Source organism: Rhodanobacter spathiphylli B39 (assembly GCF_000264295.1).
In the GTDB taxonomy this organism is placed as follows: Bacteria; Pseudomonadota; Gammaproteobacteria; order Xanthomonadales; family Rhodanobacteraceae; genus Rhodanobacter; species Rhodanobacter spathiphylli.
The window spans coordinates 1-114,972 of sequence record NZ_AJXT01000048.1; the positions used below are offsets into that span (position 1 = coordinate 1).

General features: G+C 67.1%; 99 protein-coding genes (1 of these 99 only partly in view). 43 read left to right on the forward strand and 56 right to left on the reverse strand.

What is annotated here, in order from left to right; translation table 11 throughout:
- Positions 1–80: 80 nt before the first annotated feature.
- The 7 genes from UU7_RS14790 to UU7_RS14820 all read right to left on the reverse strand — a co-directional run bounded on the left by UU7_RS14790 (position 81) and on the right by UU7_RS14820 (position 12,400).
- On the reverse strand, positions 81–1,697 hold the full coding sequence (locus UU7_RS14790) for a hypothetical protein (RefSeq protein WP_007809671.1): 1,617 nt from the start codon (positions 1,695–1,697) through the stop codon (positions 81–83).
- 223 nt (positions 1,698–1,920) lie between these two features.
- Positions 1,921–2,766 (reverse strand): sulfotransferase family protein, encoded by an 846-nt coding sequence (locus UU7_RS14795; RefSeq protein WP_007809672.1) that lies wholly within the window; start codon positions 2,764–2,766, stop codon positions 1,921–1,923.
- A gap of 82 nt (positions 2,767–2,848) precedes the next feature.
- Positions 2,849–3,856, reverse strand: a complete 1,008-nt coding sequence (locus UU7_RS14800) for a LacI family DNA-binding transcriptional regulator (RefSeq protein WP_007809674.1) — start codon at positions 3,854–3,856, stop codon at positions 2,849–2,851.
- A 16-nt stretch (positions 3,857–3,872) separates the two neighbouring features.
- Entirely contained in the window at positions 3,873–6,593 is a 2,721-nt protein-coding gene (locus UU7_RS14805; RefSeq protein ID WP_007809676.1) for a glycoside hydrolase family 2 protein, read from the reverse strand.
- 4 nt (positions 6,594–6,597) lie between these two features.
- The gene (locus UU7_RS14810; RefSeq protein ID WP_007809678.1) at positions 6,598–7,983 is read right to left on the reverse strand and encodes an APC family permease; all 1,386 of its coding nucleotides are present in this window, start codon (positions 7,981–7,983) and stop codon (positions 6,598–6,600) included.
- 161 nt (positions 7,984–8,144) lie between these two features.
- A complete protein-coding gene (locus UU7_RS14815) occupies positions 8,145–11,345 on the reverse strand; it encodes a TonB-dependent receptor (protein WP_040673541.1) in 3,201 nt (1,066 codons plus the stop codon).
- Between the two features lie 5 nt (positions 11,346–11,350).
- The gene (locus UU7_RS14820; RefSeq protein WP_007809682.1) at positions 11,351–12,400 is read right to left on the reverse strand and encodes a glucokinase; all 1,050 of its coding nucleotides are present in this window, start codon (positions 12,398–12,400) and stop codon (positions 11,351–11,353) included.
- 452 nt (positions 12,401–12,852) lie between these two features.
- Between UU7_RS14820 and UU7_RS14825 the strand changes: the two genes are divergently transcribed.
- The gene (locus tag UU7_RS14825) at positions 12,853–13,818 is read left to right on the forward strand and encodes an NAD-dependent epimerase/dehydratase family protein (protein WP_007809684.1); all 966 of its coding nucleotides are present in this window, start codon (positions 12,853–12,855) and stop codon (positions 13,816–13,818) included.
- Positions 13,819–13,928: 110 nt separating this feature from the next.
- Here the strand turns inward: UU7_RS14825 and glnA are convergent, their stop codons facing one another.
- From glnA to UU7_RS14845, 4 genes are all read right to left on the reverse strand, one after another.
- A complete protein-coding gene (gene glnA / locus UU7_RS14830; protein WP_007809686.1) occupies positions 13,929–15,338 on the reverse strand; it encodes a type I glutamate--ammonia ligase in 1,410 nt (469 codons plus the stop codon).
- 185 nt (positions 15,339–15,523) lie between these two features.
- A complete protein-coding gene (locus UU7_RS14835) occupies positions 15,524–16,852 on the reverse strand; it encodes an ammonium transporter (RefSeq protein ID WP_007809688.1) in 1,329 nt (442 codons plus the stop codon).
- A 20-nt stretch (positions 16,853–16,872) separates the two neighbouring features.
- Positions 16,873–17,211, reverse strand: a complete 339-nt coding sequence (locus UU7_RS14840) for a P-II family nitrogen regulator (RefSeq protein WP_007809690.1) — start codon at positions 17,209–17,211, stop codon at positions 16,873–16,875.
- A gap of 23 nt (positions 17,212–17,234) precedes the next feature.
- The gene (locus tag UU7_RS14845) at positions 17,235–17,996 is read right to left on the reverse strand and encodes a TorF family putative porin (RefSeq protein WP_040673542.1); all 762 of its coding nucleotides are present in this window, start codon (positions 17,994–17,996) and stop codon (positions 17,235–17,237) included.
- Between the two features lie 337 nt (positions 17,997–18,333).
- On the opposite strand from UU7_RS14845, the gene UU7_RS14850 reads away from it, so the two are divergent.
- Both UU7_RS14850 and UU7_RS14855 read left to right on the forward strand, forming a co-directional pair.
- On the forward strand, positions 18,334–19,131 hold the full coding sequence (locus UU7_RS14850; RefSeq protein WP_007809696.1) for an undecaprenyl-diphosphate phosphatase: 798 nt from the start codon (positions 18,334–18,336) through the stop codon (positions 19,129–19,131).
- A 7-nt stretch (positions 19,132–19,138) separates the two neighbouring features.
- Positions 19,139–20,683 carry a tetratricopeptide repeat protein gene (locus UU7_RS14855; RefSeq protein ID WP_040673543.1) on the forward strand — a complete coding sequence of 515 codons (1,545 nt, stop codon included), beginning with the start codon at positions 19,139–19,141 and terminating at the stop codon, positions 20,681–20,683.
- On the opposite strand, the gene UU7_RS14860 is transcribed toward UU7_RS14855, so the two are convergent.
- Complete coding sequence (locus UU7_RS14860; RefSeq protein ID WP_007809699.1) at positions 20,680–21,714, reverse strand: serine hydrolase domain-containing protein; 1,035 nt, start codon at positions 21,712–21,714, stop codon at positions 20,680–20,682. The two genes, UU7_RS14855 and UU7_RS14860, sit on opposite strands and share 4 nt — an antisense overlap.
- 199 nt (positions 21,715–21,913) lie before the next feature.
- Positions 21,914–22,873: a LysR family transcriptional regulator gene (locus UU7_RS14865; RefSeq protein ID WP_007809700.1), complete on the reverse strand. Its 960-nt coding sequence runs from the start codon at positions 22,871–22,873 to the stop codon at positions 21,914–21,916.
- Positions 22,874–23,015: 142 nt separating this feature from the next.
- Here UU7_RS14865 and UU7_RS14870 point away from each other — a divergent pair, with 142 nt between their 5' ends.
- From UU7_RS14870 to UU7_RS14885, 4 genes are all read left to right on the forward strand, one after another.
- Positions 23,016–24,263, forward strand: a complete 1,248-nt coding sequence (locus tag UU7_RS14870) for an efflux RND transporter periplasmic adaptor subunit (RefSeq protein ID WP_157582333.1) — start codon at positions 23,016–23,018, stop codon at positions 24,261–24,263.
- Positions 24,264–24,466: 203 nt separating this feature from the next.
- Positions 24,467–27,658, forward strand: coding sequence for an efflux RND transporter permease subunit (locus UU7_RS14875; RefSeq protein ID WP_007809703.1), 3,192 nt, complete (start codon positions 24,467–24,469; stop codon positions 27,656–27,658).
- 119 nt (positions 27,659–27,777) lie between these two features.
- Positions 27,778–29,220 (forward strand): efflux transporter outer membrane subunit, encoded by a 1,443-nt coding sequence (locus UU7_RS14880; RefSeq protein WP_007809705.1) that lies wholly within the window; start codon positions 27,778–27,780, stop codon positions 29,218–29,220.
- A complete protein-coding gene (locus UU7_RS14885; RefSeq protein WP_007809707.1) occupies positions 29,217–29,957 on the forward strand; it encodes an SDR family oxidoreductase in 741 nt (246 codons plus the stop codon). Before UU7_RS14880 ends, UU7_RS14885 begins: the two co-directional genes overlap by 4 nt.
- Positions 29,958–30,168: 211 nt before the next feature.
- On the opposite strand, the gene UU7_RS14890 is transcribed toward UU7_RS14885, so the two are convergent.
- Positions 30,169–30,642: a nuclear transport factor 2 family protein gene (locus tag UU7_RS14890; protein ID WP_007809709.1), complete on the reverse strand. Its 474-nt coding sequence runs from the start codon at positions 30,640–30,642 to the stop codon at positions 30,169–30,171.
- Between the two features lie 306 nt (positions 30,643–30,948).
- Between UU7_RS14890 and UU7_RS14895 the strand changes: the two genes are divergently transcribed.
- The 5 genes from UU7_RS14895 (at position 30,949) to UU7_RS14915 (ending at position 35,787) form a co-directional block, all read left to right on the forward strand.
- Positions 30,949–32,148 (forward strand): M23 family metallopeptidase, encoded by a 1,200-nt coding sequence (locus tag UU7_RS14895; RefSeq protein ID WP_007809711.1) that lies wholly within the window; start codon positions 30,949–30,951, stop codon positions 32,146–32,148.
- Positions 32,149–32,620: 472 nt separating this feature from the next.
- Complete coding sequence (locus UU7_RS14900) at positions 32,621–33,706, forward strand: sensor histidine kinase (protein ID WP_007809713.1); 1,086 nt, start codon at positions 32,621–32,623, stop codon at positions 33,704–33,706.
- The gene (locus UU7_RS14905) at positions 33,703–34,458 is read left to right on the forward strand and encodes a LytR/AlgR family response regulator transcription factor (RefSeq protein ID WP_007809715.1); all 756 of its coding nucleotides are present in this window, start codon (positions 33,703–33,705) and stop codon (positions 34,456–34,458) included. The genes UU7_RS14900 and UU7_RS14905 overlap by 4 nt, the downstream gene beginning before the upstream one ends.
- A 152-nt stretch (positions 34,459–34,610) precedes the next feature.
- The gene (locus UU7_RS14910; RefSeq protein WP_007809717.1) at positions 34,611–35,204 is read left to right on the forward strand and encodes an AHH domain-containing protein; all 594 of its coding nucleotides are present in this window, start codon (positions 34,611–34,613) and stop codon (positions 35,202–35,204) included.
- Between the two features lie 4 nt (positions 35,205–35,208).
- Positions 35,209–35,787, forward strand: coding sequence for a hypothetical protein (locus tag UU7_RS14915; protein ID WP_007809719.1), 579 nt, complete (start codon positions 35,209–35,211; stop codon positions 35,785–35,787).
- 89 nt (positions 35,788–35,876) lie between these two features.
- Here UU7_RS14915 and hsdR read toward each other — a convergent pair whose 3' ends face one another.
- Positions 35,877–38,192 (reverse strand): EcoAI/FtnUII family type I restriction enzme subunit R, encoded by a 2,316-nt coding sequence (gene hsdR / locus UU7_RS14920; RefSeq protein WP_007809720.1) that lies wholly within the window; start codon positions 38,190–38,192, stop codon positions 35,877–35,879.
- A gap of 447 nt (positions 38,193–38,639) precedes the next feature.
- On the opposite strand from hsdR, the gene UU7_RS14925 reads away from it, so the two are divergent.
- Together UU7_RS14925 and UU7_RS14930 are read left to right on the forward strand one after the other, a co-directional pair.
- On the forward strand, positions 38,640–39,410 hold the full coding sequence (locus tag UU7_RS14925; RefSeq protein WP_007809722.1) for a hypothetical protein: 771 nt from the start codon (positions 38,640–38,642) through the stop codon (positions 39,408–39,410).
- Positions 39,407–39,916, forward strand: a complete 510-nt coding sequence (locus UU7_RS14930) for a type II toxin-antitoxin system VapC family toxin (protein WP_007809723.1) — start codon at positions 39,407–39,409, stop codon at positions 39,914–39,916. The genes UU7_RS14925 and UU7_RS14930 overlap by 4 nt, the downstream gene beginning before the upstream one ends.
- Before the next feature lie 100 nt (positions 39,917–40,016).
- Here UU7_RS14930 and UU7_RS14935 read toward each other — a convergent pair whose 3' ends face one another.
- Genes UU7_RS14935 through UU7_RS14945 form a run of 3 tightly spaced genes read right to left on the reverse strand, consistent with a single transcriptional unit; the run spans position 40,017 to position 43,005 of the window.
- On the reverse strand, positions 40,017–40,442 hold the full coding sequence (locus UU7_RS14935) for a UPF0158 family protein (protein WP_007809724.1): 426 nt from the start codon (positions 40,440–40,442) through the stop codon (positions 40,017–40,019).
- The gene (locus UU7_RS17770; RefSeq protein ID WP_162098653.1) at positions 40,439–41,530 is read right to left on the reverse strand and encodes a restriction endonuclease subunit S; all 1,092 of its coding nucleotides are present in this window, start codon (positions 41,528–41,530) and stop codon (positions 40,439–40,441) included. The genes UU7_RS14935 and UU7_RS17770 overlap by 4 nt, the downstream gene beginning before the upstream one ends.
- Positions 41,531–41,553: 23 nt before the next feature.
- Positions 41,554–43,005 (reverse strand): class I SAM-dependent DNA methyltransferase, encoded by a 1,452-nt coding sequence (locus UU7_RS14945; protein WP_007809726.1) that lies wholly within the window; start codon positions 43,003–43,005, stop codon positions 41,554–41,556.
- A 375-nt stretch (positions 43,006–43,380) separates the two neighbouring features.
- On the opposite strand from UU7_RS14945, the gene UU7_RS14950 reads away from it, so the two are divergent.
- Both UU7_RS14950 and UU7_RS14955 read left to right on the forward strand, forming a co-directional pair.
- Entirely contained in the window at positions 43,381–44,391 is a 1,011-nt protein-coding gene (locus UU7_RS14950; RefSeq protein ID WP_007809727.1) for a TolB family protein, read from the forward strand.
- A complete protein-coding gene (locus UU7_RS14955; RefSeq protein WP_007809728.1) occupies positions 44,378–45,388 on the forward strand; it encodes a TolB-like translocation protein in 1,011 nt (336 codons plus the stop codon). The genes UU7_RS14950 and UU7_RS14955 overlap by 14 nt, the downstream gene beginning before the upstream one ends.
- Here the strand turns inward: UU7_RS14955 and UU7_RS14960 are convergent.
- The 7 genes from UU7_RS14960 to UU7_RS14990 form a co-directional block, all read right to left on the reverse strand.
- Positions 45,385–46,566 (reverse strand): AI-2E family transporter, encoded by a 1,182-nt coding sequence (locus UU7_RS14960; RefSeq protein WP_007809730.1) that lies wholly within the window; start codon positions 46,564–46,566, stop codon positions 45,385–45,387. The two genes, UU7_RS14955 and UU7_RS14960, sit on opposite strands and share 4 nt — an antisense overlap.
- Before the next feature lie 10 nt (positions 46,567–46,576).
- Positions 46,577–46,903, reverse strand: a complete 327-nt coding sequence (locus UU7_RS14965) for a glycine zipper domain-containing protein (protein WP_007809731.1) — start codon at positions 46,901–46,903, stop codon at positions 46,577–46,579.
- Positions 46,900–47,400, reverse strand: coding sequence for a hypothetical protein (locus tag UU7_RS14970; protein WP_007809733.1), 501 nt, complete (start codon positions 47,398–47,400; stop codon positions 46,900–46,902). Before UU7_RS14970 ends, UU7_RS14965 begins: the two co-directional genes overlap by 4 nt.
- Entirely contained in the window at positions 47,397–47,759 is a 363-nt protein-coding gene (locus UU7_RS14975) for an ElaB/YgaM/YqjD family protein (RefSeq protein WP_007809735.1), read from the reverse strand. The genes UU7_RS14970 and UU7_RS14975 overlap by 4 nt, the downstream gene beginning before the upstream one ends.
- A gap of 54 nt (positions 47,760–47,813) precedes the next feature.
- A complete protein-coding gene (locus tag UU7_RS17775) occupies positions 47,814–47,969 on the reverse strand; it encodes a DUF1328 domain-containing protein (RefSeq protein ID WP_007809737.1) in 156 nt (51 codons plus the stop codon).
- A 137-nt stretch (positions 47,970–48,106) separates the two neighbouring features.
- Entirely contained in the window at positions 48,107–48,730 is a 624-nt protein-coding gene (locus tag UU7_RS14985; protein WP_007809739.1) for a YbhB/YbcL family Raf kinase inhibitor-like protein, read from the reverse strand.
- A 72-nt stretch (positions 48,731–48,802) separates the two neighbouring features.
- Positions 48,803–49,891 (reverse strand): PQQ-dependent sugar dehydrogenase, encoded by a 1,089-nt coding sequence (locus UU7_RS14990; RefSeq protein WP_007809741.1) that lies wholly within the window; start codon positions 49,889–49,891, stop codon positions 48,803–48,805.
- Between the two features lie 99 nt (positions 49,892–49,990).
- Here UU7_RS14990 and UU7_RS14995 point away from each other — a divergent pair, with 99 nt between their 5' ends.
- Positions 49,991–51,466: an AAA family ATPase gene (locus tag UU7_RS14995; protein WP_007809743.1), complete on the forward strand. Its 1,476-nt coding sequence runs from the start codon at positions 49,991–49,993 to the stop codon at positions 51,464–51,466.
- Between the two features lie 9 nt (positions 51,467–51,475).
- Here the strand turns inward: UU7_RS14995 and UU7_RS18680 are convergent, their stop codons facing one another.
- Positions 51,476–51,832: a response regulator gene (locus UU7_RS18680; RefSeq protein ID WP_040673549.1), complete on the reverse strand. Its 357-nt coding sequence runs from the start codon at positions 51,830–51,832 to the stop codon at positions 51,476–51,478.
- 165 nt (positions 51,833–51,997) lie between these two features.
- Between UU7_RS18680 and UU7_RS15005 the strand changes: the two genes are divergently transcribed.
- Together UU7_RS15005 and UU7_RS15010 are read left to right on the forward strand one after the other, a co-directional pair.
- Positions 51,998–52,210 carry a DUF3820 family protein gene (locus UU7_RS15005; RefSeq protein ID WP_007809746.1) on the forward strand — a complete coding sequence of 71 codons (213 nt, stop codon included), beginning with the start codon at positions 51,998–52,000 and terminating at the stop codon, positions 52,208–52,210.
- Between the two features lie 111 nt (positions 52,211–52,321).
- Positions 52,322–52,933 carry a 2OG-Fe(II) oxygenase gene (locus UU7_RS15010; RefSeq protein ID WP_007809748.1) on the forward strand — a complete coding sequence of 204 codons (612 nt, stop codon included), beginning with the start codon at positions 52,322–52,324 and terminating at the stop codon, positions 52,931–52,933.
- Here the strand turns inward: UU7_RS15010 and UU7_RS15015 are convergent.
- From UU7_RS15015 to UU7_RS15025, 3 genes are read right to left on the reverse strand one after another with little or no spacing between them, the layout of a single operon-like run.
- The gene (locus UU7_RS15015; RefSeq protein WP_007809750.1) at positions 52,906–53,961 is read right to left on the reverse strand and encodes a YheT family hydrolase; all 1,056 of its coding nucleotides are present in this window, start codon (positions 53,959–53,961) and stop codon (positions 52,906–52,908) included. The genes UU7_RS15010 and UU7_RS15015 overlap by 28 nt on opposite strands.
- Entirely contained in the window at positions 53,958–54,758 is an 801-nt protein-coding gene (locus tag UU7_RS15020) for a lysophospholipid acyltransferase family protein (RefSeq protein WP_007809751.1), read from the reverse strand. Before UU7_RS15020 ends, UU7_RS15015 begins: the two co-directional genes overlap by 4 nt.
- 18 nt (positions 54,759–54,776) lie before the next feature.
- Entirely contained in the window at positions 54,777–55,277 is a 501-nt protein-coding gene (locus UU7_RS15025) for an Lrp/AsnC family transcriptional regulator (protein WP_007809753.1), read from the reverse strand.
- Between the two features lie 134 nt (positions 55,278–55,411).
- On the opposite strand from UU7_RS15025, the gene phhA reads away from it, so the two are divergent.
- Complete coding sequence (gene phhA / locus UU7_RS15030; protein WP_007809755.1) at positions 55,412–56,299, forward strand: phenylalanine 4-monooxygenase; 888 nt, start codon at positions 55,412–55,414, stop codon at positions 56,297–56,299.
- A 9-nt stretch (positions 56,300–56,308) separates the two neighbouring features.
- Here phhA and UU7_RS15035 read toward each other — a convergent pair whose 3' ends face one another.
- From UU7_RS15035 to UU7_RS15075, 10 genes are all read right to left on the reverse strand, one after another.
- Positions 56,309–56,980, reverse strand: coding sequence for an SGNH/GDSL hydrolase family protein (locus UU7_RS15035; protein ID WP_007809757.1), 672 nt, complete (start codon positions 56,978–56,980; stop codon positions 56,309–56,311).
- A 125-nt stretch (positions 56,981–57,105) separates the two neighbouring features.
- On the reverse strand, positions 57,106–57,321 hold the full coding sequence (locus UU7_RS17780) for a helix-turn-helix domain-containing protein (RefSeq protein ID WP_007809758.1): 216 nt from the start codon (positions 57,319–57,321) through the stop codon (positions 57,106–57,108).
- 68 nt (positions 57,322–57,389) lie between these two features.
- The gene (locus UU7_RS15040; RefSeq protein WP_007809760.1) at positions 57,390–58,100 is read right to left on the reverse strand and encodes an RES family NAD+ phosphorylase; all 711 of its coding nucleotides are present in this window, start codon (positions 58,098–58,100) and stop codon (positions 57,390–57,392) included.
- Between the two features lie 90 nt (positions 58,101–58,190).
- Positions 58,191–58,583: an MbcA/ParS/Xre antitoxin family protein gene (locus UU7_RS15045; protein ID WP_007809763.1), complete on the reverse strand. Its 393-nt coding sequence runs from the start codon at positions 58,581–58,583 to the stop codon at positions 58,191–58,193.
- Positions 58,584–58,659: 76 nt separating this feature from the next.
- Positions 58,660–60,459, reverse strand: a complete 1,800-nt coding sequence (locus UU7_RS15050; RefSeq protein WP_040673574.1) for a DUF885 domain-containing protein — start codon at positions 60,457–60,459, stop codon at positions 58,660–58,662.
- A gap of 161 nt (positions 60,460–60,620) precedes the next feature.
- Positions 60,621–61,325, reverse strand: coding sequence for a helix-turn-helix transcriptional regulator (locus tag UU7_RS15055; RefSeq protein ID WP_007809767.1), 705 nt, complete (start codon positions 61,323–61,325; stop codon positions 60,621–60,623).
- Between the two features lie 60 nt (positions 61,326–61,385).
- Entirely contained in the window at positions 61,386–62,015 is a 630-nt protein-coding gene (locus UU7_RS15060) for a glutathione S-transferase family protein (RefSeq protein WP_007809769.1), read from the reverse strand.
- Between the two features lie 30 nt (positions 62,016–62,045).
- Positions 62,046–62,450, reverse strand: coding sequence for a GFA family protein (locus UU7_RS15065; RefSeq protein WP_007809771.1), 405 nt, complete (start codon positions 62,448–62,450; stop codon positions 62,046–62,048).
- The gene (locus tag UU7_RS15070; RefSeq protein ID WP_007809773.1) at positions 62,450–62,635 is read right to left on the reverse strand and encodes a hypothetical protein; all 186 of its coding nucleotides are present in this window, start codon (positions 62,633–62,635) and stop codon (positions 62,450–62,452) included. Before UU7_RS15070 ends, UU7_RS15065 begins: the two co-directional genes overlap by 1 nt.
- A gap of 10 nt (positions 62,636–62,645) precedes the next feature.
- Positions 62,646–63,254, reverse strand: coding sequence for a DJ-1/PfpI family protein (locus UU7_RS15075; RefSeq protein WP_007809775.1), 609 nt, complete (start codon positions 63,252–63,254; stop codon positions 62,646–62,648).
- Positions 63,255–63,439: 185 nt separating this feature from the next.
- Here UU7_RS15075 and UU7_RS15080 point away from each other — a divergent pair, with 185 nt between their 5' ends.
- The 3 genes from UU7_RS15080 to UU7_RS15090 all read left to right on the forward strand — a co-directional run bounded on the left by UU7_RS15080 (position 63,440) and on the right by UU7_RS15090 (position 67,577).
- Positions 63,440–64,456: a class 1 fructose-bisphosphatase gene (locus tag UU7_RS15080; protein ID WP_007809777.1), complete on the forward strand. Its 1,017-nt coding sequence runs from the start codon at positions 63,440–63,442 to the stop codon at positions 64,454–64,456.
- Positions 64,457–64,529: 73 nt separating this feature from the next.
- On the forward strand, positions 64,530–65,438 hold the full coding sequence (locus UU7_RS15085) for a patatin-like phospholipase family protein (RefSeq protein ID WP_007809779.1): 909 nt from the start codon (positions 64,530–64,532) through the stop codon (positions 65,436–65,438).
- Positions 65,439–65,519: 81 nt separating this feature from the next.
- Complete coding sequence (locus UU7_RS15090) at positions 65,520–67,577, forward strand: S9 family peptidase (RefSeq protein ID WP_007809782.1); 2,058 nt, start codon at positions 65,520–65,522, stop codon at positions 67,575–67,577.
- A 73-nt stretch (positions 67,578–67,650) separates the two neighbouring features.
- Here UU7_RS15090 and UU7_RS15095 read toward each other — a convergent pair whose 3' ends face one another.
- On the reverse strand, positions 67,651–67,830 hold the full coding sequence (locus UU7_RS15095) for a hypothetical protein (protein WP_007809783.1): 180 nt from the start codon (positions 67,828–67,830) through the stop codon (positions 67,651–67,653).
- A gap of 211 nt (positions 67,831–68,041) precedes the next feature.
- On the opposite strand from UU7_RS15095, the gene UU7_RS15100 reads away from it, so the two are divergent.
- From UU7_RS15100 to UU7_RS15110, 3 genes are read left to right on the forward strand one after another with little or no spacing between them, the layout of a single operon-like run.
- The gene (locus UU7_RS15100) at positions 68,042–68,425 is read left to right on the forward strand and encodes a GntR family transcriptional regulator (protein ID WP_007809784.1); all 384 of its coding nucleotides are present in this window, start codon (positions 68,042–68,044) and stop codon (positions 68,423–68,425) included.
- A 1-nt stretch (position 68,426) separates the two neighbouring features.
- Positions 68,427–69,320 carry an ABC transporter ATP-binding protein gene (locus UU7_RS15105; RefSeq protein ID WP_007809785.1) on the forward strand — a complete coding sequence of 298 codons (894 nt, stop codon included), beginning with the start codon at positions 68,427–68,429 and terminating at the stop codon, positions 69,318–69,320.
- A complete protein-coding gene (locus UU7_RS15110; RefSeq protein ID WP_007809786.1) occupies positions 69,317–70,789 on the forward strand; it encodes a hypothetical protein in 1,473 nt (490 codons plus the stop codon). Before UU7_RS15105 ends, UU7_RS15110 begins: the two co-directional genes overlap by 4 nt.
- Before the next feature lie 9 nt (positions 70,790–70,798).
- Here UU7_RS15110 and UU7_RS15115 read toward each other — a convergent pair whose 3' ends face one another.
- Positions 70,799–71,905 (reverse strand): PA0069 family radical SAM protein, encoded by a 1,107-nt coding sequence (locus UU7_RS15115; protein WP_007809787.1) that lies wholly within the window; start codon positions 71,903–71,905, stop codon positions 70,799–70,801.
- Between the two features lie 148 nt (positions 71,906–72,053).
- On the opposite strand from UU7_RS15115, the gene UU7_RS15120 reads away from it, so the two are divergent.
- Positions 72,054–72,287, forward strand: a complete 234-nt coding sequence (locus UU7_RS15120) for a hypothetical protein (RefSeq protein WP_007809788.1) — start codon at positions 72,054–72,056, stop codon at positions 72,285–72,287.
- A gap of 6 nt (positions 72,288–72,293) precedes the next feature.
- Here UU7_RS15120 and UU7_RS15125 read toward each other — a convergent pair whose 3' ends face one another.
- A complete protein-coding gene (locus UU7_RS15125) occupies positions 72,294–73,970 on the reverse strand; it encodes an AMP-binding protein (protein ID WP_007809789.1) in 1,677 nt (558 codons plus the stop codon).
- 156 nt (positions 73,971–74,126) lie between these two features.
- Here UU7_RS15125 and UU7_RS15130 point away from each other — a divergent pair, with 156 nt between their 5' ends.
- Entirely contained in the window at positions 74,127–74,387 is a 261-nt protein-coding gene (locus tag UU7_RS15130) for a GlsB/YeaQ/YmgE family stress response membrane protein (protein WP_007809790.1), read from the forward strand.
- A 65-nt stretch (positions 74,388–74,452) separates the two neighbouring features.
- Here UU7_RS15130 and UU7_RS15135 read toward each other — a convergent pair whose 3' ends face one another.
- Both UU7_RS15135 and UU7_RS15140 read right to left on the reverse strand, forming a co-directional pair.
- Positions 74,453–76,108 (reverse strand): MFS transporter, encoded by a 1,656-nt coding sequence (locus UU7_RS15135; RefSeq protein WP_007809791.1) that lies wholly within the window; start codon positions 76,106–76,108, stop codon positions 74,453–74,455.
- Between the two features lie 154 nt (positions 76,109–76,262).
- Positions 76,263–77,636: a porin family protein gene (locus UU7_RS15140; RefSeq protein ID WP_007809793.1), complete on the reverse strand. Its 1,374-nt coding sequence runs from the start codon at positions 77,634–77,636 to the stop codon at positions 76,263–76,265.
- 216 nt (positions 77,637–77,852) lie between these two features.
- On the opposite strand from UU7_RS15140, the gene acs reads away from it, so the two are divergent.
- The 4 genes from acs (at position 77,853) to UU7_RS15160 (ending at position 86,900) form a co-directional block, all read left to right on the forward strand.
- On the forward strand, positions 77,853–79,793 hold the full coding sequence (gene acs / locus UU7_RS15145; protein ID WP_007809795.1) for an acetate--CoA ligase: 1,941 nt from the start codon (positions 77,853–77,855) through the stop codon (positions 79,791–79,793).
- 121 nt (positions 79,794–79,914) lie between these two features.
- Complete coding sequence (locus UU7_RS15150; protein WP_007809796.1) at positions 79,915–80,586, forward strand: response regulator transcription factor; 672 nt, start codon at positions 79,915–79,917, stop codon at positions 80,584–80,586.
- A 138-nt stretch (positions 80,587–80,724) separates the two neighbouring features.
- Positions 80,725–85,428: a glutamate synthase-related protein gene (locus tag UU7_RS15155; RefSeq protein WP_007809798.1), complete on the forward strand. Its 4,704-nt coding sequence runs from the start codon at positions 80,725–80,727 to the stop codon at positions 85,426–85,428.
- Positions 85,429–85,445: 17 nt separating this feature from the next.
- A complete protein-coding gene (locus UU7_RS15160) occupies positions 85,446–86,900 on the forward strand; it encodes a glutamate synthase subunit beta (RefSeq protein ID WP_007809802.1) in 1,455 nt (484 codons plus the stop codon).
- A gap of 16 nt (positions 86,901–86,916) precedes the next feature.
- Here the strand turns inward: UU7_RS15160 and UU7_RS15165 are convergent, their stop codons facing one another.
- Positions 86,917–90,381, reverse strand: coding sequence for a hybrid sensor histidine kinase/response regulator (locus UU7_RS15165; RefSeq protein ID WP_007809804.1), 3,465 nt, complete (start codon positions 90,379–90,381; stop codon positions 86,917–86,919).
- Between the two features lie 79 nt (positions 90,382–90,460).
- Between UU7_RS15165 and UU7_RS15170 the strand changes: the two genes are divergently transcribed.
- On the forward strand, positions 90,461–91,105 hold the full coding sequence (locus UU7_RS15170; RefSeq protein ID WP_007809806.1) for a 4'-phosphopantetheinyl transferase family protein: 645 nt from the start codon (positions 90,461–90,463) through the stop codon (positions 91,103–91,105).
- Positions 91,106–91,211: 106 nt separating this feature from the next.
- The gene (locus tag UU7_RS15175) at positions 91,212–91,955 is read left to right on the forward strand and encodes a pyridoxine 5'-phosphate synthase (RefSeq protein ID WP_007809808.1); all 744 of its coding nucleotides are present in this window, start codon (positions 91,212–91,214) and stop codon (positions 91,953–91,955) included.
- Positions 91,956–92,040: 85 nt separating this feature from the next.
- On the opposite strand, the gene UU7_RS15180 is transcribed toward UU7_RS15175, so the two are convergent.
- The 9 genes from UU7_RS15180 to dnaA all read right to left on the reverse strand — a co-directional run bounded on the left by UU7_RS15180 (position 92,041) and on the right by dnaA (position 102,412).
- Positions 92,041–92,445 (reverse strand): ExbD/TolR family protein, encoded by a 405-nt coding sequence (locus UU7_RS15180; protein WP_040673554.1) that lies wholly within the window; start codon positions 92,443–92,445, stop codon positions 92,041–92,043.
- Between the two features lie 6 nt (positions 92,446–92,451).
- A complete protein-coding gene (locus tag UU7_RS15185) occupies positions 92,452–92,874 on the reverse strand; it encodes an ExbD/TolR family protein (protein WP_007809813.1) in 423 nt (140 codons plus the stop codon).
- An 11-nt stretch (positions 92,875–92,885) separates the two neighbouring features.
- On the reverse strand, positions 92,886–93,617 hold the full coding sequence (locus tag UU7_RS15190) for a MotA/TolQ/ExbB proton channel family protein (protein WP_007809815.1): 732 nt from the start codon (positions 93,615–93,617) through the stop codon (positions 92,886–92,888).
- A 98-nt stretch (positions 93,618–93,715) separates the two neighbouring features.
- Positions 93,716–94,261: an energy transducer TonB gene (locus UU7_RS15195; protein WP_007809817.1), complete on the reverse strand. Its 546-nt coding sequence runs from the start codon at positions 94,259–94,261 to the stop codon at positions 93,716–93,718.
- A 327-nt stretch (positions 94,262–94,588) separates the two neighbouring features.
- Positions 94,589–95,875: a tetratricopeptide repeat protein gene (locus UU7_RS15200; protein ID WP_238530965.1), complete on the reverse strand. Its 1,287-nt coding sequence runs from the start codon at positions 95,873–95,875 to the stop codon at positions 94,589–94,591.
- A gap of 156 nt (positions 95,876–96,031) precedes the next feature.
- Positions 96,032–98,464, reverse strand: coding sequence for a DNA topoisomerase (ATP-hydrolyzing) subunit B (gene gyrB / locus UU7_RS15205; protein ID WP_007809821.1), 2,433 nt, complete (start codon positions 98,462–98,464; stop codon positions 96,032–96,034).
- Positions 98,465–98,557: 93 nt separating this feature from the next.
- Entirely contained in the window at positions 98,558–99,637 is a 1,080-nt protein-coding gene (recF, locus tag UU7_RS15210; protein ID WP_007809823.1) for a DNA replication/repair protein RecF, read from the reverse strand.
- A 95-nt stretch (positions 99,638–99,732) separates the two neighbouring features.
- A complete protein-coding gene (gene dnaN / locus UU7_RS15215; protein ID WP_007809824.1) occupies positions 99,733–100,833 on the reverse strand; it encodes a DNA polymerase III subunit beta in 1,101 nt (366 codons plus the stop codon).
- Between the two features lie 244 nt (positions 100,834–101,077).
- Positions 101,078–102,412 (reverse strand): chromosomal replication initiator protein DnaA, encoded by a 1,335-nt coding sequence (gene dnaA / locus UU7_RS15220; RefSeq protein ID WP_007809826.1) that lies wholly within the window; start codon positions 102,410–102,412, stop codon positions 101,078–101,080.
- Between the two features lie 193 nt (positions 102,413–102,605).
- On the opposite strand from dnaA, the gene rpmH reads away from it, so the two are divergent.
- The 9 genes from rpmH (at position 102,606) to UU7_RS15265 (ending at position 113,892) form a co-directional block, all read left to right on the forward strand.
- On the forward strand, positions 102,606–102,740 hold the full coding sequence (gene rpmH, locus UU7_RS15225; RefSeq protein WP_007809828.1) for a 50S ribosomal protein L34: 135 nt from the start codon (positions 102,606–102,608) through the stop codon (positions 102,738–102,740).
- A 14-nt stretch (positions 102,741–102,754) separates the two neighbouring features.
- Entirely contained in the window at positions 102,755–103,159 is a 405-nt protein-coding gene (gene rnpA / locus UU7_RS15230; protein ID WP_083846010.1) for a ribonuclease P protein component, read from the forward strand.
- A 63-nt stretch (positions 103,160–103,222) separates the two neighbouring features.
- Positions 103,223–104,950 (forward strand): membrane protein insertase YidC, encoded by a 1,728-nt coding sequence (gene yidC / locus UU7_RS15235; protein ID WP_007809832.1) that lies wholly within the window; start codon positions 103,223–103,225, stop codon positions 104,948–104,950.
- 94 nt (positions 104,951–105,044) lie between these two features.
- Positions 105,045–106,391, forward strand: a complete 1,347-nt coding sequence (mnmE, locus tag UU7_RS15240; RefSeq protein ID WP_007809834.1) for a tRNA uridine-5-carboxymethylaminomethyl(34) synthesis GTPase MnmE — start codon at positions 105,045–105,047, stop codon at positions 106,389–106,391.
- Between the two features lie 85 nt (positions 106,392–106,476).
- Positions 106,477–107,808: an SWIM zinc finger family protein gene (locus UU7_RS15245; RefSeq protein ID WP_007809837.1), complete on the forward strand. Its 1,332-nt coding sequence runs from the start codon at positions 106,477–106,479 to the stop codon at positions 107,806–107,808.
- Positions 107,805–109,346, forward strand: a complete 1,542-nt coding sequence (locus tag UU7_RS17475) for a DUF5691 domain-containing protein (RefSeq protein ID WP_007809839.1) — start codon at positions 107,805–107,807, stop codon at positions 109,344–109,346. Before UU7_RS15245 ends, UU7_RS17475 begins: the two co-directional genes overlap by 4 nt.
- On the forward strand, positions 109,343–110,425 hold the full coding sequence (locus UU7_RS15255) for an ATP-binding protein (protein ID WP_007809840.1): 1,083 nt from the start codon (positions 109,343–109,345) through the stop codon (positions 110,423–110,425). The genes UU7_RS17475 and UU7_RS15255 overlap by 4 nt, the downstream gene beginning before the upstream one ends.
- Positions 110,426–110,432: 7 nt before the next feature.
- Positions 110,433–112,712, forward strand: coding sequence for a DUF5682 family protein (locus UU7_RS15260; RefSeq protein WP_007809841.1), 2,280 nt, complete (start codon positions 110,433–110,435; stop codon positions 112,710–112,712).
- Positions 112,705–113,892 carry a VWA domain-containing protein gene (locus UU7_RS15265; RefSeq protein WP_007809842.1) on the forward strand — a complete coding sequence of 396 codons (1,188 nt, stop codon included), beginning with the start codon at positions 112,705–112,707 and terminating at the stop codon, positions 113,890–113,892. Before UU7_RS15260 ends, UU7_RS15265 begins: the two co-directional genes overlap by 8 nt.
- A gap of 15 nt (positions 113,893–113,907) precedes the next feature.
- Here UU7_RS15265 and UU7_RS15270 read toward each other — a convergent pair whose 3' ends face one another.
- Entirely contained in the window at positions 113,908–114,966 is a 1,059-nt protein-coding gene (locus tag UU7_RS15270; protein WP_040673577.1) for an AAA family ATPase, read from the reverse strand.
- Positions 114,963–114,972, reverse strand: partial view of a nicotinamide riboside transporter PnuC gene (gene pnuC / locus UU7_RS15275; RefSeq protein WP_007809844.1) — the 3' portion only. The gene runs 563 nt beyond the window's last position; only the last 10 of its 573 coding nucleotides appear in the window; the start codon falls outside the window, past its right edge; it ends in the stop codon at positions 114,963–114,965. The genes UU7_RS15270 and pnuC overlap by 4 nt, the downstream gene beginning before the upstream one ends.

The window sequence follows — 114,972 nt, forward strand, 5'->3', positions numbered from 1 at the left end:
CTCAGCCTCCGTCCCCTTTGATCTGATCGGTGATCGGCGTCATAGCCGTCGTTGCGTAGTCTATTGCGCACAAAGGTTCTTCAATGGCTGATGATGGGCAAGTGACCCCCACAATGGCCGATGACTACCTTTTTTTCGTTGGATAACCACTCGAAGTACACGCGGATGGATTTTCGCTCGTCGTCGGCTTTTCCCACCTTCAAGTGGCGGTACATCTCAAGCTGGTTGCCGTCGTGCTTGAAAGTCCGCTTCCGCCGCATGTCCGTATTGGCTTGAGTGCTCTCGGACTCGGTGGCCGCATATTCGTCGACTGTAAAGCACTTTCGCGCGGCGTTGTCGCCGCCTGCTTCGATCTGCTCGATGTAGTCTGTGCAGAGCGTCTTCAACAAGCGAAGCAGGCGGCGCCCGGCGTCGAAGCGCGCGTGTTCATCCGCGCTGTCGTACGCAGAATCAAGCACTGTCACCCGCTTTGGGTACGCTTGCTGAATCGCTTGGAGGCATTCTTTCGGGGATGGTTGATCTGCACGGCTCGCCAGGTCGAGGAACAACGAATAGTCACCGGATGGCGCCGTTCCTTCTGATGATCGGTACATGAGCTGACGGTTCTTGTATCGCTCTTCGCGCAGTTCCTGATCCAGCCGATCCTTGTCTTCCTGTAGCTGCCTACTTGTAAGCTCCTTGTCGTCGCATTCGCTGCGGAGCTGTTGATTTTGTTCGGTCATTTCCTCCAGCTCATCTTTGTACAGTTCCAGCATGCCCTGATCCGAGCCCGTTCGACCAAGTAGTTCCTTCCGCTGCTGCGCCATGCGTCGAACAATCGCCAATCTTGCGACCCCATCGGGGCGAATGCGTTTCCGCAATCTAGGCACGTTCGTCGTATGGGTTACGCGGGCAAGAACCGCGGCAACTCTCTCGCCCTGCGTTGCACCCCATTCCTCGACTTCGTGCGACACAAAGAAAGTGGAACGCACAAATCCATCCCGGCCGGGCGTCCGAATCAGGTTCACCGCCCCACCCCAAGCCGAGAGCTGACGTCCGAGCACTTCTTCCATATCCCAACTATTGAAGCGGGCATCCACCTGGACCACCTGCGCAAGCCCCAACAGCGCCTCCTGAAGGTGCGATGGACCAATCAGATACATGCCGTCTCTATCCGGGCTGACTAGAACGATCGGATAGTCGCGTTCCGGCCTCTCGATGTCGCCCAGCAATCCACGATAGCTGTCAGGGCTGTCGCCAACGGACTTAAGCACGACGCCCGGGGTGCCAATAGCAAACTTCGCATCGGTGGAACGTTCAAGGTTGTCCAGCAGATAACGAATCAGCCTTGGCCGAGTGGCTAACACTGGCTGCGTGATCAATACGCTCATCTCTTCGGTCTGGACCGTACACGAGAAGTCGACGACATCACGCTCCTGCTTCACTCCGATTTCCACCAACCACTGGCGTCCACTCACGCCATCGTCGACGTGCCTCAAGCGCCACGCGTACATTTCAGGGTCTTCACCCGTTGCGGCATAGACCTGCAGCCACGCTGACTTTCGCCCTGCTTCACTCTTCCACTGCCCCGATCGTAGGATCTCCGCGAGTGGATACCTCTGCCCAAGCTGGTCGTTCAACCAACCGTGGATTGCACGAGCGGTTGCGTTGAACGCCTCGCGCCCGACAAGTTGCAGTGCATTGGCATAGACAAGCATGTTTAGTCCCCCTTGAAGAATTCCCCGGTGAGATCCGAGTCACCGGTCAGACCTTACTAGGCCGGCTAAGCCACCCGGTAGCGGCCGGTCGCAATGGTCCGAAATGGGTCGAAATCGGCCTTCCAACCTCGCCGAGATCCGATGAGCGCCCACCGGCGATAGCCGACCATCACTGTCCGTGTTGGTTCGTTTCACTCTCGGGTCCGATATCCAAACGCGGTGCCTACACAATCGGCACCTGACTCACATTGTTCTTCGGATCCATCCAGAACGACTCATTGACGAAGCGCGCGAAGATCTCGCGGGGCAGGATCGAGCTGCGTTCGATCGGTTCCACCTTCGGGCGCACGCTGTGCAGGCCGGGCATGCCGACGCGGGCGTCGAACTCGTCGGCGCTGAAGGCGATGTTTTCGAAGTCGTGCTCGAACCACGGTTCGCCGATGAACTGGTAGACCGCGCGCATCGCCGCCAACGGGTTGCGGACCAGGCTCTCGTAGGTCAGCAGCAGCAGGTGGCCCGGGGCATATTGGCCGTAGAACGCGTCCTTGGTCGCCTGGAAGGCGAAGCCCACCATGCCGCGCGGATCGGTCAGCGCCTCGACGCGCGAGTACACCGTGGTGTTGGTGTCGAAGCGGAACACCTTGCTGACGCCGACCGGTTGCCGGCGCACCAGCCGTTCCATGCTGTCCAGCACCCAGGACAACTGGCGCACGCAGGCGATGACCTTCGCCTGCGGGAACAGCGTGCCGAGCAAGGGCATGCGGCTGCACCACAGCCGGCTGGTGTCGAACACCACTCCGGCGTCCGCCTGCTCGGCGTAGAAGTTCTCGACCAGGCCGCGCAGCATGGCGACGCGCTGCTCGTCGGAGACGTCGAACGAGAAATCGTTCTTGCTGCTGGCTTCGGCGATCACCATGCCCATGATGTCGGCCAGCGGGCTGGTCATGCCGGCACGGAAGCGCGGGTTCTGGTTGAGGATGGCGGCCAGCAGCGTGCTGCCCGAGCGGGGCAGCCCGGAAATGAAGTGGAATTTCCGGGCCGGCGTGGCGGCGTCGTGGGCGGCGGGCATGCAGGCACTCTCCTGTGGATCGATGACGGGTACGGCAGCAGCATACCCGGGCGGAACCGGCACGGATGCCAGCGCGGCGGGGCTATGCGGTGGGCGCCGTCGAGGCGCGAAGGCGCATCTGGTAATCGACCTCGACCATCGTGGCCTCGCCCTTGTTCAGCACGCGCCGCAGCAGTTCCTCGGTGGCGCGACGACCCATCTCGCGCACGGGTTGATGGACGGTGGTGAGCGGTGGCCACACCTGGGTCGCGATGGTGGTGTCGTCGAAGCCGCATATGGAGATGTCGCGCGGGATCGATACCCCCGCTTCCGCCGCTGCCCAGATCGCGCCGACGGCCATGTCGTCGTCGGCGGCGAAGACGGCGGTCGGCCGCCGCGGCAAGGCCAGCAGCTGGCGCATGGCCGCCACGCCGGACTCGAAGGAGAACCGGCCCTGCACCATGTAGGCGGGGTCTTCCTGCAGCCCGGCGCGCGCCAGGCCGTCGCGGTAGCCGGCCAGGCGCCAGATGCCGGCGCCGTGTTCGGGATCGCCGAGAATGTGCGCGATGCGTCGGTGGCCCAGCGCCACCAGGTGGTCCACCATCGCCGCGGCGGCTTCGCGCTCGCGCAGCATCACGCCGATGCAGCCTTCGGGGTGGCGCGGCGCGATCGAGGCGAACGGCACGCCGTTGCGCTGCAGGCAATCGAGCAACTGAGGGTGATCGGTGAGCGGCGGGGTCAGGATCAGCCCGTCGGGCCGTTGCCGCGACAGGATGTCCTCGACGCGCTCGACGAAGTCCGCCGCGGTGGACACCAGCGGCTGCACCATCATGCTGTAGTGCTGCGCCTCGCATGCCTCCAGCACGCCGGCCTGCACTTCCATGATGTAGCTGGGCGAACGGTTGTCGTACAGCAGGCCGATCATGAAGGAGCGGTTGGTGGCCAGGCTGCGCGCCGAGGTGAGCGGCCGGTAGTTGAGCTGCGCGATCGCGGCAAGCACGCTCTGGCGCATGGACTGGCTGACGTTCGGGTCGTTGTTGAGCACCCGCGAGATGGTCTTCTTCGAGGTGCCGACGGCGCGGGCGACGTCGGTGATGGTCACGCGCGTCATGACGGTCTGGTCTTGTTCAAGGGCTCTGTTCCGGCGAAGCATGCTGGAGGACCACCGGAACGCTGCGGGCGGGCGCGTTCCATCCGCTCATTTCGATGACTGGCGTCGCCGTGCCCAGCCTCGCGTAGCGCGCGGTCAGGGTAATCGATTCGCCGGGCCACAGCGTCACGTCGTTGTCGCTCCACAGGATCGGCAGCACGGGTTCGCCGTCGGCAGACCGCTTGATCGACACGTGCTGGAACAGCGCCATCGCTTTCGACGACGGCGGCACCGTCAGCGTCACGCTGACCGCGTCTTGCGTGCCCTCGTGCTGCAGGGTGGCCCGCACTTCGGCGGTCGCGGTCGGCAGGGACTGCAGCGCGGTCAGGTCCGCGTAGTGCGTCACCGGCGTGAGATACCAGTTCGAATGCACCCAGTCGAGCGTGTCCGCCTGGGTGGAAAGCCAGTACACGTTGCGGCTGATCGGGCGGGCATCGGCGGAGGCCAGTTCAAGCTCGACGAAGTACGTCGGCGACAGCCCGGCCAGCGCCGGCAGCGTCGCCACCTGGCGCGTGCCGTTGCCGGCCAGGTCGAGGTCCTGCACGCGCTGCTCGTAACGCACGCTGCCGTCCAGGTTGCGCACGCGGATGCGCGCCTGCAGGCCGTGCTCGGCGGTCAGCGTCTGGTTGACCAGCACCACCGCGCGGGTGTCGTACGAGTACTGGATGTGCACCGGTTCGTTGGCCTTCTTGGCGCCGAAGTAGGCGCCGGCCGGATTCATGTAGTAGTCGTACAGGTGCCAGTGCAGCGACGGCCAGGCGTTGTTGAGCATCCAGTAGATCACCCCGGTCGAGGGGTTGGCCGCGTCGCGGTGCGCGTTGAATGCCTCGAACTGGGCGCGGACGTTGTCGTAGTTCTCCAGTTGCGCCTTGGCCACGTAGTCGGCGAGGCTCTTCGGTGCGCCGTAGCGCCTGGCCAGCGCGGTGGCGAACGGCGCGATGCTGGCGAAGGTCGACCAGTCCGCGGCGGCGTGGAACTGGCGCAGCTCGGGGTGCTTCCACAGGGCTTCCTGTTCCTGCGGCGACAGCATGCGGGCGAGGTCCTCCAGCCGCGGGATGTCGGCGCCCGCGCTGGTTTCGGAGTTGAAGCCGAACGCGCCGCCGAGCTGGTCGGCATACCAGTAGGAAGGCGGCACCCAGGCGTAGGGCCCGGTCATCTTCATGCCGGAGAGCCCCGTTTCGGCGGTGCCCTTGTCGGTGGCCACCGCGATGATCGGCCGCGCCCAGTCTTCGGCACGCAAGGTGTCGACGTACATCTTCGCGATGGGCGGTGGCGGCGGGTTGTCGCTGCCGATCAGGAAGCCGATCACCGACGGATGGTTGCGCAGCAGGCGCGCTTCGCTGGCCATCGAGGCTTGCGCCACCTTCAGATCGGCCGCGTCCCATGGCGCGCCGCCGGTCTTTGCGGCGGACTCCCATTTGTCGCAGCACTCCCAGCCAGCCAGGATCATGATGCCGTCGCGGTCGGCCAACTCGTAGAAGCGCGCGTTTTCCAGCTTGCCTTCGCTGCGGATGGTGTTGAGCCCGAGGTTGCGGACGTAGCTGAACTCGGCCTCCATCCGGGCGGGATCGTCACGCAGGAACATGTCCGGCGCCCAGCCCGCGCCGCGGATCAGGATCGGCATGCCGTTGACGAGGAACTGGCGATAGCCCTGCTTCGTCAGCCTGGAGCTGACGCTGCGGATGCCGAACGTGGCGCCGGCCTGGTCGGACATGGTGCCGCCGACGCTGGCGGCCAGCTGCAACGCGTACAGCGGCTGCGCACCCATGCCGGCAGGCCACCAGACCTTCGGATGATCGAGGTCGAGCGCGGGATCGGTTTTCGGGGTGAACGCGACGGTCTGCGTTTCGCCGGCGGCGAGATGCACAGTCCGATGCAGCGAAACGCCGGCCACCACGCCGCTGATCGTCGCCTCGTGCGCCACCGCGTCGAGGTTGCGCGCCTCCACCTTCACGGTCAGCGCGGCGTGGGCGAGATCGGGCAGCGACAGCGTCGGCGTCACGTGGGCAAAGCGCAGCTGCACCGGCCCGCTCTGCACGATGTCCACGCCGCGCCACGGGCCCATGTTGTTGTCCGGCGGGGTCGGGTTCCAGTCGACCCAGCCGATCGACAGGCTCCTGCGCGGATCGGCCGGATGCACCTGCAAGGCGACCACATTGGTGCCCGCATGCACCCAGCGCGTCACGTCGAACTCGTGCACGGGGTAGGCGCCGGCGACCGCGGCATGGTCGGCGACCAGATGCCCGTTCACCCACACGTCGGCGCTGGCGATGATGCCGTTGCTGCGCAGCAGGGTGTGCCGCCCATGCGTCGCCGCGGGCAGGGTGAACTCGCTGCGATACCACCAGGGGTTCACGAACACGGTGCCGCTGGCATCGGGCGCCTGCACCGCGCGCAGGTTGTCGCTGTAGAACACGTCCTTGTAGGTGTGGTTTTCCAGCAGCCCCGCCATCACCGTGGCGCGGCCGCTGACCGGGTACCAGCCCTGGGCGGAGAAGGCGGCGCTGGAAATCTCGGCGCCGCTTTCCTGCGCCTTGTCGCTGGCCTGGATCTGCCAACCGGCCACGGCGATGGTGGAACCGGCGCCACCCTCGGCCCGCGTGGGCGCGGCGGCGGTGCCGGCGCGAGCCGAAGGGGCAACCGCCGATGCGGCCAGGGCCAACATGATCATCAACACGGAAGTGGCCAGGATGCGCATGGCGTCAGTCCTTCTCCAGATAGGCTTCACGGATTTCCACGGGGGCGAACGGCCAGGAGTGATTCACCCTGGCCCAGATCGCGAACACCACCAGGCCGGCCACGATCCAGATGCCGGACAGGATCAGCGACAGGGTGGACGCCGACGCGTAGACGTAGACCCAGCCCGCCAGCGCGATCACGCACGGCACCGGATACAGCCATTGCCGGTACGGCCGGTGCAGCGTCGGCTGGCGCTTGCGCAGCACCACCAGCGCGGCGATCTGCGCGATGAACTGCACGATGATGGTCGCGGCCAGCAGCATGTTGATCACTTCGGCCAGGTCGAAGAAGGTGCCGATGGCGGTGATCACGCCCATGGTGAGCAGGGCCACGTGCGGAAACCCGTGCCTGGCGTGCAGCTTGCCGAACACCGACAGGAACACCTTTTCGTGTGCCGCCTGGAACGGCACGCGCGAGCCGCCGAGCAGGCCGGCGAACACCGAGGCGAACGCGGTCACGATGATGAGGATGGTCATCACCGCCGCCGCGCCGTGGCCCCAGCTGTGCTCCACCACCAGCGACGCGATCGATTTGGACTGCGCGATCTCCTGCCACGGCGCCACGCCGAGCACGCTGATGTTGAGGATGAGGTAGACGAACATCATCGCGATCACCGAGATGATGATCGAGCCGGGCATGGTGCGGCCCGGGTTGCGCAGCTCGTCGCCCATGTAGGCGGTGGTGAAGTAGCCGAGGTAGTCGTAGATGCCGATGATCAGCCCCGCGCCCAGGCCCACGAAGAACTTTCCGCCGAACATCCCTTGCGGGTAGGTGAAGGCGTAGGCCGGGTGAAAATCCGAGAAGCCCGCCGCCGACACGCCGACGACCGAGAGCAGCATGATCACCCACAGCGCGATGGTGATCACGCGGATCGATTCGATCCGCCGGTACAGCAGCAGGGTGACCAGCGCGGTCGCCGCCAGGCTGACCAGGTGCACCGGCCACCAGCCCAGGTGCGGGAAGAAGAACCCGAGGTACTCGACCATGCCGATGATGCCGGTGGACATCAGCAAGGGGATCGTCAGCAGCACCGTCCAGATGAACAGGAACGGCATCAGCTTGCCGGTGCGGTACTGGAACGCTTCGCGCAGATAGACGTAGGTGCCGCCGGAGCCGGGCATGGCGGCGCCCAGTTCCGCCCAGACCATGCCGTCGGCGATCGCCAGGATGGCGCCGACGATCCAGCCGATCACCGCCTGCGGCCCGCCCATGGTGGCGACCATGATCGGGATGGTGATGAACGGCCCGATGCCGCACATCTGGGTCATGTTGATCGCGGTGCCGGTGAACAGGCCGATCGAGCGATGGAAGCTGCTGCCGCGGGTGGATCGGGTGCTGTTGGCCTGCATGTCAACCCTGGCGTCGTCGGACGCGGCTCGCTGGTGGGAGGAATGGTATCTGCGTGGCGCCGGCTTGCTGGTGCAGCCAGCACCCTCGGCGGGATGGCCTCAATCGTGCCGCCTCCGCGCCCGTGCCGCGGCGGGCACGCACGCGGAGGCCCCTGCTGCGATCACCACTGGCCGCGGATGCCGACCATGAACATGCGTTCGGAGAAGTTCGAATGCGCCGGCTGGTCGGGCCACACCAGGTAGTAGCGCTGGTACTCGTTGGTGAGGTTGGTGCCGTCCACGAACAGCTCGGCCGACTTGGCGATCTTGTACGAGACCGAGGCGTCCAGATATTTCTGCGGCGCCTCGTACATCTCCATGCCGCTGATGCCGCCGACATCCTCCGACACGGCGCGCCGCGAACGGTAGTTGTAGGCGAGGCGGGCCTGGAAGCGGTCGTCCTGGTACCACAGGATGAAGTTGCCGGACTTGGTCGAATTGTCCTGGAACGGGATCTTGTGCCCGGCCAGGTCGGTGGCTCCGGAGTTGCTCGGCGCGTAGGTCGCGTTGATCTCCATGCCGGTCCGGGACAGGATGCCGGGCAGGAAGGTGAAGCCCTGGCGGTAGTCGAACTCCAGGCCGTGGATGCTGTTGCCGGTGCCCTGGATCGGTTCGCTGATCGTGACGCAATGATTGCGCACGACGCCGTCCTCGTCGGGCAGGGTGCAGTCGATGACGCTGCCGCTCTTGATGAAGCTCTGCACGTTGATGCGGAACAGCGCCAGGCTGAGCATGCTGGTGGGGTTGATGTAGTACTCGAGCGAGGCGTTGTAGTTCTTGGAGCGCCACGGGTCGAGGTTGGGGTTGCCACTGGAGCTGCCGGCCGCCACGCGGAACAGCGGGCCCTGCGGGGTTTCCACCAGCGAGTAGTTCAGCTGCAGTCCGCCGCCCCAGGTGCTGAGGTCGAGCGGCATCATGTTCTTGGAGAAGCCCAGGCGAAACTTCAGGCTGTCGGTGAGATCCAGCCCGAAGTTGGCCGCCGGCAGGTAGTCCTTGTAGCTGCGTTGCGTGAGCTGGCCGCCGATGTCGGCGGGTTCCGTGCCGTAGGCGCCCGGGTCGCCGCTGAGCCGCTGGGTGACGCCAAGGTTGGTGCGGATCACGCGCAGGCCGACGTTCGCGCTGTACGGCATGCTGCCCAGGCTGCCGTCGAAGTTGGCCTGCAGGTAGGCCGAGGTTTCCTTGATGCCCACCGCCCAGGTGCTGCCCGGCTCGCCCTGCCGCTGGGTCTGCGGATAAAGCGACTTCCAGTAGGCCTCGGGGTTGTCCATGGCATGCGGATCGATCGCCCAGAAGGTGATCCCCGAGCCGAGCAGGTTGCTGTACTTCTTCCAGTTGTCGGCCAGCGGTCCGGGCGTGTTCGGAATCTGCAAGGCCGAGATCGGGCCGGCACGGAAATAGCCCTGGTCGTTGCCGGCGGTGCACGCGCCGCTGTTCAACACCACGTCGGCGCCGACGTAACGCACCAGGCAGCCGTTCGGGTCGCTGGCGCCCATGCCGGCGTACACCGGCGTGACCAGCGTGTAGCCGATGTTGTCGGCATGCCGGATGCTGTTGCGCACGCCGAAATCCAGCTTGATGCCATTGTCGAAGTCGTAGTGCCCGTCGAGGCGAAGCACGTTGAGGGCGACCTTGCGGTCGTAGTCGCCGGAGGACTCCAGCGTCTTCATCGTCCAGCCGTTGGGATCGGCGAACTGGCTGGCCAGCGACGCGGGCAGGCCGACGGTCAGGTAGCGGCCACGCAGGTCGGCGGTGACCGGAACCGTATTCTGCGGCATGCCGTTGGCGTTGAAGACGCGGTTGCCGCCCAGCTGGTCGGGAAAGATGTAGGTACCCGGCGGCACGGCGTCATCGGGCACGCCATCCATCAGCACGTTGGACCACAGGCCGCCATCGGAGTTGGAGATGTTGATGTCGGTCTCCACGTTCGACTGGCGCGCGGTGTCGTGGATGCCGCGCAGGCTTGCCGTAAAGGGGCCGCCGTCGTCGAAATCCAGCTGCATGTTGAAGTTTTTCGCGGTGGAGTCCTTGCGGATGATCTGCGAGAACGATTCCACGTCGCCCGGCCACTTTTGGTAGACCTGGGTGGTGTACAGGTGGGTGCCGTCCCAGCCCGGCTCGGGGGTGCCGTAGGAACCGGCCACCGGACTGCCGGTGTCGCGCGACTGCAGCGGCACGTAGGTCGCACCCTGCCAGTTGGTGGAGTTGATCTGGATGCCGACGTTGCGGTCGAACTGCTTCTGTTGTGCGTAGAAGTAGTCGCTGGTGAAGGTGAATCCGCCGCCCAGATCCATCTGGAACGAGGCGCTGCCCGACTTGCGCTTGCGCTGGGTGGTGATGTCGTACAGGCCGATGTTCTGGCTGCCCATGAACACGCCGTTGGATCTACCGTCGCCGTTGACGTCGACGCTGCCGTCGGGGTTCTGCACGATCTGCGAGGGTATCGGCGCGCCGTTCCAGGGGGTCAGGAAGCCGTTGTAGCCGCCCGCACTGGCCGCGTTTTCACCGTTCAGGACCACGCCGTACTGGTCCAGCCCTTCGTTCGAATTGGATCGCGTGGTGTCGGAATAGTCGGCGGAAACCAGCAGGCCCCAGCGACCATCGGCGTTGTACGAAATGAGGCCGTTGGCTTCCGGCCCCCACTTGCTGCTGCTGCGCCCGCGCTCGCCGTTGGCGGAGTAACTGTAGGTGAAGCCGCTGGGCAGGTCCCACGGGCGATAGGTATGCAGGTCGAGCGCGCCGCTGATGCCGCCATCAGTGGTGCTGGCGGTGGGCGACTTGATCACGTCCACGCCATGGAACAGCGTGGCCGGCAGCATGGTGAAGTCGGGCTGTTGCGAGTCGATCTGGTCCGCCGTGATGAACGCCTCCCCGTTCAGCATGGTGCCCACCTCGGGCAGGCCGCGCACGTCCACCGTGGTGCCCACGCCGGCGTCGCGGTTGATCTGCACGCCGGTGACGCGTTGCAAGGCATCGGTGATCGTCACGTCGGGCAACTGGCCGATGCTTTCGGCGGTGATGCTGTCCTGGATGCTGGGCGCCTGGCGCTTCAGTTCGATCGCGCGCATCTGCGAGGCGCGCACGCCGACGACGTTGACGGTAGACAGCGCGACTGCATTCTTCGCGTCCTTGTCTGCCGCGGCGCCCTTCTTGCCGGGCTCGGCCTTGCCCGCATCGCGCGAGGGCGTTGCCGACGCGTCCTGCGGCGCGGCGGCGTCCACCGGCGCACCCGTGCGCGGTGATGCCGCTGCCGACGTCGCCACCGCCGCCAGCAGGGACATCGATACGGCCAGTGACAAGGGGTGTCTGCGATGTAGGGTGGACATGAGCCTTACCTCTTGGTTGATGCCTGTCGTACCGCACCGGGCACGCCACGCCTGAGATACCACTGGGCCGCCCCGAGCACGCCGTGGCGCCCGTGTTCCGTGACCCATACCGGAACCTGTGAAAGGAATGCGCGCACGCTGCGCCCGTGCAGGAACCGCTCTTCGAAGGCGCTGTGCTCGAGCAACGTGAACATGGAATGCAGGAAGCCACCGGCCAGGTACACGCCACCGGTGGCCATGAACGTCATCGCGAGGCTTCCGGCGAAACTTCCGAGCGACGCGCAAAAGACCTGCACGGCTTCCACGGCCTGCGCATCACTGCATGCCGCGGCCGCAGCGGTGACTTCCCCGGGTGTGGCGAGCGCCGGCGTTTCCCCGCGCAAGGCGCACAAGGCCGCATACGTGGCCAGCAGGCCGGGGCCCGACACGAGGCGCTCATACGCCACGTAGCCGCCGTGCGGCGCCAGCAAGGCCAGCACCTCGCGTTCACGGATCGAACCGGGTGCGAAATCCATCTGGCCGGCTTCGGTCGCCAGCACGTGGCCGCCTGCCGAAGCGGGCAAGCGCACCGCCGCGCCCAGGCCGGTTCCCGGCCCGATCACCAGCACCGGGCCATCGCTCGGGACCGTCGGTCCGCACAGGCGTCGGGAGCCACCGGTCGGGCCGTTGCCGAGCGCATGCCCCAGGGCCTCGAAGTCATTGAGGACGGCAACGTCGTCCAGCGCCAGCGCCTGGCGCAGCTGCGCCAGATGGATCGGCCAGGGCGAGTTGTCGTTCAGCACCTCGTCGTCCCTTACGTGGCCGGCGCAGGCGAGTACGCAGTGCCGCACGCCGGCTCCCGCGTCGCTGTCCACGAATGATTGCAACAGCTCTGTCAGCCCGGCGAAGTCCGCGCAGGCGAGCTTGCGATAGGCCAGCACCTCAGGCTCGCGCCCCTCGCCACGGGGCACCTGCATCAGCGCGACGCGGGCAAACGTCCCGCCCACGTCGGCCGCCAGAAATGGCATCGCCGGGACGCGCGCGGATAGCTCGGAATGATTGATCGCCAGGTCCACTGTGCCTCCCCGCACCGGAACGGCATCAGATTGGGATTCATTGTCACCGGTGTCAACTTGCACGACAGCACGCCGGTCCGCCAGGGAATATGACGAACAATCAACTGATTGGTATAGCTTTTTGTCTTTGGTACGAGCCGGTATCCGGGTCGACGTGGTTGCGGCGCAGCATTTCACGCCCCGGAGCGCTTGAACCGCGCAAGCCGAGGTCACGCCGGCCGCGTCCCGCGTGCGGTGCCGGCCGCCGATGCGACTGGGGGTCGGCGCCCGCGGCGGGTGCGGGGACCGCGCTTCCGATGACCGCTGACGAGCCATCGTCGCCTCGCCGGCGCCCACCCGGACCAGCGAAGCAGCCCGCGATTGCGCGATGATCCAGCGGGCGCAGGCGGCCGCTGGCCGATCGGGGCGGCTCACCGTGATGGCGCGACTCTGCCTGGCTGACTGGAGAGCCCATGTCCCGAATCATCGTCATCGGAGGAAGCGGCCACATCGGCGCCTATCTGATCCCCGCGCTGGTGGAACAAGGACACGATGTGGTCAACGTCAGCCGCGGCCAATCCGGCAAGTACCGCCCGCACGCGGCCTGGCAATCGGTGGAACAGGTCACGCTCGACCGCACGGCCGAGGAGCGTTCGGGAACGTTCGCATCACGCATGGCCGGGTTGCGCCCGGACATCGTCGTCGACCTGATTTCGTTCGACCTGCCCGGCACGCAGAGCCTGGTGCATGCGCTGCGCGGGAAGGTCGAGCACTTCCTGCATTGCGGCACCATCTGGGTGTACGGCCACCAGCCGGCCATCCCGGTGGATGAAGGCGAACCCGTGAATCCGTTCGGCGAATACGGGATCAACAAGGCGGCCATCGAGACGTGGCTGCTGCATGAGTCCCGCCGCACCGGCTTCCCGGCCACGGTGTTTCGACCGGGCCACATCGTGGGGCCGGGCTGGGCACCGATTGGCCCCTGCGGCAACCTCGACGTCGAGGTGTTCTCGCGGATGGCGCGCGGCGAGGAGATCTCGCTGCCGAACTGCGGCCTGGAAACGCTCCACCACGTCCACGCGGACGACATCGCGCAATTTGTCATGCGGGCCATCGCCAACAGGCCGGCCTCCGTGGGCGAGACGTTCAACGTCGTCGCGGAGAAAGCGCTGAACCTGCGTGGCTACGCCGAGGCCATGTTCCGCTGGTTCGGCGTGGAGCCGAGGATCCGGTTCCAGCCTTTCGACGAATGGAAGGCCGGGCAGACCCGCGAGCAGGCGGAGCAGGCCTGGGAACACATCGCGCGAAGCCCGTGCATGTCGATGGAGAAGGCGCGCCGTCGGCTCGGTTACCAGCCACGCTACACCAGCCTGGCCGCCATCCAGGAGGCCGTCGCGGCCCTGATTGCCGCCGGCGCTGTCCAAGCCGGACCGCGCTGACGCGCGCCGGACACGAGCCCGACCGGGCCGTTGCAGAACGCCCGGGGGCGGTCGCGGAAATGACAACGGGCGCCCTGGCGCCCGTTGTCTTCACCGCATCGCCGACTCGCTCAGAGCGAGTAGTACATCTGGAATTCCAGCGGGTGGGTGCTGGCGCGGTACTTGGTGACTTCCTTCATCTTCACCTCGATGTAGGCGTCGATGAAGTCATCGGTGAACACGCCGCCGGCCTTCAGGAAGTCGCGGTCCTTGTCCAGCGCTTCCAGCGCGGCGTCCAGGCTGGAGCAGACCTGCGGGATGTTCTTCTCCTCTTCCGGCGGCAGGTCGTACAGGTCCTTGTCGGCCGGCGCGCCCGGGTCGATCTTGTTGATGATGCCGTCGAGGCCGGCCATCATCAGCGCGGTGAACACCAGGTAGCCGGAGTTCATCGGGTCGGGGAAGCGCACCTCGATGCGGCGGCCCTTGGGGCTGGCCACGTACGGGATGCGGCAGCTCGCCGAGCGGTTGCGCGCCGAGTACGCCAGCATCACCGGCGCCTCGAAACCCGGCACCAGGCGCTTGTAGCTGTTGGTGGTGGAGTTGGCGAACGCGTTGATCGCGCGGGCGTGCTTGAAGATGCCGCCGATGTACCACAGCGCGGTCTGCGACAGGCCGCCATACAGGTCGCCGGCGAACAGGTTCTCGCCGTTCTTGGCCAGCGACTGGTGCACGTGCATGCCGCTGCCGTTGTCGCCGACCAGCGGCTTGGGCATGAAGGTGACGGTCTTGCCGTTCTGGTGCGCCACGTTCTTGATGACGTACTTCATCGTCATCAGCTCGTCGGCCTTCTTCACCAGCGTGTTGAACTTCACGCCGATCTCGCACTGGCCCGCGTTGGCCACTTCGTGGTGATGCACTTCGACGGTCTGGCCCAGCGACTCCAGCACCTTGCACATGTCCGCGCGCAGGTCGCCCAGCGAGTCGACCGGGCTGACCGGGAAGTAGCCGCCCTTCACGCCCGGGCGGTGGCCGGTGTTGCTGCCGTCGTACTTGTAGCGCGACGACCAAGCCGCCTCTTCCGAGCCGATCTCGTAGAACACGCGGCCCGGGTCGTTCTGCCAGCGCACCGAGTCGAAGATGAAGAACTCGGGCTCGGGGCCGAAGAACGCGGTGTCGGCGATGCCGGTGGATTTCAGGAACGCCTCGCCGCGCTTGGCGATCGAGCGCGGGTCGCGGCCGTAGGCCTGCATCGTGCTGGGCTCCAGCACGTCGCAGTGCAGGATCAGCTGCACGTGCGCGCTGAACGGGTCGAGGTGGGCGGTGTCCGGGTCGGGCAGCAGGATCATGTCCGACTCGTTGATGCCCTTCCAGCCGGTGATCGAGGAACCGTCGAACATCTTGCCGTCCTCGAACGTTGACTCGTCGATCGCGTGGGCCGGGAAGGTGACGTGGTGGTGCACGCCGAGCATGTCGGCGAAACGGAAGTCGACGAACTCGACCTCGTGTTCCTGGATCAGGTCGAGCACTTTGTTGGCGGACATGGAGCAACCTCGGCGATGGATGATGGACGGAGTTGAGCAAGCCCCGTGCCAATGGCCGGAATCCTCGCGGGACAAGGCCTGGCGGGCTTTCCTGGGGTTCCGGGCGTAGCCGGATGCGGCATATTGGTGCAACAGCCATGGGCCGTTGCACCAATACTGACACTCATCCGGGCCGACCGGCCAGTTCAGACATCGTAGGCGCTTTCGCCATGGGTGGTGATGTCCAGCCCCTCACGCTCGGCATCGCCGGAGACGCGCAGGCCGAACACGGCCTTGACCGCGAACCAGGCCAGTACCGAGACCAGCCCGCTCCACGCCAAGGTGATGCCCACGCCCAGCGCCTGCACGCCGAGCTGGTGGGCGATCGAAAAACCCGCCGCGCCGGTGCCGCCCAGCGCCGGTGCGGTGAACACGCCGGTCAGCAGTGCGCCCACGATGCCGCCGATGCCGTGCACGCCGAACACGTCCAGCGCATCGTCCGCCCGCAACAGGCGCTTCAGGCCGGTGACGCCCCACACGCAGCAGACGCTGGCCAGCGCCCCGATCACGATCGCGCCCATCGGGCCCACCGTGCCGCAGGCCGGCGTGATGCCGACCAGCCCGGCCACCGCACCGGAGGCGCCACCGACCATCGACGCGTGGCCGCGCAGGATCGCCTCCACCGCCAGCCACGCCAGCACCGCCGCCGCCGCGGCCAGCAGGGTATTGATGAAAGCCAGTGCCGCGCCCGCGTTCGACTCCAGGTTGGAGCCGGCGTTGAAGCCGAACCAGCCCACCCACAGCAGCGCCGCGCCGATCATGGTGAAGCTCACGTTGTGCGGCTTCATCGGCTCGCGGCCGAAACCCAGCCGCGGGCCGACCAGCCAGGCACCGACCAGACCGGCCACGCCCGCGTTGATGTGCACCACCGTGCCGCCGGCAAAATCCAGCGCGCCCTTCGCAAACAGATAGCCGTCCGGCCCGTACCAGACCATGTGCGCGATCGGCAGGTAGGCGAAGGTGAACCAGAGCGCCGCGAACAGCAGCACCGCGCGGAAGCGCATGCGCTCGGCGAACGAACCCACGATCAGCGCACCGGTGATGCCGGCGAAGGTGGCCTGGAATGCCACGAACACGTATTCCGGCAACGCCACGCCCGCGCTGAAGGTGGCGGCCAGCGTGTCCTTCGTGACGCCGTGCAGGAACAGCTTGTCGAAGTTGCCGATCAGCGCGCCGCCGCCGCTGAACGCGAGGCTGTAGCCGTAGGCCACCCACAGCAGCAGCAGCAGCGAGAACACCGTCATCACCTGCATCAGCACCGACAGCACGTTCTTCGAACGCACCAGGCCACCGTAGAACAGCGCCAGCCCCGGCACCGTCATCAGCAACACCAGCAAGGTGGAGGTGAGCATCCACGCCACATCGCCCTTGTCGACCACCGGCGCGGCGGTCTCGGCGTGCAGCAGCGGCGCGAACATGCACAACAGCAGGGGCAGGCCCGCGCGGATGAAGCGGAACAGCTTGAATTCTTTCATGGCAACCTCGCGTGGATGGTTCACAGGGCGTCGGCGTCGAGTTCGCCGGTGCGGATGCGGATCACCTGATCCACGCCGGTGATGAAGACCTTGCCGTCGCCGACATTGCCGGTACGTGCGGCTTGCTGGACCTCGTCCAGCACCGCGTCGAGCAGCTCGTCGGGAACCACCACCTCGACCTTGAGCTTGGGCAGGAAGTCGACGACGTACTCGGCGCCGCGATACAACTCGGTGTGACCCTTCTGGCGGCCGAAGCCGCGAACCTCGGTCACCGTGATGCCCGAGACGCCGACGCGCGCAAGCGCATCGCGAACCTCGTCGAGCTTGTACGGGCGGATGATGCTGGTGATCATTTTCATGGGCGGCTCCGCGGGAAATGGAATCAGAACGACCTGGCCAGGCTCAGCAGCGCCGTGGCGCGGCCCAGGTAGCGGCCTTGCGCATTGGTGTAGACGGAACGGCGCGCATTGCTGTCGTAGTAGCCCAGCGCCACGGACCAGGTGCTGCCGAAGTTGCGGGTCACGCCGAGCTTCCAGTCGCTGTACGAGGCGCCGGGCACGTTCTCCACGCGCTGGTGGCCGGCATGCGCGTTGAGCTGCCAGCCCGGTGCGAGGGGCTGGTTCCACGACAGGTCCAGATAGCCGCTGTGCTCGCTGTCGGCATAGCCGAACAGGTTGGTGAGGGCGTACGAGTACTTCAGTGACAGGCTTTTCCAGCCGAGCGCGGCGTAGAGCTCGCTGGTGTTCGGCAGGGTGAAGCCTGCCGGGTAGCTGCCCGGGTACTGGTAGCGATACGCGCCGAGGTCGACGCTCCAGTCACCACCGAGGCTGCCGCGCCAGCCGCCGTAGAAATCCAGCTCCACGCTGCTGGAAACCGGCGCGGCCGTGGTCGAGCCATCGGACAGCCAGCTCACATTGCTGCCCCAGCCGCCGACATACCAGCCGCCGGCATGATCGAACTCCGCCCCGGCCTGCATGGCGGGCTTGCGGTTGCTCTGCGACAGCCCGCGAAACAGGTAGTCGCTGACCACGCCGGCATTGCCGACCCACTGGCTGGCCGGCGCCTCGCCGGCCACTGCCGGCGTCATCGCCGATGCCATGCAGGACGCAGCGAAGAACCGCACTGCCAATCCGTATCGCGTCATGAATTCATCCCCCTGCGTTCGGAGCTTGCGGCAGATGGACGTCCAGACGTCCGTCCATCTTCGTCGGTTCACGCTTTGCATGACCCTCAAGCCGCTTCAGCAAGCCGCGTGCCAGCGGGCGCAGGCCTTGCTGCAGCCCGATCCCGGCTGCAGCCGGGCCTCCGCCATGGGGCATCCGCACCAGTCGCACGCGCGGAGCGGGGGGCTTTGCACCGTTCCAGTGCGCTGCGCGTTCGATGCCGACGCCGCCTGGCCGCGCGCCACCGTGGGGGCAAAACCCGTAAGCTATGGCGCCTGCTGCCGGCCGGCACCCTCCATCCACGCAACGGACTTACCCGTGATCGATCTGCTCCACGTCATCCTGCTCGGCATCATCGAAGGCATCACCGAATTCCTGCCGATTTCCTCGACCGGCCACCTGCTGATCGCGGAAAAGTTCGGGCTGGGCGCCCGCTCGGACCTGTTCAACATCGGCATCCAGGCCGGCGCGATCCTGGCGGTGACGCTGATCTACTGGAAGCGCATCTGGCAGCTGCTGACGCAATGGCGCGACCCGCTGAACCGCGACTACCTGCTGAAGCTGGCCGTCGCCTTCGCGATCACCGCCGTGCTCGGCTTCATCGCGGTCAAGCTGGGTTTCAAGCTGCCGGAGAAGGTGACCCCGATCGCGTGGGCGCTGGTGATCGGCGGCCTGTGGATGATCGCCGCCGAGCGGCTGGCCGCGCGCCAGCCCGAGCGCAGCGAGGTGACCTGGCGCGTGGCGATCCTGGTCGGCATCGCGCAGATGATCGCCGGCATCTTCCCCGGCACCTCGCGTTCGGCGGCGACGATCTTCGCGGCGATGCTGTTCGGCACCAGCAACCGCGCCGCGGCTACCGAGTTCGCCTTCCTGGTCGGCATTCCCACCATGTACGCGGCCACCGGCTACGAACTGCTGAAGGTGGTCAGGGACGGCCGCGCGGTGCACGAGGACTGGACCGCCCTGCTGGTCGGCTTCGCGGTCTCGGCGGTCGTCGCGTTCATCGCGGTGAAGTGGCTGCTCGGCTACATCCGCACGCACACCTTCACCCCGTTCGCGATCTACCGGATCGCGTTTGGCGTCGCGCTGTTGCTGTTCATCCCGGCGGGAACCTGAGCCCCACATGACCCGGATGCGCCTGCTCGACCTGATCGTCGACACGGCCAGTCAACGGGTCACCCGCGACGGCGTGGCGCTGAACGTTGCCGGCCTCAATTTCCGCCTGCTGGCCTGTCTGCTTGCCAGCGGTGACGCGGTGGTCGACATCGACACCCTGATGGCCGAGGTCTGGGCGCCCGCCGTGGTCAACGAAGAGACCGTAACGCAACGCGTGAAGCTGCTGCGGCAAGCGCTTGGCGACGACAGCCGGCAACCGCGCTACATCCGCTCGGTGCGCGGGAAGGGATATCAACTGTGCCGTGCGCCGGAACCTGCCGAGCCGGGCCGGAAGCCGTCCCGGCCCTGGCTTGCCGCCGGCTCAGCGCTCATTCTCGTGCTTGCCGGTGCGGGCTTCTGGCTGGCCTCGTCGCGCTCGGCGGCGCCTGACCCGGTCAGCCCGCTGGTGCGCCGCGCCGCCTACTATGCCGTCATCGGTCAGCCCGAGAATAACGAGCGCGCGTTATCGCTGTACCAGCAGGCCTTGCAGGCCAATCCCGATGACACCCGGGCCATGCTCGGCCTCAGTCGTGCATCCAGTGCGCGGGCATGCCTGTTCAATGGCGGCCGTGCCGACATCGCCCAGGGCGAGGCGATGGCGCGGCGCGTGCTGGCGCGCGATCCGCGCAACGCCGCCGCATGGGCCGCGCTGGGTTACGCGCAGGACTGCGCCGGCCGCATCGACGACGCGATCGCCGGCTATGACCGCGCCATCGCGCTTGATCCCGCGGACAACGCCACCCGCGCGTCGGTGGCCTATCTTTACCAGGAGAAAGGCCGACTGGCCGACGCCTTGCGCCTGAACCTGCAGGTGCCGGCCGAAGCACCGCGGGTACGTTTTCGCGACACGCAAGTGGCGCGCGAGCTCGAGCTGCTCGGCTTCACCGCTGCCGCGGACGCGCGCTTCGCGAAGATCTTCCAGCTGGACCCGGACAACGTCTTCAACAATATCGCCTGGCCAAGGTCGTTGTACACGCAGGGACGCCATGGCGATGCGCGCGTGGCGCTGGCCACTGCGTTGTCGCGGCACACGCCGCACCCGGACCTGCTGGTGTTGCAGGGAGAACTGGCGCTGCAAGGCGGCGATCGTGCCGGCGCCGTGGCCGCATTCCGGAAGGCGGTTGCACTTCGTCCAGAGGCGACCTTGCCGCAGACCTTGCTGGCGCTGTATGGGGAACCCCGCGTGGCGAATGCCCGGATCGATCAGCGCATCGCCGAACTGACCTCCGAGCTGCGGCAAGGCCAGCCATGGCCAGGCAGCATGCTGGAAATTGCGATCCTCGAACTGGCCCACGGCAACCGGAACGGCGCTGTGGCGGCGATAGCCCGCGCCATCGATGCGGGCTATCGGGACCGCGCCTATCTGCAGGTGTCGCCGCTGTTCGCGGCGCTGGCGGGCGACCCCGATTTCGCCCGCCAGCTGGCTCGCATCAACGACGACGTCACCCGGCAGCGGCAGCAGGTGCTGGCCGCCGACTGGAAGCCCGCCGGCCTGCCGCCAGCCACGCCCTAGGGTGTGGTTGCGCCGAGGATGTAGCGGCTGATGATCTCGCGCGACTGCGGATGGGCGTAGCGCTGGTTGTAGGCCGTGCTGGTGACCACCGCCACCAGGTGACGTTCGGGCACCAGCAACACATAGTTGCCGCCGTTGCCGGACATCGACCACGCCGCGACGTCCTTGCCGTCGACCGTGAAGTGGAAGTGCCACCACAGGTAGCCGTATTCCGCGTCCTCGCGCGGCTGCGCATGCGGGGTCGTCATCGCCTTGATGTAGTTGGCCGAAATCACCTGCCTGCCGTTCCAGCGGCCATCATCGAGCACCAGCTGGCCGATCTTCGCCAGATCGCGGGTGCGGTAGCGCGTGCCGCCACCGCCCATGCCGATGCCTTCCGGCGACGTGTTCCACTTCACCGCGGTGATCCCAAGCGGCTGTTCCAGCACCTGCGCCGCGAACCGGGCGAGCGGCTGCCCGGCAGCGCGCTCCACCGCGGCGCCGGCCACGAAGGCGCCCGCGGTGCAGTAGGAAAACGAACGCCCGAACGGGCTGTCCGCCGGCTTGTCCATCCACGGCGCGAAGCCCTTCACCGGCAGCGCCAGGGCGAAGTCCAGCCAGCGCTCGCTGACGTACATGCGCTCTTCGTTGCCGCTGGAAAATTCATTCTCGTCGTTGCACTCCCACAGCGAGCTCATCGTCAGCAGGTCTTCGAGCGTGGTTTTGGCCAGCCGCGGGTCCGCCGGCTTGTGGCCGGGGAAGAAGTCGTAGACCGGCGCGTCCACCCCACTGATCAGATGGCGATCGATCGCGGCGCCGACCAGCAGGGCGGTGATGCTCTTGCTGGCCGAGCGCACGTCGTTGAGGGTGTCGGCCGTGCTGCCGTTGAAATAGTGTTCGTAGACGGTCTTGCCGTCCTGGACCACCATGATGCTGGTGATGTCCTTGTAGGTCTTGTCGGCGATCTTCGCCTCGACCGAGCTCAATCGGGCAAGGTCGGTGGCGTGGACGGTGGTGGTGGCGAGCAGCAATGTGGCAAGCAGATGTTTCATGGGAATTCCTGGCAATGCGGTCGATCGGCCGCTGGCGCATGAGGCCAGAGCGGCGGATGAAATGCCGGAAACGCACCTGAAGAATTATGAAGTTGCCGCTCAAGCCGGCAGCGAGGGCTTGCTGCCGCTCACTCGCCGGTCGCGATCCGGCGCACGGCCGAGCAGTGTGGCCCTGCCCGTGCCGGCGCCAGCGTGACGGTCAGGCGACGGCGGCCAGGGGCTTCTCGCGCACGGGCCTGGGCACGCCAGGCGTGGCGATCGTGCACTGGTTGGTGCGGTCGAACAGCTCACGCACCCACTCGATGAAGGCCTGCACCCGGGCGGACAGGTGCTTCTTCTGCGGATAGACGATCCACACCGGCTTGCCGGTGGAGGTGGTGTCGGTCATCACCAGTTCGAGCATGCCCTTGTCCAGCAGGCAGGCCGCCATCATCCGCGGCATCTGGGTGATGCCCATGCCGGCCGCCACCGCCTGCAGCACCGATTCGCCGTCGTTGATCAGCATGTGCGCGTCGATGTCCACGCTCATCTGGCCGCCCGGCGTGTCGAACTGCCACTGCCGCGGGCGGCCGTTCGGGTAGACGTAGTTGATGCAGCGGTGGTCCTTCAGGTCCTCGATGCTGCGCGGCGCGCCGTGTTTGCGCAGATACTCGGGCGAGGCGCAGACGACATTGCTGAGGTAGCCGATCTTGCGCGCGATCAGGCTGGAATCCTCCAGCTCGCCGACGCGAATCGCGCAATCCAGGCCTTCGCCGTTGAGGTCCGAGGGCGAGTCGCTCATCGACAACTCCAGCCGGATGTCCGGGTAGCGCTGCTCGAACTCGGTCAGCCGCGGGATCACCGCGGCGCGACCCACCGACAGCGAGATGCCCACGCGCAACTTGCCGGCCGGCTTGCTGTTGGCGAAGTTCAGCGCCTCGGTGGCCTCGGCCAGGTCGGCGAGGATCTCCTTGCAACGTGCATGGAACGACGCCCCGTCGTCGGTCAGACGCAGGGACCGGGTGGAGCGGAACAGCAGCCGGGCGCCAAGCTGGGTTTCCAGCCGGGAAACCGCCCTACTGACGCCGGAAGGGGTCATGCCCAGCTGGCTGGCGGCGGCGGCGAAACTCTTGGCCTCGACCACGCGGACGAAGGTCGAAATGGCGGAAAAGTCTTCCATTGCTTCAATTCCTCGTCGATTCGTGACTGTGGCGCACGAGTGTAATGCGCAAGAACCGGGTTTTCTATACCGACAAGTACACCTATTCTCTCGACCCTCGCCGGGAACCCCTGCCCGGCCACCAAGGTTCTGGGAGCGCAAGATGAAAAAACAATGGATGCTGGTCCCGCTGATCGCCGTCACCGTGCTGGGCAGCTGGGTGCTGCTGCACGGCACCGACAGCCAGGCGCAAACCCCCGCCGGCGGTCCGCTGCCCGAAGTCACCGTGGCCCAGGCGCTGACCCGCAAGGTCAGTGACAGCGCCGACTTCACCGGCCGGCTGGAAGCAGTCAACACGGTGCAGGTGCAGCCGCGGGTCGGCGGCTTCGTCGAGTCGGTGCACTTCCAGGAAGGTGCACCGGTGCACAAGGGCGACGTGCTGTTCCAGCTCGACGCCCGCCCGTACCAGGCCGAGGTTGACCGGCTGGTCGCCAACCAGGCACAGGCGAAGGCCGAACTGAACCTGGCCGAGACCAACCAGCGCCGCGCTGAAATGCTGCTGGCCCAGCACGCGATCGCGAAGCAGGAAGCCGATCGTCAGGACACCACCGCACAAAGCGCACGGGCCCAGCTCGGTGCGGCCACCGCCGCGCTGGCCGCGGCACGGCTGAACCTGGACTTCACCCGGGTGCGTTCGCCGATCGACGGCCGCGTCAGCAACGCCCGCGTCACCCCCGGCAACCTGGTCACCAGCAGCGACGTGCTGACCAGCGTGGTCTCGGTGAACCCGGTCTATGTCTACTTCGACGTCGACGAGCAGACCTGGCTCAAGCTCGACCATCTGCGCGCCAGCGCGAAGCAGGCCGGCCACAACGCACGGATCGAGGCGGCGATGGGCCTGGCCGACGAATCGGGCTACCCACATGAAGGCCGCCTGGACTTCGTCGACAACCAGTTGCACACCGGCTCCGGCACGATGCGCCTGCGCGCGGTGTTCGACAACGCCGACGGCCTGTACACGCCCGGCCTGTACGCCCGCGTGCAGCTGCAGAGCGGCCAGGTGAAATCGCGCGTGCTGGTGGATGACCGCGCGATCGGCACCGACCTTGGCAACCAGTTCGTCTACGTGGTCGACAAGGAGCACAAGGTGCAATACCGCAAGGTCGACACCGGCGCGCTGTTCCATGGGCTGCGGGTGATCGAAAGCGGCGTGCACTCCAGCGATCTGGTGGTGGTCAACGGCCTGCAGCGCGTGCGCCCGGGCGCCCTGGTCAATCCGCAGAAGGTGGCGATGAGCTACCGGCTCCAGGCGGCGGACAAGGCGCTGGTCGAGCGCGGCGACACGCCGGATAGCGATTCGCGCACGGCGCAGACCAATACGGCCGCACCGCAAAGCCGACCGCAAGGTTGAACACGCGCTCCCTCCCCCTGCGACCAAAGGAAGTCCCCTTGCGGGACGTGCAGCAGGGGAGGGCTGGGGAGGGGTGAAGCCCCGCCAGCGAAGTGCGAAACCAAGAGCAAGAGCGTTACCCCCTCCCCACCTCCCCCTGCTGCGCAGGGGGAGGAGCAAAAGAAGACCGAAGCCGCGAAACGGCTTCGTCGAGGACTCTTTGCATGAAAAACATCGCCCAATTCTTCGTCGACCGGCCGATCATGGCCGCCGTGCTGTCGTTGCTGTTCGTGATCACCGGCTCCATCGCGGTGTTCCAGCTGCCGATCAGCGAGTACCCCGAAGTGGTGCCGCCCACGGTGGTGGTGCGTGCCGCCTATCCCGGCGCCAACCCCAAGGTGATCGCCGAAACCGTCGCCACGCCGCTGGAGGAACAGATCAACGGCGTGGAAGGCATGCTGTACACCTCCTCGCAGGCGACCAGTGACGGCGCGCTCACCCTGACCGTGACGTTCGCGCTGGGCACCGACCTCAACACTGCCCAGGTCGACGTGCAGAACCGCGTGGCGCAGGCGCTGCCGAAACTGCCCGAGGAAGTGCAGCGACTCGGCGTGACCACGCAGAAGAGTTCGCCCGACCTCACCATGGTGGTGCACCTCACCTCGCCCGACCAGCGCTACGACATGCTGTACCTGTCGAACTACGCGCGCCTGCACGTGAAGGACGTGCTGGGCCGCCTGAACGGCGTCGGCGACGTGCAGATCTTCGGTGCCGGCGAATACTCGATGCGCGTGTGGCTGGACCCGCAGAAGCTGGCGCAGCGCTCGCTCACCACCGCTGACGTGATCAACGCGATCCGCGAGCAGAACGTGCAGGTCGCCGCCGGTGCGCTGAACGCGCCGCCCGGTCCGTCCAACTCCGCGTTCCAGCTCAACATCAACACGCGCGGCCGGCTGGTCAGCGAGGATGACTTCCGCAACATCATCGTGCGCACCGACACGAACGGTGGCGTGACCCATCTGGGCGACGTGGCGAAGATCGACCTGGGCTCGAACAACTACGCGCTGCGCAGCCTGCTCGACAACAAGCCGGCGGTGGCGCTGCCGATCTTCGCGCGGCCGGGTTCCAACGCGATCCAGATCTCCGACGAAGTGCGCACCACCATGGCGCAGCTGAAGAAGGAGTTCCCGCAGGGCGTCGACTATTCCATCGTGTACGACCCCACGGTCTTCGTGCGCGGCTCGATCGAGGCGGTGGCGCACACGCTGCTGGAAGCGATCCTGCTGGTGGTGCTGGTGGTGATCCTGTTCCTGCAGACCTGGCGCGCCTCGATCATCCCGCTGGTGGCGGTGCCGGTATCGCTGATCGGCACGTTCGCGGTGATGTACCTGGCCGGCTTCTCGCTCAACGCGCTGAGTCTGTTCGGCCTGGTGCTGGCGATCGGCATCGTGGTCGATGACGCGATCGTGGTGGTGGAGAACGTCGAGCGGCATATCGAACTGGGCGAAACGCCGCGCAACGCGACGCGCAAGGCGATGCACGAGGTCACCGGCCCGATCGTGGCCACCGCCCTGGTGCTATGCGCGGTGTTCATCCCGACCGCCTTCGTCAGCGGCCTCACCGGCCAGTTCTATCGCCAGTTCGCGCTGACCATCGCGATCTCCACGGTGATCTCCGCGTTCAACTCGCTGACCCTGAGCCCGGCGCTGGCCGCCGTGCTGCTGAAGGGCCACGACGCGCCGAAGGATCGCCTCACCCGCGGCATCGATCGCGCCTTCGGCTGGCTGTTCCGTCCGTTCAACCGCGTCTTCCATCGCGGTTCGGAGCGCTACGTGGGGGGCGTCAAGCGCATCGTCGGCAAGGGCAAATTGGCGCTGGTGGTGTACGCCGGGCTGATCGCGCTGACCTGGTTCGGCTTCTCGCACGTGCCGACCGGCTTCGTGCCGGGCCAGGACAAGCAGTACCTGGTGGCGTTTGCGCAGCTGCCCGACGCGGCTTCGCTCGACCGCTCCGAGGACGTGATCCAGCGCATGGGCGAGATCGCCCTGAAACAGCCGGGCGTGGAGCACGCGGTGTCCTTCCCCGGCCTGTCGATCAACGGTTTCACCAACTCGACCAACTCCGGCATCGTCTTCGTCACGCTGAAGCCGTTCGAGGAACGCCGCGACGCTTCGCTGTCGGCCGGTGCGATCGCCGGCGCGCTGAACCAGAAGTTCGCCGCGATCCAGGACGCCTACATCGCGGTGTTCCCGCCGCCGCCGGTGATGGGCCTGGGCACGATCGGCGGTTTCCGCCTGCAGATCGAGGATCGCAGCGACCGCGGCTTCGACGAGCTGTACAAGCAGACCCAGAACCTGATCGCCGCCAGCCGCAAGGACCCGGCACTGGCCGGCCTGTTCTCCAGCTTCCAGGTCAGCGTGCCCCAGGTGGACGCCGACGTGAACCGCGAGAAGGCCAAGGCCGAAGGCGTGAACCTGGGCGACGTGTACCAGACCATGCAGGCCTACATGGGCTCGCTCTACGTCAACGACTTCAACCGCTTCGGCCGCACCTACCAGGTCAATGTGTCGGCCGACCCCGCGTTCCGCCACACGCCGCAGGACATCCTGCAGCTGAAGACGCGCAACGCGCAGGGCCAGATGGTGCCGCTGGGTTCGTTCGTCACCGTGCAGCAGGGTGCCGGCCCGGATCGCGTGCAGCATTACAACGGCTACGCCACCGCCGAGATCAACGGCGGGCCCGCGCCGGGCTACAGCTCCGGCCAGGCGCAGGCGGCCATCGAGAAACTGGCCAAGGACAACCTGCCCAACGGCTTCAGCTTCGAGTGGACCGAGCTGACCTACCAGCAGATCCTGGCCGGCAACACCGCGATCCTGGTGTTCCCGTTGTGCGTGCTGCTGGTGTTCCTGGTGCTGTCCTCGCTGTACGAGAGCTGGTCGCTGCCGCTGGCGGTGATCCTGATCGTGCCGATGGTGCTGCTGTCCGCGATCGCCGGCGTGTGGCTCAGCGGCGGCGACAACAACATCTTCACCCAGATCGGATTGATCGTACTGGTCGGACTGGCGTGCAAGAACGCGATCCTGATCGTGGAGTTCGCCCGCGAACGCCAGCATGAAGGCATGAGCCGCCACGAGGCGGTGCTGGAAGCGGCCAAGCTGCGGTTGCGCCCGATCCTGATGACCTCGTTCGCCTTCATCATGGGCGTGGTGCCGCTAGTCACCTCGCACGGCGCCGGTGCCGAGATGCGTCACGCGATGGGCGTGGCGGTGTTCGCCGGCATGCTCGGCGTGACCATCTTCGGGCTGATCTACACGCCGCTGTTCTACGTCCTGATTCGCGCCCTGGTCGAGCGTCGCGAGGCACGCGCGGCCGAACGCGCCGCCGCGCATGCGCTGCCGGCGCTGGAGAACCACTGATGAAAACCTTCACGACAGACACCCGTAGGGCGGGCATTGCCCGCCACAACGCCACGGCCGGCTCCAACACCATGGCGGGCAGTGCCCGCCCTACGCCCCGACGCGCGGTTTTCGCCGGGATGAAGGTCGCGATTCGCGCCACGGTGCTGGCAAGCGCGCTTGCGCTGGCCGGCTGCATCACCGTCGGCCCGGATTACCACGCCACGAAACCCGCCACGCCGCAATTGCAGGGACTGGAAGCGGCACAGGAAAGCAACGCGCAGTTCCAGGCCACGTGGTGGAAGCAGTTCAACGATCCGACGCTGGATGCCCTGATCCAGCGAGCCGCGGCGAACAACCTCGACCTGCGCATCGCGGTGGCGCGGTTGCATGAGTCGCGCGCACTGCTCAGCGGCGCCAAGTCCGACCGGTTGCCGACCATCGATACCAGCGTGAACTACACCCGCAGCCGCGGGCAGCAGCCGGGCTTCAGCGACCAGCGCAGCACCACGACGACCTACCAGGCCGGCTTCGACGCCTCGTGGGAGCTGGACCTGTTCGGCGGCGTGCGCCGCTCGGTGGAAGCGGCTGGCGCCGATCTCGGCGCCAGCGAGGCCGCGTTGCGCGATGCCCAGGTCAGCCTGCTGGCCGAGGTCGCACGCAATTATTTCGAACTGCGCGGCAGCCAGCTGCGGCTGGACATCGCCCGCCGCGACATCGACAACCAGCGCCAGACCGTGCACCTCACCGAAGTGCGCCAGCAGGTCGGCACCGGCGCGGAACAGGACGTGGCCAGCGCCAAGGCCAGACTCAGCGCGGTGCAGGCGCAACTGCCGCTGCTGCAGACCCAGGCCAGCGCCAGCGAATACCGCCTCGCCGTGCTGCTGGGCGAGCGCCCGGGCGAGCTGGACATCGACGTGTCGCCGAAGAGCTTCACCCCGATCGCCACCAGCTTGCCGATCGGTGACGCCGGCGACGTGTTGGCGCGCCGTCCGGACGTCCAGATGGCCGAACGCGAATATGCCGCCGCCACCGCGCGGATCGGCGTGGCCAAGGCGGATTTCTTCCCGCATATTTCGCTGGGCGGCTTCCTCGGCTTCCTGTCCGGGCGCAGCAACGACTTCGGCAGCCCGTCGACACGGGCGTGGTCGCTGGCGCCCAGCATCAGCTGGTCCGGCCTCAACGTGCAGCGCGTGCGAGCGAACCTGCACGCCAGCGAGGCACGCGCCGATGCGGCGCAGGCGAACTACCAGCGCAGCGTGCTGGAGGCGATCGAGGACATCGACAACGCGGTCACCGGCTTCAACCAGCAGCGCATCCGCGTCGACCACCTGATCGAGCAGGCCACGCAGAGCAAGCGCGCCGCCGACCTGGCCCGCGTGCGCTACCAGGAAGGCGCCACCGGCTTCCTCGAACTGCTCGACGCCGAGCGCACCGAGCTCGCCGCCGAGGACGATCTGGCCCAGGCCGAGGCGGCGATCAACACCCGCGCCGTGGCCTTGTACAAGTCGCTGGGCGGCGGCTGGCAGGCCTGCGGCGACGAGCAGTGCAACGCCGTGGCCAAGGGCGACGCGGCCCCATGAGCCGGCCCGCCCGACGCGTCCCGACGGCGCCCGCGACCACGCCGGTCTACCGCGTGGCGCTGGTCAGCGGCGCCAATCGCGGCCTGGGTTTCGAGGTCGCGCGCCAGCTCAGCGAGCGCGGCATGACCGTGCTGCTGGGCGCGCGCGATCTCGACAAGGGCCTGCATGCGGCGCGCAAGCTGGCCGGCGCAGCCGGCGAGGTGGTCGCGGTGCAGCTCGACGTCACCCAGCAGGATCAGATCGACACGCTGGCGCGCTGGATCGAGATCACCTATGGCCGGCTCGACGTGCTGGTCAACAACGCTGGTGCCCACTATGACCCCGCGGTGCGCCCGGCCACCGCCGACATTGCCGCGGCGCGCGACGCGATGGACATCCATCTGTTCGGCAGCTGGCGGCTGTCCAGCGCGATGCTGCCGCTGATGCGCCGGCACGGTTACGGCCGCATCGTCAACGTCTCCAGCGGCTGCGGCGCCAGCACCACCGACAGCGCCAACTGCCCGGCCTATCGCGTCTCCAAGTCGGCGCTGAATGCGTACACGCGGGTGCTGGCGAACGAACTCGACGGCAGCGGCATCCAGGTCAACGCGGTCTGTCCCGGCTGGGTCGCCACCGACATGGGCGGCCCCGGCGGACGCGCCGTCGCCGACGGTGCAGCCGGTATCGTCTGGGCCGCCTGCCTGCCCGCGCCACTCACCGGCGGCTTCTATCGCGACCGCCAGCGCATCGCCTGGTAAGGCCGCGCACGTCGACTTGCCTGCTCCTGCTTCCGCGTGGGCTTGCTTGCGCGAACGGAGCAAACCCGAGGTTCGGTGCCTGTCCCGCCGTTCACCCGGAACGCAGGTGCGCAGCACCGAAGTCGAACGGCATCGACCCTCCACGCTCGATGGAACGGCGACGCATGCCAGCGGTGAGCAGTTTCCATCTTCGGCGGGCAGACTCCCCGCGCTAACCGGCACCAGCCGCGCTGTGCTGGGAATACAGTGCGTGCCAGCGCCCGTCCGCGTAGACGAAGACGTCGGACGAACGCACACCGCTGGCCGCGCCCTGCTTCGGGTCGTGGAAGGTGAGGATCGCGGTGTCGCCGTGGATCACCACGTCCTGGCCCGACGGGTGCGTCTTCAGCCACGCCTCGACCTTGCGCCGCTCCTCGTCGTTGCCGCGGTTCTTCGCGGCGTGCGCCATGATCGCGGCTTTTGAGTGCACCGAGCCGTCGGCGCCGACCGAGCGGTACTCGGGCAGCAGCAGGTCGTCGAGCCAGGCGGTGTCGCCACCGAGTTCGGCTTCCAGCCAGTGCTGGTCGACCGCGATCACCGCTGCCCTCGAATGTTCTGCCTCATCGCTGCCTGTCGCGGTGGCGACGGTCGCCGCGATGGTCCAGTTCACGGCCAGCACCAGCACGGCGATACACGCCACGGCCACGGAAAACCTGCGTTGTCTATGCATTGCTGCGACCCTCGTTGCGCGGACGACATGCCGCCAGGCCAATGTGTGGCGCGTGCGCGTCTGCCGCATCGTCGCGGTGACGAAGGCGCGCCATGCGGTGACAGGCGGATGAAACGGGGCACCCGGCGGTCATGGCATTGCACGGAACGCCGCCCGTACCGCCGCCGTACCGCTTGTCATCGCCAAGGCGCCGGTCGTCACGGTATCGGCGACAACGGCATCGGCCACTGTCACCCTGCACGACTCCCGCGGCGGCGTCACGACCAGGAACCGAGCGTAGCCATGCAACCTTCCCTTGCGACAAAGGCCTGGCTGGCCCTGGTGCTGGTCGCGGCCTGCGCCGTCGCCTCCCGCGCACACGGCGCCCCGGGTGGCGATGGGCTGGACCTGACGATTCCGCTACCGCCCACACCGGTGCGCGTGGAAGGTCATGGGCAGCTCGACTATGAGGTGTTGCTGGCCAATCGCTCCGACAAGCGCATCACGCTCGAGGAATTTGTCGTGCGCGACGGCCGCGACGGGCGGCTCATCGCGAAACTGTCGGGCAAGATGCTGGATCAGCACATCGCTCGCTTCGGCGCGGTGCCAGCGCCCTCGTCGGATACGGAATCTTCGCTGCCAGGCGCGGGAACAGTGATCGAGCCCGGCCAGCAGGTGGTGCTGTTCATCGATGTTTCCCTGCCGGGCCACCCCGGCATCGATACCCTCCGCCACCGCGTGAGCTATCGCGTTGCCGGCGCAAACGGCACATCTCGGGCCAGCGGCGCCCCACTGGCATTGCCGCGGACCAGACCATCGCTGCTGGCGCCACCGCTGCGCGGCGGGCCGTGGGCCGCGATCCATGACGCGGACTGGCCGCGCGGCCATCGGCGAGTGTTCTACCGCCTCGACGGCCACGCCCGCCTGCCCGGCCGCTTCGCCATCGACTGGGTGAAGCTGGACGAACACGGCCGTTTCGCCACCAGCGACGCCGACCTGGCGCAGGCATGGTACGGCCACGGCGCCGACGTGCTGGCGGTGGCGGATGCGCGCGTGGCGGCGGTGCGAGACGGCATGGACGAACCGACCCGCATCTCGCAGCGCACTCATCCCGTCCCCGCGGACGATGCGGGCAACTACGTGGCCCTGCAGCTTGCCGACGGCCGCTACGCGTTCTACGAGCACCTGCGCAAGAGCAGCATCCGCGTCGCGGTGGGCGAGCGCGTGCGCACGGGCCAGGTCATCGCAGCGCTGGGCTTCTCCGGCGAATCGACCGGTCCGCACCTGCACTTTCACGTCGCCGACGCGAGCTCTCCGCTCGGCGGCGAAGGCCTGCCGTTCGAAATCCGCAGGTTCGAACGGCTGGGCCGCTACGACGACATCGCCCGACTGGGCAAGCCGTGGCGGCCCGCCGACAGCGACATCGTCCGGCACCACGAATGGCCCGGCAGCAACACGGTGGTGAGGTTCGCCGATGATCCAGCGCCTGACGGCAGGCCGTGAATCCCGCCGACCGCCCGCCGGCGCGAACACGCCGTTCGTCAACGCGCCGGGGCCGGCTGTCACCGCAACGGCAACGCCCGATGCGGCGCGATGCCCGCCTCGGCGGCATCTGCTGCCGGGGTGAAGGCATGAAACGACGATCCGCGCGTTGCTCCTCGATCCTTGCGCCGGCCCTGGCGGCGGCGACGACGATGCCTGCGTCCGCCGCGGCGAAGTCCGATACATCGGCCGCGGCCGGGTCGTGGCGACGGCAGCATCCACTTCATGCGCGCGAGTCCCGCCGATGGCCGCTTCCGGCTCGGCGTGAGCCACCACGAACACGGTCGCTGTCAGCGCACTGGCGCGAGGCACCGGGCGTCCGGAGTTCGACCCTGCGGAACCGCCCTGCCGTCCAGCACTGTTTCCTCCGGCGCCACGGCGGCACACTGCCGTCCTGGCGCGTCACCCATCGACCGGCGCGCGGGAGCATCGCGTGACCGGGCACGACACTACCCATTGGAAGAAACACGCGCTGGCGTTCGCCTTCTGGACCGGGCTGGCGCTGTCCTATGCGCTGAGCGGCGGGCTGTCCTCGATCAGCGAGGGCTATCCGCCAAGCTGGCTGCGCGCGCTCAGCTGGAACCTTGCCAACTCCTGGTTGTGGATGGCGCTGGTGCCGCTGGTCGCCTGGCTGGGGCGGCAGACCGCCACGCACGGCTGGCGCCGCTTCCTCGCCGTGCAGGTGCCGGCCAGCCTGGGCGTGGCGCTGCTGCAACTGCTCGCCCATCTGGTGCTGTTCTGGAACCTGAGCGGCCCGGGACGGATGGAGGTGCACACGCTGGGCGCGTACATCCGCATGGAGTTCGCCTACAGTTTCCACTTGGCCGTGCTCACCTACTGGGTGATCCTGGTGGTGTTGCGCGGGATGGAATCGCGCCGCCACCTGCGCGACGAGCGGCTGCGCCGCACGCAGCTGGAGACGCAACTGGCGCAGGCGCAACTGCAGGCGCTGCGCATGCAATTGCAGCCGCACTTCCTGTTCAACACGCTCAACGCGATCTCCGCGCTGGCGCTGGCCGACCCGCTGCAGGCACGGCTGATGATCGCGCGGCTCAGCGACTTCCTGCGGCTCACCCTGGAGGAACGCCACGCGCCGCAGGTGCCGCTGTCGCGCGAGCTGGAATTCCTCGCCTGCTACCTCGGCATCCAGCAGGTGCGCTTCCAGGACCGGCTCAGCACCGAGCTCGACGTGGACGACGACACGCTGGCCGCGGCCGTGCCGAACCTGATCCTGCAACCGCTGGTGGAAAACGCGTTGCGCCACGGCCTGCAGGACAAGCCCGGTGCCGGCGTCCTGCGCATTTCCACGCGCCGCGACGGCGACCAGCTGGAACTGCGCGTCGACGACGACGGCCTCGGCCTGCCGCCGGCCGGTACGCTGGAAGGCATCGGCCTGGGCAATACGCGCTCGCGCCTGCAAATGTTGTTCGGTGACGCGGCGCAGCTTGAACTCCGTGCCATCCCCGGCGGCGGCACCCGCGCCGAAGTGCGCCTGCCCTATACCGAGCACGCCGCATGAGCACACCGCGCCTGCGTACCGTGCTGATCGACGACGAAGTGTTGGCCCGCCTCGCCCTGCGCCAGGCGCTGGCCAGCCACGACGAAGTGGACATCGTCGGCGAATGCGGCAACGCCGCCGAGGCCATGCAGGCCGTGCGCGTGCTGCGCCCGGACCTGCTGTTCCTCGACATCCAGATGCCCGGCATGGACGGTTTCGAACTGCTCGACGAACTGGCTCCCGACCGCCTGCCGCTGGTGGTCTTCGCCACCGCCTTCGCCGAACACGCGCTGCGCGCATTCGACGCGATGGCGCTCGATTACGTGCTCAAGCCGATCGAGCAAACCCGCTTCGACCAGGCGATGGCCCGCGTCAACCAGCACTGGCAAGGCCTGCACGCCACCGCCGGCCCGGCCATCGAAAGCGCGCCCGCCGAAGGCTACGCCCAACGCCTCAGCGTGCGCCACGGCGAACACATTCGCGTGCTCGCCGTCGACGACATCGACTGGATTCGCGCCGACGGCAACTACCTGCACATCCACGTCGGCCCCGTCCGCTACCTGCACCGCGACACCTTGCGCCACGTGCTGGCGCAACTCGACCCCGCGCAGTTCCTGCGCATCCACCGCGGCACCCTGGTCAACCTGGCGCGGGTTCGCGAGGTGCATCCGCTGTTCAAGGGCGGGGCGGAGGTGGTGTTGCATGACGGGACGCGGCTGGATCTCAGTCGGCGGTTTCGGGCGGGGGCAAGGGCGGTGCTGGGGTTGCGCTGACGTTGCGCGCTGGGCCTGACTAACCGCGTTACATCATCGGCCGGTTGATCGTTGTCACCGATGGGCACTACGCACTAATCTTGATGCAGGTTGGTGCGCTTGTTCCGACGAAGCGTCCTGGCTTATTGGCTGATGCATACAGGAAGAAGAACATGGGCAAAGGAAGTCCGAACCTCATCGTGCCGCCGACCGATACGACAGAAGACATTCTCAACCTGACGGTCGAAGCCAACTTTATCGTCCCTACGGACGCGCACTCCAATGCGTACGAGCTCAGGAACGAGCTTCTTCTGCAGCGACGTCTGGCCCGAGTGCGCTACGAAAACGGCGTGACCTTGCCGGCGAAGGCGAAGAAGCTCCGTGCCGACGCGAACCGCAAGGTGAGGCATTCGCGAACACTCGCTCGCAACATCTCGAAGGCTACCGGCAGCACCAAGCATGCCGAAGCCGACGCGCATCACATCGTGGCCGCAGCCGACAAACGCGCGAGCCGTTCGCGGACACTGCTGTTTCGTTGGAGTATTGGCATCAACGATGCGGACAACGGCGTCTATCTTCCGAAGAAATGGTCGTCCGTAGTTCCAGGTCTCGATGCGGCGACAGCACATGAAGTCATTCACACGACGGCCTACCACCTCGCAGTGACCTCGCGGCTGATCCTCGCGAAGCCTTCGAACCAGGCAAACGGCCGGAAGGCTCTGCAAGACATCCGGTACGACATCCTCAATGATGAATTCGACTACTGAGGTGATGGAAGTGAAGGTATGGGAACTCAAAAGTGGCTCCGTCAATGACTTCGCTCCGTTGGTCTTTGCCAGCGACAAGGACGTCGAGTCGGGCATGTTCGACGCCACTGGCGCCAACCTCTCCTGGTCAAGCAAGCCCAAGGTCGAAGTGTTCGTGGAACCTGGAAAGAAGAAACCCAGGCCGCTGGCGGACGTCAGTGCGCTGACGCCTGGTGCCTTGGTCATGAATGACAAGTCGAAGACGGCGCTCGAGCCCTTCCTGTCACGTTTCGGGCAGTTCCTGGAGATGGACTGCGCGGGTGAATCGCGCTGGTTCTACAACGTGACGAATCTCATCCCATGCATCGACGAGGCTCGCTCGACCAAGCGTCCGAGCGGCTCGATCGTGAAAGAAGCATTCATTGAGGAACGGGTGCCAGTCGACGCGGCCGTGTTCAAGGACCCGCTGACCGCCGCCGCGGTGCTCTATGTCAACGAAGCGGGCAAGGCTGCTCTGGAAACCATCATTGCCGATGCCGCCATCGTGGGCATGGCCTTTACCGAACCCGGTCCACCGCCGAAAAAGCCCCGCCCGCGTTACTGAGCCAACCTCAAGGGCCAGAGTGAACTTTCTCTGCGAACATGTGATTCGACCTGCTTCCGCCTACTCCATGGTTCGGCGTACCGCTGCAACTACTGGTAGAGATGCGCCTGGATCGCGATGAACGCCTCGCGTATTGCGGGCACCGGGCCGAGCAGGCGCTTGGCATCGTTGGTGCCACCGTAGCGGATGCGCAGGAAGTCGGCGATTTTCCTTGATGCCAGCTCGTCCACGCCGTGTTTCTCGTAGGCCTCCAGCACGTAGTCGAGGAAGCCGCGCATCTCTCGCTGGTAGCCATCCAGTCCCGTCGCGCGCGCACTACCGGCGCGTTCGTGGCGCGACAACGGCGCCAGCGTGAAGCGGACATAGGCCAGCACGTCAAAGATGTCGCTGTTGGGGGCGTCGATCAGGCGCCGCATGTCGTCCAGACGATCAGCATCGTAGCCGAGATCCTTCAACCGCTGCTGGAAGGCTTCGCGCCGATCAGGGTCGCTCCATACCGCACGCAAATCTTCTTCCGAGGCAACCAGATTGTTGAGGTCGCCAAACAGCTGCTGCATGAATTCCTGCGCGGTGATCTGCCGGCCCTCGTGCCAATACGTGGTGGCGGCGAGGTAGCGGATCGAGCGCTCCTTGCCATCGGCCAGCTTCACCACGACCTTCGCCACGGGCTCCGGGGGGTTCTCGACGCCACCGGTGCGCGGCGGCAGGTCATCCGGTTTCGTCGGCGTTTTCGGTTCGCGCGGCTCATCCGGCGGCAACGGCTCGCCATCCCACTCGGGGTCTTCGAACTTCTCGTAGCCCTTCACGAAATCGTAGATGGTGAAGAAGTCCTTGCCGTCGAAGGTGCGCGTGCCGCGGCCGATGATCTGCTTGAACTCGATCATCGACTTGATCGGGCGCAGCAGCACGATGTTGCGCACATTGCGCGCATCGACGCCGGTGGAGAGTTTCTTCGACGTGGTGAGGATCGTCGGCAGCGTCTTCTCGTTGTCCTGGAACTCGCGCAGATGCTGCTCGCCAAGCTTGCCGTCGTCGGCGGTCACCCGCTCGCAGTAATGCGGGTCGGGGTTGTCCTTGATCTGGTTGATGGCATTGCGCACGCGCGCGGCGTGGTCCTGCGTGGCACAGAACACCAGGGTCTTCTGGCGCTGGTCGATCTGGTCCATGAATTCGTGCACGCGGCTTTCCTCGCGCGCATCGATGATGATCTTCGTGTTGAAGTCGGCCTCGGTGTATTCCTTGTCCGGGTCGATCTCGCCGCCGATCACCTCGTCCTCGTCGGAGTACGTGTAGCTGTCCAGCGTGCTGGCCATCTGGCGCACCTTGAACGGGGTGAGGAAGCCGTCGCCGATGCCTTCCTTGAGCGCGTAGGTGTACACCGGGTCGCCGAAATAACGGTAGGTGTCCACGTTCGCGTCGCGCTTGGGCGTGGCGGTCATGCCCAGCTGCACGGCGGGCGCAAAGTATTCGAGGATGCCGCGCCAGCTGCTTTCGTCGCGGGCACCGCCGCGATGGCATTCGTCGATGACGATGAAGTCGAAGAAGTCCGGCGGATAGCCTTCGAAGGTGAACTGCGGTTCGCCGTCCTGGTCCGTACCGGTCATGAAGGTCTGGAAGATGGTGAAGAACACGCTGGCATTCTTCGGAATCCGGCCCTGCTTGCGGATTTCGTCCGGGCTGATGCGGCACAGCGCGTCGGGCGCAAACGCGCTGAACGCGTTGTAGGCCTGGTCAGCCAGGATGTTGCGGTCGGCCAGGAACAGGATGCGCGGACGGCGCACCGGATCACGGCTCAGGTTCCAGCTGGACTCGAACAGCTTCCACGCGATCTGGAACGCAATGGAGGTCTTGCCGGTACCGGTCGCCAGGGTCAACAGGATGCGCTGCTCGCCCTTGGCGATCGCCTCCAGCACCGCGGTGATCGCGTTGTGCTGGTAATAGCGCGGCTGCCATTTGCCGCCGCCGGTCTCGAACGGCACTGCACCGAAACGGTCGCGCCAGTCGTTGCCCTCGGGGAAGCAGCGCGCCCACAGCTCCTGCGGCGAGGGAAACGGCAAGGCGATATCGCCTTCCGTGCCGGTGATCATGTCGATGGCATACCAGCCGATGCCATTGCTGGCGTAGGCAAAGCGCGCCTGCAGCCGCGTGGCGTAGTCCTTAGCCTGGCCCACACCCACCGTGTGGCCAAGGCCGGCGCGCTTGGCCTCGATCACCGCCAGCTTGCGGTCGCGGTAGCTCAGCACGTAATCGGCCGACAGCGGATTGGCGCGCCCGCCACCGCCGGTGATGCGGCCGGGGCAGATCAGCTCGCGATGCACGCGCGATCCCTCGACCACGCCCCAGCCGGCCTCGCGCAGCACCGGATCGATGCGGTTGGCGCGGGTATCGGCTTCGGTTTCGTTCATGCCTGTCAATGTTGCCCCTGATGTCCGGATGGTGGCCGGAAGCCACGTTCGGTGCAACGTTCCGCGATGGCCGGACGCTTGCGCGCCCGGCCCCTGCTAAGCAAACTTGCCCGCAAGTGGGTTGGGAGATCCCGGCCGGCGTCAGGGCTTCGGTGCGTTCACCGGGGCCTTTCGCTTTTCTGGCGGGGCGAATCCTGACCCCTTCCAATGCCAGTGCGCCTGCCGCCGTGCCCATGTATTGAAGTTGCACCCAACATGCCCCCTCCTCTTGGTTCCTCGGAACTTACGCGGGGGTTCTTATTGCCGGTCCTTCAGCCGCCCTCACCCTCGCCAGCCACCGGGCGCGCTCACGCCACCGACGGACCGTCGCTCTTGTGATAGCGGATGACGCAACGCTCAGGTAGGCGACTACCCCAATCGGCACCGCCAAACACTACAATCAAGCGCATGCAACCGGCCAACACCCTTCGCTTCGCGTTGAACGACCGCATCGAGGATGCCGAGGTCGGGCCTGCGCACGTCCCGCTGGCGTTGTTGGGGCAGTTCCAGAACGATGTAGGCGAGTTTCTGGCCGGTTCCGGCAAGGACGTCAACCTCAATCAAGTGATGGTTGCCATCGAGGAAGGGTCACTCGCCCTGGTTGCCGTTGGCCTGCTGACAGCCACCACTCTGTGGGCTGATGTTCAACAGCTGCAAAACAGCGCCCAACTGGGTCTGATTGACCCCAAGCGCGCCGCGGTGATGGAACGCTGGCAGGTGGCTGCACGCAAAAATCCTCACCGCCGCTACACGCTGGCCGATCAGAGCGGCGCGGCCATCATCCGTGTGGATGCGGACTCCGATTACCGGGACCAGACCGCCGCCGTGTGGGTGGAAGTCAGCAAGTACCTGCACGGCCAGATCACCGACCTGGGCGGCACCAGCAAGGCCAACGTCCACCTGAAGCTGGACAACGGCAAGGTGCTGACCATCGCCAGCACGCAAAAACTGCTGGGCGACGAGGAGCTTAACCGCCTCTACAAGCCAGCCGTTTTGCGGATTTCCGCCGAGGAGAACCTGCAGAGCGGTGAACTACGCAACCTGACCTTGCTGGGCTTCGAGGATAGCCAGCCGAGCTGGGACGCAACGGCATTCGGCGAGCTGGTGCGTAAGGGCACCCAGGCTTGGGCGGACGTGCCTGATGACTGGCTGGAAAGCCTGCGGAGCGGACAGGGATGAGCGCATCGGTGCTGCTGGATACCAGCTTTCTGATTTCATTCGTCAGTCAACACCGCGCCCACCACGCCACGGCCGAGCAGTACTACCGCTACCTGCTGAAGAACAACATGCCGATGATCTTCTCGGCCATCGTGGCTGCGGAATTCGGAATCAAGCAACCCATCACGGATCTGCCACTGAACAACTTCCGCGTTCTCGACTTCAATGTTCCGCATGGACAGAAGGCCGCAAACCTGTGGAGCGCGCTCGGTCAGCGGGACGCCCGGGAAAGCCGTGCGGTGGTGCGCGACGACGTGAAACTTCTGGCCCAGGCCGGCCACGAGGGCATCGATTTCATCCTGACCGAAGATGCCTCCACGCTGCACAGATACTGTGAACGCCTGCGCTCAGGCGGGCATCTGAAAACGCGTGCCATCACACTCAAAAACGGCTTCGACGCCAGTGCACTGCGCGACGATGGGCAGATCGACTGGGTCAGCGACTCAGCTCCCGATCCCAACGCGTAAGACCTGTCCTTGACGAGTGGACAGGTTGCGGCGCGGCATTACGGCAGCTGGCCGAAAACGCATATTGCGGCAGGGACCGCGCAGACGTTGGCGCCATCGCTCACTCAGCCAGCGTGATGCTGTTGTCCGCGCACCATTCGCGCAGCGCCTGTCGGGTCTGTTCCCTCTCCCACTGATGCCAGGCGTCGAGGCTGTCGTGGCGATCCAGCAGGTCCTTGAAGCGGGCGTAGGCGCCGCGGTGCGAGAACATCGCGCATACCTGCTCGTAGCAATCCGGCAGCTGCGTGCGGGCGAACTCCAGCGCCAGCGGCTTGCCCAGGTCGAGGTCGCGTTTGTTCGGCAACGCCACGTAGCGCGCCGCGTCTTCGATGTCCGCCGGCAGCGGATCGAACTCGTCGAACTCGTCGCTGTGCCGGAGCACCGTGCCCGTGTCCCGGCACACCCAGGCCTCCGTGTCGCCACCCGCGTCCAGGAAGAGCAGCGCATCTTCGAGGTCGGCCAGTTTGACGGGGGTTTGCTCGCTCATGCCAGTTCGCCGGAGAAGGCTTTTTGCAGGAGGGATTGGCGGAGGGTGGTTAGCTCTGAGAGCTTCCGCTCATAAGCTTCGACAAGCTCCAAGGTCTTTGTCTCAATGGACCTCACTCGCATGACGTGACGTCTTTGATCTTCAATTGAATCTGGGAACCGAACCTTCACTACTCCAATCGTTGTACCTGAAATAGCAGGCTGTGCGGCTTGGTTCGCCGTAGTTCTAAGATCAGCCTTGCTCAGAAGAAGGGCTAGGAAGTCCAGATCGAAGTCTCTGTAAAGCTTGCTGACATGAAACGCGTTATCCGTGAGCCATATCGGGCCATCTACAACGCGCACATTCCCACACTTGGCGCCCACCCTGCCAATGAGAATATTTCTTCCTTTCAGATTTGACTCATTATGCAGCCCGGTTTGTCCGTTGCCTCCGAACACTGGAATGGTTCCCGACGCAGCCATAGCTTTGCTCGGCAGAAAATCACCGCTTCTAACCTTGATGATTGTGGAAATTTCTGCCGTGATCCAATCCTTGTGGTTTGCTGCCGCGGTGATCTGCACCGATCGGAGTAGCTCGTTCGCGTCCACCAGATTGGCCTCGGCATGGGCGCGGGCGCGGTCGAGGGCGGCGAAGGCCTGATCGAGCACCGCAACGATCCGCTTCTGCTCTTCCAACTGCGGCAATGGAATCTCAAACTCCATCACCTCATTCATGTTGGCACGGGGCATTCTCGCTCCCGTCGCAGTTGCTGCTATGCGCTCGCAGGTCTCAGACCATGTAAGCCAGTGAAACAGGAAATTCCGATCCAATCTCTCGCATGGCAACAACGGGAAGATTTCAGTCGAGCAATGTCCCTCGAACGTTGGCAGCAGCGCCTTATTCAAGTAGGCGCGCAATCGCCCATAAAGAACGTGACGCGGAGTGAAGTAAAAGGTGTCGCTTTTGACCTGAGCGGGCAACGTCGATCCGGTGAATTCACCAGTGTTGCTCGATATGTCTTCAAGTCCTACGTATGGCAAAAGTCCCCTGCTCTTGGTCTTCTCCACTGAGACGACAGAGCCAAGCGGGACACAGTTCTGCTGGCTCAACCCACGAGCAACACCGGGCAACCTCACAACATCCCCCGAATCTCTTCCAGAATCTGCGCCGTCTCCGCATCCCGCGCCAGCATGTCGGCGATGATCTGCTCGGGACTGCGCAGCGCCTGGGCTTCCAACGCGTTCGGATTCTTCACCGACAGATCCCACGTCGCGGTGTCCAGATCCCTCACTGCCACCGACCAGCTTTTCGCGCTGTCGTCCTTGTCCGCCTGCAAGGCGACGAACTCGACCAGATCCTCGTCATTGAGCGGATTGGTCTTGCCCAGGCTGCGCCCCGGATCGAGCTGGTAGTACCAGACCTTGCGCGTCCTGGAACCCTTCTCGAAGAACAGCACCACGGTCTTGACGCCCGCGCCCTGGAAGGTGCCGCTGGGGCAATCCAGCACGCTGTGCAGGTTGCAGGTTTCCAGCAGCTCCTTGCGCAGCGCCACGCTGGCGTTGTCGGTGTTGCTGAGGAAGGTGTTCTTGATCACCACGGCGCCGCGGCCGCCGGCTTTCAGCTTACGGATGAAGTGCTGCAGGAACAGGTAGGCGGTTTCGCCGGACTTGATCGGGAAGTTTTGCTGCACCTCCTTGCGCTCACCGCCGCCGAATGGTGGATTGGCCAGCACGATGTCGTGGCGATCCTTCTGCTGGATGTCGAGCACGTTCTCGCTGAGCGTGTTGGTATGCCGGATGTTGGGCGCGTCGATGCCGTGCAGGATCATGTTCATCACGCCCAGCACGTAGGCCAGCGATTTCTTTTCCTGCCCGTAGAAGCTGCGCCGCTGCAGCGTGTCCCAGTCGGCGGCGGAGAGGTCGTCGCGGCGCATCGCGTTCCACGCTTCGCACAGGAACCCGGCCGAGCCGCAGGCGCCGTCGTAGACGGTTTCGCCGATCTGCGGATTGACCACCTTGATCATGGCGCGGATCAGCGGGCGCGGCGTGTAGTACTCGCCGCCGTTGCGGCCGGCGTTGCCCATGCGCTTGATGCGGGTTTCGTAGAGATCCGACAACTCGTGCTTGGCCTGCTGACTGCCGAAGTTGAGCTGGTCGATGATCTCCAGCGCGTCGCGCAGCGAGTAGCCAGAGCGGAAGCGGTTGGCGATTTCGGAGAAGATCTCGCCGATCTTGTATTCCAGCGAATCCGGATCTTCGGTGGTTTCGCGGAAGGTCTGCAGGTAGGGGAACAGCTCGCCGTTGACGAACTCGATCAGGTCCTTGCCGGTGCGCGCGGCGTTGAGGTCGGGCGCGCCATCCTTCGTCTTCGGCGCGGCCCACGACTGCCAGCGATACGGTTCGTCGAGGATCGGCCTGTACTCGCGGCCTTCCAGCCCGGCCTCGTCCTCCCACTCCTTCTCCATGTCGTCGAGGTACTTGAGGAATAACAGCCACGAGGTCTGTTCGGCGTAGTCCAGTTCGGACGCCAGGCCCTCGTCATTGCGCATGACGCGGTCCATGTTGTTGAAGGCGTTTTCAAACATGTGGTGTGATTTTTCCTGGATTGGGCCCAGCTGCCACGAAACACACAGGGAGCATTGCCCATGAGTGACCATCGTCTGTGCGGCTGGTGAGCCCGGATGGTCGACGGCACGATGGGGTTCGTCAAGCAATCCGTCGTGCCGCCTGGTCTTCGGCGAATTGCTCAGCGTACAAGCTCGACTGGGCGCCCATTCGCTGAAGTGCGATGCCTGCCATCATCGCGGGGTGAGGTGCGAGGCTCGCCTGATGACACCGGACCGATTGTCCCGCGCTGATGACCGCTGGTCACGCCGGCTCCCCGCTCGTCACAAAGCGGCGGCGATGCGCTGGCGCCGCTATACAGACTCGGCCGCACATCATCGCGTCGAGGAATACGCATGGCCCACCGCTCGCTCACCTTGCTCGCCAGCAGCCTCGTCGCGCTGGAAATTTTCGGCGCGACTGCGATCCACGCGGCCAGCGCGACTTCCCCATCGCCGGAAATCTTCGCCCCCGGCGCGATCTCCGGTCCGTCCGGCGTGGACTGCCTGACCTTCGCGCCGGACGGCAATACCGTCTACTTCGACCAGCAGGCGCGCTGGAACGGTTTCATCATGGAAGCGCATCGCGTGGGGAACGGCTGGTCGACGCCGCGGATCGCCTCGTTCTCCGGGCAATGGCAGGACCACGATCCGGCGATGGCGCCGGACGGTTCGTTCCTGGTGTACACCTCCAACCGCGCCGCGGTGGCCGGCGGTCCGGCGCTGCGCGGCGGCCAGTTGTGGCGGGTGGACCGCCACGGCAGCGGCTGGGGCGAGCCGCAGCGGTTGCCCGACGCGGTGAACGTGGGCACCAGTGTGTACTCGCCCAGCGTGGCGGCGAATGGCGACGTGTACTACCAGCGGCGCGACGAGGCCACCCACGAGTTCCATCTCTACCGCACGGCCTGGCGCGATGGCCGCTACCAGGCACCGCAGCGCCTCGCGCTGGGCGATCCGGCCGCACACGAACTCGATCCAGCGGTGGCGCCGGACCAGTCGTTCATCGTGTTCGACGCGAACTACGCGGGCAAGGACAAACCCGACCGGCTGTACATCGCCTTCCGCGACGGCGCGGGCTGGGGCACGCCGATCGACCTGGGCGACGCGGTGAACCGCTACGAGCCCTGGGGTTCGCACCTCGGCCCGGACGCCCGCACGCTGTACTTCACCAGCAACTACACCGCAAAGGTGAGCTACCCGCGCACGGGCGCGCAGGCACGGGCCGACCTGGCGCGGATGCGCGCGTGGGACAACGGCAACGACCACATCTGGAAAATGTCGCTGGCGCCGTGGCTCGACGCGACGCGCTCGGGCAAGCCCGCGGCAAGCCTTCAGCACTCGACCGGGAACAGCCATGACGCCGCGTGACCTCGCCTTCGTCGCCAGCCTCGCATTCGCGTTCGCATCACCACTCGCCAGCGCCGGCGAGCTGCTCGGAGCGGGCGTGATCTCCACCGGCCTGCAGGAAACCTCGGCCGCGCTGACGCCGGACGGCCAAACGCTGTACTTCATGCGCTCGGATTTCGCCGAGGCCGACGACACCATCATGGTCTCGCATCGCTCGGGTGATCGCTGGTCGACGCCGCGGGTCGCCGAGTTCTCCGGCGAGTGGCACGACTCCGAGCCGACGCTGTCGCCCGATGGCCGGCGCCTGTACTTCGTCTCCAACCGGCCGCTGCGACCGGGCGGCACGCCGGTGACGGCGACGATGAACGGACGCAGTTTTCCCGGCACGAACCTGTGGTTCGTCGAACGACAGGTCACAGGCGGATGGGCCGCGCCGGTGCACGTCGACGGCGCGCTCAACGACGGCGCGATGATCTACAACCCGTCGGTGGCGGCCAACGGCGACATCTATTTCTCGGCGCATCGCGCGGATTCCGGCAAGGCGTACCAGATCTACGTGGCACGCGATCACGGCCATGCCGCGCCCGAGCGGCTGCCGCTGGGTGACATCGCACACAACCGCATGGACCCGGCGGTGGATCCGGCCGGGCGCTTCCTGCTCTACGCCGGCAACGAGGGCGATGCGCTGGGCAGCGCCGACATCTACATCGTGTTCCGCCAGCCGGACGGTGGCTGGGGCAAGCCGGAGCACCTGGGCGGCGACGTCAACAGCCGCACGCTGGAGAACGCGCCGTCGCTGGGCCCGGCGTTCGGCGAACTGTTCGTGTCGAGCGCGCGCCGCGACGAGGTGCATTTTCCGAAGCCCCGTGACGACGACGCCTCGCTGCAGCGACGGCTGCAGTCGCCGCTGAACGGCTCGCGCAATCTCTGGCGCTTCGACATTTCCGAGGTGCTGCGCGCCCACGGCATCGCGCCGACTGTGCGCGCAGAACCGATGCCGGGTGATCCAGCTGGCTAGCGCTGCACGATGTGCGCGAACCACTCCCAGCCGCGCACGCGTTCGGTGATCAGCTTGGTGCAGGTCAGCATCGGCACGGCCAGCAGCGCGCCGGGGATGCCCCACAGCCAGCCCCAGACCAGCAGCCACAGCAGGATCGCGATGGGGCTCAGGCGCATGCTGGCGCCCTGGATCAGCGGGGTGATCAGGTTGCCTTCGACCGCGGTGATGCCGGCGAAGGTCAGCACCGGCAGGAACACCTCGAGGCTGGCGTCGTTGGCGTACAGCATGCACACCACCGCCAGCAAGGTGGTGGTGACGATCGCGCCCACATAGGGAATGAAGTTGGCGAACATCGCCACCGCGCCCCACAGCAGCGGGTCGGGCACCTTGTACAGCCACAGCATGCCGGCGGTGATCGCGCCGAGGCTGGCGTTGATCAGCAGCGCGGTGAGCAGGTAGCGCGAGATCTCGGTCTGGATGCCGCGCACGATCGTCACCGCGTGTCGCTTGTAGGCGAAGCTGGGGGTGATCTCGACCAGCCGGCGCAGCATCGAGTCGCCGTAGATCAGGAAGAAGAACACCAGCAGCAGCACGCTGAGCACGGCCGCCAGCACCTTCGGCGCGGTCGAGACCACGTCCCAGGCGCTGATCGAGATCGGCGCGGACTGCGGCACGGCCGCGCGGGTGCTGGAACCGCTGACCAGGGTCTGGGTGGCGCGGTTGGCTGCCTCCAGCGGCTTGGTGAAACTGCGCAGTTTCGGCACGAAGCTGCGGATCGCGGTGGGCGCGCCGTGGAACCAGCCGATGGCCGGCTGGGCCAGCAGGCCCACGCCGCTGCCGATGCCGGTGATCAGGCCGATCATCAGCACCATCGCGGTAAGCCAGCGCGGGATGCGCAGGCGGGCGCCGAAGGCCACGATGGGATTCAGCGCCAGGCCGATGAAGGCGGCCAGCACCAGCGGGATCAGCAAGGCCTTGGTCAGCGTGATGGTGTACAGCAGGGCCAGCAGCAGCAAGGCGTTGAAGACCAGGCGGATCGCACGCAGGTGGCGGCGTATGCCGAGCACCGGATTGCGTCGCCGCAGCGGGGTGTCCTGGCCGGACGGCGGTTCGAACCCTTCGGCGACCGCGACCTCGGCGACGAGGCCGACGGGGGTGCCGGGCGCCAGCGACGGCAGTGGCTCGGGTTCGCTCATGCCGGTCTGCTCATGCCTGTTCGCCGGGCTCGGCGATGTCCGCCGCGGCGTGCTTCGCCATGCTGACCTCGGCGAAGTCGGCCACCAGGCGGGTGCCCTGCGCCAGCACTTCGGCAAGACCGCCGCTCAACAGCGAGCCGACTCCCGGCACGCGCAGCGGGTGCACGTCCAGCGTGCCCAGCACCACGCCGGCACCGGCGGCCACGCCCACGGTGGTCAACGGGTTGTCGCGGCCCCGTGCAAGCAGCAGCGCGGCCGGCGTCGCGAGTTCCTGCCGCGCGAACCGCATGCGCAGCTGGGCGGCTTTCACTTTGGCCAGGCGGTCGAACAGGCTCATGGCGTTCCCCCGTCACGCTGCCCGGAAGGTGCGGCCGGCTCGTCCGCGTCCCTGTGCAGCGTTTCGCGCATCATCGCACCCCATTCGTTGCGTGTGGCGGGCAAGCTCATCCAGTGCATGCAGCGACGGAACAGGATGATCGCGCCGAGCAGGAACAGCAGTTGCAGCACGGCCAGGCCCAGCAGCGCCCAGAACCACGAGCCCCACCACGACGCCAGCACCACGCCGACCAGGCCCAGCAGGGTCAGGCCAAGCCCCACGCCCGCGACGGTGGCCGCCAGCGCAGCCAGCAGCATCCACGAAACGGCGCTGCGGGCCAGCCCCAGTTCGGCGGCCAGCAAGGCCAGCTGGGCGCCGAACAGATGCCGGATGGCGCGCCCGAACTGGCCCAGTTCGGCCAGCAGACCAGACGACAGCGGCGCCGGATCCGGCGCCGCTGTCGCATGAGTCGATGCACCGTCGCCGTCCACGGGATCGGTTTGCTCCGGATCGCTCACCGCCGCAGGATGCGGCCGAGCAACCAGCCGGCGCCCAGGGCGATCGCCACCGACTGCACGGGCTTTTCGCGCACGTAGTCACGCGCCTGCTCCAGCCATGCATCGGCGCGGTCCATCGTCTGGTCATACACCTCGCGACTGCGCTCGCTGACCTCGGCAGCCTTGTCGCTGGCCTTGTGCGCCGCGCCGGCCGCCTTGTCGGTGGCCCGGTGCAGGCCTTCCTCGACGTGGTCGGCGGCACGCTCGACGCTGTCCTTGGTGCTGGCGACGGCGGCCGAGGTGGCCTGCTTGATCCGCTCGGCGCGCTCGTCGATGCGATCGCCGGTCGGCTTGTCGTTGCTGCTGACTTGGTTGTTCATGGCTTGGCTCCGGAAAGACTCAGTATGGCGCGCCCGCGCCGCGATCGGCAGGGGTCAACTGGCGCGACGGAAGAACGCGATGATCGCCAGGATCAGGAAGATCACGAACAGGATCTTGGCGATGCCGGCGGCGGCGCCGGCAATGCCGCCGAAACCGAGCACGGCGGCGATGATGGCGATGACCAGGAAGACCAGGGCGTAATGAAGCATGGGGGAATCCTCGTGTGGGGTAAGACGTGCCCGCGGTGCGACCGCGTGCAGCCATTCACCCATAGCCCGTGCCTTGCCGGTGTGAAGAGAAGACGCGCGGGCATGCACGCGGCGCCGACGTTCAGCGCCGCGACCGTTCAGCCAGCCACGTCCGGGTTCAGCGTGCAGGTGCCGACCAGCTCGGCCTGTTCCAGCACGTGGCCCGCCATCGCCGCGCGCAGGTCGGCCAGCGAAAAGCCGGTGACCAGCGGCAACGCCGCCACGTCCAGCGCGTACACGGTGAAGTGGTAATGGTGCAGCAACGCATCGTTCCACGGCGGGCAGGGGCCGTCATAGCCCAAGTATTCACCGGCCATGTCCGGATCGCCGCTGAACCAGCCGGTGTAGTCGTTGGCGCCCTGCACGCTGCCGGGCGGACCGAACGGTTCGCGCTTGCCGCGCGGGGTGATCCCGTCGCTGCACGCGCCAGCGGCAAGCTCGCCACACTCCACCGGGATGTTGGCCATCAGCCAGTGCACGAACTCCACCCGCGGCAGGTCCGCCGGCACCGTGCGACCGGGCTGGTTCACGTCGTCGCCGCGGCTGGGCACGTCCGGATCGATGCAGGTGAGCACGAACGAACGGGTGGCCGACGGCGCGTTCTTCCACGCCAGGTGCGGGCTGTGGTTGTCGGACAGGGCGAACGGATCGGCACGCTTGCCGAAGGTGAAGGTGGCGGGAATCGGCTGGTTGTTTTCGAAGTTGTCGCTGCGTAATTGCATGGTGTGGGTTCACCTGGTTGTGTGTGGAGTGCGCTTCCTGCCGGCGCACGAATGACGAGCGTGACGCGAAACTCAGGGCTTGTACGTCACCCGGTACACCGCGCCTGCCAGGTCGTCGCTGACCAGCACGCTGCCGTCGGCCAGCGGCTGCACGTCGGCCGGGCGGCCCCAGGCGCTTTCGTCCTGTTCGAAGCCGGTGATCAGCGGTGCGTACGACAGCACCTTGTTGCCTTTCAGGCGCACCGTCATCACCCGGTAGCCGGACTTCTGCGTGCGGTTCCACGAACCATGTTCGGCCACGATGATCGCGCCCTTGTAACTGGCCGGGAACTGGTTGCCGTCGTAGAAGCGCATGCCGAGCGAGGCGACGTGTGCACCGAGTTTCAGCACCGGCGGCACGTAGTCCTTGCAGCTCCTGCCCTTGCCGAAGTCCGGATCGAGCGTGTCGCCCTGGTGGCAGTACGGGTAGCCGAAGTGCTGGCCGGTCGCCGTGATCTCGTTCAGCTCGTCGCTGGGGATGTCGTCGCCGAGCAGGTCGCGGCCGTTGTCGGTGAACCACAGGTGGCCGCTGCCGGGCTGCCAGTCGAAACCGACCGTGTTGCGGATGCCGCTGGCCACGTCTTCCCAGCCGCCGCCGTCGGGATTCATCCGGATCAGCTTGCCGTGGTCCGGCGCCGGATCGCAGATGTTGCAGGGCGCGCCGATCGGCACGTACAGCTTGCCGTCGGGACCGAAGGCCAGGAACTTGCCGCCGTGATGGGTCTCGGTGGGAAGCCTGTCGGTAACCAGCTCGGGCTTCGGTGGCGCGTCAAGGTGCTGCTCGATGCCACGCAGTACCACGATGCGGCTCACCGCCGACACGTACAGGTCGCCATCATGGAAGGCCACGCCCATCGGCAGTTGCAGGCCGCTGGCGATGACCCGCACCTGTTCGGCCACGCCGTCGCCATCCCGGTCGGTCAGCGCATAGACCTTGCCCGCACCGGTGGAGCCGACGAACACGGTGCCGTTGGCGCCCACCGCCATTTCGCGGGCGTTCGGCACCTGGTCGGCATACAGCGCGACATGGAAGCCCTTCGGCAGGGCCAGCTTGTCCAGCTTCGTCGCCGCCAGCGCGGGCAACGACGAGCCGAGCAGCAACAACGACAACAGCAGGCGCATGGCGGCGCTCCTTTGGCGTGCGGACAGCCAGCGTATACCGCCGCGCGTGAAGCCAGAAGCGTCGGCGCTCTGTAAACTTGTCCTCTTCGAGGGGGAAACATGAGCGAATTGCAGGATCTCACCACGCTGGTTCGCGCGGCCACGCCACTGCTGGTGATCGAGACGGTGGACGAGCAGCGGGTGATCGAGTGCTTCCGCCATGTGATTTCCCAGGCGCTGCATCCGCTGTGGCGCTGGACCCTGACCGACGGCCTGAACCGGCTCGACTTCGCCCAGCGCGAGGGCGACGTGGCGCCGGACGCCACCGCCACCCTGGACGCGATCCGCGCCCAGGGCGAGCGCGGCATCTACCTGATGTTCGATTTCCACGGCCTGCTGCGCTACGCGATGAGCCTGCGCCAGCTGCGCGAGATCGTGCAGCGCCAACGCTCGGCCGCGCACACCATCGTGCTGGTCGGCGCCAGGGTGGAGCTGCCCGATGAGCTGGAGGCGCTGGCCTTGCGGGTACCGCTGTCGCTGCCCGACCTGAAGGAACTGGCCGGCATCCTGCGCGCCGAGGCGGTGGCCTGGCAGCGCGAACAGAACCGCAAGGTCGAGGTGGACAACGACGCTGCGCGCACCATCGTGCGCAATCTGCTCGGCCTGTCCGCGCCGGATGCCCGGCGCATCGTGCGCAAGCTGATCTACAACGACGGCGCGCTGGGTCCGCAGGACCTGCCCGAGCTGATGCAGTCCAAGTTCGACCTGCTCAACCGCTCCGGCCTGCTGCATTACGAATACGCCACCGCCAGCTTCGCCGACATCGCCGGGGTCAGCCGCGTGCGTGAGTGGGTGCAGCGCCGACGCGCGGTGTTCCTGGCCGCCACGCCCGACCCCGCGCTCGATCCGCCCCGCGGCGTGCTGCTGCTCGGCGTGCAGGGTTGCGGCAAGAGCCTGGCGGCGAAGGCGATCGCCGGCGGCTTCGGCGTGCCGCTGGTGCGGCTGGATTTCGGCACGCTGTACAACAAGTACCAGGGCGAGACCGAGAAGAACCTGCGCGAGGCGTTGGCCAGCACCGAGCTGCTGTCGCCGTGCGTGCTGTGGATCGACGAGATCGAGAAGGGCCTGGCCGGCGGCGGCGATGACGGCGGCGTGTCGCGCCGCGTGCTCGGCTACCTGCTGACCTGGATGGCGGAGCGCAAGGCCAAGGTGTTCGTCGTCGCCACCGCGAACGCGGTGCACGAACTGCCCGCCGAGCTGCTGCGCAAGGGCCGTTTCGACGAGATCTTCTTCGTCGACCTGCCCGCTGCCACGGTGCGCGAGCAGATCTTCGCGATGCACCTGGCACGGCGCCAGCTCGATCCCGCCAGCTTCGAACTGCCCGCCCTGGCGGCGGCGAGCGATGGCTTTTCCGGCGCCGAGATCGAGCAGACCATCGTCAGCGCGCTGTACGACGCGGCGGGCAACGGCACGCCGCCGGACCAGCCGGTCCTGCTGCATGCCCTCAGGCAGACCCGCCCGCTGTCGGTGCTGATGCGCGAACAGGTGAACGCGCTGCGGGCCTGGGCCCAGGGGCGTTGCGTGGCGGCGGACTGACGCCGGGCTTCAGCCCAGCAGGTCGCGCACGGCGGCTTCGAGATCGTTCCTGCCGAACGGCTTGGCCAGGAAACGGATACCGGGGAACTCGCCTCTCAGGCCGCTCTGATCGGAACCGGACAGCACCATGAAGGGTGTCCCGCGCGCCAGCAGGTCGAGCAGGATCGGGCGCGCGTCCTCGCCGCGCAGATGCATGTCCAGCAGCACGGCATCGATCTGGCCGTCCTCGATCTCGAACATCGCATGCTCGAGGGTGAGATTGATCAGGACGTCGTGTCCCATGTCGCGCACGATGTCTTCGACAAGCATGGCCACGATCGGGTCGTCTTCGACGACCAATACCCGTCTGGCGGTGGTTGGTGGCACCCTGGTACTCCCTTGGTCGCACTTGAGTCTGCCAGCAAGCGCCGTGGCACGCCAGCCGGCACCGCGCACGCGGTCCGGACCGGGACACGAGGCTCGGGATGTTGTATTCAGCTCGTGCATGCCGTTCCGGCGCCGCGCTTTTTTTCCCGCCACCGAGGCCATGACATGGACCCCGCCGACCTGCAGAAACTGGTGACCGTGCGCATGCCTTATGGCAAGTACCAGGGTCGGCTGATCGCGGACCTGCCCGGCGCCTACCTGGCCTGGTTCGCTCGCAAGGGCTTCCCCCCGGGGCAGCTGGGCCAGTTGCTGGCCCTGATGCTGGAACTCGACCACAACGGCCTGGGCCGCCTGCTCGACCCACTGCGCACGCGCTGACGAATCATCGTATGCTGCGCCGCTGCCGGTCATGGCAGCCTGCCCCCCAGCGCCGCCCGACCGGGCGCACCGGAACGGCCACTTCGCTGCTTCGCGCACCCCGGGCGTTCGATGTCTCCCCCCTTCTGTTTCGATGCCGCGGCCAGCGCGCTGGCGGTCGATGGCTGGTGCATGCTGCCCGGCCTGCTGGATGACGCGCAGACGCGTGCGCTGGGCGCCGAGTGCGCGGCAATGCACGATACGCGGCAACTGCTGCCTGCCCGCACCGGCAGCAGCCGCACCGCATCGGCGCTGCGTGGCGACAGCATCCACTGGTTCGCCACGGACGCCCCGACCGGGCCGCAGCAGGTTTTCGCCGAACGCATGGACGCGTTGCGCCAGAGGCTGGGGCGCGAACTGATGCTGAGCCTGGTCGATTGCGAATCGCACTACGCGATGTACCGCCCCGGCGCCGGCTACGCGCGGCACCTGGATCGCCTGCGCGGCAGCGACACCCGGGTCATCTCGGCGGTGTTCTATCTCAACCAGGACTGGCTGGACACGGACGGTGGCGCGCTGCGCCTGTATCTGGACGACGGCAGCCATCGCGACATCCTTCCGCGCGCGGGCGACCTGCTGCTGTTCCTGTCCGGCCGGTTCGAGCACGAGGTGCTGCCGGCCACGCGCGACCGCATGAGCATTGCCAGCTGGATGCGTCAGCGCGCCGTCGGCGCCGATGCCTGAGCCGCCACGCGGTCGATGGATGATTCGGCGTCGGCAATCGCGTTGAAGCGGCCGGCGATGTAGTCGTCCGAGAAGCTGGTCATGCCCCAGTCGCGGATGAAGCCGCAGTGGCCGCCGTACTCGGCGATGTCCAGCTCGATGTTCGGCGGCAGTTCGAGCGTTTCGAAACTGCCCACCGGAATCACCGGGTCGTCGCGCGAGGTCAGGATGGTGGCGGGAATCTGCATCGCCTGCATCGCATCGCCAGCCACCGAATAGCCGTCCAGATACTGTTGCAGCGACTTGAAGTCGGTGTGGCGCAGCACCAGCGACTCGGTCAGCCCGCGCAGGTGCTGCTTCAGCTCGGAGATCTCGAAGAACTGGTGCTCGGGAAACGCCCGCTGCTTGGTCAGCAGCGAGTGGCGCCACTTGCGCATGAAGTAGGCCTGGTAGAACCAGGGTGCCGACTCCTCCAGCGCGAACAGCCCCGCACCCGGATCGATGATCGGGCACACCGCCAGCACGTAGCTCAGCGGAATGCCCAGCCGCGAGGTCTGCATCGCGGCGCGCAACGCGAAGTTGCCGCCCAGCGAGAAGCCGGCCAGTGCCATCGGCCGCGCCGGGTAACGCCGGGCGATGTCACCCAGCGCGTGCACCACTTCGTCGAGCCGGCAGGAGTGGAACAGCGCCTCGTTGAGTCCGTGGCTGTCGCCGTGGTCGCGGAAGTTGAGGCGGAAGATGTCCCAGCCATCGGCCAGCAGGCGGCTGCCGGTCTGCAGCACGTAGGTGGAGTCGACACTGCCCTCCCAGCCATGGAACAGCACGGCCAGGCCGCGCGACCGTGGACGAGTCCCCTGCGCGGTGTAGGCGCCGGTCAGGCGCACGCCGCTGCCACCATCGACCACCACCGGCTCGGCACCTTGCAGCACGGTCTTGGCCGCGCGCGGCAGCAGCACGCGGCGCACGCCGCTGGACGACAGCATGGTCTGGATATGACCGCTGCGCAGCGGCCAGGGTGGACGGAAATCCTTTCCGTAAAGCAGGCTCATTCCTGGCGGTCTTCCAGTGCGGAGGCGATGCGTTCGCGTGACAGCTCGGCCATGCGCCGGCGCGCATCGGGGGTGGCGGGCACCGGCGTCAGGAAGTGGATCTCGGCATCCATCGGCGCCTCGCCCAGCAGGCGCACGATGTTGCCGAAGAAGCTCTCGTCTTCGCGGAAGCCGGCATCGACCACCCGCCGGCCGCCACGGGCAAAGCGCAGCGCCACCGGCTGCACCGTCACGTCGGCATCGAGCGCGGCCTGGAAGATCCGCGCGTGGAACACTTTCAGCACGCCGTGGTAACCGGTGCCGCCTTCCGGGAACACCGCCACCGAACGCCCGGCGCGCAGGCGCTCGACCATGGCCTGCATCACCGTCGCCAGCGAATGGTTGTTGCCGCGGCGGTGGAAGATGGTGCCGCCGTTGGCGGCCAGCCAGCCGATCAGCGGCCAGCCGGCGATCTCCGCCTTGGCCACGAAACAGGCCGCGCGCTGGCTGTGCAGCATGATGATGTCGAGCCACGAGGTGTGGTTGGCGACGAACAGCACGGGGTCGCGCAGCGCCTCGCCGAAGCGCCGGGCGCGCATGCCGAGGATGCGCAGCAGGGTCACCGACCACAGCCGGATCATCCGGTGCGCGAACGGCTCGCGTCCGTTCTTCATGACGGCCTGCTGGTTCCAGCTGAGCAGCAGCGCGCAGAGCAGGATGCCCAGCACGACGTGCAGCACCACCAGCGGCACGCGCCACAGGTAGCGCAGCGGGCGCAGCAGGTCGCGTTCGGGCACGGTGGTGGTGTCGATGCTCATCAGCTGCCCAGTTTAACGTTAGTTCCGCGCCGCCGCAGGCCCCGGTCGCTCCAGCTGCGCCAGCGGCAGCGAGGGCGAACGCTTCACCGTGCGCAGCACGAAGCTCGAATTGACATCGCCGACCCCGCTGGCGTTCAACAGATGGTCGAGCAGGAAGCGCGAGAAGTCCTTGAGGTCGGCCACGTAAACGTGCAGCAGGTAGTCCATGTCGCCGGTCAGCGCGTGGCAGGCGACCACTTCGTCCCAGCCGCTGACGCGCTCGACGAAACCCTCGATCGCCGCGCTCTCGTGTCGGGTCAGCTGGACCCGCACGAAGGCCTGCAGGCCCAGTCCGACCGCCTGCGGATCGACCTGGGCGGCGTAACCGGTGATCACCTGGTCCGCCTCCAGCCGCTGCAGCCGGCGCAGGCAGGCCGAGGGCGACAGGCTGACCCGCTCGGCCAGTTCGGCATTGGTAATGCGGCCTTCGCTCTGCAGCACGGCGAGCATGCGCAGGTCGGTGCGATCCAGCGAGGTCATGCAATGATCTCCTTCTATTTTGGTGCTTGGCGCAAGAATAGTTCATTCTTGGCCCATAAACGGACAATAAAGCAAGCCTGCTGCGGGCGATCCACCGTATCCTTGAGATCGCCTGTCCCACCCGGAGCCGCGCCATGGACACCCCTCGCAAAGTCGAACACCAGCAGACCGACCGCGGCTACGTGCCGGTCTATGCCACCGGCGTGGTCGAACAGCCGTGGGACAGCTACAGCGCGACCGACCATGAAGTCTGGGACACGCTGTTCAAGCGCCAGCGCGAACTGCTGCCCGGCCGCGCCTGCCGGGAATTCCTCGACGGCGTCGAGCGCTTCGGCCTGGGCGATGGCGGCATCCCGAAATTTGCCGAGTTGAACAAGGTGCTCGGCGCCGCCACCGGCTGGGAGCTGGTCGCGGTGGAGGGCCTGCTGCCGGACGAGGTGTTCTTCGACCACCTGGCCCACCGCCGCTTCCCGGTCAGCTGGTGGATCAGGAAGCCCGACCAGCTCGACTACCTCAGCGAGCCGGACCTGTTCCACGACATGTTCGGCCACGTGCCGCTGCTGCTGAACCCGGTGTTCGCCGACTACATGCAGGCCTATGGCCGCGGCGGCATGAAGGCGTTCGCGATCGGCCCCGAAGCGCTGATGAACCTGACCCGGCTGTACTGGTACACGGTGGAGTTCGGCCTGATCAATACCGGCGACGGCCTGCGCATCTACGGCGCCGGCATCGTCAGCTCCAAGGGCGAGTCGATCTACTCGCTCGATTCGCCCTCGCCCAACCGCATCGGCTTCGGCCTGGAACGCGTGATGAGCACGCGCTACCGCATCGACACCTACCAGCAGACCTATTTCGTGATCGACAGCTTCGAGCAGCTGTTCGAAGCCACCCATCCGGACTTCACGCCGATCTACGCGAAGCTGCGCGAATCGCCCGCGCACGCCGCCGGCGACGTGCTCGATGGGGACCGCGTGTTCACCCGTGGCGATCGCGTGGGCTGGGCGACCAACGCGGACACCTGATCCGCCGGATCAGCGCAAGGTGGCGTCCAGCCACGTTTCCACCACGCCGGTCCACAGCGCATAACCCTGCCGGTTCATGTGCAGCCCGTCGGCGATGAACCAGCGCGATTGCGGCTGGCCGTCGCTGCCCAGCATCGGGGTGAACACGTCCAGGTAGCTGACGTCCCGCTGGCTGGCGGCGTAGGCGCGCACCAGCGCATTCGCCTCGCGGATCTTCGGCAGCAACACCTTGCGCGCCACGCTGGGCTTGATCGCGATGAAGGCGATCGGGACATCAGCGTCGTACGAGCGCGCCTTGCGCACGAAGGCGGCGAAGTCGTCGCGCAGATGGGCCGGGCTGTCGCCGTCGGCCAGGTCGTTGTCGCCTGCATACATCACGATCGCGCGGGGGTGGTATGGCGCCACGATGCGGTCGGCGAAGAAGGTGGCATCGTCGATCTCCGAACCGCCAAAGCCGCGGTTGAGCGTGCGCACCTGCGGGAAATCCGTGGCCAGCGAGTTCCACATGCGGATCGACGAACTGCCGATGAACAACACCGCGCCCGCCGCCGGTGGCTGCGCCCGATCCGTGGCCTGGAACGCGGCAATATCCCGCTTCCACTGCGCATGATCGTTTTCCCGGTTGTCGCGTGCCGCGGCCAGCAGCGGGCACAGCAGCAGGGTCCACAGCAGATGACGCATGCATTTCATCGTTCGCCCCGTCGTGGTCATGCCGGCTGCAGACTATCGATGCTGCCTGCAGACAGCGGGAAACGCCGTCCGCGAGCGTAGCGCAACGACGGCGAGGGTGATTTCACGGTTGTCACTCATGGAGCGTCCCCGCGACGGCGCGACTTCACCATGCCGTGCTTGCGCAACAGTGCGCGCAGTTGGTGATAGCTGAGTCCGAGCAGCGGCGCTGCCTCGACCTGGCTGTGGCGGGCTTCGACGAGCGCGCGCTGGACCAGGTCCACTTCCAGGCGCGCCATCTCGGTCTTGATGTCGCAGGGAAGCCGGATCGATTTCCTTTCCGGCGCCGCCACCTCGACAGCCTCCGGCTCGGCCTCGACCGGCAGTCGCCCCGGCGGCCGGTCGCTCCGACTCGCGACGATCAGCGCTCTTGCGCACCGCCCGCAGCGGGCCGCTTGAGCTCGCTCACCTCCAGCACCTGGGCGATGCGGGTGCCGTCCCAGCGATAGACCAGGTGCCTGGCCTGCACGCAGCAGGCGACCACGTCGGGAAAGAATGCGGCGATGCATTCGCCACCGGCATGCCGGGCGCTGTCGAAGACGATGCCGGGCGAACCGGCATCGCGCAGCCGGCGCGCCAGCGCGACGCTGGCCACGTAGCTGTCGGCCGCCTGTTCCGCCGGCCAGCCACCGCGCAGGTCGTGCAGCTTGCTGTCCACGCTGGTCCGGTAGCAGCGCATCTGCACCTCGCACGGCGGTTCCCTGGTGGCGGCCATGAATTGCTCGCGGTGATACACCGTTTCCTCGACCGCCGTGGCCACGCTGTGCGCCGCGTAGAACACGCCCCACGTGCCATCGGAGAAGCGGCTGCCTTCCGGATTCAGATGGGTGAACGCCGCCATCACCGGCGTCGAACCCGGGCCGCTGACGCGATGCGCCTTCGGCACCAGCTTCAGCGCGTCGATCTCCTCGCGCAGGCGCGGATTGGTCAATGCCTCGATCGCGAACACCGCGTCCATGTCGGCCGGGTCGGCGATGCGGTCGTACACCCCGACCGGCGGGAAGCGACTGGGCACGATGCGGTACGCCTGGCTCCAGCGGACGCGTTTGAGGGACGGCAACTCGTTTGGCATCAGGGCTCCTGGATATGCTTCCTTGCCTGCAGGGAGAGGCGCAGAGCGTGCGGCATCGCCGTCTCGCTCGCCGCGACGCCCGTCACCGCTTCAGCCGCGCTGCGCGTCCAGATACTGCCGCACCACGTACAGGTCGGCGACATTGCCCGACAGCATGCGTTCCAGCGCGGAGTGGCCGCCGAACAGCGACGCCGCATTCGGCTTGTGCAGCCAGGCGTCGGCCTGGGCCGGTTCGGGAAACAGGATCTGCAGCGACTTCCAGATCCCGAGCAGGTAGCTGATCCGCTCGATGGTGTCGCGTCCCGGTGCGCCATCCTGCTGGCGCTTCCACTTGTAGAAGGTCGATTCCGGCGGATCGCCGAGCAGCTTGCGCTGGTCGGCAATGCGCAACTTCCAGTGTTCGGCGAGGCGGAAGAACGCGCGCAGCGCCGGACCACCGAGGTCTGCGTCAGGAGTGTTTTCAGGCAGCGACTGGGCCAGCACGGTCACTCTCCTTGTAAAGTTGACATGCAATTTACTCTACAAGGGAAGCTGTGGTCAATGTTTGACCAGTGCCGCTTCACGACCCCGACGGCTGCTCCTTCGCCTTTGCGGCGCAGTCGCAGCCGTAATCCGGCTCCGGACCGCCGTCGGCGATGAAGCGGTCGATGCGCTGTTCCAGCACCGGCAACGGCACCGAACCGGTGGACAGCACGGTGTCGTGGAAGTGGCGGATGTCGAACTTCGCACCCAGCGCCTTTTCGGCCTTCGCGCGCAGCTCGCGGATCTTCAGGTAGCCCAGTTCGTAGGACAGCGCCTGTCCCGGCCAGCTGATGTAGCGATCGACCTCGTTGGCGATCTCGCGGGCGGACAATGCGGTGTTGACGGTGAGGTAGTCGATCGCCTGTTGCCGGCTCCAGCCCAGGTGATGGATGCCGGTGTCGACCACCAGCCGGCAGGCCCGCCACATCTGGTAGGTGAGGTAACCGAAGCGCTGGTACGGGGTCTTGTAGATGCCCATCTCGTTGCCGAGATATTCCGAATAGAGGCCCCAGCCCTCGCCGTAGGCGGAGATGTAGCTGTTGCGGCGGAACGCGGGCTGGTCGTGCTGCTCGTCGGCCAGTTCCAGCTGCAGCGCGTGACCCGGATAGGACTCATGCAGGGTCAGCGCAGGCATGTTGTACAGCGGCCGCGACGACAGGTCATAGGTGTTGACCAGGTATTCGTCGGCGCCGCCGCGACCGGAGGTGTAGTACGGGGCGATGTCGGCCGGCACCGGCACGATGGTGAAGCGCTGGCGCGGCAGGTGGCCGAAGTATCTGGCCATCTGGCCGTCCACTTCCTTGGCCACCCAGGCACTGCGCATCAGCAGTTCCTCCGGCGACTTCGCGTAGAACTGCGGATCGCTGCGCAGGAACTGCAGGAACCCGGCGAAGCTGCCCTTGAAGTCGGTGTCCTTGATCACCTCCAGCATCTGCGCATGGATCTGCGCCACCTGCTCGAGTCCGATCTGGTGGATCTGATCCGGGTCGAGGTCGAGCGTGGTGTACTCGCGGATCTGCTGGCGATAGAACGCCTTGCCGTCGGGCAGCGCCTCGGCTGCGAGCGTCTTGCGCGCCTTCGGCACGTATTCGTCGCGGAAGAAGCGCAGCAATTTGCCGTAGGCGGGGATCACCCCGTCCCGGATGCGCTGCAGCGCCTTGCCCCGCAACGCTTGCGCCTGATCGGTGGGCATCGTGGCCGGCAGCTGCCTGAACGGCGCATAGAAGCTGCTCGCGGTCGGATCCTTCAATTCGGCGACCGCGGCGATCGATACGTCACGCCCGTCCAGCACCGCGCGGGGCACGCTGAACCCGCGCTTGAGCCCGGCCCGCATGTTGGCGATCTGCTGGTCGAAGTAGGCGGGGATCTGGTCGAGCCGATCCAGGTACTGTTCGTAGTCCTGGGGGGTGCGCAACCGGCCGCCGCCCAGCTGGTAACCGATGTCCGACCAGAACGCCGAATCGCTGTTGAACGGCATCTGCCAGTTGCGGAAGCGCTGGTCGGCGACGAAGTTGCCGATCTGCTCGCGATAGATCGCGAAGTTCGCCTGTTCGGCAGGCGACAGCGTGGCCGCGTCGATGCCGTCCAGCTGCTTGAGCACGTCCTGCCAGTAATCCAGTCGCCGCTGCTGACTGGCCGCATCGACGTCATCGAGCCGGCCGTTGTTGGGCTGGGACTCACCCGACGCACTGATGCCGGCCTGTCCCGTCCGCCAGGCCCACTCGGTGGTGTAGATGTTCCTGAGCCGGGCATCGGCGGCGGTTTCGCCGGCCGGGGTGCCGGTCGCGTAAGCCGGAGCGCCGCAGACAAGCGCAAGCACGGCCCATCGGGTCATCATCGGGATCTTGTTCACGCGGACTCCTCTTTCCGGGCGGCGGCGCCATTGATCAGGTGACGCGATGCGAGCGTCTATCGTGGCCGTCATGACGGCCCATGGCAACGGCGCCCGGCATCCAGCGCAGGTGTCGAGGGTGCCGCCCCGGTCCATCCACGGCCCGCTCAGCCCAGATTGAGTTCGCCCACTCCCACCGAACGCAGGTAGGCAGCCAGGTTGCGCTCTTCGGTCTCGATGAAAACCTCGCCGCTGGCCGCGCTCTCGGCGATCCGGTCCGGGCGGAAGTTGCGGAAGTCGCCGCGCATGCGGCACCACGCACCCAGGGTCCACTTGCCACCCCAGAACGACAGGCACAGCGGCTCGATCTCGCGGGTGCTGGGGTTGCCGCCCTCGTCGCGATAGGCCATCCGCAGCACCTGGTTGCCGATGATGGCCGCGTGCAGCTGGTCGAGCAGGGCGGCGAAATCGTCGCGGTATTGGTCGCGCCACACCGGCGCGAAGATGCGCGTGCGACTGGCGCGCTCGCGCAGTTCCGGCGGCAGCACCGCCTCGATCTTCAACAGCGCCGTCTGCGCGTTTTCCGCCAGCCGGGTGCCGGCGAATGCACGCACGAAGCGCGAGCCGACCACCAGAGCCTCGAGTTCGCTGGCGTTGAACATCAGCGGCGGGATGTCCGAACCCTTGCGCAGGACGTAGCCGACCCCGGCCTCGCCCTCGATCGGCACACCGGACAACTGCAGGTCGGCGACATCGCGATAGACCGTGCGCAGCGACACGCCCAGCGTCTGCGCCAGCGAACGCGCCTGCAGCGCGGTACGCCGACCGCGCAGTGCGTGAATGATGAGAAATAGCCGGTCCGCTCGACGCATCCGTACATCATCCCCGGGAACGATGACGGCGAACAGCGTCGAACGTCACGACTCATCGCATCACGCGCCCTGGGCGGCCACCAGTTCGGCGTCCAGCGCGGCGGCACGCTGCACGCCCGGCTGTGCCAGCACGCGGTCGATGTAGGCGCGGATCACCGGCAGCTCGGGTACCAGCTTGAACATCGTGGTCCAGTTCAATGCGGTGCCCCACAACACGTCCGCCGCACTGAAGCGTTCGCCCAGCAGGTACGGGCCCTTTTCCAGCTGGTCGACCACGGTCTTCAGCATGGTGTCGTAGTCGCCGTAGCCGCAGGTCGACGTCGACGCCGGCTCGCGCTGCAGCGACTTGTCCGTCACCGCCGGTTCGAAGCACGAACCGTAGAACACCAGCCAGCGCAGGTACGGACCGCGCAACGGATCACCGATCGGCGGCGCCAGCCCGGCTTCGGCATACAGGTCGGCCAGGTAGATGAAGACCGCCGGCTGCTCGGTGACCAGGGCCCCGCCATGCAGGATCGCCGGCACCTTGCCCATCGGGTTGATCGCCAGATATTCGGGCTGGCGCTGCTGGCCGGTCTTCAGGTCGAGCAGGTGCAATTCGTAGTCGGCACCCAGCTCCTCGAGCAGGGCGCGAGTGCCGGTGGAGCGGCTTTGTGTCGAATGGAAGAAGGTGACGCGTGGCTTGCTCATCGTGGTTTCCTGGCGAACGGGTGGAAAGTTTCAGAGATGCCGCGTTTCGGCCGGTGCGGACATCCAGTTGTTGTGGCGACCGTCGGCGAAGCGCAGCGGCGCCTCGATCAACTCCTGCGGTTCGACGTCATCGAGGCAGGCCAGGCTGATCGAGACATAGTCGCCGCCGATTTCCGCGATATGGCCGCGGCCGAACGAGCGCACGCCGCAATGCCGGCAGAACAGATGGTTGGCGCTGCGGGTGTTGAACTGGTAATCCGACAACGCGTCCTCGCCGGCCAGCAGGCGGAAGGCGGCGGGCTTGATCGTCACGCCCCACTGGCGCGTCTTGGTGCAGATCGAGCAGTTGCAGCGCCCGGTGCCGGCGGCGAGATCGATTTCCGCCTCGTAGCGTACCGTGCCGCAATGGCAGCTGCCGTGATACGTCTTGATCATCATTTGCTCCGGTGGTGGAAGACGATGTGGGTCAGTGCGGCGAGCAGCGCGCGTTGGCGCCGCGGTGCCGGGCCAGCGGCGCCGGCCGGGTTCGCCTTCGGCAAGCGGTATTGGCCGTCCAGCAGCAGGCCGTGCAGGTACAGCGGGCGATAAGCCATCAAGGTGCGTTGCAGGATCTTGTTCATCGTGACCTCCTCATGCCGCCATGACTTCGCCGACGCACCAGGGCGGCAGCTGCGCGTGCTTGAACAGGCGATACCAGTGCTCGCGGTCGGTGGGGCTGTACAGGTCGAGCGTGCGGATCACCTCGCGGGCGAATTCCACGCTGCCGAGGTGGCTGGCGCTGATCACGCCGCCGTCGCTGACCGCGAGCACCTCGCTGTCGTATTGCTCCGCGCCGGCATAGGTGGGCACCTGGGCAGCGAGCTGCCCCGACCAGTTGCCGGTGTGGCGGCAATCATCGAGCAGGCCGGCGCGGGCCAGCGCCAGCACGCCGCTGTCGATGCCGGCCACCACCGCCCCGGCCGCATGCAACCGGCGCATCGCCACCACCGCGGGCGCGCCCTCGCCACGCTGCCAGAGATGCCCGCCGGGCACGATCAGCATCGCGGCGCTTGCGTCGTCCAGCTGATCCAGGGTCAGCTGCGGCTGCACGCACAGCCCGCCCATCGAGGTGACCGGAGCGCGGCTGAAGCCCACCGCCTGCACCCGCCAGTCGCCGGGGCGCCGTATCTCGCACAGGGCCAGCGCCGCCTGCCAGTCGGCAAAGCCCTCGAACACCAGGAAATAAATCGCATCGCGCATGTCTTGATCCTCCGCCTTGGAGGTGCAGCTTGCGGGGGGGCTGCTGCCAACGTGTTGTCAGCAGGGCCGGGAACGGGAAACAAGCGGGAGGACCGCCAAGCTCCCCATTCCCCGGCGCTACCAATCCCCGTTCCCCGCTCAGGAACAAATGCGACAATAGCCATCCCCTACGCCATGGACCCGACATGAAGCCTGTCTCGCTGATCCAGTTCCTGATCGAGGAACGCCGCGCCGGCCACATCAATGCCGAACTTTCCCTGCTGATCGAAGTGGTCGCGCGCGCCTGCAAGCGCATCGGCGTGGCCACCGGCAAGGGGGCGCTGGGCGGCGTGCTGGGCGAGGCCGGCACGGGCAACATCCAGGGCGAGGCGCAGAAGAAGCTGGACGTGATCTCCAACGAGATCCTGCTGGAGGCGAACGCCTGGGGTGGCCACCTTGCGGCCTGCGCCTCGGAGGAGATGGAAGACCCCCAGCAGATTCCTGACGGCTATCCGAAAGGCCAGCACCTGCTGCTGTTCGATCCGCTGGACGGCAGCTCCAACATCGACGTGAACATCTCCGTCGGCACGATCTTCTCGGTGCTGCGCTGCCCGGACGGCGTGACCGAACCGAAGGCCGAGCACTTCCTGCAGCCGGGCACCACCCAGCTCGCCGCCGGCTACGTGGTGTACGGGCCGGCCACCGTGCTGGTGCTGACCTTCGGCCACGGCACCCACGAGTTCACGCTGGACCGCGAGGTGGGCAGCTTCGTGCTCAGTCGTCGCAATATCCGCATCCCGGAACAGGCCACCGAGTTCGCCATCAACATGTCCAACCAGCGCCACTGGCAGGCGCCGATGCAGCGCTACGTCGGCGAACTGCTGGCCGGCAAGACCGGCCCGCGCGGCAAGGATTTCAACATGCGCTGGGTCGCCTCGATGGTCGCCGACGTGCACCGCATCGTGACCCGCGGCGGCGTGTTCTATTACCCGCTGGACGCGAAGATCGAGAAGCAGGGCGGCAAGCTGCGCATCATGTACGAGGCCAACCCGATGGCCTTCATCGTCGAGCAGGCCGGCGGCGCGGCGACCACCGGCCGCCGGCGCATCATGGAGATCCAGCCCACCGGCCTGCACCAGCGCGTGCCGGTGTTCCTCGGTTCGAAGGAAGAAGTGGAGCTGGCCACGCACTATCACCTCGAAGCCGACGGCGCCATGAGCTGACGCTTCCTGCTCCCTCCCAGCCTCCCCCTGCATGCAGGGGGAGGAGCCAATCAAAATCTCCCGACAGCACCCCATGCCCTTCCGTCGCCTGCTCCTGCCCCTGCTTGCCACGCTCGTGCTGGGCGCCTGCACGCACGCAGCGAAACCCGTGCCGCCACCACCCGCACCGGTGAAGCTGAAGATCGGCCTCGCCCTCGGCGGTGGCGCGGCCAAGGGCTTCGCCCACATCGGCGTGATCAAGATGCTGGAGGCCAGCGGCATCCATCCGGACGTGGTCGCCGGCACCAGTGCGGGCAGCGTGGTCGGCGCGCTGTACGCCAGCGGCATGGACGCGTTCGCGCTGCAGCAGACCGCATTCGGTCTGGACGAGGCGAAGATCCGCGACGTGCGGCTGTTCTCCGGCGGCCTGGTGCAGGGCCAGGCGTTGCAGGATTACGTCAACCAGCTGGTGCACAAGCAGCCGATCGAACAGTTGAAGATGCCGTTCGCCGCTGTTTCGACCGAGCTGGAAACGGGCACGCGCACGGTGTTCGTGCGCGGCAACACCGGCCGCGCAGTGCGCGCGTCGTCCAGCATCCCCGGCGTGTTCGAGCCGGTGGAGATCCACGGCAAGCACTACGTCGACGGCGGCGTGGTCAGCCCGATCCCGGTCGACGCGGCACGCCAGCTCGGCGCCGATTTCGTGATCGCGGTGGACATCTCCGCCGCGCCCGACGGCAGCAACCCGCAAGACATGATGGGCATCGTGGGCCAGTCGATCGACATCATGGGGCGGCAACTGGCGGCGCAGGAAAGCGCGCGCGCCGAGGTGGTGATCCGGCCTGACCTGCGCGGCATCGGCCCCACCGATTTCGAGCAGAAGAACCAGGCCATCCTGGCCGGCGAGAAGGCCGCGCTGGCGGCGATCCCCACGATCCGGGCGAAGCTGGCCGCGATGGTCTCCGCGCGCCAGGACGCCGGCGGAAAGACGGCGCGGCACTGATCCGGTCGCCATGCCGTCCTGCACTTGGCGCGGGTGGCATCGGGTTGTAGCTTCGGGATTCCCCACGCCGGAATCCCTCCCATGCCGAAACGCTCACGCCTGATCGCCCCGCTGTCGCTGCTTGCTCTCGCACTGGCACCGCAAGCCTTCGCCGCCACGGCCGAGGTCGATCCGCGCATCGGGCAGGTGCTGACCGAACTGGGCAAGGCGCAGTCGATCCAGGCCACCGCGATCTCGCCGGACGGCCGGCAGCTCGCCTGGGTGATCCGGCGCGACGACAAGCCGGCGATCGAGGTGGCCAACGCCGACGGCAGCCATGCGCGCCGCGTGAGTGCGGCGGCCACACCGGGCAGCTGCGCCGAATCCGGCATCGCCTGGGCGCCGGACTCGCGCCACCTCGCCTTCGTCTCCAACTGCAACGTCGATCTCACCAGCACCCGGGTGATGCAGAACGACATCTACCTGGCCGACACCCGCGGCAGCACCGCACCGGCGCGGCTGGCCGCGCTGAAAGGCTACGTGCGCGCGCTGCAGTGGACCGACGACGGCAAGTCGCTCGGCTTCCTCTATGTCGCAGGCGCCACCCGCCACGCCAGCGCGGTGGCCGCGGCCAAGCGGCCCGCCGGCGAGATCGGCGTCAGCGGCGTCGAGGTGCAACGCGTGGCCAGCCTCGACGTCGCCAGCGGCGCGCTGCACGAGCTGACGCCCGCCAGCATGTACGCCTATGAGTTCGACTGGTCGCCGGACGGCTCGCGCATCGCCTATACCGCCGCGCCGCCGCCGGGCGACAACAACTGGTGGATCGCCAGGCTCTACGTGCAGCCCGCACAGGTCGATGCCGCCGCCACCGTGCTGGTCGATCCGGCCGACACCGCCAGCGGCTCGCTGCACGGGCTGCAGATCGCGCTGCCGCGCTGGTCGCCGGATGCCTCGCGGATCGCCTTCATCGGCGGCCTGATGAGCGACCAGGGCGCCACCGGCGGCGACATCTACGCGGTGCCCGCCGCCGGTGGCACGCTGGTCGACCTCACGCCCGGCATCAAGGTCACGCCGAGCTGGCTGCGCTGGACGTCGCCGCGCGCGATGCTGGTCAGCCAGGTCAGCAACGGCCAGAGCCAGCTGGCCGATTACGCAGTGTCCGCCACGCGTGCACAGCAGCAGCGCGTGCACTTCACCGTGCCGGCCAGCATCGGCGATGGCAGCGCGTCGATGGCGATGTCGCTGTCCGCCGACCTCAGGCACGTCGCCTTCCTGCAGAGCTCGTACGCCAGCGCCAGCGAAGTGCACGCCGGCGCGCTGGGCAACACCGCGCCGCCGGCGGTGACCTCGTTCAACGCCGGGCTCAAGCCGGCCTGGGGCAAGGCCGAGTCGGTGGAGTGGAACAACGAGGGCTTCCACGTGCAGGGCTGGCTGCTGTACCCGGCCCACTACGATCCGAAGAAAACCTATCCGATGGTGGTGGTGGTGCACGGCGGCCCGTCGAGCGCAGTGATCCCGCGCTGGCCGGGGGTGGGCTACGGCGCCGCGCCGCTGTCTGCGCTGGGCTATTTCGTGTTCCAGCCGAATCCGCGCGGCAGCTTCGGCCAGGGCGAGAAATACGTGCAGGCCAACCGCAAGGACTTCGGCTACGGCGACCTGCGCGACATCCTCGCCGGCGTCGACGCGGTGGAGAAGAAAGTACCGGTGGACGACCAGCGGCTCGGCCTCACCGGCTGGAGCTACGGCGGCTTCATGAGCATGTTCGCGCCCACGCAGACGCAGCGCTTCCGCGCCGTGGTCGCCGGCGCCGGCATCTCCAACTGGCAGAGCTACTACGGCCAGAACCTGATCGACCAGTGGATGCCGCCGTTCTTCGGCGCCAGCGTCTACGACGACCCGGCGGTGTACGCGAAGAGCTCGGCGATCAACTTCATCAAGCAGGTGAAGACGCCGATGCTGATCGTGGTCGGCGACCGCGACGCCGAATGCCCGGCGCCGCAGTCGTTCGAGATGTGGCACGCGCTGCGTGCGCAGGGCGTGCCGACCTCGCTGGTGGTGTACCCGAACGAGGGCCACCACTTCGTCGATCCCGCCCACCAGCGCGACGTGCTGCAGCGGGCCTTGGGCTGGTTCGAGAAATACCTGCCGGCCAGCCGCTGAACCGAGCGGCATGAACCGACGGGCATGAAAAGAGCGGGCCGATCGGCCCGCTCTTTTTTGTCGCGCCTCGCCGTCAGTGCTCGGGCGGATCCTTGCTGCGGGTCTTGGTGACCGCACCCAGGATGCCCGCCCCCACCAGCACGACGGCGCCGCCGATGATCCACTGGTTGGGCACGTGCAGCAGCGTGGCGATGTAAACCAGACCGCCGATCACGACGATCATGCCGATCAGATAGAGCGCGAATGAAGACATCGGTGCCTCCCGGGTGCGGGGCGTCGCGACGAACACGCCTGGACGAATGTCCGCATTGCAGCCGATCGGACTTCATCGGCGCGTGAAGAGGGTCTGAGGCGCTACCCGGCGGCGGCGACCATCCGTGTTTCCCGCCAGGCGACGGGCTTACTGCCGGCAGGGTCGGAAGTCATTGTTGACAATCCCTGTGTGTATTGCTGTACTGATACACATGGATGCCTCTCTGCTTACCGTTCAACCGACCGCCAGCGAGCCGATCTATCGGCAGATCGTCGAACAGCTGCGCCGGCTGATTGCCGGCGGCCAGCTCACCCATGGCGAACTGCTGCCGTCGGTGCGCGACGTCGCCGGCTTCCATGCGATCAACCCGATGACCGTGTCGCGCGCCTACGGTATCGCCGAAAGCGAAGGCCTGGTCGAGCGCCTGCGCGGCAAGGGCATGGCGGTGATCGCCACGCGCAAGGCCGCGCAAAGCGAAAGCCACCGGCTGGCCCTGCTCGAACCGCAGTTGCAGGCATTGGCGCGCCATGCCCACGAACTCGAACTGCCCGCCGCGCCGGTGCTGCGGCGCCTGACCAAACTGCTGGGAGAATGAGATGAACGCCATGCCGAGTGAAACGGAATCCACCATCGCCCCGCTCGCGGTGCGCGGGCTGGTCCACAGCTACGAAGGCAGCAATGCGCTGAACGGCGTCGACCTGGCGCTGGAACCGGGCAGCGTGCTCGGCCTGATCGGCCGCAACGGCGCCGGCAAGTCGACCCTGATCCGCATCATGCTGGGCCTGCTCGAACCGATGGCCGGGGTCGCGACGGTATTCGGCGAACCGGCGCTGGCGCTCGGCGACGAGGCCAAGGCGCGCATCGCCTACGTGCCGCAGCAGCCCGAGGCGCTGGCCTGGCTCACCGCGCAACAGATGCTCGACTTCGTCGGCCGTTTCTACCCGCGCTGGGACAAGACCTTCGTCAGGAACACGCTGGAGCGCTGGCAGATCCAGCCGAACCGGCTGCTGGCGAAGCTGTCGCCGGGCGAACGCCAGCGTGTCGACCTGATCCGCGCGCTGGCCTCGCAACCGGAGCTGCTGGTGCTGGACGAACCGGCCGCGGCGCTCGACCCGGTCGCCCGCCGCGAACTGCTGCGCGAGGTGGCGCTGCGCGCCGGCGAGTCCGGCACCACCGTGCTGTTCTCCACCCATATCGTGTCGGACCTGGAGCGCGTGGCCTCGGAGGTGGCGTTCCTGCATCGGGGCAAGTTGCTGATGCGCTGCAGTGTCGATGAAACCAAGGAGCGCTATGCGCGGCTGTGGCTGCCCGAGCGGCTGAGCTCGGCCGCTCCTGCCCACAGCCTGAGCCGGCGGCGCCACGACAACAGCAGCCTCAGCCTGGTGGTCGAGCTCGACGAGCGCGGCCGCTGGCCGGAGGCCGCCAGCCTGGCCGGCGCCCGCGTCGACGCGCTGGGGCTGGAGGACCTGTTCGTGGAGGTGGCCGAATGAAACTGTCGCAGCTGTTCCGGATTCCCTGGTACGCGGCCCATCGCTCGCTGCGCTGGATGGCGGTGGTGCTACTGACCGTGTGTGCCGGTTCGGCCATCGGCCTCGGCCTGTTCGGCAGCAAGCCCGGCCATTTCGCCGGCGCGATCTTCATGTTTGGCGTGGGTCTGCTGTTCGTGTGGGCATTCTTCCTGTCGACCACGCTGTTGCTGGCGATCGATGCGTGGCAGCTGCGCGTGCCGGCGATCCAGCGGCAGATCGTGGCGTCCCTGCTGCTGCATGCCGGGCTCGGCATCGCCGTGCCGACCCTCGTGCTGGGCATGCTGGGCGCGCCGGTGCTCAACACCGCGGTCGTGCTGACGCTGTGCACGTCGCTCGGGCTCGCGTTCGCGCTGATGCCACGCTACTGCGCCATCTTCTTCGGGCTGACCCCCACCCTGGGCAATACGCTGTGGCACCGCCTGCACCTGCCAGGCATTGACGACCCCCGCTTCGTGCTGATCGCGCTGCCGCTGATCCTGCTGTCACTGCTGCTGATCGTGCCCTGCTGGCGGCGGCTGCTGCGCAACGGTTCCAGCCGCGCGCAGGGCTGGAGTTCGCCGATGGTGCTGCAATATCGCAGCGGCGGCTGGGGCCAGTGGAGCGCCATCGGCGACCTGCGCCAGCTGCAGCAGCGACCGGACTGGCTGCAACTGGCCGTCAGCCTCGACGGCGTGGGCCCGACGGCGCCGCGCAAGGCACTGCGGGTGGCATTGGGCGGCTGGTACCTGCCGCAAACCTGGCGCAGCTACGCCAGGCAACTGGGCCTGATGATCGCCTTCATCGCGCTGCCCTTGCTGGGTGTCGCGTGGCTGCTGCATTGGGGTGGACAGGGCGCGCAGGCCGCCGTCGCGATGCGCGGCGTGTTGATCGGCAGCCTTGGCATGGTCGGCGGCGTTGCCGGCCCGATGATCTGCGCGTTCAGCCCGGTCTGGCTGAAGCGGCGCTGGCAGCAGGCCAATGCCGAACTGCCCCTGCTGGCGCTCCTGCCGGGGCTGGGCGAGCCTGCGCAGGCGCGGCGGCAAGTGGTGCGCGCCGGACTGGGTCTGCCGCTGGTGTTGCATGCGCTGCTGGCGCTGCTGATCGGTGTCGCCATGCTGTGCTGGCATGGCCATGTCGCGATGCTGTCGTTCCTGCTGCTGGCCCAATTGGGTGTCGCGACCGTCACCGTGGCGATGCTGCTCAATCTTTTCGGCGGCCGCCGGCTGTCCATCTGGGTGACCGGCGCGGTGCTGGTCACCAGTTTCGTGCTCTGCATGTCGAGCCTGCTGTTGCCGGCGATCAGCTGGGGCCGTCATCCGGTCGCGGGCGTCGAGCCACTGCTGCTGCCCCTGATCGGTGCGTGGCTGCTGCTGGTCGCCGGCATGATCTGGCTGGCGCGGCGCGGCTGGCATGGGTTGACGCAATTGCCGCATCCGTTTGTGCAGAGCTGAGCGGCTCTCTCAGAACAGCTCGCCCTGGGGCGAGGGTTTGCGCGGCGGCACGAAGCGCGAAATATCCAGTTGCAGCTCGCGGGCACGGCCGAAGCCGTGCCGGCGGCAGGCCAGCTCGAAGCGGCGGCGCAGCAGGTCGGCGAACACGCCCTGCCCGCGCATGCGGGTCGCGAAGTCGCTGTCGTAGTCGCGGCCGCCGTTCATCTGCTGTACCAGGCTCATCACGTGTTCGGCGCGCTGCGGCGCATGCAGGGCCAGCCATTCGCGGAACAGCGACTTCAGTTCGTGCGGCAGGCGCAGCGTGGTGTAACCGGCGCTGCGCGCGCCGGCGTCAAAGGCCTGCGCCAGCACCGCTTCCATGTCCTTGTCGTTCAACGCGGGAATGATCGGCGCCACCAGCACGCCGACCGGCACGCCGGCATCGGCCAGGTTGCGGATCGCCTTGATCCGCCGGTGCGGCGCGCTGGCGCGGGGTTCGAGTTTCGCGGCGAGATGGTTGTCCAGCGAATTGACCGAGACGAGGACCTGCACCAGTCCTTCGCGCGCCATCGGCGCCAGGATGTCGAGGTCGCGCTCGACCAGCGCGTTCTTGGTCACGATGGTGCACGGGTGATGGCATTCGGCCAGCAGCTCCAGCGCGGCGCGGGTCAGCCGCCAGCGCTTCTCGATCGGCTGGTAGGGGTCGGTGTTGCTGCCGATGTTGATCGGGCTGATCGCATAGCCGGGCTTGCCCAGTTCCGCCCGCAGCACCTCGGCGAGGTTGCCCTTGGCGCGGATCTTCGTCTCGAAGTCGAGACCCGGCGACAGGTTGAGATAGCTGTGCGACGGTCGCGCGAAGCAGTAGATGCAGCCATGCTCGCAGCCGCGATACGGATTGATCGCCTGGCTGAAGGCAATGTCCGGCGAGTCGTTGCGGCTGATCACGCTGCGCGCGCGCTCGTCGGTGACTTCCGTGCGCGGGCGCGGCGCATCCTCGTCCAGCAGCGCACCTTGCCAGCCGTCATCCTCGGCCTGGTGGCGGACGCTTTCGAAGCGGCCTTCGGGATTCGACGCGGCGCCGCGCCCCTTGTGCGCACGCGGGGCGCGGGGTGAATCGGGTGGTGGCGGCGAGCTCATCCGGGCAGTGTGGCGTGCCGGAATCTCAGTCGTGGCGACACCACGCCAGGTCGTGATGCCGCGCGCGCCCGGCGCGCATGGGCGGCGCTATGATCTGCCCGTCCGTCGTCGCGGGAGCGACGCTCCATCCACTTGCCGGGTCGTGCCCATGCGCTGGTTGCTGCTGGTTTCCACCGTATTCGCCTTCGTGCTCTGCTTCACCCGCCACAGTGCCGGCGCGTGGGGTTTCTGGATGCTGGCCGGGCTGCTCGGGGTGTTCGCCACCACGCTGGCCTTCGTCCACGCCCGCATCGCCGGCAACGCACGGGAAGCCAGCTTGTCCGAGTACGACCTCAAGCGTCTGCGCGAAGGCAAGCCGCCGCTCCGGCACGAGCGTCCCTGACCCCGGTCAGGGCGCCAGCTCAGCCGCCATCGCGTCGCGCATCAGGTATTTCTGGATCTTGCCGGTCACCGTCATCGGGAAGGCGTCGACGAAGCGCACGTAGTGCGGCACCTTGTAATAGGCAAGGTGATGGCGGCAGTGATCCTGGATCTCGGCCACGCTGGCGCTGACGCCGTCGCGCAGGACGATCCACGCGCACACCTGCTCGCCGAATTTCGGGTCGGGCACGCCGAACACCTGCACGTCGCGGACCTTCGGATGGCCGTAGAGGAACTCCTCGATCTCGCGCGGGTACACGTTCTCGCCGCCCCGGATGATCATGTCCTTGAGCCGGCCGACGATGCTGCAGTAGCCGTCCGCGTCGATCACCGCCAGGTCGCCGGTATGCATCCAGCGCGCCTCGTCGATCACCTCGGCGGTCCGCGCGGGGTCGTCCCAGTAACCCAGCATCACCGAGTAGCCGCGCGTGCACAGTTCGCCGGGGGTGCCGCGCGGCACCACCTGGCCGGCCTCGTCGACCAGTTTCACTTCCAGCTGCGGATGGATCCGCCCCACGCTGTCGACGCGGCGTTCCAGCGGATCGTCGGGCACGGTCTGGAAGCTGACCGGGCTGGTTTCGGTCATGCCGTAGGCGATGGTGACATCGGCCATGTGCATCTCGCCGACCACCCGCCGCATCACCTCGATGGGGCACGGCGAGCCGGCCATGATGCCGGTGCGCAGCGAGCTCAGGTCGAACTCGCCGAAGCGCGGATGCTCCAGCTCGGCGATGAACATGGTGGGCACGCCGTGCAGGCCGGTGCATCGTTCCTCGGCCACGCATTGCAAGGTGGTCAGCGCGTCGAAGCCCTCGCCGGGGATCACCATGCAGGCGCCATGGGTGACGCAGGCCAGGTTGCCCAGCACCATGCCGAAGCAGTGATAGAACGGCACCGGGATGCACAGCCTGTCCTGCTCGGTCAGGCGCATCGCCTCGCCGATGAACCAGCCGTTGTTGACGATGTTGTGGTGGGTCAGGGTGGCGCCCTTGGGCGCGCCGGTGGTGCCGGAGGTGAACTGGATGTTCACCGCGTCGTCGAAGTTGAGCGTCGCTTCGCGCACGCGCAACAGCGCGAGCGCCGCCTCGTCGCCGAGCGCGGCCAGCTGCGTCCAGCGGCGGGCACCGGGCTCGTCCTGCTGGTCCAGCAGGATCACCTCGCGCAACGCGGGCAACCTGGCTGCCTGCAACTGGCCCGGTGACGCCGTCGCCAGTTCCGGCGCCAGCTCGGTGAGCATCGCCAGGTAGTGCGAGGTCTTGAAGCGGCGCGGCAGCACCAGTGCGCGGCAGCCGACCTTGTTCAGCGAGTACTCCAGCTCGTGCGTGCGATACGCCGGGTTGATGTTGACCAGGATCAGCCCGGCCTTCGGCGCGGCGAACTGCAGCACCACCCACTCGGCCCGGTTCGGCGCCCAGATGCCGATGCGCTCGCCCCGCTCCAGGCCCAGCGCCAGCAGGCCCGCGGCGACGCGTTCCACCTCGGCATGGAATTCCCGATAGTTCAGGCGCACGTCCTGCGCCCGCACGACCAGCGCGGGACGCTGCGGGTATTTCGCCGCCACCCGATCGAGCAGGCCACCGACGGTTTCGCCCAGCAGCGGCTGCAGGCTGGCGCCATGCACGTAACTCGGTGTGGCTGTGGTCATCGGCTGGTTCCCGCTGGCGTCACCGCTGAATGCTGGGCGCCAGCATACCCCGGCCCGCAGCCGTCACGACCGCTGCACACGCGAGCGCGGACGCTGCGGCGGCGTGGCCCGGCATGTGGCCACCGTCGACTCTTTCGCACGAACCAGGAGTTCATGATGACGCTTACCGCCCTGCTCATCTTCTTGTTGATAGGCGCCATCGCCGGCTGGCTGGCCGGGCTGATCGTGCGCGGTTTCGGCTTCGGCCTGCTTGGCAACATCGTGGTCGGCATCATCGGCGCGTTCCTGGCCGGCTGGCTGTTGCCGACGCTCGGTGTCGGCTTCAGCCTGGGCAACCCGATCGTCACCAGCATCGTCTACGCGATGATCGGTGCGATCGTGCTGCTGGTGATCATCGGACTGATCAAGCGCGCCTGACGCGCTTCGCAAAGAAGAACGCAGCGGCTCCCGCCGCTGCGTTCTTCGTGCCGCGCCCGCATGATTCAGGCGGTGATGTCGACATCCTTGGTTTCGCGCACGAACAGCATGCCGATCACGAAGGTCATCAGCGCGATCACCACCGGATACCACAGGCCCGCGTAGATGTTGCCGGTGAGCGCCACGATGCCGAACGACACCGAGGGCAGGAAGCCGCCGAACCAGCCGTTGCCGATGTGGTACGGCAGGCTCATCGAGGTGTAGCGGATCTTGGTGGGGAACATTTCCACCAGCCACGCCGCGATCGGGCCGTAGACCATCGTCACGTACAGCACCAGCAGGAACAGCAGGAACACCAGCATCGGGTAATTGCTGCGTGCCGGATCGGCCTTGGCCGGGTAGCCAGCCTGGTCCAGCGCCGCGCCGAGGCTGGCCGCGAACGCCTTGCCCTGGGCCGCGAAGTCGGCCTTGGCCAGCGTGCTGCCTTCGAACGCATCGATGCTGGCACCGCCCACCGTGACCTTCGCCACCGACCCGGCGGGGGTGGCTTCGTTGTCGTACGGCACGCCGCGCTTGGCCAGCGTGCTCTTGGCGATGTCGCAGGAGCTGGTGAAGCTGGAGGTGCCGGTGAGGTTGATCTGCAGGTGGCAGTTGGCCGGGTCGGCGTGCACGACGACGGGTGCCGTGGTGCGTGCCGCCTCGATGCCGGGATTGCCGTAGTGGGTGATCGCCTTGAAGATCGGGAAGTAGGTCAGCGCGGCCAGCAGGCAGCCGGCCAGCACCACCGGCTTGCGGCCGATCTTGTCCGACAGCCAGCCGAACACCACGAAGAACGGCGTGCCGATCAGCAGCGCGGCCGCGATCAGCAACTGGGTGGTGGTCGAGTCGATCTTCAGCGTGCTGCCGAGGAAGTACATCGCGTAGAACTGGCCGCAGTACCACACCACGGCCTGGCCGGCGGTGGCGCCCAGCAGGGCCAGGATCACCAGCTTCAGGTTGCCCCAGCGGGCGAACGATTCGGTCAGCGGCGCCTTGGAGGTCTTGCCCTCTTCCTTCATCTGCTGGAACACCGGCGACTCGGCCAGCTGCAGGCGGATGTACACCGACACCGCCAGCAGCAGGGAGGAGATCAGGAACGGGATGCGCCAGCCCCAGTCCTCGAACTTGTCGCCCATCATCCACTTGCAGCCCAGGATCACCAGCAGCGACAGGAACAGGCCGAAGGTGGCGGTGATCTGGATGAAGCTGGTGTACAGGCCACGCTTGCCCGGCGGTGCATGTTCGGCCACGTAGGTGGCCGCGCCGCCGTACTCGCCGCCCAGCGCCAGGCCCTGCAACATGCGCAGCAGGATCAGGATCACCGGCGCCGCCACGCCGATCGAGCCGTAGCTGGGCAGCAGGCCCACGAAGAAGGTGGACAGGCCCATGATCACGATGGTGATCAGGAAGGTGTACTTGCGCCCGACCAGGTCGCCGACCCGGCCGAACACCAGCGCGCCGAACGGACGCACGGCGAAGCCGGCGGCGAACGCGAGCAGGGCGAACACCAGCTGGCTGGCCTCGTTGAGCCCGGAGAAGAACTGCTTGCCGATGATCACGGCCAGCGAGCCGTACAGGTAGAAGTCGTACCACTCGAACACGGTACCCAGGCTGGACGCCAGGATGACCCGCTTGTGGCTGACATCGAGCGCGGCGCGCCCGTCGATCGCGGTGGTGGCCATGGAAGTTTCCCCTCTCAGGATAGTGGGATGCCGCTCTCCGCCAGGGTGGAAGAGAAGTCGACCGATGCGGTCCCCCGGCAAGCCCCGGACCGCACCCCGTCATCCCCCCGCAAGGCGGGAGGCTGTGCGGCGATGCCAGGCATCGCCGGTGAAGTCAGAAGCGGTACAGCGCGTTGAGGCTGACCTGGTTGCCGCTGGTGGTCTTGTGGTCGGTGCCGTTGCTGGTCGAATCCAGCTTGTCGTGCAGCCACTCCATGCCCAGCTCGTAGGAACCGGCCGCGTACTGCAGGCTCAACGCGGTCTGCCGATTGCGCAGCAGGCCGGTGGCGCCGTTGCCCATCCAGTCGACCACGTCGTTCCGGTCCGGCTTGTTGTAGGCGTAGAACGCGTACAGGCTCCAGTTCGGCGTGAAGCTGTAACCGGCCTGCGCGTAGCCGCCGGTTTCCTGGATGTCGCCGAACTGCGACATCGCGCCGAAGATCTGGCCCAGGCCCTTGCCGCTGTACGCCGCGCCCTTGAAGGTCCACGGGCCGGGCTTCCACTGTCCGCCGAGCTCGTAGCCCACGCTGGTGACCTCGGACTTCACCGGCGTGGCCGCGGTGCCGCCCACGCCGCGCAGGTCGGCCTGGCTGTAGTGCGCCGCGAAGTAGGCCAGCCAGTTCTTGTCCTGCACGTGCAGGCGCGCCTCGAGCTGCGGTCGGAAGCCGGCGCTGCCCGCGGTCAGGTAATTGAGGTTGTTGCCCGGGCCGCTCCAGTGGCCTTCGAACACGCCCACGTCGAGTCGCCACTGTGCGCCGGTGCTGCCATGGTTCAAGTCCTGCATCACCACCAGGCCGGGGAAGCGCCAGCCGATCACGCCCGAACCGTAGCCCAGCGGGAATGCAATATGCGCCAGCGAGGTGGCCGAGTTGTCGATCGGGAACATCAGGTCCCATTGCTGGCCGATGCGCACCGTGGTGCCACTCTCGGGGTTGGTCAGGTCCATGTAGGCCTGGCGCAGGCGCGGCGTCGGCTGCTGCTGGCTGTAGGCGCCGGTGCCGTTGAAGCCGCCGAAGAAGTCCATCTCGATGCGACCGCCGCCGCTCCAGTTGCCGGCGAACTTGGCGCCCTTGAAGTCGAGCCAGAAGCGCGTGTTGCGCACGTCGACGCCGCTGAGCGAGCCGCTCGAACCCGGCGTCGGATACAGCGCGTTCTGGCCGTTGCCGTAGGAGAAACTCTTGTTCTGGCTGAAGGCGCTGGCGCTGATGAAACCATGCAGGGCCACCGACACGCCGGGCGCGCTGCTGAACACCGGCGTCGCCGGCGCGGCGGCGACCTGCTGCACCGGGGCGGGCGCGGGGGCGGGCGCGGCCTTCTGCGCCTGCACCATCGCCTTGAGTTCGTTCAACTGCTGTTCGAGCTGGGCCACCCGCTGTTCGAGCTGCTGTTCGCGCGTGTCGCCTTGCGCGTGGCCGGCGAGCGGAAGCATCAGTGCGCATGCCATGCTCAGGGCAAGCGTGTTGCGGCGATTGGTGTGTCGCGTGGTCATGCGTGCGTCTCCCCAGGTCGATGACAGGCCGAGCATGGCCATGCTGCAGCGCGCGCGACTATTCGCCATTGGTCGAACTTCGACCAAAGTCGAGCGCGCCAGCCACCGCAGGCCCCGGCTTGATCGGGCTACACTCGAACTCCGTGCTGCGCCGGGCGCTGACGCCAGGCGCGCGAATCCCGTCGCCACTGGTGACGCCGCCAGCAGGAGCCAGCCATGTCCAAGCTTTATCCGGTCGACCCGTCGTTTGCCGCCGCAGCGCGTTTGCGCCACGACGACTACACCAGGCTGTATGCCGAGTCGGTCGGCGATCCGGAAGGCTTCTGGGGGCGCATCGGCGAACGACTGGACTGGATCAAGCCGCCGAAGAAGATCAAGGATGTGTCGTTCGATCCGCAGGATCTGCACATCCGCTGGTACGAGGACGGCGAGCTCAATGTCAGCGCGAATTGCCTCGACCGCCATCTGGCCGAACGCGGTGACAAGGTGGCGATCATCTTCGAAGGCGACGATCCGAAGGACTCCCGCCGGATCACCTACCGCGAGCTGCACGGGGAGGTATGCAGGTTCGCCAACACGCTGAAGCACCTCGGCGTGGTCAAGGGCGACCGCGTGGCAATCTACCTGCCGATGATTCCCGAGGCTGCGGTGGCGATGCTGGCCTGCGCCCGGCTGGGCGCGATCCACTCGGTGGTGTTCGGCGGCTTCTCGCCCGATTCGCTGGCCGGGCGCATCGCCGACTCCACCGCCAAGGTGGTGGTCACCGCCGACGAAGGCCTGCGCGCGGGCAAGCGCATTCCGCTGAAGGTCAACGTGGACGCCGCGCTGGAGCGTCCCGGCACCAACAGCGTGGAGACCGTGATCGTGGTGCGCCACACCGGCAGCGCGGTGCACATGCAGTCGCCGCGCGACCGTTACTGGCACACCCTGATGGAAGGCCAGAGCGCCGACTGCGCGCCCACCCCGGTCGAGGCCGAACACCCGCTGTTCGTGCTGTACACCTCCGGCTCCACCGGCAAGCCCAAGGGCGTGCAGCATTCCACCGGCGGCTATCTGGTCTACACCAGCTACACGCACGAACTGGTGTTCGACCTGCGCGAGGACGACGTCTACTGGTGCACCGCCGACGTGGGCTGGGTCACCGGCCACAGCTACGTGGTGTACGGCCCGCTGTGCAACGGCGCCACCACGGTGATGTTCGAGGGCGTGCCGAACTACCCGGACTTCAGCCGCTTCTGGCAGGTGATCGACAAGCACCAGGTCAGCCTGTTCTACACCGCGCCCACCGCGATCCGCGCCCTGATGCGCGAAGGCGAGGCGCCGGTGAAGCAGACTTCGCGCGCCAGCTTGCGCCTGCTCGGATCGGTGGGCGAACCGATCAATCCCGAGGCGTGGGAGTGGTACCACCGCGTGGTCGGCGACGAGCGCTGCCCGATCGTCGACACCTGGTGGCAGACCGAGACCGGCGGCATCCTGATCTCGCCGCTGCCCGGCGCCATCGCCACCAAGCCGGGCTCGGCCACCCTGCCGTTCTTCGGCATCAAGCCGGCCATCGTCAACGCCGACGGCGAGGTGAAGGACGGCGTCGCCGAAGGCAACCTGCTGATCACCGACTCCTGGCCCGGCCAGGTGCGCACCATCTACGGCGACCACCAGCGCTTCATCGAAACCTATTTCAGCGCCTATCCCGGCAACTACTTCACCGGCGACGGCGCCCGCCGCGATGAGGACGGTTACTACTGGATCACCGGCCGCGTCGACGACGTGATCAACGTGTCCGGCCATCGCCTGGGCACCGCCGAGGTGGAGAGCGCGCTGGTGGCCCACCCGAAAGTCGCCGAAGCCGCCGTGGTCGGCTGCCCGCACGACATCAAGGGCCAGGGCATCTACGCCTACGTCACCCTGGTCGCCGGCGAGACCGGCAGCGACGAGCTGCGCAAGGAACTGATCGCCTGGGTGCGCAAGGAGATCGGCCCGATCGCCACGCCGGACTACCTGCAGTGGGCGCCCGGCCTGCCGAAGACCCGCTCCGGCAAGATCATGCGCCGCATCCTGCGCAAGATTGGCGAGAACCTGCCCGATCAGCTCGGCGACATCACTACCCTGGCCGACCCGGGCGTGGTGAAGAACCTGGTCGACGAGCGGTTGATCAAGTGAAGAAGCGGGGAACAGGGAACGGGGAACGGGGAACGCCGGCGGATCGCTCCGCCACGAGCAATGCGAAATATCGCGCTTTTGTTCCCCGTTCCCCGTTTCCCGTTCCCTGCTCCAAAACCCCATGCCCGACATCCTGATCGCCGACGACCATCCGCTGTTCCGCGACGCGTTGCAGCGCGCGGTGCTGGCGGCCGTGCCGCCGGCGCGGGTGCACAGTGCGGACAGCGTGCATGCGCTGCTCGGACTGATCGAGCAATTCCCGGACGCCGAGCTGCTCCTGCTGGATCTGCACATGCCCGGCGCGCGGGGCTATTCGGCGCTGGCGCACATCCGCGGGCAGTATCCGGGGCTGCCGATCATGGTGGTGTCCGGTCATGAAGAGGCCCAGGTGGCGCGGCGCGCGCTGGCCCACGGTGCGTCGGCCTATGTGCCCAAGTCCACCGCAGGCGAGGACATCGTGGCGGCGATCCGTGCGGTACTCGATGGCGACGTCTGGGTGCCACACGCGCTGCTGGGCGGCTCCGACGAACTGCGACCCGACGAAGCCGCCGCCGCCGCCCAGATCGCCACGCTGACGCCGCAGCAGTTCCGGGTGATGACGATGATCGCCGAAGGCCTGCTGAACAAGCAGATCGCCTGGGAGCTCGGCGTTTCCGAGGCCACCGTGAAGGCCCACATGACCGCGATCATGCGCAAGCTCGGGGTCAGCAACCGCACCCAGGTGGCGCTCGCGGCCAGCCAGCTGGCGGTCGACCAGGAAGCGATGCCGCTGCTGCCGCCCGAGGAAGACTGAACCGGCCGCTTGCCGCCGTCGCCGACTTTATGGCGAATGGCCGTCCATCCCTATAGACGTCCAATTGCGCAAAACCTCTTGCGCTTTTGCTGCATCGCACTATAGTCGATGGGCAGCCATGCCCGTGGAGGGGAGTCAATGGATCAGCCGCAGGCCCAGGGTCTGTACGACCCGCGCAACGAACACGACGCCTGCGGCGTGGGCTTTGTCGCCCACATCAAGGGCCGCAAAAGCCACGCGATCATCGAGCAGGGCCTGCTGATCCTGCGCAATCTCGATCATCGCGGCGCGGTCGGCGCCGATGCGCTGATGGGCGATGGCGCCGGCATCCTGATCCAGATCCCCGACCAGTTCTACCGCGAGGAGATGGCCGTCCAGGACATCATGCTGCCGCCACCGGGCGAGTACGGCGTGGGCATGGTGTTCCTGCCCCGCGAGCAGGCGTCGCGGCTGGCCTGCCAGCAGGAACTCGAACGCGCGGTGCGGGCGGAGGGCCAGCAGGTGCTGGGCTGGCGCGACGTGCGGGTGGACGCCACGATGCCGATGTCGCCCACCGTGCGGGGCCGCGAGCCGGTGATCCGGCAGATCTTCATCGGCCGCGGTCCGGACGTGATGGTGCCCGACGCGCTGGAGCGCAAGCTGTACGTGATCCGCAAGACCTCCAGCCACGCAATCCGCGCGCTGGGCCTGAAGTACGGCAAGGAATACTTCGTGCCGTCGATGTCCACCCGCACCGTGGTCTACAAGGGCCTGCTGCTGGCCGACCAGGTCGGCCAGTATTACCTCGACCTGGTCGATCCGCGCACGGTGTCGGCGCTGGCGATGGTGCACCAGCGCTTCTCCACCAACACCTTCCCGGCGTGGGAGCTGGCCCATCCCTACCGGATGATCGCGCACAACGGCGAGATCAATACGGTCAAGGGCAACGTCAACTGGATCAACGCGCGCACCGGCGCGATCTCCTCGCCGGTGCTCGGCGACGACCTGGCCAAGCTGTGGCCGCTGATCTACCCGGGCCAGTCCGACACCGCCTCGTTCGACAACTGCCTCGAACTGCTGACGATGGCCGGCTATCCGCTGTCGCACGCGATGATGATGATGATTCCCGAAGCATGGGAACGGCACACCTTGATGGACGACAACCATCGCGCGTTCTACGAATACCACGCCGCGATGATGGAGCCGTGGGACGGACCGGCCGCGATCACCTTCACCGATGGCCGCCAGGTCGGCGCCACGCTGGATCGCAACGGCCTGCGCCCGGCGCGCTACCTGATCACCGACGACGACCTGGTGATCCTGGCCTCCGAGGCCGGCGTGCTGCCGGTGGCCGAATCACGCATCGTGAAGAAGTGGCGGCTGCAGCCGGGCAAGATGCTGCTGATCGACATGGAAGCCGGGCGGATCATCGACGACCAGGAACTGAAGGACCAGCTCGCCAACGCCAAGCCGTACAAGCAGTGGATCGAACACATCCGGATCAAGCTGGACGCGTTGCCGGAACCGCGTGCCGAAGCGCGCCTGGGCGACGACCTGCTCGATCGCCAGCAGGCATTCGGCTACAGCCAGGAGGACCTGAAATTCCAGCTGCTGCCGATGGCGCTGGACGGCCAGGAGGCGATCGGTGCGATGGGCAACGACGCGCCGCTGGCGGTGTTGTCCGATCGCGACAAGTCGCTGTACAGCTATTTCCGCCAGCTGTTCGCCCAGGTCACCAATCCGTCGATCGACCCGATCCGCGAACAGCTGGTGATGTCGCTGGTGTCCTTCATCGGACCCAAGCCGAACCTGCTGGACATCAACAACATCAACCCGCCGCTGCGGCTGGAAGTGCAGCAGCCGGTGCTGGATTTCGCCGAGATGGCGAAGATCCGCAAGATCGGCCGCTACTCCAAGGGCAAGTTCCGCAGCTTCGAACTGGACATCACCTATCCCGCCGCGTGGGGCAAGCAAGGCATCGAGGCGCGCCTGGCCTCGCTGTGCGCGCAGGCGGTGGATGCGATCGGCCAGGGCCACAACATCCTGGTGGTGTCCGATCGCCACGCCGACCGCGAGCGTGTGGCGATTCCCGCCCTGCTGGCCACTTCGGCCGTCCATCTGCATCTGGTCAATCGTGGCCTGCGCACCAGCACCGGGCTGGTGGTGGAGACCGGCTCGGCGCGCGAGGTGCACCACTTCGCCCTGCTCGCCGGCTACGGCGCCGAAGCGATCCATCCGTATCTGGCGATGGAGGTGCTGGCGCAGCAATTCGCTACCAGCCCGGGCGGGGTCAACGCCGACAAGGCGATCCACAACTACGTCAAGGCGATCGACAAGGGCTTGCAGAAGGTGATGTCCAAGATGGGCATCTCCACCTACATGTCCTACACCGGCGCGCAGATCTTCGAGGCGGTAGGCCTCAGCCGCGAGCTGGTCGACGGCTACTTCACCGGCACCACCTCGAACATCGAGGGCATCGGCCTGTTCGAGGTGGCCGAGGAAGCGTTGCGCCAGCATCAAGCGGCGTACGGCGACAATCCGCTGCTGGCCGACGCGCTCGACGTGGGCGGCGAATACGCCTGGCGCACGCGCGGCGACGAGCACATGTGGACGCCGGATTCGATCGCGAAGCTGCAGCATGCCACCCGCTCCAACAATGCGGGCACGTACGAGGAATATGCACGACTGATCAACGACCAGACCCGCCGCCACATGACCCTGCGTGGTCTGTTCGAGTTCCGCATCGACCCGGCGGCGGCGATCCCGCTGGACGAGGTGGAGCCGGCGCGGGACATCGTCAAGCGCTTCGCCACCGGCGCGATGTCGCTGGGCTCGATCTCCACCGAGGCACACGCCACGCTGGCGGTGGCGATGAACCGGATCGGCGGCAAGTCCAACACCGGCGAGGGCGGTGAAGACGAGGCGCGCTATCGCAATGAGTTGCGCGGCATCGCGATCCAGCCCGGCGACACGCTGGCCAGCGTGATTGGCGCGCAGCACATCGAAAGCGACATCGCACTGGAAGCCGGCGATTCGCTGCGCTCGCGGATCAAGCAGGTGGCCTCGGGCCGCTTCGGCGTCACCGCGGCGTACCTGGTCTCGGCCGACCAGATCCAGATCAAGGTGTCCCAAGGCGCCAAGCCCGGCGAGGGCGGCCAGCTGCCCGGCCACAAGGTGTCCGAATACATCGCGCGGCTGCGCTTTTCGGTGCCCGGCGTGGGCCTGATCTCGCCGCCGCCGCACCACGACATTTACTCGATCGAGGATCTGGCCCAGCTGATCCACGACCTGAAGAACTGCAATCCGCAGGCGTCGATCTCGGTGAAGCTGGTGTCCGAGATCGGCGTGGGCACGGTTGCCGCGGGCGTGGCCAAGTCCAAGGCCGACCATGTGGTGATCGCCGGCCACGACGGCGGCACCGGCGCCTCGCCGTGGTCGTCGATCAGGCACGCCGGCACGCCATGGGAACTGGGCTTGGCCGAGACCCAGCAGACCCTCGTGCTGAACCGGTTGCGCGGACGCATCCGGGTGCAGGCGGACGGCCAGATGAAGACCGGTCGCGACGTGGTGATCGGTGCCCTGTTGGGCGCGGACGAGTTCGGCTTCGCCACCGCGCCGCTGGTGGTGGAAGGCTGCATCATGATGCGCAAATGCCACCTCAACACCTGCCCGGTCGGCGTCGCCACGCAGGACCCGGTGCTGCGCCGGAAGTTTGCCGGCAAGCCCGAGCACGTGGTGAATTTCTTTTTCTTCGTCGCCGAGGAAGCGCGCCGGACCATGGCCCAGCTGGGCATCCGCCGCTTCGACGACCTGGTCGGCCGCGCCGACCTGCTCGACGTGCGCCAGGGCATCGCGCACTGGAAGGCGCGCGGGCTGGATTTCTCGCGGGTGTTCCATCGCCCCGAGGTACCCGCCGAGGTCGCCCGGCGCCATGTGGAATCGCAGGACCACGGCCTGGAGAAGGGCGGCAAGGCACTCGACCACGTGCTGATCGAGAAGGCCCGCGCCGCACTGGAACAGGGCGAGAAGACCAGCTTCATGCTCGGCGTGCGCAACGTGAACCGCAGCGTGGGCACCATGCTGTCCGGCGAGGTGGCGCGGCGCTACGGCCACGCCGGCCTGCCCGACGACACCATCCACGTGCAGTTGTCCGGTGTCGCCGGGCAGAGTTTCGGCGCGTTCCTGGCCCGCGGCATCACCCTCGACCTGGTCGGCGAAGGCAACGACTACGTGGGCAAGGGATTGTCCGGCGGCCGCATCATCGTGCGCTCGCCGAACGACTTCCACGGCTTCGGCCCGGAGCACATCATCGCGGGCAACACCGTGCTGTACGGCGCCACCGAAGGCGAAGCGCATTTCAACGGCGTGGCCGGCGAACGCTTCGCCGTGCGCAATTCCGGCGCCAGCGCGGTGGTCGAAGGCGTCGGCGACCACGGCTGCGAGTACATGACCGGCGGCACCGTGGTGGTGCTCGGCGACACCGGGCGCAACTTCGCCGCCGGCATGTCCGGCGGCGTGGCTTACGTGTACGACCCGCACGGCACGTTCGAGCGCAAATGCAACCTCGCCATGGTGGCGCTGGAGCCGGTGCTTTCCGGCGTGGAGCAGGAGGTCCGCGTGCCGCCGCATCACTGGCATGCCGTTTCGCGCGGTGCGCCGCGGGCCACCGACGAGGCGATCCTGCGCCAGTTGATCGAGGCGCACTTCCGCCACACCGGCAGCTTCCGCGCCAAGGACATCCTGCACGACTGGCAAAGCGCGCGCGCGCGCTTCGTCAAGGTGATGCCGCATGAATACCGGCGCGCACTGGGCGACGCGAACGCCGCGCCCGCCACGGCATCCACCGCGAAGGCCACGGCCTGAGGCGAAGGGGAAGACAGATGGGCAAGATCACCGGCTTTCTCGACTATCCGCGGCTCGGCGAAACCAGCGAGGCGCCCGCGCAGCGCAGGAAGCACTGGCGCGAGTTCATCCGCCATCTGGGCGACGCCGACGCGTCGACCCAGGCCGCGCGCTGCATGGATTGCGGCATTCCGTTCTGCCACAACGGCTGCCCCGTCAACAACCTGATCCCCGACTTCAACGAGCTGGTCCACCAGCAGGACTGGCGGCGCGCGCTCGAGGTGTTGCACTCGACCAACAACTTCCCCGAGTTCACCGGGCGGATCTGCCCGGCGCCGTGCGAGTCGGCGTGCACGCTGAACATCAACAGTGAGGCGGTGGGCATCAAGTCGATCGAACACAAGATCATCGACAAGGGCTGGGAAGAAGGCTGGGTCACCGCGCAACCGGCTGCGCGGCCCAGCGGCAAGAGCGTCGCGGTAGTCGGCTCCGGGCCGGCCGGACTGGCCGCCGCGCAGCAGCTGGCGCGGGCGGGACATGCGGTGACGGTGTTCGAGAAAAGCGATCGCATCGGCGGCCTGCTGCGCTATGGCATCCCCGATTTCAAGCTGGACAAGATGCTGATTGATCGCCGCGTGGAGCAGTTGCGCGGCGAAGGCGTGCAGTTTCGCACCGGCGTGTTCGTGGGCGATGCCGGCGCAGGCAGCGCGTACGACAAGGTCGAGACGATCGCGCCCGAGCAGTTGAAGCAGGATTTCGACGCGGTGGTGATCGCCGGCGGCGCCGAAACACCGCGCGACCTGCCGGTGCCCGGGCGCGAACTGAACGGCGTGCATTTCGCGATGGATTTCCTGCCGCAGCAGAACAAGGTGGTCGCCGGCGACCGGCTCGACCGGCAGATCCTGGCCACGGCGAAGAACGTGGTGGTGATCGGCGGCGGCGACACCGGCTCGGATTGCGTGGGTACCTCCAACCGCCACGGCGCCGCGTCGGTGACCCAGTTCGAGCTGCTGCCGCAACCGCCGCTGCAGGAGAACAAGCCGCTGGTGTGGCCGTACTGGCCGATCCGCCTGCGCACGTCGAGCTCGCACGAGGAGGGCTGCCAGCGCGACTGGGCGGTGGCCACCAAGTGTTTCAACGACGACGGCGCGGGCAACGTGTGCAGCCTCACCGCGGTGCGGCTGGAGTGGAAGGACGGCCGGATGGCCGAGATCGCCGGCAGCGAGTTCGAGGTGCCTGCCGGGCTGGTGCTGCTGGCGATGGGCTTCGTCTCGCCGCTGCAGCATGTGCTGGACGCGTTCGGCGTGGAGAAGGACGCCCGCGGCAACGCCAGGGCCGGTACCGATGACTACCGCACCAGCGTCGATCGGGTGTTCGCCGCCGGCGACATGCGGCGCGGGCAGTCGCTGGTGGTGTGGGCGATTCGCGAAGGCCGCCAGTGCGCTCGTGCAGTCGACGAGTACCTGATGGGCGGTTCGCTGCTGCCGCGCTGAGCTGGCTGAAGCCTGCTCAGTGCTGGCCGCGCAGCGGCGCAGCCAGCAGCGCGCGCAGGGCCGCCGGCTTCACCGGCTTGTGCAACAGCGGGTAGCCCAGCGCCCGCGCCCGCTGCTTCAGCTCGCTGCTGCCGTCGGCGGTGATGATCGCCGCCGGCGGCAACTGCACCACCGCGTCGCGCAGTTGCTGCAGGGCCTGCAGACCATCGACATCGTTGGCCAGGTGGTAGTCGGCGAGGATCAGGTCGATCGGACCACGCCGCAGTTCCGCCCGCGCCTGGTCCACGTCGACCGCGGTGCGGCAGTCGATGCCCCAGCGCCCGAGCAGCGCGCGCATGCCGTCGAGGATCGACTCGTCGTTGTCCAAGCACAGCACGGTCAACGGCAGTTGCGTGTCCGGGCCGCTGCGCGCCACGCGCCGACGCCGCATCGGCACGCTTTCATTGCGTGGCACGCTCACCGCGAAACGGCTGCCATGCTGCACGCGTGAGTCGAGGTCCAGGCGATGGCCGAGGATGCCGGCCAGCCGGTCGCAGATCGACAGGCCCAGGCCCAGGCCTTTCTCGCCCCACGGCGACGGCTGCTCCAGGCGCTGGAACTCGTCGAAGATCCGCGCCCGCTGCTCCGGCGGAATCCCCGGCCCGGTGTCCCACACCTCGATGCGCACCTGGTCGCCGAACCGGCGCGCACCCAGCAGCACGCCGCCGTGGCGCGTGTAACGCAAGGCATTGGACAGGAAGTTCTGCAGGATCCGCCGCAACAGCTGGGGATCGCTGCGCACGGCCAGTCGCGTTGGCACCACGCGCAGGCGCAGGCCGCGCTGTTCGGCGACCACCGCGAACTGCGCCTTCAGCGAATCGAACAGGTCGGCCAGCGCAAAGCCCGACACGTCGGGACGATAGCTGCCGGTGTCCAGGCGCGAGGTATCGAGCAGTGCGTCCAGCAGGTCCTCGGCCGCGCGGAACGAGGCATCGATGCGTTCGGCCAGCTGTTCGGCCTCGCTGTCCAGCCCCGGATGCTGGCGCAGCGCCGAGGTGAACAGCCGCGCGGCATTCAGCGGCTGCAGCAGGTCGTGGCTGGCGGCAGCGAGGAAGCGCGTCTTGGAAATGTTCGCCGCCTCGGCCGCGCGACGCGCCTGGGCGGTGGCCACCAGCGCTTCGGACAGTTCGGCGGTGCGCTGCTCCACGCGCAGTTCCAGCGTCTCGTTGGCTTCCATCAGCGCCTGTTCAGCGTTCTTGTACGCCGTCACGTCGGTATAGGTGGTCACATAGCCGCCGCCGGGCAGCGCCCGGCCGCGCATCTCGATCACCGAGCCGTCCGGCCGGATGCGCTGGAACAGGTGCGAGGAGCCGGCACGCATGTAGTCGATGCGTTTGGCCACATGGCCGTCCACTTCGCCCGGGCCGCATTCGCCCAGTTCGGCGTTCCAGCGAATCAGCTCGGCCACCGGCACGCCGACGTAGACCATGCCGTCGGGATAGTCGAACAGTTCCAGGTAGCGACGGTTCCACGCCACCAGGCGCATGCCGGCGTCGACCACGCTGATGCCCTGGGAGACGTTCTCCAGCGTGGTGGACAGCAGTTCCCGGTTGAAGCGCAGTTCCTGCGAGGCTTCGTCCAGCAACGCCATCGACTCGGCCAGGTCCAGGCCGCTGCCGGAGAGCGCGCTGATCAGGATGCGCCGCGCATTCGCCGCGCCGACGGCCGAGGCGAGCAGGCGTTCGGTGAACTGGATCAGCGCGCGGTCGGCGGCTGTGCCGGGCAGCAGGGGCTTGCCCAGGCGGTGGCCATATTCCTCGAACGCGCGCGCGCTGCTGCGCTCGCCGACAATCCGCTCGGCGATCGTGCGCAGGTCTGCCGCCACCACGCGGCCACGCCAGTCACCCGCACCGCCGCGGCTGGCCGGATCGGCGTCCATGAACACCGCCGCGTGCAGGCGCTCTTCCAGGCTGGGCCGGAAGCGCAGCGAGACGAACACCAAGCAGCCGATGTTGACCAGCAGCGACCAGAACGTGCCGTGCATCACCGGTTCCCAGCCGCTGAGATGGAACAGCGCCTGCGGGCGCAGCCAGTCCCAGCCGAACGGTCCCTGCTGCAGCCACTGATCCGAGCGGATCAGCGCCGGCAGCAGCAGGGTGTAGACCCATACGATGAAGCCGCCGGCCAGGCCGACCACCACGCCCCGACGGCTGGCGCCCCGCCAGTAGATCGCGGCGACCAGGGCCGGCGCGAATTGCGCCACCGCAGCGAAAGCGAGCAGTCCGGTGGCGGCCAGGTTCTCCGCATTGGCGGCGACGCGGTAGTACGCATAAGCCATCGCCGCGAGCAGGATGATCGCGATCCGCCGCACGCCCAGCACCAGCTGCGACAGGTCGCTGCGATGTTCCAGCCGCAGGCGGCGGATGCGCAGCAGGGCCGGCATCACCAGGTCGTTGCTGATCATCGTGGACAATGCCACCGCCGCCACGATCACCATGCCGGTGGCGGCCGAGAATCCGCCCACGAAGGCCAGCAGGGCCATGCCCCGATCGCCGTGCGACAACGGCAGGGTCAGCACCCACGCGTCAGCCGCGCCGTCGCGCACCAGCGGCATGTGCGCGCCGGCCGCCACGATCGGCAGCACCGCGAGGCTGACGATCACCAGGTACAGCGGCACCATCCAGCGCGCGCGGCTGAGGTCGCTGGCGTCCTCGCATTCGACCATGCCGATCTGGAACTGGCGCGGCAGACAGAACATCGCGCAGAAGGCCAGCATCGTCTGCGCCATGAAACCCGGGGTCAGTCCGTGGCTCAGCTGGACCACCGGCGGCTGCACGGTGCCGAGCAGGCCGGGGCCCCGCCACAGCGCGTAGCCGGCCAGCGCCACGAAGGCGAGCAGCTTGATCAGCGACTCCAGCGCGATCGCCAGCATCAGGCCATGGTGATGCTCGGTCGCATCGATGCTGCGGGTGCCGAACAGGATCGCGAACAGGGCCAGCAGCACGGCACACCACATCGCGCTGTCGATTCCGCCCGCCTTCACCGCGCCGAACGCCGCGCCGCCCAGCACGCCGTACGACATTGCCACGGCCTTGAATTGCAGCGCGATGTACGGCACCACGGCGATCACCGCGATCACCGCGACCAGGGCCGCCAGCCCGTGCGACTTGCCGAAGCGCGCGCCGATGAAGTCGGCGATCGACGTGATGTTGCGCTGCCTGACCACCTGCACCAGCCGCCGCAGCAGGCCGAAGCCGAACACGTACAGCAGGATCGGACCCAGATAGATCGGCAGGTAAGCCAGGCCGTCGCGGGCAGCCGTGCCCACGGCGCCATAGAACGTCCACGACGAGCAATAGACGGCCAGCGCCAGGCTGTAGACGATCGGGCGCAGCCGCGGCTGACGCGGATACAGCGGTCGCCGGTCGCCTGCGTAGGCCACCACGAACAGCAGCCCCACGTAGAGCAGCGACACCAGCAACAGCAACCAGCCCTGGATCAAGCCAATCTCCCCGGCAGATGGGCAGCGCGGCGGGCGATCCGCGCTTGTGCCCCGGCCAGCCCGGCGGCACCATGCCTGGATGATCGCCCCGCCCGAACTCGTGCTTGCCAACGTAGCAGAGGCCCTGCGGGATGACGAGATTCATGTGTGGCGCGTGCACTACCGGCAGGCGCTGGGGCGGAAGCCCCTATGCGAGGTGCTCGCCGCCTATCTCGATGTCGCCGCGGAGCGGGTGGCGCTGGTGGACGGCGAACATGGCCGTCCCGCGCTGACCGCGCCCCATGATCCATCGCTGGGCTTCAACTGGTCACATAGTGGCGAGCACGCGCTGATCGCGGTGGGACGAAACGTGGCGCCGGGGATCGACCTCGAGCGTGCTCGCCCGCGCCAGCGCAGTCTGGAGATCGCCCGGCGCTTCTTCAGCGCCGATGAAGCGGCAGCCTTGGCTAGGCTGCCGGCGGCCGCGCGCAACGCGGCCTTTCTTGAGCTGTGGACGGCCAAGGAGGCCGTGGTGAAGGCGCTGGGGCGCGGCATCGCGTTCGGGCTGGATCGCTTCAGCGTTGCCAGCGATGCCGGACAACTGCGCCTGCGCTACCTGCAGGGTGATGACGTCGACGCCTGGCAACTGCGCCGCCTCGAGCTGGACCCCGATCTGGTCGCGGCGGTGGCATGGCGAGGCGACGCGCGTCGGATACGGTTCGGGACGCTTGCCAGCGGCGAGTGATCGGCGCACTGTTTCCGGTCGGTCGTCGGCCGCGCATCGACACTCGGTTGCCTCGGTCGATCTCCCTTGCGATAGCCTTTCATTCCCAGCGGATTGCCGGAACGCCATGACCCTGCTCAGCGTCAACCTCAACAAGATCGCGGTGCTGCGCAACTCGCGCGGCGGCGACGAACCGGACATCTGCCGTGCGGCGCAGACCTGCATCGACGCGGGCTGCGGCGGCATTACCGTCCATCCCCGCCCCGATCAGCGGCATGTCCGTCCCCACGACGTGCGGGCACTCGCCGCGATGCTGCGCGGACGGGTCGAATACAACATCGAAGGCAACCCCTTCGCCGACCCGCGAGGGGACTACCCGGGCCTGCTGGAGCTGGCCCGCGAAGTGCGTCCCACCCAGGTGACCCTGGTTCCCGATGGCGATGGCCAGATCACCTCCGATCACGGCTTCGACCTGCGCCGGGATATTGCGCAGCTGCGCCCGCTGGTCGGCGAGCTGTGCGATCTCGGCTGCCGGGTCAGCCTGTTCGTCGATGCCGGCAGCCAGGATTTCGACCTGGCCGCCGTGATCGGCGTACAGCGCATCGAGATCTATACCGGGCCCTACGCCCAGGCTTTTGCCGATGGCGAGCCCGCCACGGTGCTGGCCGCTTGTGCGGATACCGCGCGGCGCGCGCAACAGGCCGGACTGGCCGTGAACGCAGGGCACGATCTCAGCCAGGCGAACCTGGGCACCTTCCGCGCCGCGATTCCCGGCCTGGCCGAGGTTTCCATCGGACACGCCTTGATCGGCGAGGCCTTGTACGAGGGACTTGCCACCACCGTGCGCAACTACCTGCAGATCCTGCGCTGACACTGTTCCGACCAACCGTCGCGCCAACAAAAACCCCCGCACGGGGCGGGGGTCTTGTCTGTTGCATGCTGCCGAGGCAGCCCGATCAGAAGTCTTCAGTGAAGCCGATCTTGACCAGATTGTAGCTCTTCGCATCGGCCAGCACCCGGGCCACGTGCTCATAGGCCACGCCGTCGGCTGCCGCGATCTGGATCTCCGGCTGATTGCTCTGCTGCGCGATCACCGCCAGCTGGGCTTTCAGGCCGAGTTCGTCGACCGGGGTGTCATTCCAATACAGCGCACCGGCCTGATCGATCTTCAGATGAATCGGATCGAGCGGATTGGTCGGCGGCGGATTGTTCACGTTCGGCTGCGGCAGGTCGACCTGGATCTTGTGGGCCAGCACCGGCGCCGTGATCATGAAGATGATCAGCAGGACCAGCATCACGTCGACCAGCGGCGTGACGTTGATCTCCGACATCGGACCTGTTGTCTTGGTAGTGAAAGCCATCTCAGGTCACCCCTTCGGCGCGTCAGTGGTCATGAAGGCGACATGCACCATGCCGGAATCCTTCGTGTCGCCGATGATCTTCTTCACGATCTTGAACTCGGTACCCTTGTCCGCGCGGATCTGCAGCTCCGGCTGGGGCGACTTCTGGGCGTTCACCGCCAGAAGCGACCTCAGCTCGGCTTCCGTGACCGCATGGTCATTGAAGTACATGCTGCCGTCCTGCTTGACCGCCAGATCCAGGGGCGGAACCACCATTTCCGGTTCCTTGGTCTTTGGATTGGCGGTAGGCAGGTCGATCGTGATGGAGTGCGACATCAGTGGTGCGGTGATCATGAAGATGATCAGCAGAACCAGCATCACGTCGACCAGCGGCGTGACGTTGATTTCCGACATCGGACCGCCGGAATTGCCTCCAGTGCTCATCGCCATGGGTCAATCCCTCACTTCGAGCTGTCGACGCGCGAACCGGTAGCGAAGAAGTCGTGCAGGTCGTGTGCGAATTCGTCGAAGCGGGCGTAGGTCAGGCGGTTCGAGCGGCTGAAGAAGTTGTACGCGAACAGCGCCGGGATAGCGGCGAACAGACCGAAGGCGGTCATGATCAGCGCCTCACCGACCGGACCGGCCACCGCGTTCATCGAGGCGTTGCCCGAAGCGGCGATGCGGATCAGCGCGTGGTAAATGCCCCACACCGTACCGAGCAGACCGACGAACGGAGCCGCCGAACCGACGGTGGCGAGCAGGGTCATGCCGCCTTCCAGACGCAGGCTCTCGCGGGCCACGGCCTGACGCAGGGCGCGATCGATGAACTCCGAACGGCTCAGCGACTCGGCCAGACGACCGGTGGTGCCGGCAGCCGCGGTGGCCTGCTGGTGATGGGCGACCGCCGAGGCGGCGTCCAGCGCAATCTTCGAGAACGGCTCGCTGCGCGGCTGCGCCTCGAGTTCGCGGATCGCGTCCTGGGTGGAACCGTTGCCCCAGAAGCCGTCGATCACCTTGTCGGCGCGAGCGCGGACGGTGGCATTGCGGATGCCGTTGGCGATGATGAAGTACCACGACAGGAACGACATCACGACCAGGGTCACGAAGACGACCCAGCCGAGCCAGTCGAAGTTCTGGATCAGGTTGTCGAAGCCCATCTGTTTCATGGCTTCGGCGTTGGTATTGCCACCCATGGCCTGTGCGGCATCGGTCGTTGCAGGAGTCTGTAGGAACATAACGCTACCCTAGGGAAGTCAAGCGTGAACTGTAACTGTAAACCGGGGTGAGCCGGTTACAGCTGGTTGAGATTGAAGTTGACGGGAACGCGGGCGTACCCCTCGACTTTTTGTCCATTTCGAATCGTTGGGTTGAAGCGCCAACGACGTGCCGCATCCATCGCTGCACGGTCAAGTTCATGGTAACCGCTGGATCGATCGATCTTGATGTCCTTCGGCGAACCGTCCACGCCCACCAGAATCATCAGCACCACCGTACCCTCATGCCGCTGGCGGATCGCCTGTGGCGGGTACTTTGGCTGCAGACGACTGTTGTAGCTGAGGTCCGAACTGGCCGTAATGTCCGCTGGCGGCGCCGGTGGAGCTGGCGGTGCCGGCGGCGGCGCCGGGGTCGCGTTCGCCGAGACTTCCTCCACCGGGGGTGGCGGGGTCGGCGGCGGCGGCGTCGGTGGCGGCTTGATCTGCTGGATGATCTTCGGCGGCGGCTGCTTCGGCGGCTCCGGCGGCGGCGGCGGCGGTGGCGGCGGCGGCGGCGGCGGTTCGATGAAGTTCACCTGGACGATGCGTTCCTTCTCCTTGTGGTTCTGATGCGGTGGCGCCATTGGCGCCACGATCAACAGGAACGCAAACGCGTGCAGCCCAATAGCTACAGCCAATGCCCAGGTGCGCTTCCAACTGAATGGCTCGCGCCCGATTTCTTCGTTACTTGAGGCCATCTGTCACTAGTCTGGAGCTGATCAATCGGAAGAGAACGTTGCCGCAGGGCTTGGCCCGGATCCGTCTGATGCCTGGACGGAGCCGGAGAGAACTTGCCGCTGGGGAGACGCAGGGGAAGGTTTCAACGTTACAACAGCACATGGCTTTTGTATAGCGCTGCGGGGCGGATGGGCGGCCATTCCATCCCGCGGCTTGCCATGCGATTTGCCGCCTCAGCCGGCACCGGCCTTCTGCAACCAGGCCTTGGCCTTGGCGGCGGTTTCCGGATCCTGTGCAGCCTTCTTCATCGCAGCGACGGCGGCAGGCTTGTTCTTCATGCCGCGCTCGCACTCGGCCAGGATCATGTAGGCCTTGCCCTTCTCCTTGACGCCCTTGTCGAGGGCGGTCTGGATCAGGGTCTTGGCTTCCTTGTACTTGTTCTCGCTGAGCATCAGGCGGCTGGCGCGCAGCGCGGGCTCGCCGTCGCTGGCCAGCGGCTGGGCCTTCGTGTAATAGCCGACGGCCTGGTCGGTCTTGTTGCCGATCTCGGCGGCCTGACCCAGCAGCACATAGGTCTCTGCCGTGGGCTTGACCACGCCCTTGTTCATGCCCTCTTCGAGGACCTGGGTGGCCTTGGCGGCGTTCGGGGCCGGATCGGAGCTTTCCTGGCCAGTGATCAGGTACAGCTTGGCCAGGTTCACGTAATGCGATTCCTTGGTCAGCGTGCCGGCCGCACGAGCCTTCTCCATCAGCTGGATCGCTTCCGGATACTTGTGCGCCTGCATCAACACGGCCACGGCGTTGTTCAGCGCATTGGGGTCGTCCGGATTCGAATTGAGCTGATTGGTCGCCAGTGCGGCAGCCTTGTCGTCCTGGCCGGATTCGGCGTAGCTGGCCATCAGGATCTGGTCCCAGCTCGGCTCCGCCTTGGTGGTCAGCGACTTGGCCTTGGTGATCGCGGCGATCGCTTCGGGATACTTGGCGAGACGGTAATACGCGTTGCCTTCAAGCGCGTAGGAATCGGCGGTTTCCTTCTTGCCTTCGGCGCGCCATTTGGCGACGGTGTCGAGCGCAGCCTGGTATTGCTCATCGGCCAGCTGGAACTGGGCGAGCATGTACTGCAGCTGGAAATAGGTGTCGTTGGGCAGCACGCCGATGGCCAGCGAGCGCTGCAGCAGGCTGATCGCCCCCTTCACGTCCTGGTTGTTGTAGGCGAGGTTGGCCAGCCCCTGAAGCGCCAGCGCCTGTGCATATTTGCTCTTGCTGTCATCGACGATCGGCTGCAGGATCTGCTGGGCCTTGGCCTTGTCACCCGCGTTGACCGCGTCCAGACCCTCATTGAGGTTTGTCTGATCCTTTGCGCTGGTCAGGTCGAGCTTCGGCTCGGTACGGCTGGCATTGGGATAGAGCACTTCCTTCTTCGACGTGTCTTCGTGCTTGCGCGCCAGTACCGGGCTGCTGGCAAGGCCGAGCAACAATGCCGCGCTCGCCAGCATGGTCAATCCACGGACATGCTTCATGGTGATCCTCGTGTTGTCTGCGCGTATCGATCGAGTGACGCGGGGGAACTATGGAGATTAACCCGAGCCGGCGTGCGATAACAAGCTGCGATGCGGCATGGAAGATTGTTCAAAATCAACCACTTGGCGGCGGCTTGTGCATACTCGGGCGAATGGTCAGATGTCGAGATTGGCCACCTTCAGCGCGTTTGCCTCGATGAAGTCGCGACGCGGCTCGACAGCTTCGCCCATCAGCATCGAGAACATCTGGTCGGCGGCGATCGCGTCCTCGATGCCCACTTGCAGCATGCGTCGGGTTTCCGGGTTCACGGTGGTGTCCCACAACTGTTCGGGATTCATTTCACCCAGGCCCTTGAAGCGCTGGATGCTGCGACCCTTCTTGGCCTCGTCCAGCAGCCAGTTGCGCGCTTCCAGGAAGCTCAGCACGCCACGCGAGGCGTTGCCACGGCGAACCACGGCATCGGGCTGGATCATGCCGGCGATCTGCTGACTCATCGCCAGGATGGGCCGGAACTCGTTGCTGCTGAAGAACGGCTGCGGCAACAGCCAGGTGTGGGTCAACCCGTGCTGCTCCCTGACCACTTCGATCGCGGCCACCTGCTCGCTCTGGGCGGGGCGCAACGCCATGCGGTAGTGCGGTTTGCCCAGGCCACTGGCGGCCAGCCGCCCAGCGGCACCATCGAGCCACGCCTGCATGGCGGCTTCATCAGTCCACAGTTCGGCACGGATCGGGGCATGTTCGAGCAGCGCGTTGAACACCGCCGCATCGAAGCGGTGCGCCAATTTGGCGATCTGGTCCAGCGCGTGCTGATAACCGCGCAACAGCTTTTCCAGGGCCTCGCCGGTGATCGGAGGCGCTTCCGGGCTGTAGGTCAGCGAGGCGTTGTCGACTGCGCTGGAGATCAGGTAATCGTTCAGCGCCGCGTCGTCCTTGATGTACAGCTCCTGCTTGCCCTGCTTCACCTTGTACAGCGGCGGCAGGCCGATGTAGACATGGCCGCGCTCGATCAGCTCCGGCATCTGGCGGTAGAAGAAGGTCAGCAACAAGGTGCGGATGTGCGAGCCGTCGACGTCGGCGTCGGTCATCAGGATGATGCGGTGGTAACGCAGCTTGTCCGGGTTGTAGTCGTCCTTGCCGATGCCCGTGCCCAGCGCGGTGATCAGGGTGCCGACTTCGGCGGAGGACAGCATCTTGTCGAAGCGCGCCTTCTCGACGTTGAGGATCTTGCCCTTCAGTGGCAGCACGGCCTGGGTCTTGCGATTGCGGCCCTGTTTGGCGGAGCCGCCGGCGGAGTCACCCTCGACCAGGAACAGTTCGCACAGCGCCGGATCCTTTTCCTGGCAGTCGGCCAGCTTGCCGGGCAGGCCGGCGATGTCCAACGCACCCTTGCGGCGGGTCATCTCGCGCGCCTTGCGTGCAGCCTCGCGGGCACGCGCGGCATCGACCGCCTTGGAAGCGATCGCCTTGGCCTCGTTCGGGTGTTCCAGCAGGAACTCGCTCAACTTCTCGTTGACCGCCTGCTCCACAGCGGTCTTCACCTCGGAGGAAACCAGCTTGTCCTTGGTCTGCGAGGAAAACTTCGGATCGGGCACCTTCACCGACAGCACCGCGATCATGCCCTCACGCATGTCGTCGCCGGACAGCGCCACCTTGGCGTTCCTGGCCAGGCCTTCCTTCTCGATGTAGTTCTGCAGCGAGCGGGTCAGCGCGGCGCGGAAACCGGTGAGATGGGTGCCGCCATCACGCTGCGGAATGTTGTTGGTGAAGCAGAACATCGTCTCCTGGTAGGAATCGGTCCACTGCATCGCGAGGTCCACGACGATGCCGTCCTGCTCGGAGAGCAGGCTGATCACGTTGGGGTGCAGCGCGGTCTTCAGCTGCGCCAGGTGCTGCACGAACGAACGGATGCCGCCCTCGTACGCGAACGTGTCCGATCGCCCTTCCCCGCGTTCGTCCTTCAGCTCGATGGTCACGCCCGAGTTGAGGAAGGCCAGTTCGCGCAGGCGCTTGGCCAGAATCTCGTAGTGGAAATCGATGTTGTTGGTGAAGGTGGCCGGGCTGGGAAGAAAACGCACCACGGTACCGCGCCGGGTCGAAGGAGCGACTTCCTTCAACGAGTACAGCGGTTCACCGAGCGCGTACTCCTGCAGGTATTCGAAACCGTCGCGATAGATCGTCAGCCACAGGTGGTCGCTCAGCGCGTTCACCACCGAGACGCCCACGCCATGCAGGCCGCCCGAAACCTTGTACGAGTTCGCGTCGAACTTGCCGCCGGCGTGCAGCACGGTCATCACTACCTCGGCGGTGGAGCGACCTTCTTCCGGGTGGATGTCGACCGGAATGCCGCGGCCGTTGTCGCTGACGCTGACCGAGCCGTCTTCAAGGATGGTGACTACCACCTTGTCGCAATAACCCGCGAGCGCTTCGTCGATCGCATTGTCGACCACCTCGAACACCATGTGATGCAGGCCAGTACCGTCATCGGTGTCGCCGATGTACATGCCCGGGCGCTTGCGCACCGCCTCCAGGCCCTTGAGGACCTTGATGTTGCTTGAGTCGTAGTGCGATTCGTTCGTGGATTCGTTCATGCGGTGACCGTTTCCTGGCGCCAGCTACCCGCCCGACGCGGCGCCGTAAAGGCCGGACAGGGTTATGCAATCCATGGGGATGCAACCTTTCGATTATAGCAGGCGGGACAGCTCGCCTTGTTCCACGTGGAACACCCGGGCAGGTAGGTCCCGCATTGCCACCGGCAGCTCGGTACCGGTCAGCAGGATCTGGGCGCTGGCCCCCACCAACTGACCGATGACGGCGCGTTGATGGGCTTGGTCGAGTTCCGAAGCCAGGTCGTCCAGACAAACAATGGGCCAGTCGCCGTGATGCTCGGCGTAGAGTTCGGCTTGAGCGAGCATGCAGGCCAATGCGACCAGCTTGCCCTGGCCGCGCGACAGGTGCTCCCGCAGCGGAGCATGCTCGAACGCCAGCGTCCAGTCTGCGCGGTGGACTCCCATCGTGGTATGCCCACGAGTGACGTCCCTCTCCCTCTGGACGCGCAACTGCGAGGCCAGCTCCTGGTCTTCCGCCCACCCCCGGCGATAACGCAGCTCCAAGGCGCCCAGCTCACCCAGCAGTCCTTGCATGCTTCGCGCCAGCCTGGGTCGCAGGAGATCCAGGTACGCTTGCCGTTGCTGGTCGATCTGCTGCCCCGTCTGGGCCAGCTCGGCTTCCCAGGGCAGGAACAGTGCGTCAGCGGGCAGCGGGTAGCTGCGAAGCAGGCTGTTCCGTTGTTTCAGAGCCCGCTGATAACGGCGCCAGATCGACAGGAACTGATGTTCCACGTGGAACACGCCCCAGTCGAGGTAGCGGCGGCGTTCCTCGGCCCCCCCGGAGATAAGTGCGTGCGAACCGGGATCAAAACAGACCACGGCACACTCCCGGACAAGTTCACCCAACGGAGCGTTGAGTCCATCGATCCGCCCCTCCCAGCGGGACCCCGTCCGACCCAGTCCAAGCCGTGCGAGCCGACCATCGGCGTGGCGCAACTCGGCGAAGATGGAAAGCCCCGACGCCCCCCGCTGCAACAACGCTTCCCGGGCGCCGCTACGAAAGGAGCGGCCGTGGGACAACAGGAATACCGCTTCCAGCACGCTGGTCTTGCCGGCGCCATTGTCCCCCGCAAAAACGTTGATCCCGGGATCCAGTGCCAAGGTCGCTTCGCTGAAACAACGCAGGCCGGCAATGCGCAGCTGTTCGATCTTCATGTGCAGTCACGCCGCAAACAGCAACGCCGGAGTTCCTCACGGATACTCCGGCGCTTCGACGACCTGCCGCAGCGGCTGAAAACCATGCCTGGCCGTCAGAGCCGCAGCGGCATGATCACGTGACGGGCGTGCTCGTTGTCGTGTTCCTGCACCAGGCAGCTGGATTGCGCGTCACGCAGGCTCAAGCGGGCCTGGTCGCCACGCAACGCGGCCAGCGCATCCAGCAGGTATCCCACGTTGAAACCCACGGCCAGATCCGACACGTGTGTATCGGCCTCCACTTCCTCAACCGCCTCTTCCTGCTCGGGGTTGTGCGCAACGATGCGCAGCTTGCCCGGCGACAGTTCCAGGCGAACGCCGCGGTACTTCTCGTTCGAGAGAATGGCGGCACGCTGTAAGGCGCCGCGCAGCACTTCGCGATCCAGCGTGGCAGTCTTGTCCGCACCCAGCGGAATCACCGCCTCGTAGTCCGGGAAACGACCGTCGATCAGCTTGGAGGTGAATACCACCTCGCCGCGACGCACGCGCAGGTGATTGCGACCGAACTCCAGCTCGACCTCACCGTCGCCGGTTTCGAGCAGACCGACCAGTTCGTTGACACCCTTGCGCGGAATGATGATCTGCCGGCGCGTGCTCACCGAGCTCTGCAGCTCGGTCTCCTTCATGGCCAGTCGATGGCCATCGGTGGCCACGCAGCGCAGCGTGTGTTCCTGCAGGTCCAGCAGCATGCCGTTGAGGTAGTAGCGCACGTCCTGGTTCGCCATCGCGAACGCCGTGCGTTCCATCAGATCACGCAGGACTTCTTCCGGAAGGCTGACCTTCTCGACCAGTTCGATCTGGTCGACGGTGGGGAATTCGCTGGCCGGCAAGGTGGTCAGCGTGAAGCGGCTGCGTCCGGCATTCAACGCCACGCGGTCGCCGTTCAACTTCAGGTCGATGCGGGCGCCGTCCGGCAGGGCCCGGACGATGTCGAACAGCTTGCGTGCGGGAATCGTGATCTCGCCGTCGGCCAGCTTCTCCGCGTCTGCCGTGGCCACCATCTCGACTTCGAGGTCGGTGCCGGTAAGGGACAGCTTGCCGTCGCCGACCTTGACCAGAAGGTTGGCCAGGACTGGCAGGGTCTGCCGCCGTTCGACCACGCCGACAACCTGTTGCAGCGGCTTGAGCAGGGCTTCTCGTTGGATGCTGAATTGCATGGCTGTGCTTCCCCTATACCTGCTGTTCTATCTTTAAAAGAAGTTGGTAGTGGTTGTTGGTGCGGTGTATAACTTTTATATCTAAAAAAACACAGATAAATCAGAAAGTTGCCTTGTTTCTACCCTGTGCCCTGAGAGGCGGGTTGCCGGTGTGTGATTTGTGGATAAGTCTAGCGGCCAATCCATCCACCCATTATCCACAACCTGCGCGCCCGCTTATCCATAGCTTTCGCTGATTTCCGCCTCAACCGGTCAGTGTTCGAATCAGTTGTTCCCAGTCCTGCCGTATCCGCGGGTCCGTCTCGATGAACTTGCGGATCGTCTTGCACGCGTGCATGACCGTGGTGTGGTCGCGCCCACCGAAGGCCTCGCCGATCTCCGGCAGGCTGTGTTCGGTCAGTTCCTTGGACAGCGTCATCGCGATCTGGCGCGGGCGTGCCAGGGAGCGGACGCGGCGCTTGGACAGCAGATCCTGCAGCCGGACGTTGAAATACTCGGCGGTGATCTTCTGGATGTTCGGGATGGTGACTGCCTGCGCATGGGTGGCCAGCAGGTCGCGCAGGGTCTCCTCGGCAAAGTCGGTGGTGATCGGCTTGCCGTAGAAATTCGCCCGCGCCGCCAGCGTGTTCAACGCGCCTTCGAGGTCGCGCACGTTGGAACGAATGCGTTTGGCCAGCAGCATCGCCACGTTCTCGTCGACCGCCACGCCCTTCTCGTGCGCCTTGGCCAGCAGGATCGCCGCCCGGGTTTCGAAATCCGGCGGTTCGATCGCCACGCTCAAGCCCCAGCCCAGCCGCGATTTCAGCCGGGGCTCCAGCTTGTCCACTTCCTTCGGATAGCGGTCGCAGGTGAGGATGATCTGCTGCTTGGATTCGAACAAGGCGTTGAATGTATGGAAGAATTCCTCCTGCGTGGTGTCCTTGCCGGCGAAGAACTGGATGTCGTCGATCAGCAGGGCGTCGACCGAGCGGAAGCGCTGCTTGAACTGGTCCATGCTCTTGGCACGCAAGGCCTCGATCATCGACCCGACGAACTGCTCGGAACGCAGGTACAGCACCTTGCAGTCGGGATTGTGCTCGCGCATCAGGTTGCCGGCGGCGTGCATCAGGTGGGTCTTGCCCAGGCCGGTGCCGCCGTACAGCAACAGCGGGTTGTAGGCCCGCCCCGGGTTGGTCGCCACCTGCATCGCGGCGGCCTTGCCGAGCTGGTTCGACTTGCCTTCGACGAAGGTTTCGAAGGTGTAGTGGGGGTCCAGGTTGTGGAGATGCGGAGTCGCCGGCGCCGCCGCCGGGCGCGGAGCGGCTGCTGCCGGCGGCTTGCTGACCGGGGCCGGGCGGACCGAGCTGGAACCCACTTCCAGGCGCACGGCGCAGGGTTTGCCCGCAAGTTGCGCCAGCACGGTTTCGATCTGCTCCAGGTAGCGTCCGCGAACCGTTTCCAGGGTGTACGAATTGGGTGCGAACAGCTGCAGGCCATGGCCATCTTCGCGCGCCTGCAACGGCATCAGCCAGGTATGCAGGTCTTCGGCGCTCAGATCGCCCTCCAGGCGCTCAAGGCAGCGCCGCCACAGATCACTCATGAATGAAATCAACCACTGCTTTGAAGCGCTGCTGCGCGGGGTGATGGGCTAGTCTAACAGCTGCCTCCACAGGCAGACCGCACGGATATCCACATGGATGTCCACAGCTTGCGCCGGGCGGGCATTTGACAGCCGTGACAAATCCCCGCCATACTTTCCAACCTTTTTATCCATATTCCCTTCGGAGTAAGCCATGAAGCGGACCTTCCAGCCCAGCAAGCTCAAGCGCGCTCGCACCCACGGTTTCCGTGCCCGTATGGCCACCGCCGACGGTCGCAAAGTCATCAATGCCCGTCGCGCCAAGGGCCGCAAGCGCCTGATCCCGTAATCAGGCCTGGCGTGATGTCCAGCGCCGGGCTGCCGCGCGACGCGCGGTTACGTCGGCCGGGTGACTTCGCCGCCTTGCGGACAAGCAGCGGACGCGCAGGCGGCCGCTGTTTTCATATGCGTTTTCGCGAAAACGAGCTCGGCCATGCCCGTCTGGGCCTGGCGATCTCCAAGCGCGTTTCCAAGCGGGCGGTCGAGCGCAACCGGATCAAGCGGCTGTTGCGCGAGTCGTTCCGTCGCGTGCGCCACCAGCTTCCCGCGGTGGACATGATGGTGATGGCGCGCGAACAGGCCGCCGGTGTGCCGGGGCCGCAGTTGCTCACCGAACTGGATGGACTGTGGAAAAAGCTGCTGGCCAGCCAGACCGCATCGTCCGAACCATTGAAGCGCGCCGGCGACACCACCACAATCGAGCGTTGACCTCCTTCTTACTGTCTCCGCGGCGTTGACAAGTGTCGTGGCGTTACCCGGATCTGCTACGCGATGAATCAAACGCGCACCTTCCTCTTGTTCGCCCTGGTCGCCGTGGCCTACTTCCTGTTCATGGCCTGGCAGAAGGACTACGCACCCAGGCCGCCGCAGAACACCGTGACGGCTACCGCGGCGCCGAACAGCGATGGCGGTGTGCCGGGTGCGATCCCCGGCTCGACCGCAGCCGCCTCCAACCCCGCCGTCGGCAACGTGGCCAATGCCACGGCGCCCGCCGCCGCACAGCTGATCACCGTGCAGACCGACGTGTTGAAGCTCAGCGTGGACAGCCGCGGAGGCAGCCTGGTGCACGCCGACCTGCTGGCCTATCCGAACGCGCCACGCACGCACAAGAACCCCAACCCGCCGCCGACGGTGCTGCTGTCCAGCGACGAGGCGCATTACTCGGTCGCCCAGAATGGCCTGGTCAGCAGCAGCGATGCCGCCCCGGCGGACCAGCCGAACCACCTGGCGCTGTTCCACAGCGACAAGACCTCCTACGTCCTGGCCGATGGCCAGGACGAGCTGAAGGTCGACCTCACCTGGCAGGACGCCGCGGGCCTCAAGGTCACCAAGACCTATACCTTCAAGCGCGGCAGCTACGTGATCGGCGTCAGCCAGCGCATCGACAACGGCGCCGCCACGCCGTGGCAGGGCAACGCCTACCAGCAGCTGCTGCGCGTCGAGCCGCCGAAGGCCAGCAACTGGCTGGCGAACTATTCCAATCCGGAACAGCGCAGCTTCCAGGGCGCGGCCTGGTTCACCGGCGAGAAGTTCGAAAAGCTGCCGTTCAAGGACTTCGCCGAACCCAAGGACCAGCTCAACGCGCAGATCAAGGGCGGCTGGGCGGCGATGCTGCGTCTGTACTTCGTCACCGCCTGGATTCCGCCGGCCGGCCAGACCGAGCACTACCTCACCGACACGATCAATCCGGACAGTGCCCATCCGCGCTTCCTGATCCGCACCGTGGGTCCGGCCATCAGCGTGGCGCCGGGCCAGACAGCCACCAGCGAATCGCGCCTGTACGTAGGTCCGAATCGCCAGGGCACGATGGACGCGATCGCGCCGGGTCTTGATCTCACCATCGACTACGGCATGTTCAAGATCATCGCCGTGCCGATGCACTGGGTGCTGTCGCAATTCCACGCGATCACCAAGAACTGGGGCGTGGCGATCATCTTGCTGGTGCTGCTGATCAAGGGCCTGAGCTGGAAGCTCACCGCCATCCAGTACCGCTCCAGCGCCCGCATGCGCAAGCTGCAGCCGCGTGTCCAGGCGCTCAAGGAGCGCTATGGCGACGACAAGCAGAAAATGCAGACGGCGATGATGGAGCTGTACAAGAAGGAGAAGGTCAACCCGATGGGCGGCTGCCTGCCGGTGCTGATCACCATGCCGGTGTTCTACGGCCTGTACTTCGTGCTCGAGTACAGCCTGGAACTGCATCATTCGCCGTTCCTGTGGATCCCCGACCTCAGCGCGCCCGATCCGTGGTACATCCTGCCGATCATCTACGCGATCGTGATGCTGGGCACGCAGGTGCTGAACCCGGTCGCCGCGGGCATGGACCCGACCCAGGCGAAAATGATGAAGGTGATGCCGCTGCTGTTCACCGTGATGTTCGCCTTCTTCCCCGCCGGCCTGTGCCTGTACTACGCGGTCAACGGCATCGTCGGCCTCGGCCAGCAGTGGTGGATCACCCATCACATCGATCGCGAGGAAGTGGCCAAGCCCAAGGCGGCCTGATCCCGCGCCGAACGGCAAGCCACAGCCGCGACCGGGCAACCGTCGCGGCTGTGTCGTTTCTGGAAAACCCGAAACGCCCTGTAAAGTCCCGCCCATGACCGCCGAAACCACCGACACCATCGCCGCCATCGCCAGCGCCTCCGGCACGGCCGGCGTCGGCGTGGTCCGGGTCTCCGGTCCCGCCGTCCCGAACATCGCGCAAGCCCTGCTCGGCCGCCCGCCGCAACCGCGCCACGCCCATTTCGCCGCGTTCCGCGACGGTGCCGGCGCACTGATCGACCGCGGCCTGCTGCTGCACTTCCCCGCCCCCGCCTCCTACACCGGCGAGCACGTGCTGGAACTGCAGGGCCACGGCAGCGCGGTGCTGCTCGACCTGCTGTTGCGCCGCGTCTGCGAACTCGGCGCACGGCTGGCCCGCCCCGGCGAATTCACCGAGCGCGCCTTCTTGAACGGCAAGCTCGACCTGGCTCAGGCCGAGGCCGTCGCCGACCTGATCGCCGCCCGCTCGCAAGCCGGCGCGCGTGCGGCGCTGCAGTCGATGGAAGGCGTGTTCTCGCGCAAGGTCGAGGCACTGCTGCAAGCGTTGATCACGCTGCGCGTGCACATCGAGGCGGCGATCGACTTCCCCGAAGAGGAAATCGACTTCCTCGCCGACCCGGCGATCACTGCGCAACTGGAAAGGTTGCGCACCGAACTGGCCGAACTGCTGCGCGAAGCGCAACGCGGCGTGCGCCTCAACGACGGCCTCCGGGTCGCCATCGTGGGCCGCCCCAACGCCGGCAAGTCCAGCCTGCTCAACGCGCTGGCCGGTGCCGACCGCGCCATCGTCACGCCGATCGCCGGCACCACCCGCGACGTGCTGCGCGAATCCCTGAGCCTCGACGGCATCGCGCTCGAACTGGCCGACACCGCCGGCCTGCGCGACACCGACGACGAAGTCGAACGCGAAGGCGTGCGCCGTGCCCACGGCGAACTGCAACGCGCCGACGTGGCCCTGCTGGTCACCGAGGCCGACCACGCCACCCCCGACCTCGCCTTCTTCGCCGCGCTGCCGGCCAGCGTCGAACGCCTCGTGCTGATCAACAAGATCGACCGCGACCAACTCGCCCCGCATGCCGAAACACGCGACGGTGTCGCGTGGTTGTGGGCCTCCGCCAAGACCGGCGAAGGCCTCGACCCCCTGCGCGAGCATCTCAAGTTGCTCGCCGGCGCCGGCAGCGGCGAAGGCGCCTTCAGCGCCAGGCGCCGCCACGTGCTCGCCCTGCAGCAAGTCGCCGTCCACCTCGACCAGACCGACCACGCGCTGAGCTCCACCCGCGCCGGTGAACTCGCCGCCGAGGAACTGCGCCACGCCCAGCACGCGCTGGGTGAAATCACCGGCGACTACAGCAGCGACGACCTGCTCGGCGCGATTTTCTCGAGCTTCTGCATCGGCAAGTAAGCAGGCCACGCCGCTCTTCAGAAACGCCTGACCTCGGCTATGCTTCGGCGGACATGGATGACGACCGAAGGGAACCGGCAGACACATGACCACCGCGTTGACTCGAGACCAGGTACTGGCCCTGGCACCGGACAGCGCCTCGGCAAAAGCGGCCGGCGGTTTGCTCGGCGACGGCCAGTGGCCGAGCCTGGGTGTCGACGGCGAGGCGTTGTGGGGCGAGTGCAAGGGCAGCGGCGCCAGGCCGTACCAGACCCAGGTCGATCTCTCCGCGCTGGTCACGCGTTGCTCCTGTCCCAGCCGCAAGTTTCCCTGCAAGCACGCGCTGGCCTTGCTGCTGATGCATGCGCAGGGCCAGCCGCGACTGGCCACGCCGAGCGAGCAGCCGGCCTGGGTCGGCGAATGGCTGGCCTCGCGTCGCGACAAGGCGGCGAAGAAGGAACAGGCCGCCGAGCAGCCGCCCGCCGATCCGCAGAAGGCCGCCGCCACCGCGGCAAAACGCGAGGCCGCGCGCTGGAAACGCATCGAGGACGGCAGCGCCGAATTGCAGCGCTGGATGGCCGACCAGTTTCGCCACGGCCTGGCCCGCTTCGGCGAGGCGCAGCGCAAGGACGGCGCCGCGATGGCGGCGCGGATGGTCGACGCCCAGGCCAGCGGCCTGGCCCAGCGGCTGGGTGAGGCACTGGATGCCCTCGCCGGCGGCCGCCACGAGGAAGCAATCGAGCGCTTCGGCCTGCTGCAGTTGCTGATCGACGGTGTCGCCCGCCGCGACACGCTGGCCCCGCCCCGACTGGCCGATCTGCGCAGCGCGCTGGGCTGGCCGCACGACAGGGACGAGGTACTGGCCGGCGGCGAGGCGATCACCGATCACTGGCTGGTGCTGGGCCAGCGGGTGCAAAGCGACGATGAGCGGCTCAGCGAGCGACGCATCTGGTTGCATGGCCACGACAGCGGTCGTCATGCCTTGTTGCTGGACTACGCCTATCAGGGCCGTGACTGGGAAGGCGCGTGGAGCAACGGCTGCAGCTATCCGGCCACCCTGCATTTCTACCCAGGCAGCGTGCCGTTGCGGGCGATCGCGGTAGAGCAGGGCAGCGGCGTGGCGCAAGCCTGGCCGACGATCGACGCGGACGAAGCGATCGATCAGGCCTCGCATGCGCTGGCCGGCAATCCGTGGCTGCCTGCCGTGCCGATGCTGCTGGCCGAGGCCACGCCGTTGCGGCAGGACGAGCAGTGGTGCCTGCATACCCGTGCCGGCACGTTTCCGCTGCGCACCGACCTGGCCAATGGCTGGTCGCTGCTCGCGTTCAGCGGCGGACATCCGATGCAGCTGATGGGCGAGTGGGATGGCCGGCGTCTGCGCGTGCTCGCTGCCCGCGCGTCGACGGGCGCGACGTGGGCGCTGGAGACGCGCGCATGAACGGCTGGTTGAAGGCTGCCCTGGTCGGCATCGAAGGCAGTGTGCCGATGCCTGCCGACGGGGAGATCGGCGCGTTGATGGCGACGGTCGCCGCCCAGGGCGATGATTCGGCGCAGGGTTTCTGCCGCGTCGCCGGCATCCTGGCGGCCTGCCGCCTCGCGGCGCTGAGCCTGCCGCCGCCGGTGGTCCCGCCGACCGCGGCCGCCGCCGATGCACAGGCGCTGGCGGACGATCATCCCGCCTGCGCCGCGCTGGCTTCAGCCTTCGCCGAAGGCCCGTTGCGCCTGCAGTACGAGGCCTGCCTCCGGCTGGCGGCGGCCAATGTGCACTTGCCCGCCGCGCTGCTGCCGGCCGCGCTGCAGGCTGGCCAGCGGCAGCAGATCCTGCGTGCGGCGCTGTTGCCACAGCTCGGCGCGCGCGGACAGTGGCTGGCCGCGTGCAATCCGGATTGGCGCTATGCCGCTTCGTCTGGCGAAAGCGCGCCAGACGCGAACGACGAGGAGCAGCAGTGGCAGCAAGGCAGCATCGAGCAGCGCGCGCAGTATTTCCGCGCCCTGCGCCGCCGTGATCCCGCGGCGGCGAACGCCTTGCTGCAGGCGCAACTGGGCGAACTGGCAGTGAAGGAGCGCGCGGCGCTGGTCGAGCTGCTGGCGATCGGCCTGCAGGCGGACGATGCTGCCCTGCTCGAAAGCCTGCTGAAGGATCGCAGCCGCGAGGTGCGCTACATCGCGGCCCGTCTGCTGGCCCTGCTGCCCGATGCGACCCACGCGCGACGCCTGCGCCTATGGACGGCTGCACTGGTCACATCCAGACGCGGCATGCTCGGCCGCAGCTGGCAGTGCGAAGCGCCCGCGGCGGTCGACCCGGACTGGGCCGGCGCCGCGATCGAGTCCACTCGGCCGCAGCACGAGACCTTGGGCGAACGTGCCTGGTGGCTGTACCAGCTGGTGCGGCAGGTGCCGCTGGCGTGGTGGTGCGAACACACCGGGATGCGCGCGGCGGAACTGCTGGCCTGGGGCGCCAGGTCGGATTGGGCCGAGGCGCTGCAGCGCGGCTGGCGCGAGCGCGTCGGCGCGGCGGACCCCGAATGGATCGAGGCGATGCTGGCCTCGAACGCGCCGATCTTCCGCCACGGCATGTCCGACCTGCTGGCGCTGCTGCCGATGGCGCAACGCGAGCGCCACTGGCCGCGGAGCCTCGCCGAGCTGCAAAAGGTCGGCCTGCTCGGACCGATCATCGGCGCGTGCGCCCCGGGTGAAACGCTGTCCGCCGGCTATTCCGCCGCGCTGCTGCCCAGCCTGCATGCCTTGCTGGAAGGCGATGCACTGCGCCAGGACTACGCCTTGCGCGCCGTGCTGCTCGAGCTGGCTACCCTGCTGCATCCCGACAGCCTGCCGGCGCTGCGCCTGCCGCCGCGTCGCGGCGACGAGACCCCGGCGCTGGCCGAATGCCTGACCGACTTCCAGCGCATCGTCGCGGTGCGCCGCGCGTTGCACGATTCCCTTGCCCGATCCACGCGTTCCACGGAGCTTCGATGAGCACTGCCGTCCTGCGTCAACATGCCGAGGTCCAATTCGCCGAAGAACTCGACCAGCTGAGGAAGGTCGACACGCGGCAGCGTCCCGGCAACTGGCTGATGTCGCCGTGGGCGGTGGTCACCTACCTGGTCGGCGGCCGGCTCGACAACGGCTTCGAGGTCAGCGCGAAGTACATCGGCAGCCGGCGGCTGATGGAGATCGCCGTGGCCACCCTGGCCACCGATCGCGCGCTGCTGTTGTTCGGCGTGCCGGGCACGGCCAAGTCGTGGGTGTCCGAGCACCTCGCCGCCGCGATCAGCGGCGATTCCACCCTGCTGGTGCAGGGCACCGCCGGCACCAGCGAGGAGCAGATCCGCTACGGCTGGAACTACGCGCAACTGCTGGCGAACGGCCCCAGCGAAGCCGCGCTGGTGCCCAGCCCGCTGATGCAGGCGATGAAGCTGGGCAAGATCGCGCGCATCGAGGAGCTCACCCGTATCCCGGCCGACGTGCAGGATGCATTGATCACCGTGCTGTCCGAGAAGACCTTGCCGATTCCCGAGCTGGCGTCGGAAGTGCAGGCCACCCGCGGTTTCAGCGTGATCGCCACGGCGAACAACCGCGACAAGGGTGTCAACGAACTGTCCAGCGCGCTGAAGCGCCGCTTCAACACGGTGATCCTGCCGGTGCCGGCCAGCGAGGAGGAAGAGGTGTCGATCGTGGTCAAGCGCGTGGCCGAACTCGGCCAGGCGCTGCAGCTGCCGGCCGAGCCACCGGCGTTGAAGGAAGTGACGCGGATCGTGCGGATCTTCCGCGAGCTGCGCAACGGCCAGACCGAGGACGGCAAGGCCAAGCTGAAATCGCCCAGCGCCACGCTGTCCACCGCCGAGGCGATCTCGGTGATCAACAACGGCATGGCGCTGGCCGGCCACTTCGGCGACGGCGTGCTGCGTCCGGCCGACATGGCCGCCGGCATGATCGGCGCGGTGGTGAAGGACCCGGTGCAGGACCAGGTGGTGTGGACCGAATACCTGGAAACCGTGGTGAAGGAACGCAGCGAATGGAAGGACCTGTACCGCGCCTTCCGCGAGCAGGCGTGAGCTCGCGATGACCGACGCGGTCACCCTGTTCGGCATCCGCCACCACGGCCCGGGCTGCGCCCGCAGCCTGCGCCGTGCGCTGGAAACGCTGCAGCCGGACTGCGTGTTGATCGAAGGCCCGGCCGGCAGCGAGCCGTTGCTGGCGCACCTGGCCGATGCCGACATGCAGCCGCCGGTGGCGCTGCTCTCGCACGCCGTCGACGATCCGCAGCTGGCGGTGTTCCATCCCTACGCCGAATTCTCGCCCGAGTGGCAGGCGCTGCAGTGGGCGACGCAGGCCGCGGTGCCGGTGCAGTTCATCGACGTGCCGGCCGGGATCAGCCTGGCCTGGCAGCAGCAGGCGCGCCGTGCGGAGGAAACGGCCGCCGACATCGACGAAGCGGCGTCCGATGAAGAAGCGGTCGTCGACGAAACCACGGCCAACCTGCCGCATGATCCGCTCGACTGGCTGGCCCATGCCGCCGGCTACGACGACGGCGAGAGCTGGTGGAACCACATGGTCGAGGAACGCGGCGACGGCGAAGGGCTGTTCGAGGCGATCGCCGCGGCGATGACCGAACTGCGCACGCACGCGCCGCAGCGTCTACGCGGCGACGAGGCGCAGGAAGCGATTCGCGAGGCGCACATGCGCAGCCTGCTGCGCGATGCGCGCAAGGCCGGCCACGCGCGCATCGCGGTGGTCTGCGGCGCGTGGCATGTGCCGGCGCTCGCCGCCAGCGTCACCGCGGCCGCCGACAAGGCCGTGCTCAAGGGCGTCGACAAGCTCAAGGCGCAGACCACCTGGGTGCCGTGGACGTATCGCCACCTGGCCCGCCGCAGCGGCTACGCCGCCGGCATCGCCGCGCCGGGCTGGTACGACCACCTGTGGCGCCAGCCCGCGAACGGCAGCCGCGCGATCGGCTGGTTCGCGCGGGTGGCGCGGCTGCTGCGCGAGCATGAGCTGGATTGCTCCAGCGCCCACCTGATCGAGGCCAGCCGGCTGGCCGATACCCTGGCCGCGCTGCGCGAGCGCCCGGCGCCCGGACTGGACGAACTCAACGAAGCCACCCGCAGCGTGATCTGCATGGGTGACGACGCGCCGATGCGGCTGATCGCCGAACGGCTGATGCTCGGCGACGCGCTCGGCAGCGTGCCGTCCGCCGTGCCCACCGTGCCTTTGCAGCGCGACCTGGAAGCCCAGCAGAAACGCTTGCGCCTGAAGCCCGAGGCGCTGAGCCGCGCGCTCGATCTGGATCTGCGCAACGACAACGACCGCCAGCGCAGCCAGCTGCTGCACCGGCTGGCCCTGCTCGGCATCGAGTGGGGGCGACTCGGCGCGGTCGGCCGTTCCAGCCGCGGCACCTTCCACGAGGTGTGGCAGCTGGCGTGGGAGCCGTCGTTCGCGGTCGAGCTGATCGTGGCCAGTCGCTACGGCCACACGCTCGCGCTGGCCGCCACGGCGCGCGCGCTGGAGCAGGCGCGCGCGGCGAACCGGCTGTCCGAGCTGGCCTCGCTGATCGATCGCGTGCTGCTGGCGAACCTGCCCGACGCGGTCGAGCAGGTCGCCGCCGAACTGCAGGCGCGCGCCGCCACCGATGCCGATCCGCTGGCTCTGCTCGGCGCCCTGCCCGCGCTGGCCAACGTGTATCGCTACGGCAATGTGCGCCAGACCGACGTGGCCCAGGTCGCGCAGCTGTTCGACAGCATGCTGTTGCGCGCCAGCCTCGGCCTGCCGCTGGCGCTGGCGGATCTGGACGACGAGCCGGCAGCGCAGGCGCGCGAGCAGATCCTCGCCGCCGATCGCGCCGTCGAGCTGCGCCAGGGCGAATCGCAGCAGCAGGCGTGGCAACACGCCCTGCACATCGTGGCCCACGCGGACAGCGGCACGCCGCTGCTGCGCGGCCTGTGCTCCCGCCTGCTGCTGGATGCCGCGGTGCTGCCGCTGGACGAGGTGCGCCGGCAGTTGTCGCAACAGCTGTCGCCCGGTGCCGAACCCTTGCCCGCCGCGCAATGGCTGGACGGTTTCCTCAACCGCAACGCCACCGTGCTGCTGCACAGCGACGCGTTGTGGGCCCTGATCGACGAATGGATCGCCGGCCTCGGCGAGGAGCATTTCGTGCGCGTGCTGCCGCTGGTGCGGCGCAGCTTCGCCGCGTTCGCGGCCGCCGACCGGCGCGACCTGGGCCTGCGCGTGCAGCGGCCGGTTGGCGCCTCGCGTGCCGCCGTCACCGAACTGACGTGGGACGAAAACCGCGCGCGGCGCGCCTTGCCGATGCTGCGCGAACTGCTGGGAGTGGCCGATGGCTGAGCACGACGACACCTTGCCTTCCACCAGCCGCGCCGAACGCTGGCGGCTGGTGCTGGGCAGCGACGCCGCCGACAGCTGCGGCACGCTCGACGGCGCGCTGGGCCAGATGGATGCGGCGCTGGCCGCGCTGTACGAACCCGACGGCAAGCACGGCCTGCAGCGGCGCGGCGGTCACGGCGGCTCCGCGCCGAACGTGGCGCGCTGGCTCGGCGACATCCGCAAATACTTTCCCGCCTCGGTGGTGCAGGTGATGCAGCGCGACGCGCTGGAGCGGCTGGACATGCGCCAGATGCTGCTGGAAAAGGAGATGCTCGAAAGCATCCAGCCCGACGTGCACATGGTGGCCAACCTGATCTCGCTGTCGCAGGTGATCCCCGCCGGCACGAAAGAAACCGCACGACTGGTGGTGCGCCAGGTGGTCGACGCGCTGCTGCGCAAGCTGGAGGAGCCGATGCGCTCGGCGGTCAGCGGCGCGCTCGACCGCGCCCGCCGCAACCGCCGCCCGCGGCATGCCGAGATCGACTGGCACCGCACCATCCGCGCCAACCTGCGGCACTGGCAGCCCAGCCATCGCACGATCATCCCGCAGACCCTGGTCGGTTTCGGCCGCAAGGCGCGCAAGCCGCAGCGCGAGGTGATCCTGTGCATCGACCAGAGCGGCTCGATGGCCGCCTCGGTGGTGTACTCCAGCATCTTCGGCGCCGTGCTCGCCTCGCTGCCGGCGGTGTCGACGCGGCTGGTGGTGTTCGACACCAGCGTGGTCGACATGAGCGAGCAGCTCGACGATCCGGTCGACCTGCTGTTCGGCGTGCAGCTCGGCGGCGGCACCGACATCCACCGCGCGGTGAGCTACAGCCAGTCGCTGATCCGCGAACCGCACAACGCGATCCTGGTGTTGATCTCCGATCTCTACGAAGGCGGCGTGGAAGAACGCCTGCTGGCCCGCGCCCGCGAACTGGTCGACGCCGGCGTGCAGTTCATCACCTTGCTCGCGCTGAGCGACGAAGGCCGCCCGTCCTACGACAAGGCCCTCGCCGCCAAACTCGCCGCCCTCGGCGTGCCCTCCTTCGCCTGCACTCCCGACGCCTTCCCCGGCCTGATGGCCGCCGCGATCCGCCGCGACGACATCGGCCAGTGGGCAGCGACCCAGGGACTGGTGTCCACGCGCGGGCAGGAATGAGCCCGAACGTTCCGCTCAGCTCGTCGCGAGCACGCGCAGTGCCGTGGCGACACGCCGTTGCGGACTGCCCTCCAGCAGGGTGAACGGCATGCCGCGCGTAGCCAGTTCCCTCAGGTATTCGTCGTGCTGTTGCCGCCGGAACGCTTCGCCCCGCCGCGTTCCGTCCTGCACGAAGGCGAAGTCGGGAGCGCACAGGAAGACGTGGTCGTAGTGGCGGGTGGCGAGGCGTTCGAGTTCGGGGTCGGCGCGGCCGAACAGGTCGCGGCTGTACAGCAGGGTGGTGAGCGGGCTGGTGTCGCAGAACAACCAGCGGCGGGCGCTGGCGGCGTGTTGGCGTTCGTGCGCGAGCTGGGTTTGAGCGATGTGCAGCAGGTCGTCGTAGACCAGGGCGCCACCCTGCTCCGCCCAGCGCTGGCGGCCGTATTCGGGAACCCAGGCGGTGTCGAGGCGTTCGGCCAGGGCTTGCGCCAGCGCGGTCTTGCCGCTGGACTCGCCGCCGAGCAGGCAGGCCCGTTGCACGAAGTCGGCGTAGACGGTGGTCGACAGGTGTTCGCGGTGCGCGTGCGGATCGCGGCGGAGCACGCTGCCGGAGATCGGGATGGCGTGGCGTTCGCGATCCACGCAGACGTGTCGGACCTCGGCGTGTCGCGGATCGCGTCGCTGGCGGAAATACGCGGTCAACGCGGCGGCGAACCCGTCGCCGTAGTCCTCGCTGGTGAGCACGGCATCGACGCTGCAGTCGAACACGCGATCGCACAGCCAGCCGACGAAGTCGCGGTGCGTGGCGTCCGCGTCGTCGTTGTGCGGCAGCGTGGCGGGGCCGGGCCAGGCGTGGCTGGCGGCGAGTGCGGTGAAGCGTTCGTCGTCGAGTACCAGCCGCCGCGCTTGCGGGAACCGTTCGGCCAGCCAGCGCTCGCGCGCTTCGGCGTCGCAGCGCTCGAACGCGGGTCGGGTATAGCTGATCAGCAGCACCTCGTCGCATTGCGCCAGCGCGGCGTCGATCACCAGTTCGTGGCCGCGATGCAGCGGGCAGAACTTGCCGACCACCAGGCCGCGACTATATCGCTCGCTCACGCCGCA

Coding starts and splice junctions, on each gene's coding strand:
- UU7_RS14790 (WP_007809671.1), bottom strand. CDS start 1,697: ATGCTTGTCTATGCCAATGCACTGCAACTTGTCGGGCGCGAGGCGTTC.
- UU7_RS14795 (WP_007809672.1), bottom strand. CDS start 2,766: ATGCCCGCCGCCCACGACGCCGCCACGCCGGCCCGGAAATTCCACTTC.
- UU7_RS14800 (WP_007809674.1), bottom strand. CDS start 3,856: ATGACGCGCGTGACCATCACCGACGTCGCCCGCGCCGTCGGCACCTCG.
- UU7_RS14805 (WP_007809676.1), bottom strand. CDS start 6,593: ATGCGCATCCTGGCCACTTCCGTGTTGATGATCATGTTGGCCCTGGCC.
- UU7_RS14810 (WP_007809678.1), bottom strand. CDS start 7,983: ATGCAGGCCAACAGCACCCGATCCACCCGCGGCAGCAGCTTCCATCGC.
- UU7_RS14815 (WP_040673541.1), bottom strand. CDS start 11,345: ATGTCCACCCTACATCGCAGACACCCCTTGTCACTGGCCGTATCGATG.
- UU7_RS14825 (WP_007809684.1), top strand. CDS start 12,853: ATGTCCCGAATCATCGTCATCGGAGGAAGCGGCCACATCGGCGCCTAT.
- glnA (WP_007809686.1), bottom strand. CDS start 15,338: ATGTCCGCCAACAAAGTGCTCGACCTGATCCAGGAACACGAGGTCGAG.
- UU7_RS14835 (WP_007809688.1), bottom strand. CDS start 16,852: ATGAAAGAATTCAAGCTGTTCCGCTTCATCCGCGCGGGCCTGCCCCTG.
- UU7_RS14840 (WP_007809690.1), bottom strand. CDS start 17,211: ATGAAAATGATCACCAGCATCATCCGCCCGTACAAGCTCGACGAGGTT.
- UU7_RS14845 (WP_040673542.1), bottom strand. CDS start 17,996: ATGACGCGATACGGATTGGCAGTGCGGTTCTTCGCTGCGTCCTGCATG.
- UU7_RS14855 (WP_040673543.1), top strand. CDS start 19,139: ATGACCCGGATGCGCCTGCTCGACCTGATCGTCGACACGGCCAGTCAA.
- UU7_RS14860 (WP_007809699.1), bottom strand. CDS start 21,714: ATGAAACATCTGCTTGCCACATTGCTGCTCGCCACCACCACCGTCCAC.
- UU7_RS14865 (WP_007809700.1), bottom strand. CDS start 22,873: ATGGAAGACTTTTCCGCCATTTCGACCTTCGTCCGCGTGGTCGAGGCC.
- UU7_RS14870 (WP_157582333.1), top strand. CDS start 23,016: ATGAAAAAACAATGGATGCTGGTCCCGCTGATCGCCGTCACCGTGCTG.
- UU7_RS14875 (WP_007809703.1), top strand. CDS start 24,467: ATGAAAAACATCGCCCAATTCTTCGTCGACCGGCCGATCATGGCCGCC.
- UU7_RS14880 (WP_007809705.1), top strand. CDS start 27,778: ATGAAGGTCGCGATTCGCGCCACGGTGCTGGCAAGCGCGCTTGCGCTG.
- UU7_RS14885 (WP_007809707.1), top strand. CDS start 29,217: ATGAGCCGGCCCGCCCGACGCGTCCCGACGGCGCCCGCGACCACGCCG.
- UU7_RS14895 (WP_007809711.1), top strand. CDS start 30,949: ATGCAACCTTCCCTTGCGACAAAGGCCTGGCTGGCCCTGGTGCTGGTC.
- UU7_RS14905 (WP_007809715.1), top strand. CDS start 33,703: ATGAGCACACCGCGCCTGCGTACCGTGCTGATCGACGACGAAGTGTTG.
- UU7_RS14910 (WP_007809717.1), top strand. CDS start 34,611: ATGGGCAAAGGAAGTCCGAACCTCATCGTGCCGCCGACCGATACGACA.
- UU7_RS14915 (WP_007809719.1), top strand. CDS start 35,209: ATGGAAGTGAAGGTATGGGAACTCAAAAGTGGCTCCGTCAATGACTTC.
- hsdR (WP_007809720.1), bottom strand. CDS start 38,192: ATGAACGAAACCGAAGCCGATACCCGCGCCAACCGCATCGATCCGGTG.
- UU7_RS14925 (WP_007809722.1), top strand. CDS start 38,640: ATGCAACCGGCCAACACCCTTCGCTTCGCGTTGAACGACCGCATCGAG.
- UU7_RS14930 (WP_007809723.1), top strand. CDS start 39,407: ATGAGCGCATCGGTGCTGCTGGATACCAGCTTTCTGATTTCATTCGTC.
- UU7_RS14935 (WP_007809724.1), bottom strand. CDS start 40,442: ATGAGCGAGCAAACCCCCGTCAAACTGGCCGACCTCGAAGATGCGCTG.
- UU7_RS14945 (WP_007809726.1), bottom strand. CDS start 43,005: ATGTTTGAAAACGCCTTCAACAACATGGACCGCGTCATGCGCAATGAC.
- UU7_RS14950 (WP_007809727.1), top strand. CDS start 43,381: ATGGCCCACCGCTCGCTCACCTTGCTCGCCAGCAGCCTCGTCGCGCTG.
- UU7_RS14955 (WP_007809728.1), top strand. CDS start 44,378: ATGACGCCGCGTGACCTCGCCTTCGTCGCCAGCCTCGCATTCGCGTTC.
- UU7_RS14960 (WP_007809730.1), bottom strand. CDS start 46,566: ATGAGCGAACCCGAGCCACTGCCGTCGCTGGCGCCCGGCACCCCCGTC.
- UU7_RS14965 (WP_007809731.1), bottom strand. CDS start 46,903: ATGAGCCTGTTCGACCGCCTGGCCAAAGTGAAAGCCGCCCAGCTGCGC.
- UU7_RS14975 (WP_007809735.1), bottom strand. CDS start 47,759: ATGAACAACCAAGTCAGCAGCAACGACAAGCCGACCGGCGATCGCATC.
- UU7_RS17775 (WP_007809737.1), bottom strand. CDS start 47,969: ATGCTTCATTACGCCCTGGTCTTCCTGGTCATCGCCATCATCGCCGCC.
- UU7_RS14985 (WP_007809739.1), bottom strand. CDS start 48,730: ATGCAATTACGCAGCGACAACTTCGAAAACAACCAGCCGATTCCCGCC.
- UU7_RS14990 (WP_007809741.1), bottom strand. CDS start 49,891: ATGCGCCTGCTGTTGTCGTTGTTGCTGCTCGGCTCGTCGTTGCCCGCG.
- UU7_RS14995 (WP_007809743.1), top strand. CDS start 49,991: ATGAGCGAATTGCAGGATCTCACCACGCTGGTTCGCGCGGCCACGCCA.
- UU7_RS15005 (WP_007809746.1), top strand. CDS start 51,998: ATGGACCCCGCCGACCTGCAGAAACTGGTGACCGTGCGCATGCCTTAT.
- UU7_RS15010 (WP_007809748.1), top strand. CDS start 52,322: ATGTCTCCCCCCTTCTGTTTCGATGCCGCGGCCAGCGCGCTGGCGGTC.
- UU7_RS15015 (WP_007809750.1), bottom strand. CDS start 53,961: ATGAGCCTGCTTTACGGAAAGGATTTCCGTCCACCCTGGCCGCTGCGC.
- UU7_RS15020 (WP_007809751.1), bottom strand. CDS start 54,758: ATGAGCATCGACACCACCACCGTGCCCGAACGCGACCTGCTGCGCCCG.
- UU7_RS15025 (WP_007809753.1), bottom strand. CDS start 55,277: ATGACCTCGCTGGATCGCACCGACCTGCGCATGCTCGCCGTGCTGCAG.
- phhA (WP_007809755.1), top strand. CDS start 55,412: ATGGACACCCCTCGCAAAGTCGAACACCAGCAGACCGACCGCGGCTAC.
- UU7_RS15035 (WP_007809757.1), bottom strand. CDS start 56,980: ATGCGTCATCTGCTGTGGACCCTGCTGCTGTGCCCGCTGCTGGCCGCG.
- UU7_RS15040 (WP_007809760.1), bottom strand. CDS start 58,100: ATGCCAAACGAGTTGCCGTCCCTCAAACGCGTCCGCTGGAGCCAGGCG.
- UU7_RS15050 (WP_040673574.1), bottom strand. CDS start 60,459: ATGATGACCCGATGGGCCGTGCTTGCGCTTGTCTGCGGCGCTCCGGCT.
- UU7_RS15055 (WP_007809767.1), bottom strand. CDS start 61,325: ATGCGTCGAGCGGACCGGCTATTTCTCATCATTCACGCACTGCGCGGT.
- UU7_RS15060 (WP_007809769.1), bottom strand. CDS start 62,015: ATGAGCAAGCCACGCGTCACCTTCTTCCATTCGACACAAAGCCGCTCC.
- UU7_RS15065 (WP_007809771.1), bottom strand. CDS start 62,450: ATGATCAAGACGTATCACGGCAGCTGCCATTGCGGCACGGTACGCTAC.
- UU7_RS15070 (WP_007809773.1), bottom strand. CDS start 62,635: ATGAACAAGATCCTGCAACGCACCTTGATGGCTTATCGCCCGCTGTAC.
- UU7_RS15075 (WP_007809775.1), bottom strand. CDS start 63,254: ATGCGCGATGCGATTTATTTCCTGGTGTTCGAGGGCTTTGCCGACTGG.
- UU7_RS15080 (WP_007809777.1), top strand. CDS start 63,440: ATGAAGCCTGTCTCGCTGATCCAGTTCCTGATCGAGGAACGCCGCGCC.
- UU7_RS15085 (WP_007809779.1), top strand. CDS start 64,530: ATGCCCTTCCGTCGCCTGCTCCTGCCCCTGCTTGCCACGCTCGTGCTG.
- UU7_RS15090 (WP_007809782.1), top strand. CDS start 65,520: ATGCCGAAACGCTCACGCCTGATCGCCCCGCTGTCGCTGCTTGCTCTC.
- UU7_RS15095 (WP_007809783.1), bottom strand. CDS start 67,830: ATGTCTTCATTCGCGCTCTATCTGATCGGCATGATCGTCGTGATCGGC.
- UU7_RS15100 (WP_007809784.1), top strand. CDS start 68,042: ATGGATGCCTCTCTGCTTACCGTTCAACCGACCGCCAGCGAGCCGATC.
- UU7_RS15105 (WP_007809785.1), top strand. CDS start 68,427: ATGAACGCCATGCCGAGTGAAACGGAATCCACCATCGCCCCGCTCGCG.
- UU7_RS15110 (WP_007809786.1), top strand. CDS start 69,317: ATGAAACTGTCGCAGCTGTTCCGGATTCCCTGGTACGCGGCCCATCGC.
- UU7_RS15115 (WP_007809787.1), bottom strand. CDS start 71,905: ATGAGCTCGCCGCCACCACCCGATTCACCCCGCGCCCCGCGTGCGCAC.
- UU7_RS15120 (WP_007809788.1), top strand. CDS start 72,054: ATGCGCTGGTTGCTGCTGGTTTCCACCGTATTCGCCTTCGTGCTCTGC.
- UU7_RS15125 (WP_007809789.1), bottom strand. CDS start 73,970: ATGACCACAGCCACACCGAGTTACGTGCATGGCGCCAGCCTGCAGCCG.
- UU7_RS15130 (WP_007809790.1), top strand. CDS start 74,127: ATGACGCTTACCGCCCTGCTCATCTTCTTGTTGATAGGCGCCATCGCC.
- UU7_RS15135 (WP_007809791.1), bottom strand. CDS start 76,108: ATGGCCACCACCGCGATCGACGGGCGCGCCGCGCTCGATGTCAGCCAC.
- UU7_RS15140 (WP_007809793.1), bottom strand. CDS start 77,636: ATGACCACGCGACACACCAATCGCCGCAACACGCTTGCCCTGAGCATG.
- acs (WP_007809795.1), top strand. CDS start 77,853: ATGTCCAAGCTTTATCCGGTCGACCCGTCGTTTGCCGCCGCAGCGCGT.
- UU7_RS15150 (WP_007809796.1), top strand. CDS start 79,915: ATGCCCGACATCCTGATCGCCGACGACCATCCGCTGTTCCGCGACGCG.
- UU7_RS15155 (WP_007809798.1), top strand. CDS start 80,725: ATGGATCAGCCGCAGGCCCAGGGTCTGTACGACCCGCGCAACGAACAC.
- UU7_RS15160 (WP_007809802.1), top strand. CDS start 85,446: ATGGGCAAGATCACCGGCTTTCTCGACTATCCGCGGCTCGGCGAAACC.
- UU7_RS15170 (WP_007809806.1), top strand. CDS start 90,461: ATGATCGCCCCGCCCGAACTCGTGCTTGCCAACGTAGCAGAGGCCCTG.
- UU7_RS15175 (WP_007809808.1), top strand. CDS start 91,212: ATGACCCTGCTCAGCGTCAACCTCAACAAGATCGCGGTGCTGCGCAAC.
- UU7_RS15180 (WP_040673554.1), bottom strand. CDS start 92,445: ATGGCTTTCACTACCAAGACAACAGGTCCGATGTCGGAGATCAACGTC.
- UU7_RS15185 (WP_007809813.1), bottom strand. CDS start 92,874: ATGGCGATGAGCACTGGAGGCAATTCCGGCGGTCCGATGTCGGAAATC.
- UU7_RS15190 (WP_007809815.1), bottom strand. CDS start 93,617: ATGGGTGGCAATACCAACGCCGAAGCCATGAAACAGATGGGCTTCGAC.
- UU7_RS15195 (WP_007809817.1), bottom strand. CDS start 94,261: ATGGCGCCACCGCATCAGAACCACAAGGAGAAGGAACGCATCGTCCAG.
- UU7_RS15200 (WP_238530965.1), bottom strand. CDS start 95,875: ATGAAGCATGTCCGTGGATTGACCATGCTGGCGAGCGCGGCATTGTTG.
- gyrB (WP_007809821.1), bottom strand. CDS start 98,464: ATGAACGAATCCACGAACGAATCGCACTACGACTCAAGCAACATCAAG.
- recF (WP_007809823.1), bottom strand. CDS start 99,637: ATGAAGATCGAACAGCTGCGCATTGCCGGCCTGCGTTGTTTCAGCGAA.
- dnaN (WP_007809824.1), bottom strand. CDS start 100,833: ATGCAATTCAGCATCCAACGAGAAGCCCTGCTCAAGCCGCTGCAACAG.
- dnaA (WP_007809826.1), bottom strand. CDS start 102,412: ATGAGTGATCTGTGGCGGCGCTGCCTTGAGCGCCTGGAGGGCGATCTG.
- rpmH (WP_007809828.1), top strand. CDS start 102,606: ATGAAGCGGACCTTCCAGCCCAGCAAGCTCAAGCGCGCTCGCACCCAC.
- rnpA (WP_083846010.1), top strand. CDS start 102,755: ATGTCCAGCGCCGGGCTGCCGCGCGACGCGCGGTTACGTCGGCCGGGT.
- yidC (WP_007809832.1), top strand. CDS start 103,223: ATGAATCAAACGCGCACCTTCCTCTTGTTCGCCCTGGTCGCCGTGGCC.
- mnmE (WP_007809834.1), top strand. CDS start 105,045: ATGACCGCCGAAACCACCGACACCATCGCCGCCATCGCCAGCGCCTCC.
- UU7_RS15245 (WP_007809837.1), top strand. CDS start 106,477: ATGACCACCGCGTTGACTCGAGACCAGGTACTGGCCCTGGCACCGGAC.
- UU7_RS17475 (WP_007809839.1), top strand. CDS start 107,805: ATGAACGGCTGGTTGAAGGCTGCCCTGGTCGGCATCGAAGGCAGTGTG.
- UU7_RS15255 (WP_007809840.1), top strand. CDS start 109,343: ATGAGCACTGCCGTCCTGCGTCAACATGCCGAGGTCCAATTCGCCGAA.
- UU7_RS15260 (WP_007809841.1), top strand. CDS start 110,433: ATGACCGACGCGGTCACCCTGTTCGGCATCCGCCACCACGGCCCGGGC.
- UU7_RS15265 (WP_007809842.1), top strand. CDS start 112,705: ATGGCTGAGCACGACGACACCTTGCCTTCCACCAGCCGCGCCGAACGC.